The organism is Ruegeria sp. HKCCA5491 (assembly GCF_013034565.1).
Taxonomy (GTDB): Bacteria; Pseudomonadota; Alphaproteobacteria; order Rhodobacterales; family Rhodobacteraceae; genus Ruegeria.
Window position 1 is genome coordinate 112,318 of record NZ_WQGG01000009.1, and the last position, 108,431, is coordinate 220,748.

General features: G+C 56.7%; 99 protein-coding genes and 4 tRNA genes (1 of these 103 running past the window's edge). 54 read left to right on the forward strand and 49 right to left on the reverse strand.

From position 1 onward, the window contains the following. On the forward strand, positions 1 to 1,302 hold the 3' portion of the coding sequence (locus GOV88_RS13180) for an ATP-binding protein (RefSeq protein WP_171240718.1). Its footprint begins 18 nt before the window's first position; the window shows 1,302 of its 1,320 coding nt (coding positions 19-1,320); its start codon lies beyond the left edge, outside the window; its stop codon occupies positions 1,300 to 1,302. A 346-nt stretch (positions 1,303 to 1,648) separates the two neighbouring features. Here GOV88_RS13180 and GOV88_RS13185 read toward each other — a convergent pair. Further along, a tRNA-Ile gene (locus GOV88_RS13185) sits at positions 1,649 to 1,725 on the reverse strand. Positions 1,726 to 1,832: 107 nt separating this feature from the next. Here GOV88_RS13185 and purM point away from each other — a divergent pair. The 3 genes from purM (at position 1,833) to rnd (ending at position 4,746) form a co-directional block, all read left to right on the forward strand. Further along, positions 1,833 to 2,879 (forward strand): phosphoribosylformylglycinamidine cyclo-ligase, encoded by a 1,047-nt coding sequence (purM, locus tag GOV88_RS13190; RefSeq protein ID WP_171121563.1) that lies wholly within the window; start codon positions 1,833 to 1,835, stop codon positions 2,877 to 2,879. Continuing rightward, positions 2,876 to 3,472, forward strand: a complete 597-nt coding sequence (purN, locus tag GOV88_RS13195; RefSeq protein WP_171240719.1) for a phosphoribosylglycinamide formyltransferase — start codon at positions 2,876 to 2,878, stop codon at positions 3,470 to 3,472. The genes purM and purN overlap by 4 nt, the downstream gene beginning before the upstream one ends. Positions 3,473 to 3,588: 116 nt before the next feature. Continuing rightward, the gene (rnd, locus tag GOV88_RS13200; protein WP_171121561.1) at positions 3,589 to 4,746 is read left to right on the forward strand and encodes a ribonuclease D; all 1,158 of its coding nucleotides are present in this window, start codon (positions 3,589 to 3,591) and stop codon (positions 4,744 to 4,746) included. Positions 4,747 to 4,752: 6 nt separating this feature from the next. On the opposite strand, the gene GOV88_RS13205 is transcribed toward rnd, so the two are convergent. After that, on the reverse strand, positions 4,753 to 5,280 hold the full coding sequence (locus tag GOV88_RS13205) for a hypothetical protein (RefSeq protein ID WP_171240720.1): 528 nt from the start codon (positions 5,278 to 5,280) through the stop codon (positions 4,753 to 4,755). A 136-nt stretch (positions 5,281 to 5,416) separates the two neighbouring features. Between GOV88_RS13205 and GOV88_RS13210 the strand changes: the two genes are divergently transcribed. Further along, positions 5,417 to 5,827, forward strand: a complete 411-nt coding sequence (locus GOV88_RS13210) for a SufE family protein (RefSeq protein WP_171121559.1) — start codon at positions 5,417 to 5,419, stop codon at positions 5,825 to 5,827. Positions 5,828 to 5,832: 5 nt separating this feature from the next. Here the strand turns inward: GOV88_RS13210 and GOV88_RS13215 are convergent, their stop codons facing one another. From GOV88_RS13215 to GOV88_RS13225, 3 genes are all read right to left on the reverse strand, one after another. Beyond that, positions 5,833 to 6,501 carry a DUF1638 domain-containing protein gene (locus GOV88_RS13215; RefSeq protein ID WP_171240721.1) on the reverse strand — a complete coding sequence of 223 codons (669 nt, stop codon included), beginning with the start codon at positions 6,499 to 6,501 and terminating at the stop codon, positions 5,833 to 5,835. Between the two features lie 76 nt (positions 6,502 to 6,577). Beyond that, positions 6,578 to 7,612 (reverse strand): Hint domain-containing protein, encoded by a 1,035-nt coding sequence (locus tag GOV88_RS13220; RefSeq protein WP_171121557.1) that lies wholly within the window; start codon positions 7,610 to 7,612, stop codon positions 6,578 to 6,580. 153 nt (positions 7,613 to 7,765) lie between these two features. Beyond that, positions 7,766 to 8,464, reverse strand: a complete 699-nt coding sequence (locus tag GOV88_RS13225; RefSeq protein ID WP_171121556.1) for a B12-binding domain-containing protein — start codon at positions 8,462 to 8,464, stop codon at positions 7,766 to 7,768. A 297-nt stretch (positions 8,465 to 8,761) separates the two neighbouring features. Between GOV88_RS13225 and GOV88_RS13230 the strand changes: the two genes are divergently transcribed. Beyond that, a complete protein-coding gene (locus GOV88_RS13230) occupies positions 8,762 to 9,826 on the forward strand; it encodes a PA0069 family radical SAM protein (RefSeq protein ID WP_171240722.1) in 1,065 nt (354 codons plus the stop codon). A gap of 53 nt (positions 9,827 to 9,879) precedes the next feature. On the opposite strand, the gene gltA is transcribed toward GOV88_RS13230, so the two are convergent. Continuing rightward, positions 9,880 to 11,175: a citrate synthase gene (gltA, locus tag GOV88_RS13235; RefSeq protein WP_171124867.1), complete on the reverse strand. Its 1,296-nt coding sequence runs from the start codon at positions 11,173 to 11,175 to the stop codon at positions 9,880 to 9,882. A gap of 121 nt (positions 11,176 to 11,296) precedes the next feature. Further along, positions 11,297 to 12,697 carry a glutamate--tRNA ligase gene (gltX, locus tag GOV88_RS13240; RefSeq protein ID WP_171240784.1) on the reverse strand — a complete coding sequence of 467 codons (1,401 nt, stop codon included), beginning with the start codon at positions 12,695 to 12,697 and terminating at the stop codon, positions 11,297 to 11,299. Between the two features lie 78 nt (positions 12,698 to 12,775). Between gltX and GOV88_RS13245 the strand changes: the two genes are divergently transcribed. Further along, on the forward strand, positions 12,776 to 14,815 hold the full coding sequence (locus GOV88_RS13245; RefSeq protein ID WP_171240723.1) for a ComEC/Rec2 family competence protein: 2,040 nt from the start codon (positions 12,776 to 12,778) through the stop codon (positions 14,813 to 14,815). On the opposite strand, the gene lexA is transcribed toward GOV88_RS13245, so the two are convergent. The 6 genes from lexA to GOV88_RS13275 form a co-directional block, all read right to left on the reverse strand. Beyond that, entirely contained in the window at positions 14,809 to 15,507 is a 699-nt protein-coding gene (gene lexA / locus GOV88_RS13250) for a transcriptional repressor LexA (protein ID WP_171240724.1), read from the reverse strand. The two genes, GOV88_RS13245 and lexA, sit on opposite strands and share 7 nt — an antisense overlap. Positions 15,508 to 15,585: 78 nt before the next feature. Continuing rightward, a complete protein-coding gene (glp, locus tag GOV88_RS13255) occupies positions 15,586 to 16,758 on the reverse strand; it encodes a gephyrin-like molybdotransferase Glp (protein ID WP_171240725.1) in 1,173 nt (390 codons plus the stop codon). Further along, entirely contained in the window at positions 16,755 to 17,228 is a 474-nt protein-coding gene (gene moaC / locus GOV88_RS13260) for a cyclic pyranopterin monophosphate synthase MoaC (RefSeq protein WP_171240726.1), read from the reverse strand. The genes glp and moaC overlap by 4 nt, the downstream gene beginning before the upstream one ends. Continuing rightward, on the reverse strand, positions 17,228 to 18,040 hold the full coding sequence (gene trpC / locus GOV88_RS13265) for an indole-3-glycerol phosphate synthase TrpC (RefSeq protein ID WP_171240727.1): 813 nt from the start codon (positions 18,038 to 18,040) through the stop codon (positions 17,228 to 17,230). The genes moaC and trpC overlap by 1 nt, the downstream gene beginning before the upstream one ends. Further along, the gene (gene trpD / locus GOV88_RS13270; RefSeq protein WP_171240728.1) at positions 18,037 to 19,056 is read right to left on the reverse strand and encodes an anthranilate phosphoribosyltransferase; all 1,020 of its coding nucleotides are present in this window, start codon (positions 19,054 to 19,056) and stop codon (positions 18,037 to 18,039) included. The genes trpC and trpD overlap by 4 nt, the downstream gene beginning before the upstream one ends. Further along, positions 19,053 to 19,634, reverse strand: coding sequence for an aminodeoxychorismate/anthranilate synthase component II (locus GOV88_RS13275; protein WP_171240729.1), 582 nt, complete (start codon positions 19,632 to 19,634; stop codon positions 19,053 to 19,055). Before GOV88_RS13275 ends, trpD begins: the two co-directional genes overlap by 4 nt. Before the next feature lie 132 nt (positions 19,635 to 19,766). On the opposite strand from GOV88_RS13275, the gene GOV88_RS13280 reads away from it, so the two are divergent. After that, positions 19,767 to 21,251, forward strand: coding sequence for a divergent polysaccharide deacetylase family protein (locus GOV88_RS13280; protein WP_371808240.1), 1,485 nt, complete (start codon positions 19,767 to 19,769; stop codon positions 21,249 to 21,251). Positions 21,252 to 21,287: 36 nt separating this feature from the next. Here the strand turns inward: GOV88_RS13280 and trpE are convergent, their stop codons facing one another. From trpE to fabI, 5 genes are all read right to left on the reverse strand, one after another. Then, the gene (trpE, locus tag GOV88_RS13285) at positions 21,288 to 22,799 is read right to left on the reverse strand and encodes an anthranilate synthase component I (protein WP_171240730.1); all 1,512 of its coding nucleotides are present in this window, start codon (positions 22,797 to 22,799) and stop codon (positions 21,288 to 21,290) included. Positions 22,800 to 22,810: 11 nt separating this feature from the next. Then, positions 22,811 to 24,652: a peptidyl-prolyl cis-trans isomerase gene (locus GOV88_RS13290; protein WP_171240731.1), complete on the reverse strand. Its 1,842-nt coding sequence runs from the start codon at positions 24,650 to 24,652 to the stop codon at positions 22,811 to 22,813. A gap of 82 nt (positions 24,653 to 24,734) precedes the next feature. After that, positions 24,735 to 25,910: an aminotransferase gene (locus tag GOV88_RS13295; protein WP_171240732.1), complete on the reverse strand. Its 1,176-nt coding sequence runs from the start codon at positions 25,908 to 25,910 to the stop codon at positions 24,735 to 24,737. A 46-nt stretch (positions 25,911 to 25,956) separates the two neighbouring features. Continuing rightward, complete coding sequence (gpt, locus tag GOV88_RS13300; protein WP_170413262.1) at positions 25,957 to 26,466, reverse strand: xanthine phosphoribosyltransferase; 510 nt, start codon at positions 26,464 to 26,466, stop codon at positions 25,957 to 25,959. A gap of 4 nt (positions 26,467 to 26,470) precedes the next feature. After that, entirely contained in the window at positions 26,471 to 27,277 is an 807-nt protein-coding gene (fabI, locus tag GOV88_RS13305; RefSeq protein ID WP_171124888.1) for an enoyl-ACP reductase FabI, read from the reverse strand. A 135-nt stretch (positions 27,278 to 27,412) separates the two neighbouring features. Here fabI and pdxH point away from each other — a divergent pair, with 135 nt between their 5' ends. From pdxH to GOV88_RS13325, 4 genes are all read left to right on the forward strand, one after another. Further along, positions 27,413 to 28,018 carry a pyridoxamine 5'-phosphate oxidase gene (gene pdxH, locus GOV88_RS13310; RefSeq protein ID WP_171121542.1) on the forward strand — a complete coding sequence of 202 codons (606 nt, stop codon included), beginning with the start codon at positions 27,413 to 27,415 and terminating at the stop codon, positions 28,016 to 28,018. A 121-nt stretch (positions 28,019 to 28,139) separates the two neighbouring features. Continuing rightward, positions 28,140 to 28,667, forward strand: coding sequence for a cold shock domain-containing protein (locus GOV88_RS13315; protein WP_171121541.1), 528 nt, complete (start codon positions 28,140 to 28,142; stop codon positions 28,665 to 28,667). A 110-nt stretch (positions 28,668 to 28,777) separates the two neighbouring features. Continuing rightward, positions 28,778 to 29,143, forward strand: coding sequence for a DUF192 domain-containing protein (locus tag GOV88_RS13320; RefSeq protein WP_371808241.1), 366 nt, complete (start codon positions 28,778 to 28,780; stop codon positions 29,141 to 29,143). A gap of 43 nt (positions 29,144 to 29,186) precedes the next feature. Further along, a tRNA-Pro gene (locus GOV88_RS13325) sits at positions 29,187 to 29,263 on the forward strand. A 7-nt stretch (positions 29,264 to 29,270) separates the two neighbouring features. Here the strand turns inward: GOV88_RS13325 and GOV88_RS13330 are convergent. Then, positions 29,271 to 29,708 (reverse strand): hypothetical protein, encoded by a 438-nt coding sequence (locus GOV88_RS13330; RefSeq protein ID WP_171240734.1) that lies wholly within the window; start codon positions 29,706 to 29,708, stop codon positions 29,271 to 29,273. Positions 29,709 to 30,238: 530 nt separating this feature from the next. On the opposite strand from GOV88_RS13330, the gene GOV88_RS13335 reads away from it, so the two are divergent. Both GOV88_RS13335 and GOV88_RS13340 read left to right on the forward strand, forming a co-directional pair. Beyond that, positions 30,239 to 33,856: a vitamin B12-dependent ribonucleotide reductase gene (locus GOV88_RS13335; RefSeq protein WP_171240735.1), complete on the forward strand. Its 3,618-nt coding sequence runs from the start codon at positions 30,239 to 30,241 to the stop codon at positions 33,854 to 33,856. 13 nt (positions 33,857 to 33,869) lie between these two features. Then, positions 33,870 to 34,157 (forward strand): hypothetical protein, encoded by a 288-nt coding sequence (locus tag GOV88_RS13340; RefSeq protein ID WP_171240736.1) that lies wholly within the window; start codon positions 33,870 to 33,872, stop codon positions 34,155 to 34,157. 299 nt (positions 34,158 to 34,456) lie between these two features. Here GOV88_RS13340 and GOV88_RS13345 read toward each other — a convergent pair whose 3' ends face one another. Further along, the gene (locus tag GOV88_RS13345) at positions 34,457 to 36,001 is read right to left on the reverse strand and encodes a trimethylamine methyltransferase family protein (protein ID WP_171240737.1); all 1,545 of its coding nucleotides are present in this window, start codon (positions 35,999 to 36,001) and stop codon (positions 34,457 to 34,459) included. A 415-nt stretch (positions 36,002 to 36,416) separates the two neighbouring features. Between GOV88_RS13345 and GOV88_RS13350 the strand changes: the two genes are divergently transcribed. Continuing rightward, positions 36,417 to 36,935, forward strand: coding sequence for an outer membrane protein (locus tag GOV88_RS13350; RefSeq protein WP_371808242.1), 519 nt, complete (start codon positions 36,417 to 36,419; stop codon positions 36,933 to 36,935). Positions 36,936 to 36,941: 6 nt separating this feature from the next. Here the strand turns inward: GOV88_RS13350 and GOV88_RS13355 are convergent, their stop codons facing one another. Next, positions 36,942 to 38,129: a pyridoxal phosphate-dependent aminotransferase gene (locus tag GOV88_RS13355; RefSeq protein ID WP_171240739.1), complete on the reverse strand. Its 1,188-nt coding sequence runs from the start codon at positions 38,127 to 38,129 to the stop codon at positions 36,942 to 36,944. Between the two features lie 265 nt (positions 38,130 to 38,394). Between GOV88_RS13355 and cysS the strand changes: the two genes are divergently transcribed. From cysS to GOV88_RS13370, 3 genes are read left to right on the forward strand one after another with little or no spacing between them, the layout of a single operon-like run. Continuing rightward, positions 38,395 to 39,792, forward strand: coding sequence for a cysteine--tRNA ligase (gene cysS / locus GOV88_RS13360; RefSeq protein WP_171240740.1), 1,398 nt, complete (start codon positions 38,395 to 38,397; stop codon positions 39,790 to 39,792). Further along, positions 39,792 to 41,426, forward strand: a complete 1,635-nt coding sequence (cimA, locus tag GOV88_RS13365; RefSeq protein WP_171240741.1) for a citramalate synthase — start codon at positions 39,792 to 39,794, stop codon at positions 41,424 to 41,426. The genes cysS and cimA overlap by 1 nt, the downstream gene beginning before the upstream one ends. Further along, complete coding sequence (locus GOV88_RS13370; protein ID WP_171240742.1) at positions 41,423 to 42,205, forward strand: squalene/phytoene synthase family protein; 783 nt, start codon at positions 41,423 to 41,425, stop codon at positions 42,203 to 42,205. Before cimA ends, GOV88_RS13370 begins: the two co-directional genes overlap by 4 nt. A 3-nt stretch (positions 42,206 to 42,208) precedes the next feature. Here the strand turns inward: GOV88_RS13370 and GOV88_RS13375 are convergent, their stop codons facing one another. Further along, a complete protein-coding gene (locus GOV88_RS13375) occupies positions 42,209 to 43,435 on the reverse strand; it encodes an MFS transporter (RefSeq protein ID WP_171121531.1) in 1,227 nt (408 codons plus the stop codon). A gap of 99 nt (positions 43,436 to 43,534) precedes the next feature. Here GOV88_RS13375 and GOV88_RS13380 point away from each other — a divergent pair, with 99 nt between their 5' ends. The 4 genes from GOV88_RS13380 to GOV88_RS13395 are packed head-to-tail and all read left to right on the forward strand — an operon-like array spanning position 43,535 to position 45,633. Next, a complete protein-coding gene (locus tag GOV88_RS13380) occupies positions 43,535 to 44,167 on the forward strand; it encodes a DNA-3-methyladenine glycosylase (protein ID WP_171240743.1) in 633 nt (210 codons plus the stop codon). Then, complete coding sequence (locus GOV88_RS13385) at positions 44,164 to 44,829, forward strand: alpha/beta hydrolase (protein WP_171121529.1); 666 nt, start codon at positions 44,164 to 44,166, stop codon at positions 44,827 to 44,829. Before GOV88_RS13380 ends, GOV88_RS13385 begins: the two co-directional genes overlap by 4 nt. Before the next feature lie 22 nt (positions 44,830 to 44,851). Next, a complete protein-coding gene (locus GOV88_RS13390) occupies positions 44,852 to 45,328 on the forward strand; it encodes a GNAT family N-acetyltransferase (protein ID WP_171240744.1) in 477 nt (158 codons plus the stop codon). 2 nt (positions 45,329 to 45,330) lie between these two features. After that, complete coding sequence (locus GOV88_RS13395; protein WP_171121527.1) at positions 45,331 to 45,633, forward strand: putative quinol monooxygenase; 303 nt, start codon at positions 45,331 to 45,333, stop codon at positions 45,631 to 45,633. A 2-nt stretch (positions 45,634 to 45,635) separates the two neighbouring features. On the opposite strand, the gene GOV88_RS13400 is transcribed toward GOV88_RS13395, so the two are convergent. Together GOV88_RS13400 and GOV88_RS13405 are read right to left on the reverse strand one after the other, a co-directional pair. Continuing rightward, positions 45,636 to 46,061 (reverse strand): VOC family protein, encoded by a 426-nt coding sequence (locus GOV88_RS13400; RefSeq protein WP_171240745.1) that lies wholly within the window; start codon positions 46,059 to 46,061, stop codon positions 45,636 to 45,638. A gap of 31 nt (positions 46,062 to 46,092) precedes the next feature. Continuing rightward, on the reverse strand, positions 46,093 to 46,698 hold the full coding sequence (locus tag GOV88_RS13405) for a pseudouridine synthase (protein ID WP_171121525.1): 606 nt from the start codon (positions 46,696 to 46,698) through the stop codon (positions 46,093 to 46,095). Positions 46,699 to 46,911: 213 nt separating this feature from the next. Between GOV88_RS13405 and GOV88_RS13410 the strand changes: the two genes are divergently transcribed. Then, a complete protein-coding gene (locus GOV88_RS13410) occupies positions 46,912 to 47,499 on the forward strand; it encodes an HNH endonuclease (RefSeq protein WP_171121524.1) in 588 nt (195 codons plus the stop codon). On the opposite strand, the gene GOV88_RS13415 is transcribed toward GOV88_RS13410, so the two are convergent. Further along, positions 47,496 to 47,963, reverse strand: a complete 468-nt coding sequence (locus GOV88_RS13415) for a disulfide bond formation protein B (protein ID WP_171240746.1) — start codon at positions 47,961 to 47,963, stop codon at positions 47,496 to 47,498. The two genes, GOV88_RS13410 and GOV88_RS13415, sit on opposite strands and share 4 nt — an antisense overlap. Then, positions 47,960 to 48,538 (reverse strand): YqaA family protein, encoded by a 579-nt coding sequence (locus GOV88_RS13420; protein WP_171121522.1) that lies wholly within the window; start codon positions 48,536 to 48,538, stop codon positions 47,960 to 47,962. The genes GOV88_RS13415 and GOV88_RS13420 overlap by 4 nt, the downstream gene beginning before the upstream one ends. Before the next feature lie 145 nt (positions 48,539 to 48,683). On the opposite strand from GOV88_RS13420, the gene GOV88_RS13425 reads away from it, so the two are divergent. Further along, a tRNA-Leu gene (locus GOV88_RS13425) sits at positions 48,684 to 48,769 on the forward strand. Between the two features lie 136 nt (positions 48,770 to 48,905). Here GOV88_RS13425 and GOV88_RS13430 read toward each other — a convergent pair. After that, a complete protein-coding gene (locus GOV88_RS13430) occupies positions 48,906 to 49,679 on the reverse strand; it encodes a bifunctional 2-polyprenyl-6-hydroxyphenol methylase/3-demethylubiquinol 3-O-methyltransferase UbiG (RefSeq protein ID WP_171240747.1) in 774 nt (257 codons plus the stop codon). Between the two features lie 754 nt (positions 49,680 to 50,433). Here GOV88_RS13430 and wecB point away from each other — a divergent pair. Genes wecB through GOV88_RS13470 form a run of 8 tightly spaced genes read left to right on the forward strand, consistent with a single transcriptional unit; the run spans position 50,434 to position 59,234 of the window. Then, positions 50,434 to 51,576, forward strand: coding sequence for a non-hydrolyzing UDP-N-acetylglucosamine 2-epimerase (wecB, locus tag GOV88_RS13435; RefSeq protein WP_171240748.1), 1,143 nt, complete (start codon positions 50,434 to 50,436; stop codon positions 51,574 to 51,576). Next, positions 51,573 to 52,418 carry a glycosyltransferase family 2 protein gene (locus GOV88_RS13440; RefSeq protein ID WP_171240749.1) on the forward strand — a complete coding sequence of 282 codons (846 nt, stop codon included), beginning with the start codon at positions 51,573 to 51,575 and terminating at the stop codon, positions 52,416 to 52,418. The genes wecB and GOV88_RS13440 overlap by 4 nt, the downstream gene beginning before the upstream one ends. Continuing rightward, positions 52,418 to 53,644: a DegT/DnrJ/EryC1/StrS aminotransferase family protein gene (locus GOV88_RS13445; RefSeq protein ID WP_171240750.1), complete on the forward strand. Its 1,227-nt coding sequence runs from the start codon at positions 52,418 to 52,420 to the stop codon at positions 53,642 to 53,644. The genes GOV88_RS13440 and GOV88_RS13445 overlap by 1 nt, the downstream gene beginning before the upstream one ends. A gap of 5 nt (positions 53,645 to 53,649) precedes the next feature. Then, positions 53,650 to 54,675, forward strand: coding sequence for a Gfo/Idh/MocA family protein (locus GOV88_RS13450; protein WP_171240751.1), 1,026 nt, complete (start codon positions 53,650 to 53,652; stop codon positions 54,673 to 54,675). Beyond that, complete coding sequence (locus GOV88_RS20765; RefSeq protein WP_171240752.1) at positions 54,672 to 55,292, forward strand: acyltransferase; 621 nt, start codon at positions 54,672 to 54,674, stop codon at positions 55,290 to 55,292. Before GOV88_RS13450 ends, GOV88_RS20765 begins: the two co-directional genes overlap by 4 nt. Continuing rightward, positions 55,289 to 56,635 (forward strand): FAD-dependent oxidoreductase, encoded by a 1,347-nt coding sequence (locus GOV88_RS13460; protein WP_171240753.1) that lies wholly within the window; start codon positions 55,289 to 55,291, stop codon positions 56,633 to 56,635. The genes GOV88_RS20765 and GOV88_RS13460 overlap by 4 nt, the downstream gene beginning before the upstream one ends. After that, entirely contained in the window at positions 56,632 to 57,645 is a 1,014-nt protein-coding gene (locus GOV88_RS13465; RefSeq protein WP_171211436.1) for a polysaccharide deacetylase family protein, read from the forward strand. Before GOV88_RS13460 ends, GOV88_RS13465 begins: the two co-directional genes overlap by 4 nt. Continuing rightward, on the forward strand, positions 57,642 to 59,234 hold the full coding sequence (locus GOV88_RS13470; RefSeq protein WP_171240754.1) for a DUF2723 domain-containing protein: 1,593 nt from the start codon (positions 57,642 to 57,644) through the stop codon (positions 59,232 to 59,234). The genes GOV88_RS13465 and GOV88_RS13470 overlap by 4 nt, the downstream gene beginning before the upstream one ends. A 21-nt stretch (positions 59,235 to 59,255) precedes the next feature. On the opposite strand, the gene GOV88_RS13475 is transcribed toward GOV88_RS13470, so the two are convergent. After that, entirely contained in the window at positions 59,256 to 59,609 is a 354-nt protein-coding gene (locus GOV88_RS13475) for a multidrug efflux SMR transporter (RefSeq protein ID WP_171240755.1), read from the reverse strand. A 204-nt stretch (positions 59,610 to 59,813) separates the two neighbouring features. On the opposite strand from GOV88_RS13475, the gene GOV88_RS13480 reads away from it, so the two are divergent. Beyond that, positions 59,814 to 60,863: a sterol desaturase family protein gene (locus GOV88_RS13480; protein ID WP_171240756.1), complete on the forward strand. Its 1,050-nt coding sequence runs from the start codon at positions 59,814 to 59,816 to the stop codon at positions 60,861 to 60,863. 105 nt (positions 60,864 to 60,968) lie between these two features. Here GOV88_RS13480 and GOV88_RS13485 read toward each other — a convergent pair whose 3' ends face one another. Then, positions 60,969 to 62,462 carry a BCCT family transporter gene (locus GOV88_RS13485; protein WP_171240757.1) on the reverse strand — a complete coding sequence of 498 codons (1,494 nt, stop codon included), beginning with the start codon at positions 62,460 to 62,462 and terminating at the stop codon, positions 60,969 to 60,971. Positions 62,463 to 62,847: 385 nt separating this feature from the next. Here GOV88_RS13485 and GOV88_RS13490 point away from each other — a divergent pair, with 385 nt between their 5' ends. The 3 genes from GOV88_RS13490 (at position 62,848) to GOV88_RS13500 (ending at position 66,956) form a co-directional block, all read left to right on the forward strand. Further along, complete coding sequence (locus GOV88_RS13490) at positions 62,848 to 63,816, forward strand: TAXI family TRAP transporter solute-binding subunit (protein WP_171240758.1); 969 nt, start codon at positions 62,848 to 62,850, stop codon at positions 63,814 to 63,816. Between the two features lie 102 nt (positions 63,817 to 63,918). Continuing rightward, on the forward strand, positions 63,919 to 66,528 hold the full coding sequence (locus GOV88_RS13495; protein ID WP_171240759.1) for a TRAP transporter permease: 2,610 nt from the start codon (positions 63,919 to 63,921) through the stop codon (positions 66,526 to 66,528). Continuing rightward, entirely contained in the window at positions 66,525 to 66,956 is a 432-nt protein-coding gene (locus tag GOV88_RS13500; RefSeq protein WP_171124940.1) for a universal stress protein, read from the forward strand. The genes GOV88_RS13495 and GOV88_RS13500 overlap by 4 nt, the downstream gene beginning before the upstream one ends. 3 nt (positions 66,957 to 66,959) lie before the next feature. Here the strand turns inward: GOV88_RS13500 and GOV88_RS13505 are convergent, their stop codons facing one another. Genes GOV88_RS13505 through GOV88_RS13515 form a run of 3 tightly spaced genes read right to left on the reverse strand, consistent with a single transcriptional unit; the run spans position 66,960 to position 71,048 of the window. Next, entirely contained in the window at positions 66,960 to 68,000 is a 1,041-nt protein-coding gene (locus GOV88_RS13505) for a lipocalin-like domain-containing protein (protein WP_171240760.1), read from the reverse strand. Then, complete coding sequence (locus tag GOV88_RS13510; RefSeq protein WP_171240761.1) at positions 67,990 to 70,404, reverse strand: ABC transporter permease; 2,415 nt, start codon at positions 70,402 to 70,404, stop codon at positions 67,990 to 67,992. Before GOV88_RS13510 ends, GOV88_RS13505 begins: the two co-directional genes overlap by 11 nt. Continuing rightward, complete coding sequence (locus GOV88_RS13515; RefSeq protein WP_171240762.1) at positions 70,401 to 71,048, reverse strand: ABC transporter ATP-binding protein; 648 nt, start codon at positions 71,046 to 71,048, stop codon at positions 70,401 to 70,403. The genes GOV88_RS13510 and GOV88_RS13515 overlap by 4 nt, the downstream gene beginning before the upstream one ends. 170 nt (positions 71,049 to 71,218) lie before the next feature. On the opposite strand from GOV88_RS13515, the gene GOV88_RS13520 reads away from it, so the two are divergent. Then, complete coding sequence (locus tag GOV88_RS13520) at positions 71,219 to 71,653, forward strand: ion channel (protein WP_171121501.1); 435 nt, start codon at positions 71,219 to 71,221, stop codon at positions 71,651 to 71,653. Here the strand turns inward: GOV88_RS13520 and cls are convergent. The 3 genes from cls to GOV88_RS13535 all read right to left on the reverse strand — a co-directional run bounded on the left by cls (position 71,650) and on the right by GOV88_RS13535 (position 75,746). Then, positions 71,650 to 73,062, reverse strand: a complete 1,413-nt coding sequence (gene cls, locus GOV88_RS13525; RefSeq protein WP_171240763.1) for a cardiolipin synthase — start codon at positions 73,060 to 73,062, stop codon at positions 71,650 to 71,652. The two genes, GOV88_RS13520 and cls, sit on opposite strands and share 4 nt — an antisense overlap. Positions 73,063 to 73,085: 23 nt before the next feature. Further along, the gene (locus tag GOV88_RS13530; protein ID WP_171240764.1) at positions 73,086 to 74,060 is read right to left on the reverse strand and encodes an HAD family phosphatase; all 975 of its coding nucleotides are present in this window, start codon (positions 74,058 to 74,060) and stop codon (positions 73,086 to 73,088) included. 75 nt (positions 74,061 to 74,135) lie between these two features. Continuing rightward, on the reverse strand, positions 74,136 to 75,746 hold the full coding sequence (locus tag GOV88_RS13535; protein WP_371808243.1) for an arylsulfatase: 1,611 nt from the start codon (positions 75,744 to 75,746) through the stop codon (positions 74,136 to 74,138). Between the two features lie 198 nt (positions 75,747 to 75,944). Between GOV88_RS13535 and GOV88_RS13540 the strand changes: the two genes are divergently transcribed. Continuing rightward, on the forward strand, positions 75,945 to 76,625 hold the full coding sequence (locus tag GOV88_RS13540) for a Crp/Fnr family transcriptional regulator (RefSeq protein WP_171240765.1): 681 nt from the start codon (positions 75,945 to 75,947) through the stop codon (positions 76,623 to 76,625). Between the two features lie 38 nt (positions 76,626 to 76,663). On the opposite strand, the gene GOV88_RS13545 is transcribed toward GOV88_RS13540, so the two are convergent. From GOV88_RS13545 to GOV88_RS13580, 8 genes are all read right to left on the reverse strand, one after another. Then, positions 76,664 to 77,896, reverse strand: coding sequence for a BatD family protein (locus GOV88_RS13545; protein ID WP_171240766.1), 1,233 nt, complete (start codon positions 77,894 to 77,896; stop codon positions 76,664 to 76,666). Further along, positions 77,893 to 79,398 (reverse strand): VWA domain-containing protein, encoded by a 1,506-nt coding sequence (locus tag GOV88_RS13550; protein WP_171240767.1) that lies wholly within the window; start codon positions 79,396 to 79,398, stop codon positions 77,893 to 77,895. Before GOV88_RS13550 ends, GOV88_RS13545 begins: the two co-directional genes overlap by 4 nt. Beyond that, positions 79,395 to 80,381, reverse strand: coding sequence for a VWA domain-containing protein (locus GOV88_RS13555; protein WP_171240768.1), 987 nt, complete (start codon positions 80,379 to 80,381; stop codon positions 79,395 to 79,397). The genes GOV88_RS13550 and GOV88_RS13555 overlap by 4 nt, the downstream gene beginning before the upstream one ends. Further along, positions 80,378 to 80,851, reverse strand: coding sequence for a DUF4381 domain-containing protein (locus GOV88_RS13560; RefSeq protein ID WP_171240769.1), 474 nt, complete (start codon positions 80,849 to 80,851; stop codon positions 80,378 to 80,380). Before GOV88_RS13560 ends, GOV88_RS13555 begins: the two co-directional genes overlap by 4 nt. Further along, a complete protein-coding gene (locus GOV88_RS13565) occupies positions 80,851 to 81,795 on the reverse strand; it encodes a DUF58 domain-containing protein (RefSeq protein ID WP_171240770.1) in 945 nt (314 codons plus the stop codon). Before GOV88_RS13565 ends, GOV88_RS13560 begins: the two co-directional genes overlap by 1 nt. Positions 81,796 to 81,804: 9 nt before the next feature. Then, positions 81,805 to 82,782, reverse strand: a complete 978-nt coding sequence (locus GOV88_RS13570) for a MoxR family ATPase (RefSeq protein WP_171240771.1) — start codon at positions 82,780 to 82,782, stop codon at positions 81,805 to 81,807. Positions 82,783 to 82,900: 118 nt separating this feature from the next. Then, the gene (locus tag GOV88_RS13575) at positions 82,901 to 84,007 is read right to left on the reverse strand and encodes an acetoin utilization protein AcuC (protein ID WP_171240772.1); all 1,107 of its coding nucleotides are present in this window, start codon (positions 84,005 to 84,007) and stop codon (positions 82,901 to 82,903) included. Positions 84,008 to 84,010: 3 nt separating this feature from the next. Beyond that, on the reverse strand, positions 84,011 to 85,096 hold the full coding sequence (locus tag GOV88_RS13580) for an AI-2E family transporter (protein WP_171121713.1): 1,086 nt from the start codon (positions 85,094 to 85,096) through the stop codon (positions 84,011 to 84,013). A 166-nt stretch (positions 85,097 to 85,262) separates the two neighbouring features. Between GOV88_RS13580 and GOV88_RS13585 the strand changes: the two genes are divergently transcribed. The 3 genes from GOV88_RS13585 (at position 85,263) to GOV88_RS13595 (ending at position 88,311) form a co-directional block, all read left to right on the forward strand. After that, positions 85,263 to 86,129, forward strand: a complete 867-nt coding sequence (locus GOV88_RS13585) for a YihY/virulence factor BrkB family protein (RefSeq protein WP_171121490.1) — start codon at positions 85,263 to 85,265, stop codon at positions 86,127 to 86,129. Beyond that, a complete protein-coding gene (locus GOV88_RS13590) occupies positions 86,126 to 88,024 on the forward strand; it encodes a cytochrome c3 family protein (RefSeq protein ID WP_171240773.1) in 1,899 nt (632 codons plus the stop codon). Before GOV88_RS13585 ends, GOV88_RS13590 begins: the two co-directional genes overlap by 4 nt. Before the next feature lie 146 nt (positions 88,025 to 88,170). After that, a complete protein-coding gene (locus tag GOV88_RS13595; RefSeq protein WP_171121488.1) occupies positions 88,171 to 88,311 on the forward strand; it encodes a hypothetical protein in 141 nt (46 codons plus the stop codon). On the opposite strand, the gene GOV88_RS13600 is transcribed toward GOV88_RS13595, so the two are convergent. Both GOV88_RS13600 and GOV88_RS13605 read right to left on the reverse strand, forming a co-directional pair. Further along, positions 88,308 to 89,030 carry an RlmE family RNA methyltransferase gene (locus GOV88_RS13600; RefSeq protein ID WP_171240774.1) on the reverse strand — a complete coding sequence of 241 codons (723 nt, stop codon included), beginning with the start codon at positions 89,028 to 89,030 and terminating at the stop codon, positions 88,308 to 88,310. The genes GOV88_RS13595 and GOV88_RS13600 overlap by 4 nt on opposite strands. Beyond that, positions 89,030 to 90,142 (reverse strand): Ppx/GppA phosphatase family protein, encoded by a 1,113-nt coding sequence (locus GOV88_RS13605; RefSeq protein WP_171124965.1) that lies wholly within the window; start codon positions 90,140 to 90,142, stop codon positions 89,030 to 89,032. Before GOV88_RS13605 ends, GOV88_RS13600 begins: the two co-directional genes overlap by 1 nt. A gap of 240 nt (positions 90,143 to 90,382) precedes the next feature. Between GOV88_RS13605 and GOV88_RS13610 the strand changes: the two genes are divergently transcribed. The 5 genes from GOV88_RS13610 (at position 90,383) to GOV88_RS13630 (ending at position 93,798) form a co-directional block, all read left to right on the forward strand. Continuing rightward, complete coding sequence (locus GOV88_RS13610; protein WP_171121485.1) at positions 90,383 to 90,679, forward strand: virulence factor; 297 nt, start codon at positions 90,383 to 90,385, stop codon at positions 90,677 to 90,679. A 26-nt stretch (positions 90,680 to 90,705) separates the two neighbouring features. Next, positions 90,706 to 91,632, forward strand: a complete 927-nt coding sequence (locus GOV88_RS13615) for a methylenetetrahydrofolate reductase (protein ID WP_171121712.1) — start codon at positions 90,706 to 90,708, stop codon at positions 91,630 to 91,632. Positions 91,633 to 91,641: 9 nt separating this feature from the next. Next, the gene (locus GOV88_RS13620; RefSeq protein ID WP_171121484.1) at positions 91,642 to 92,703 is read left to right on the forward strand and encodes a methyltetrahydrofolate cobalamin methyltransferase; all 1,062 of its coding nucleotides are present in this window, start codon (positions 91,642 to 91,644) and stop codon (positions 92,701 to 92,703) included. Between the two features lie 127 nt (positions 92,704 to 92,830). Next, positions 92,831 to 93,658 (forward strand): polyphosphate kinase 2 family protein, encoded by an 828-nt coding sequence (locus GOV88_RS13625; RefSeq protein ID WP_171240775.1) that lies wholly within the window; start codon positions 92,831 to 92,833, stop codon positions 93,656 to 93,658. A 66-nt stretch (positions 93,659 to 93,724) separates the two neighbouring features. Further along, a tRNA-Gly gene (locus GOV88_RS13630) sits at positions 93,725 to 93,798 on the forward strand. 1 nt (position 93,799) lies between these two features. Here GOV88_RS13630 and GOV88_RS13635 read toward each other — a convergent pair. Continuing rightward, the gene (locus GOV88_RS13635; RefSeq protein WP_171211457.1) at positions 93,800 to 94,657 is read right to left on the reverse strand and encodes a class I SAM-dependent methyltransferase; all 858 of its coding nucleotides are present in this window, start codon (positions 94,655 to 94,657) and stop codon (positions 93,800 to 93,802) included. A 24-nt stretch (positions 94,658 to 94,681) separates the two neighbouring features. Beyond that, positions 94,682 to 96,727: an ASKHA domain-containing protein gene (locus GOV88_RS13640; protein WP_171240776.1), complete on the reverse strand. Its 2,046-nt coding sequence runs from the start codon at positions 96,725 to 96,727 to the stop codon at positions 94,682 to 94,684. 217 nt (positions 96,728 to 96,944) lie between these two features. Between GOV88_RS13640 and guaB the strand changes: the two genes are divergently transcribed. From guaB to GOV88_RS20775, 4 genes are all read left to right on the forward strand, one after another. After that, complete coding sequence (guaB, locus tag GOV88_RS13645; RefSeq protein ID WP_171240777.1) at positions 96,945 to 98,393, forward strand: IMP dehydrogenase; 1,449 nt, start codon at positions 96,945 to 96,947, stop codon at positions 98,391 to 98,393. 71 nt (positions 98,394 to 98,464) lie between these two features. Beyond that, the gene (locus GOV88_RS13650) at positions 98,465 to 99,622 is read left to right on the forward strand and encodes an RsmB/NOP family class I SAM-dependent RNA methyltransferase (RefSeq protein WP_171240778.1); all 1,158 of its coding nucleotides are present in this window, start codon (positions 98,465 to 98,467) and stop codon (positions 99,620 to 99,622) included. Between the two features lie 103 nt (positions 99,623 to 99,725). Beyond that, the gene (locus tag GOV88_RS20770) at positions 99,726 to 101,210 is read left to right on the forward strand and encodes a histidine kinase dimerization/phospho-acceptor domain-containing protein (protein WP_371808244.1); all 1,485 of its coding nucleotides are present in this window, start codon (positions 99,726 to 99,728) and stop codon (positions 101,208 to 101,210) included. Between the two features lie 3 nt (positions 101,211 to 101,213). After that, on the forward strand, positions 101,214 to 102,017 hold the full coding sequence (locus GOV88_RS20775; protein ID WP_371808245.1) for an ATP-binding protein: 804 nt from the start codon (positions 101,214 to 101,216) through the stop codon (positions 102,015 to 102,017). A 5-nt stretch (positions 102,018 to 102,022) separates the two neighbouring features. Here GOV88_RS20775 and GOV88_RS13660 read toward each other — a convergent pair whose 3' ends face one another. Beyond that, on the reverse strand, positions 102,023 to 102,616 hold the full coding sequence (locus tag GOV88_RS13660) for a gamma-glutamyl kinase (protein WP_171240779.1): 594 nt from the start codon (positions 102,614 to 102,616) through the stop codon (positions 102,023 to 102,025). Positions 102,617 to 102,808: 192 nt separating this feature from the next. Between GOV88_RS13660 and recA the strand changes: the two genes are divergently transcribed. The 4 genes from recA to GOV88_RS13680 all read left to right on the forward strand — a co-directional run bounded on the left by recA (position 102,809) and on the right by GOV88_RS13680 (position 107,963). Beyond that, entirely contained in the window at positions 102,809 to 103,876 is a 1,068-nt protein-coding gene (recA, locus tag GOV88_RS13665) for a recombinase RecA (protein WP_170629954.1), read from the forward strand. Between the two features lie 136 nt (positions 103,877 to 104,012). Continuing rightward, the gene (alaS, locus tag GOV88_RS13670) at positions 104,013 to 106,682 is read left to right on the forward strand and encodes an alanine--tRNA ligase (RefSeq protein ID WP_171240780.1); all 2,670 of its coding nucleotides are present in this window, start codon (positions 104,013 to 104,015) and stop codon (positions 106,680 to 106,682) included. A 1-nt stretch (position 106,683) separates the two neighbouring features. Further along, positions 106,684 to 106,971: a DUF1330 domain-containing protein gene (locus tag GOV88_RS13675; RefSeq protein WP_171121476.1), complete on the forward strand. Its 288-nt coding sequence runs from the start codon at positions 106,684 to 106,686 to the stop codon at positions 106,969 to 106,971. 464 nt (positions 106,972 to 107,435) lie between these two features. Then, the gene (locus GOV88_RS13680; protein WP_171240787.1) at positions 107,436 to 107,963 is read left to right on the forward strand and encodes a transglutaminase-like cysteine peptidase; all 528 of its coding nucleotides are present in this window, start codon (positions 107,436 to 107,438) and stop codon (positions 107,961 to 107,963) included. 115 nt (positions 107,964 to 108,078) lie between these two features. Here the strand turns inward: GOV88_RS13680 and GOV88_RS13685 are convergent. After that, a partial coding sequence (locus GOV88_RS13685) for a hypothetical protein (protein ID WP_217358922.1) occupies positions 108,079 to 108,431 on the reverse strand: 353 nt, incomplete at its 5' end.

Consider the following 108,431-nt stretch of genomic DNA (forward strand, 5'->3'; position numbering starts at 1 on the left):
AAATCCTATATGCCGCGCAGTCTCTATGCGCGTGCGGTTCTGATCCTGGTTCTTCCGGTGATCGTTCTTCTGTTGGTGGTCGGCGTCGCGTTCATTCAAAAACACCTTGAGGATGTGACCGCGCAAATGACCAGCGCGGCTGCACGTGAGGTCGACCTGATTACAGACACGATGGCAGACGCCGAAACGCAGCATCAGGCCATTGCCGCGATTCGACAGGACATTGCCTCATTGGAAATGAAGGCCCGATTTTTAGGGATCAATGAAGGGCCCGATATTGGATACCGCAGATGGTATGACTTCATCGCGCCACAGGTAGAAGCCGATCTGCACGAACAATTGCTGGATCTTGTGGCAGTCGCTCTGCCAACGGGCGATCAGGCGCGGCTGTATATGCGGACCCATCTAGGCTTGCTTGAGCTGACACTGGATCGCCGTCGCTTGTCCCCAACCGCGCCGCACCAGTTGATCGTGACCATGGTTTTCTTCGCGGTGATCATGACTTCGATTTCCTTTTTGTACATGCGCAATCAACTTCGGCCGATCACTCGACTGGCGAATGCAGCGCAGGCATTTGGCCGGGGCAGGGTTGTGCCTTATTCACCCGGAGGGGCAATTGAAGTCCGCGCAGCGGGCAGTGCGTTTTTGGACATGCGCGCGCGAATTGAACGCCAGATGGAACAGCGCACACTGATGTTGTCGGGGGTCAGTCACGATCTCAGAACCCCGTTGACGCGACTGAAACTGGGCCTGTCCATGCTGCCCGAGGATGAGGCCGCGCCGCTGCAACAGGATGTGGATGAAATGCAGTTGCTGTTGGACGCATTTCTGGACTTTTCGCGCGGGGCCGCAGAGGGCCCGCCGGAAACCGTTCAGCCCGAGATTTTGCTGAGGCAGATTGTCGAGGATGCACGTCGCGCAGGTCACGAGGCCAGCCTGGTCTCGGTCGAGGGCGAGGGTACGGCCTTGCTGCGTCCCACTGCCATTCGCCGGGCCGTTGAGAACTTGATCGGAAACGCGGTCAGGTACGGAAACCGGGCTGAAGTCAGTCTGTCGATGACACCCAAGACGATCCGTCTTCGGGTCGAGGATGACGGTCCAGGTATTCCACAGGATCAGCGCACCGAGGCCGTCAAACCGTTTTCTCGCCTTGATCCCGCTCGGAATCAGAATCAAGGTAGCGGTGTCGGCCTTGGCCTTGCGATCGTCTCGGACATCGCGCGCGCGCATGGCGGGGTATTACGCTTGGGCAAAAGCGAAAGGCTGGGCGGGTTGTGCGCGGACATAATCATCGGTCGATGACTCGGGGCAACTGGTCCGCTTTGGACGCAGGTTTTTTGACAATTGCCAAAATGTGCTAGGATGAACCCGAAGGAAGGGTAGAGAGCGTTTATGCTTTTGTAGGCCGTCTGTCGGGGATTCAGGTCAAAGGTCCGGTCGCGCGTGTTTCGCGTCGGTGTATTCACATTGACCGAAAGTCGAAATTTCTGATTTGCGCGCCTTGGTAAATGGTGAGGGTAAGATTTTGAATAAGTTGCTTATTTTTATTGGTGTCGTAATTGCAAGCGTGATTTATTTCGGGTGGTTTGAACCCTGTGACGAATTCTACACAGCCTGTCAGTATGTGGGCTTGCGTTGAAGCGGTTTTTGGTAGGCCCGGAGGGACTCGAACCCCCAACCAAAGCGTTATGAGCGCTCTGCTCTAACCAATTGAGCTACAGGCCCGCCTAAGCGCCTTGCGTACCACGGTGAACAGCCGCGTCAAGCCTGACCGTTGCAACATGTCCAACAATCGACTAACCCGCGCGTGAACCATTCATAAGGGGTTGGCCATGACAGCGGGCAAGAACGGAATCACCTATGCTGATGCAGGCGTTGACATTGATGCGGGGAACGCTCTGGTCGACCGGATCAAGCCTGCGGCCAAGCGGACGAACCGCTCGGGCGTGATGAGCGGTCTGGGCGGATTTGGCGCGCTGTTCGACCTCAAGGACGCAGGTTATAGCGACCCGATTCTGGTGGGCGCGACCGATGGTGTAGGTACCAAGCTGCGCATCGCCATTGATACCGGCGTAGTTGACGGGGTGGGCATTGACCTGGTGGCCATGTGCGTCAACGACCTGATCTGTCAGGGCGCCGAGCCGCTGTTCTTCCTCGACTATTTCGCCACCGGCAAGCTGGACACAGATACCGCCGCGCGGATCATCGAAGGCATCGCTGAGGGCTGTGTACAGTCTGGTTGCGCCCTGATCGGGGGTGAGACCGCTGAAATGCCCGGCATGTACCCCGAAGGCGATTTCGACCTGGCCGGTTTCTCGGTCGGCGCGATGGAGCGTGGCGCGCATCTGCCCGCAGACGTGCAACAGGGTGATGTGCTGCTAGGGTTGGCCTCGAACGGGGTGCATTCCAACGGCTATTCGCTGGTGCGCAAACTGGTTGAACTCTCGGGGCTGGGCTGGGATGCCGCCTCGCCGTTCAGCGAAGGTTCGCTGGGCGAGGCGCTGCTGACGCCGACGCGTCTGTATGTCAAACAGGCGTTGCAAGCGATCCGGGCAGGGGGCGTTCACGCGCTGGCGCACATCACTGGTGGCGGCCTGACTGAAAACCTGCCGCGCGTACTGCCTGATGAGTTGGGTGTGCAGATTGATCTGAATGCGTGGGACTTGCCGCCCGTTTTCCGCTGGATGGCTGACGTTGGCGGCATCGCCGAGGCTGAAATGCTAAAGACCTTCAACTGCGGTATCGGCATGATCGTCGTTTGCGACGCCGCGCAAGCAGATGAACTGACCACTTTGTTGGCCGAGGCAGGTGAGACCGTTGCCCGGATCGGCAGCGTCACAGACGTGCCCGGCGTATCTTATTCGGGCCACCTGCTGTGAGCTACAAGCGCGTCGCGATCTTAATTTCGGGTGGCGGTTCCAACATGGTGTCGCTGGTCGACAGCATGACTGGTGATCACCCTGCGCGACCGTGTCTGGTGCTGGCCAACGATCCGCAGGCGGGCGGCTTAGTGAAAGCCGCCGACCGCGGCATCGCTACGGCTGCGGTTGATCACCGACCGTTCAAGGGGGACCGCGCCGCTTTTGAGGCCGAGTTGCTGAAGCCCTTGGAGCAAGCCCAGCCTGACATCGTATGCCTTGCTGGTTTCATGCGGGTTTTGACGGCGGATTTTGTGTCGCGATTTCAGGGTCGGATGCTGAATATCCACCCGTCACTGTTGCCAAAATACAAGGGTTTGAATACCCACGCCCGGGCAATCGAAGCAGACGATGTTGAACATGGCTGCTCGGTTCATGAGGTCACGGCCGCATTGGATGACGGTCCAATCCTGGGTCAGGCCCGTTTGAACATTGAACCAGATGAGACGCCCGAAGCGTTGGCTGCACGTGTCCTGGTATTAGAGCACAAACTCTACCCGACGGTGCTTAGACGTTATGCAGGCGCGGACCGCACTCCGGTGTTGCTGCCTTGAACATTTCAGGGTGATTTACACTTACGTGTTATTCGGCCTATGGTCTGCACTACGGCTCGGTATGTCAAAAAACTGACGGGCAGTCACAAAGAACAAAAGCAAGAATAGCACCACGAATGAAAACCCTGACAACGACGCAAGAGTTGGCCGAGTTCTGCACGGCGGCTGCGGATCATGACTATGTCACCGTGGACACCGAGTTTCTCCGGGAACGCACCTACTATTCCAAACTCTGCCTGCTGCAACTTGCGGTTCCTTCCTCGGACGAGGGCAGTGCTGTTCTTGTTGATCCTTTGTCGGACGGACTGTCGCTGGACCCGTTGTACGAGCTTTTTGCTAACGAAAGTGTTGTCAAAGTCTTCCATGCGGCCCGGCAGGATCTTGAGATTTTCTGGGTCGAGGCTGGCGTGTTCCCCAAGCCGTTGTTTGACACGCAAGTGGCGGCGATGGTTTGCGGTTTTGGTGAACAGGTTGGTTATGAAACGCTGGTGCGCAAGATTTGCAAACAAGGTTTGGACAAGACCTCACGCTTTACAGATTGGTCCCGGCGGCCTCTGTCCGAAGCGCAAAAAACCTATGCTCTAGCAGATGTAACGCACCTGCGGCAAATCTACGAACATTTGGCCGCTGAGTTGGAGAAATCCCAGCGTAGTCATTGGGTCGCCGAAGAGTTGCGGACACTGACCTTGCCTGACACATACGATATTCGCCCAGAAGACGCTTGGAAGCGGGTAAAGACGCGGACAAATTCCGCCAAGTTTCTGGCCGTCGTGCGCGAATTGGCCCGGTTCCGCGAGGCTTATGCGCAGGAAAATAATGTACCGCGCAGCCGTGTGTTCAAGGATGATGCACTGATCGAACTTGCATCTACCAAGCCGAAATCGCCGTCAGACCTGGGTGGCTCTCGTTTGTTGCTGCGCGAAGCCCGCAAGGGGGCTATTGCCGAAGGTATTTTGAACGCTGTCAAACAAGGGGTCAGTTGCCCGCCCGAACAAATGCCGCGCGTGGACACCAGCCGAGACAAGCTTAAGGTCAATCCTGCGCTGGCGGACCTTTTGCGCGTGTTGCTGAAGTCAAAAACCGAAAGCGCGGGCGTTGCGGCAAAGCTGATCGCAACCAGTTCCGAGTTGGATCAGATTGCCGCCGGTGAGCGCGACGTGCCGGCCATGTCAGGCTGGCGTTTCGAGGTGTTCGGCGAGGACGCCCTCAAACTGTGTGAAGGTAAGATCGCTTTGGCTGCCAAGGGGCAAACGGTGAAGGTCGTCACGCTTTAGCGACAGTTACCGGCGCCGGGATTCCAGTGCGTTCTGCTGACCGACGACCCGAACCAGACGGGTGTTTTGCAGGTCATCCAGGCTAACATTAACCGCATCGGACACCGCTCGTGACCGTTCTGTCCCCTGATTGGTGGCGTAACTGGGGTAGCTGACCCTGAACGTGAACTCCAGAACCCCGTTCTTTTGGTTCTCTGCGTTTTCAACCCGGACAAGTTGGGCCCCATAAGCGCCTTGGCGCGCAGCGGTACCCCTTGCATAAATGATGGCACCCGAGGGCGTGGGGTTAATCCGCAGCTCATCAACCTTGGCGATCGGCACGCTGTTGTCCACGGGATCAGGTCTTGAAAACAGGCCGGACCCTTCGCGTTCTGGCGGTACCAGGACGTTGGGGTCATAGGCCGCCTCGGAGGGTGGTGGGGTCGACGTGCTGGACCCGAACCAGTTGGATGGGTTCGCCCGCGAGTCGCTCCAACTGTTGCAGGCAGACAGGGTCAGTGCGGCGATCATAAGGAGTGACAGTGATTTTTGCATAGACCCAGCTCAGAGCATTAAATTCCGCAATGGGTTATCGTAATTTGCAAGCTTTGAAAACCCATGGCAGGGCTGGACAGATGCGGGTGCGCGGCATAGTTCTCCTGTATGGTCGCAACAAAAGGATCGCCGCAAGATGGCAACGCCAGCCTTTGAAGAAATCGTTGAGGATTTCGAGTTTCTGGAGGACTGGGAAGACCGGTACCGCCACGTCATAGAACAGGGCAAAGCGATGGAGCCGTTGGACGATGCGCTCAAGGTGCCTGCCACAAAGGTGAATGGCTGTGCCAGCCAAGTATGGTTGCAACCCATTATTGAAGGTGGTGTGTTTCGCTTTGATGGCGACAGCGATGCGTTGATCGTGCGGGGCCTGATCGCTGTGCTGCGGTCGCTTTATAACGGCTTGCCGGTTGCAGAGGTGCCAAAGGTCGATGCAGGCGGAGAATTGGCGCGGCTGGGCCTAAATGATCACCTGTCCGCCCAGCGTTCAAATGGCCTGCGGGCGATGATCCAGCGCATTCGGGAAGTGGCTCAGGAAAACGCCTGACCCCGCTAGTTATTGGGCCTGCGAGTGGCCCAATCGGCAAGCGTGGTTTCAAGGTCTCCATACCCGGTAAAGCGACGCTCGAACGCCAGCCCCATCCGGTCGGCGCAGTCGCGGGCGCGATCTGTCAGATCCGGATCGTCCGTCTGTGCCTGATAGACCAGTTTCGTGTAATTCCCGAAATACATGTCCCTGAGTTCGGGGTGACGATCCAAGCCCAGCGGTTTCCAGACAAAGGCATCGAATTGGCGGGCCAGAAAGTCCGTCAGATAGAACGCCGTGGTCTCGTCTTCGCCACGCGCGTCGAAGGCCTGATTGCCTTCAAAAAACGAATAGCAGTGCGGGCCCTGAACCATCTCAACCCCCAATTCGGCACAGGCCTTCTGGAGCAGCCCTCCGGTGCCGCAATCAGCATAGACAACAAAGATCTGGTCATATTCGTCGCGATGCTTGGCGACGGCCTCTTCAACAGCTTGCGTGATCCGTTCTGGATGAACATGCAATATCGCGGGCAGGCAGGTCAGCGAGATGTGATCCCAGCCGTTACGATTTTTCAGGTCAAGAATTTCACGCGCCAGCGCGCCACAGGCCAGCAGAAGAATACTGCCCGAGCGCCCGGTTTCACTATAGCATTGCGACGTCAGGCTTTCGTCATCTGGCGGGCTGTTGTGCTGCATGGCATTGTTCCGGCTGCGATTGCGACATCAAAGGCCGAAATCGGGGTGAAGACAAGCCTGCTTACGACATCCCGCGCTAGGCGACCGACGCTTGCGTCTCGAAGTGCTGCAGCGACGGACGGGCAGGGGGACCGTATGCGGTAATTCCTTGATCTGCCAGTGTCGGGAACAGGTTCAGAATCTCGGTCCGTGTCGCGTCGGTCAAACTATTCCAGGCTTGGATGCCCGGATGAAAGCTCTCGGTCAAACACCCCTCGGCCCAGACCAGTTCATGTCGATCAAACATCAGGTGATAATAGGTGATAAGGCCGCCCGCTTGCATCACGATGTCGTTGCCGTTCACCAATTGAGTTGCGGGCGCCAGCGCCTCGGAAAATCCGGTGTTCAATTCAACCTGCCAGGTGTCGATCAGCATTCTGTGCTGTTGGGACACCAGCAAATCCCTGCTGTTTCCAAGTGCTCCGGCCTTGAAAAGAACGGGCGCGAATGCACCGGTGGCGCGAACGGTTCGGCGACCGACCCAGCGCAACGTCTGCAATCCGTGATCCAGTGTTTTAATCCTGTCGCCGATCCGAAGGTCTTCAACCGCGACAGCTCCGTATTCTGTTTCAATCAGGGTGCCGGTGGTAAAGCACGTGGCAATGTCCCACTCTTGGCGGTTAGAGTTCAGACCGCTGGCTGTATCGGTGTTAATACTGTTGAAGGTTACGGAGCGGATGCCCTGATCCTCTAGCGCGGCCTGATCCGTGTTGGCCGAAAACTCCGGCACCAGATAGGTATTTCCAGCATCATCCTGCGCCACTACGGCAGTTATGTTCGCCGTAGTTCCGTCGACATAGGTAATTGTAGCGTTATACGCGACCGCCGCATCGAATTGGGCCGTGTTGCCATCAATCGAGAAAGAGTCGGTGTCGACATTTGCGTTGTTTTCATAGGTGCCGCCGGGATTTCCCACCGGGCTCCAGACAGCGGCTTCCTCGAACAGGGGGTCGCCTTGGCTACCAAAGGTCTGGCCGACAAGCGCACCCGCGTTTTCAGCAGTGTTGTTGCCCTCGGTCGGGTCGATGATCGGAAGCGTTCCGAGGAAAAGCACATTGAACGTCGTAGGCATAAACTACCTCGTAAAAACTGGTCACTTATCGAGCTTAAATCGCAAAGCTCGGCATCACGAAACCAAACTCTAAAATAATGAAGTTCTTTTCAAGGCGTCCAACAAAAAGACCGCCCGGGTTGGGCGGTCTCGTTCAAATCTGTGTCACTATTGTCAACCGGCGAGTTGATTGTGTTTGCGAGAAACGAAGTCCTTGGCCATTTCCACGGCCACAGCCGCATCGCGGCAGTAGCCATCGGCCCCAATCGCTTTGCCGAACTCTTCGTTCAGCGGTGCGCCACCGACCAGAACAATATACTCTTCGCGCAGGCCTTGTTCGACCATAGTGTCGATCACAACCTTCATGTAGGGCATGGTCGTGGTCAGCAGGGCGGACATGCCCAGAATGTCGGGTTTCTCGGATTCCAGCGCTTCGAGGTAGTTTTCGACCGGGTTGTTGATGCCGATATCCACAACATCGAAGCCAGCGCCTTCCATCATCATCGAAACAAGGTTCTTGCCGATGTCATGGATGTCGCCTTTCACGGTGCCGATAACCATCTTACCAACGCGCGGTGCACCGGTTTCAGCCAACAGCGGTTTCAGGATGGCCATGCCACCCTTCATTGCATTTGCGGCCAGCAGAACCTCCGGCACGAACAGGATGCCGTCGCGGAAGTCATGGCCAACGATGGTCATGCCACCGACCAGGGCTTTGGTCAGGATGTCATAGGGGGTCCATCCGCGCTCCAGCAGGATGTTCACACCTTCTTCGATTTCTTCTTTCAGGCCGTCATAAAGATCGTCGAACATCTGTTCGACCAGTTCGTCGTCATTTAGTTCGGACAGGACGATGTCTTCTTCATCGGACATGGGGCGTTTCCCTGAGCTGTTCGGGCATTGCGCCCGTGGTGGCATTTTTTCCGTTTTGGCCATTTCGCCGCAGTTCGACTGTGACGATTGCGACCTTGGCGGTTCCGGGACCGACCTATACGGCAAATTATTGATCAACTCGACGTCATTTTCTGCATGAACATCCTGCATTTCGTTCAGAAAAGGTGGCGGTACGCGGGTCTTTGTCCGGATGCTCAATTCCCAACGAAACTTCCGAAATGCTTGCCGCAGACGCAGAACGGGCGTATGCATAGGTGAGAACAAAAGGGAAACATTATGGTTTCGCACAACATCAAGGCCCGGGGGACCCTGTCAAATTCCGCAGGCCGGTTTGAGAGGTATGAGACCGAATCTTTTGACGATGGGTGGGATGCGGAGGACGATCTACCTGTTCTTCGGACCGAGGTTCGCCAAGAGGTTGCGCGCAGCGTGATAACCTATAACCGATCGCCCGACTTGCCATTTGACCGTTCCATTAATCCCTATCGGGGATGTGAACATGGGTGTGTCTATTGCTTTGCGCGTCCAAGCCACGCCTATCTTGGCCTTTCCCCGGGATTGGATTTTGAAACCCGTTTGGTTGCGCGACCCAACGCGGCGGCGGTCCTCAGAAAAGAGCTGTCGGCGCGTGGTTATAAGGTCGCGCCAATTGCGTTGGGAACAAACACCGATCCATATCAACCTATTGAGCGTGACCTATCAATCACCAGATCTTGTTTGACAGTTCTGCAGGAGTTTCGGCATCCCATCGGAATTGTGACCAAGGGCACTCTGATCGAGCGGGATTTGAACATACTGTCAGAAATGGCGCAGGACGGGTTGGTGAGGGTCGGGATTTCATTGACCACCTTGGACGCTGACCTGTCTCGAAGGATGGAGCCACGCGCGCCATCACCCCAGCGTCGTCTAGCCGTTATTCGAAGGTTGACTGGGGCAGGGGTGCCGGTGCGCGTCATGACGTCGCCCTTGATCCCGGGGCTAACAGATCACGAGTTGGAGGCCCTGCTGGAAGCCGGGCGAGATGCAGGTGCAGACGCCGCAAGCTGGATCATGCTGCGGTTGCCGCGCGAAGTATCGGGCTTGTGGCAGGACTGGTTGAAGCAACACGAACCGGCCCGCGCCGAAAAGATCATGTCAAAACTCCGCGAGATGCACGGGGGGCGGGATTATGATCCGCGTTGGGGGCACCGGATGCGCGGAGAGGGGGAATACGCAGGGGTGATCGCAAAAAGATTCGCCTTGGCCGTCAAACGGTTGGGTCTTGCGATGCGAACTCCGTCCCTGCGATGTGATTTGTTTTCCAAACCAGCGCAGGCCGGAGATCAACTTTGCCTGTTCTGAATCAAAACCGCCCCGGAGTTCTGATCCGGGGCGGTTTGTTTTAGTCTGGCAAATCAGCGGTTTTCGATATCCACATAGTCGCGGTTGGTTTCACCCAAATACAACTGACGCGGACGGCCGATCTTGTTCTGCGGATCCGCGATCATCTCTTTCCACTGGCTGACCCAGCCAACGGTGCGCGACAAGGCAAAGATCGGGGTGAACATCGAAGTCGGGAAGCCCATCGCCTCGAGGATGATGCCCGAGTAGAAGTCGACGTTCGGGAACAGTTTCTTCTCGGCGAAATACGGATCTTCCAAAGCCTGTTTTTCCAGCGCTTTGGCGACCTGCAGCTTCGGGTTGTCCTCGATGCCCAAGAGGTCCAGCACTTCGTCCGCCGACTGCTTCATCACTTTCGCACGGGGGTCGAAGTTCTTGTAAACCCGGTGGCCAAAGCCCATCAGACGGAACGGGTCGTTCTTGTCCTTCGCGCGGGCGATAAATTCGGGGATTCGATCAACGCTGCCGATCTCTTCCAGCATTTCCAGACAGGCCTGGTTCGCACCACCATGGGCCGGACCCCACAAACATGCGATGCCGGCCGCGATACAGGCGAACGGGTTCGCACCCGAGGACGAGGCCAAGCGCACGGTCGAGGTCGAGGCGTTCTGTTCGTGGTCCGCGTGCAGGGTGAAAATACGATCCATAGCACGGCTGAGGATCGGGTTGACCTCATATTCTTCCGCCGGAACGCTGAAACACATGCGCAGGAAGTTCGACGCATAGTCCAGATCGTTGCGCGGATACACGAAGGGCTGACCGGTGTGATACTTGAACGCCCACGCCGCAATCGTCGGCATCTTGGCGATCAGGCGGTGCGAGGCGACCTCGCGCTGATGCGGGTCCGAGATATCGGTCGAGTCGTGATAGAAGGCGGACATCGCACCAACTACGCCAACCATGATTGCCATCGGGTGCGCGTCACGGCGGAAGCCACGGTAGAAGTACTGCATCTGCTCGTGCAGCATAGTGTGGCGGGTGATCGTCGTCTCGAACTTTTCAAGAACGGGTGCTGTCGGCAGTTCTCCGTAAAGCAGCAGGTAGCACACCTCGAGGAAGTGAGACTTGCCAGCCAACTGGTCGATCGGATAGCCGCGGTGCAGCAGTTCACCCTTTTCACCGTCAATATAGGTGATGGTACTGTCGCAGCTCGCGGTTGAGGTGAAACCGGGGTCATACGTGAACACACCCGCCTGCCCATACAGTTTGCGGATGTCGATTACGTCAGGACCGGCGGTCGGCGAATGAACCGGCAACTCGTACGTTTCACCATGGACTGTCAGAGTGGCTGATTTATTGCTGTCGGTCATAGTGTCCCTTCCTCATTCATGCGCAAGTCGGATCGCTGTCCGAACTTACGGGCAACGGATGCGCGCAGACGCGCAGTCCGGGTGTTAGCGGAGCAGCGTTACCCAAATGTGAAGCTTTGGTTTAACTTGCTGCATCAGAAAGCCGTGCAAGGGTTTCTTCTCGCCCCAACACAAGCATCATGTCAAAGACCGAAGGTGTCACAGCCCGACCGGCCAATGCCGCCCGCAAGGGTCCAGCCAGCTTGCCGAACTTCAGCCCATTCGCTTCCGCAAAGGAATTCAGGGCATCCTCCAGTTCGTTTCGCGACCAGCTAACATTTTGCAACTGCGGCGTCAATTCATTCAGTATACCATCGGATACAGAGTTAAGGGCTTTTTGGGCTTTCTCATCTGGTTGAATGGGGCGGGATGCCAATACAAACTGCGCTTTTTCAAGGAGTTCAGGAAAGGTGCGGGCCCGATCCTTGAGGCAATACATCGCACGTTGTAGATCACTGGATTGTGTGTCGCTGAGAGCAGGCAATCCAGCCGCGGCAAGATAGGCTTCGATCTCTTGCCGCAATGCAGCATCATCTGCAACGGCTATGTGTTGGCCGCACAGGTTCTCGAGCTTTTTCAGATCGAAACGGGCCGGGCTTTTGCCGATTCCGTCAAGATCAAACCATTCTTTGGCCTGTTCGTCGGTAAAGAACTCATCGTCCCCATGGCTCCAACCCAGCCGCGCGAGGTAATTGCGCATCCCGGCAGCGGGGTAACCCATGGCTTGATATTCCTGCGCACCCAATGCGCCGTGGCGTTTGGACAGCTTCTTGCCGTCAGGTCCGTGGATCAGGGGGATGTGGGCCCAGACCGGTACGTCCCATCCCATCGCCTCGTAAATCATCATCTGGCGCGCGGCGTTGTTCAGGTGGTCGTCGCCCCGGATCACATGGGTGACGCCCACGTCGTGATCGTCTACCACCACGGCCAACATATAGACCGGCGTCCCGTCCGAGCGCAGCAGGATCATGTCGTCCAACTGATCGTTGCGGATGGTTACTTCTCCCTGCACCTGATCGCGGATCACGGTTGCACCGTCTTGCGGGGCCTTGATGCGGATCACAAAGGGCGCGTCCGGGTGGGTCGCAGGATCTGCGTCGCGCCATGGGCTGCGGAACAAGGTGGACGTGCCCTCGGCGCGGGCCTGTTCACGGAACGCTGCAATCTCATCCTGGGTCGAAAAACATTTGTAAGCCTTACCCTCGGCCAGCAATTGACGGGCAACCTCGGCGTGGCGGTCGGCACCTTCGAATTGGCTGATCACGTCGCCATCATGATCCAGCCCCAGCCATGCCATGCCTTGCAAGATTGCCGCTGTCGCCTCGGGGGTCGAGCGTTCGCGGTCAGTGTCTTCGATCCGCAGCAGGAACTTACCACCACGTCCACGAGCATAAAGCCAGTTGAACAGCGCAGTACGCGCGCCGCCGATGTGCAAGAAGCCGGTGGGTGAAGGAGCGAAACGAGTGACGACCTGATCGGACATTGTGTGGATTAACCTTTTGGTAACCGTGTCGGGCATAGTTTGGCGCCTGTCTAACGAGCCGGAGGGACGGGGGCAACCATGCGTGTTCTGGCACGGGTCGAGGCGGCATTGCTGAACCAGACGGGCCATTTGTTCCAGTGGTCTCCAGTGTGTCTTGCCATTGGCATTGCGCTGTATTTCTCGCTCAGGCTTGAACCGGGATGGCACTTTTATGGAGCCCTATTGGGCGTCATCGCTGTGGGTGCGTGGGCTGTCAGACACTGGCGTTCGGTCTGGGTGTCCTTGGCGATTGGCGGTATGCTTGTCGCGGCTGGATTTGTTCTGGCAGGTGTGCGGGCGCACTCTGTAGCGGAACCGGTTCTTGGATGGCGGTACTATGGTCCGATCGAAGGGCGCGTGGTCGCAATTGATCGTTCCGCCTCTGACGCGCTCAGGTTGACACTTGATCAAGTGCGGCTGAATGATGTGCCGGAAGACTTGCGCCCCCAGCGGGTTCGCCTGTCTCTGCACGGCACGGATGTATCAGTGTCGCCGGGGCAAAGGATCATGACCACAGGTCTCCTATCTCCTCCGCAAGGCCCGGTTGAACCGGGCGGCTTCGATTTTCGCCGTCACGCGTGGTTTCAGGGGCTCGGGGCTGTTGGGTATACCCGTGTTCCTGTTCTGACGGCTTCCGCTGCTAACGAAACTGGACTGCGTATTACCGCATGGCGCATGGTGATATCCAACCATGTTCGAACGAAACTACCGGGTGAGGTCGGAGGGTTCGCGGCCGCTGTGACCACTGGCGACCGCAGCGGCATGGGGCAAGAAACGCTGACAACCCTGCGCGCGTCCAACCTTGCCCATCTTCTTGCGATTTCTGGCCTGCACATGGGGCTTTTGACCGGGTTTGTATTTTTTGCCTGCCGGATCGCGCTGTCGGCGTTGCCCGTGATTTCCCTTAGGTGGCCGGTCCGTAAATTGGCGGCGGTTTGCGCATTGCTTGCGGCTGTCATCTATCTGATGTTGTCCGGCGGGAATGTCGCCACCGAACGCGCCTTTATCATGGCAAGTGTCATGCTGGTCGCCGTTCTGATCGACCGCCGCGCGATTTCTCTGCGCGCAGTTGCGGTTGCGGCCCTTATTGTCCTGTGTTTACGGCCGGAAACTCTGCTGAGTCCGGGTTTTAAGATGTCATTCGCAGCAACAACGGCCTTGGTCGCGGTGTTTGGTGAATTGCGTGACTATGGCCCTTTGCCAGGCCCGAAATGGTTCAAGCCTGTAATTGGCTTACTTTTGTCGTCTGCCATTGCCGGGTTGGCGACGGCTCCTATTGGCGCTGCGCATTTCAACAGTTTGTCGCACTATGGATTGTTGGCCAACATGCTGTCTGTTCCCGTGATGGGAACCGTAGTGGTTCCGTCGGCGGTGGTCGCCGCCTTGCTCGCCCCCTTTGGTCTTGAGGGGGTGGCTTTGGGTGTAATGGGCCTTGGGCTTGAATGGATTCTGACAGTATCGGATTGGGTATCCGGATTGGATGGCGCGCAAAGTCACGTCGTCAGCCCGCCCTTCCATGTGTTGCCGATGTTCGCATTGGGCGCATTGTGGCTAGCGCTATGGCTTGGGTCCGCGCGGTGGATCGGTGGGGTGGTGGTCCTGGCCGCGTTCCTTCTTTGGGGGCAGGGTGATCGCCCCGAAGTCCTGGTCGCGGAATCCGGAGGTCTTGTTGGCGTCATGACGGACAAGGGCAGGGCGGTGAGCAAAAGGAAAGCCAGCGGTTTTGTCGCTACGGTCTGGTTAGAGAACGACGGGGATGGCGTGGATCAGATTCAATCGGCAGATCGCTGGCCTCAGGGTTCAGACTTGGTTCAACGCCATTTGTGGCGTGGCAAAGAGCTGATCCATATCACCGGCAAACGCGCCGCGCGCGCATTTGACGAATGTGCCGAGCATCAGATCATCATATCCGCTGTTTCTATGGAACTGCCGGGCAACTGCCAGATATTTGACCCTCAGCGCCTTTCGAAAATCGGGAGCCTTGCGCTCCATGGCAACACGTTCAGAACCAGCAGGGATGAAATTGGCAATAGACTGTGGTCCCCGATTGAGGACAAGGACCACAAGTTCGATCAGTAGCAGCGGATCAAACCAACCAGCCGGCCTTGGACCTTGACTTTTTCTTCGGGCAGGACGCGGGTTTCATAGGCGGGGTTGGCAGCCTCCAGTGCGATGGCGTGACCACGGCGGAAGAACCGCTTCAAAGTCGCCTCTTGATCTTCAACAAGGGCCACAACGATATCACCATTATCCGCGACAGAGGTTTCTTTGATCACAACGACGTCGCCATCATTGATGCCCGCGTCGATCATCGAATCGCCACGCACCTCCAGCGCATAATGTTCGCCTTTGCCGGACACCATGCTGCCGGGGACAGCAACGCGATGCGACACATGGCTGATCGCTTCGATCGGCACACCGGCGGCGATACGTCCCATTACGGGCAGTTCCATGGCGTCGACCGTCACCGGTTCAAAATTCGCTGGTCTCGGGCCTTGAGGTTTGTCGCCCTCAATCACGCGGGGTTTGAAAGCAACCGTTGGCTCACCGCCAAGACTTTCTGGTAGCTTGACGATTTCGATCGCACGAGCACGATGCGCCAATCGACGAATAAACCCGCGTTCTTCGAGCGCGGTAATTAGTCGATGGATGCCCGACTTGGATCTGAGGTCCAATGCGGCCTTCATCTCGTCAAAACTGGGGGGAACACCATCCGCTTGCACGCGTTTGTGGATGAATTCCAACAAATCCAACTGCTTCTTGGTCAGCATTGCTCACACCTCGTCGGTCATGCGTTTTATTTTGTTCTACGCATGTTCACGTTTTGTGTCAATGGATTTGCGCGCCGTTCAGATTGGCAGGTACCTGACTATCTCTCCGGCAGCGCGTGCCGGATCATTGGGGTCGCGGACCAATAATGCGTTTGCATGGGCCAAGACACTAAGCAGCGAACTGTCCTGATCATCACAAGCCCGGATGCCGGTTTCGTCCAGAACCGCCCGCATGTAATGCTCGCGCGGGCCGTTCTCTGTTAATGGAGCTGTCAGCGCAGCGTTGCGGAAGGAGGGTACAGCCTGTTCAATCCCCAACATGCGGAAGACCATGGGAGCTAGGAACAAATACCCGCAAACCATTGCACTGACAGGATTCCCCGGAAGTCCAACCATTGGTTTGTCCCCCAACCGGCCAGCCATCAGAGGTTTCCCGGGTCGCATTCGGATTTTGTAAAAAGACCTCTCCATACCCAATCCGGTAGAGGCCTCTGAAACCAAATCATAATCCCCAACCGATGCCCCACCAATGGTGACAACTAGGTCAGCCCCCTGTGCGAGGCCAAAAGCGGCCTCCAGCGAAGAAATCGTATCGCGCGCAATGGGAAGGATTCTAACATCCGCCCCAGCTTTTTCGAGCAACGCCTTGAGGCCAAAGGTATTTGATGCGATGATCTGATCCGGTCCAGGAACCTCACCCGGCATAACCAGCTCGTCTCCGGTCGAAATCAGCGCAAACGACGGTTTGCGCGCAACCGGGACCACTGCGACATTCATGGCGGCCATCAGCGCAAGGTCTTCGGGTCGCAAAAGCCGAGGCGACGTGATCTTGGTGCCAGCTTTGAAGTCCACGCCAGACGGGCGGATGTTATCCTTGGCGCCGGGATTGTCGGTGATCGTAAGAAGATCTTCACGGCGTTCCGTATCTTCTTGAATTACAACGAAATCAGCACCTTCCGGAACCGGTGCGCCGGTAAAGATGCGCACGGCTTGCCTGGCACCGACTTGGCCCTCGTACCGGCGTCCGGCAGCGGATTCCCCCACGATCTTGAACATCGCGTGCGGTTCCACTTCGGACGATTTGACCGCATATCCATCCATGGATGAGGCCGCAAAGGGCGGCTGATCCCGCGTCGCGGCGATATCTTGCGCCAACACACGTCCAGCGGCCTGCGCCAGCGGAACCATTTCGATGGGTTGTTGTTCCACTAGGTCGAAAAGCAGTGCTCGTGCGTCTTCAACTGTAATCATGACGCCTCATAACGTCCTGATTTACCGCCATCTTTCAGGATAACGCGAATGCCGCCAATCTCCATCGCCTTGTCCACGGCTTTAGTCATGTCGTACACCGTCAGCGCAGCGGTTGATACTGCCGTAAGCGCCTCCATCTCCACTCCGGTTTGCCCGGATGTTTTTACGGTAGCCTCAATTTGAACTCCGGGTAGATCGGGGTCTAACGTCAGTTCAACGGCTACCTTCGTCACAGGCAAGGGATGGCACAAAGGAATTAGGTCTGGCGTTTTCTTCGCCCCCATAATCCCCGCCAATCGAGCGATACCAAGCACATCCCCTTTTTTTGCGCGACCTTCGGATATTAAATCAAAGGTTTCCTGCGCCATCTGGATGTGTCCTGCGGCAACGGCAACGCGGTCGGTTACAGCCTTGTCCGAGACGTCAACCATATGGGCCTGACCCTGGGCATCAAAATGCGTCAAAGGCATCACATCACTCCGGGTATCAGTGGGTTCGCCAACAGGGTGCGCGTGGCAAGCGCAACGTCGTCTTGTCGCATCAGGCTTTCACCAATCAGGAAACTGCGCGCACCATAGCGGGCGATATCCGCTAGGTCTTCCGGGTTGCTGAGGCCACTCTCACACACGATCGTCCGATCTGCCGGTACCAGCTTGGACAGGCGTCTTGTCGTATCAAGTGTGGTTTCGAACGTCTTGAGATTGCGGTTGTTTATTCCAATCAGCGGGCTTTTAAGTTTTGTTGCGCGCTCCAACTCGGTTTCATCGTGAACTTCGATCAAAACGTCCATGTCCCAATCAAAAGCTGTCTGCTCAAGCTCGGCGGCTTGTTCGTCCTCGACCGAGGCCATTATGATCAGGATACAGTCTGCGCCCAAAGCACGGGCTTCGACGACCTGATATGGATCATACATGAAGTCTTTGCGTAGCGCGGGTAACCCACAAGCCTCACGCGCTTGGGTCAGGTATTCTTTGGCACCCTGAAAGCTGGGTGCGTCTGTTAGAACGGAAAGGCAAGCTGCACCGCCTTCCTCATAGGCTTGCGCAAGTAGAGGCGGATTAAAATCAGCACGGATCAAGCCCTTGGACGGGCTGGCTTTCTTGACTTCTGCAATCAACCCATAGCCCTGACGCGCCGCGGTTTGGAGTGCTTTTGCAAAACCGCGAACTTCCGGGGCGGACCTGGCCTCACTCTCTAATGTTTCCAGTGACTTGTGCGTCTTATCTGAAGCAACTTCCTCAAGCTTGTAAGCCTTGATCTTGTCCAGTACCGTCTCGGTCATGCGGCCTCCTGAGTGATGCGGGCCAGTACCGCTATTTTTTCTTTGGCGCGCCCGCTGTCGATGCTTTCGGCAGCTTTGGCAACGCCTTCCTTCAAGTCGCCAGCCGCATCCGCCACAACCAGCGCAGCGGCGGCGTTCAGCAATACCGCGTCACGATAGGCTGACGGCGCACCGTCCAGAAGGGCACGAAAAGCGACGGCGTTTTCTTCGGGGGTGCCGCCGATAATATCTTCGAAAGGATGAACCGGCAGTCCGGCATCTTCGGGATGAAGCTCAACTTCTTTGATTACGCCGTCTTCTACTGAGGCAACCCAGCTCACGCCGGTTATGGTCAGTTCATCGGTTCCGTCAGAGCCATGGACCAACCAGGCGTGCTCTGATCCCAACAAACCCAGAGTTTCGGCCATGGGGCGGATCAATTCGCGGCAAAAAGCACCGGTCAGTTGCCGTTTGACCCCTGCAGGATTGGTCAGCGGCCCCAGAATGTTGAATATCGTCCGAGTTCCCAGCTCTTGGCGGGTGGGCATGACATGCGCGATTGCGGGATGATGCATCGGGGCCATCATGAAGCCAATACCGGCCTCTTCCAAAGCCTTTTCAACGGTTTGTGGGCCGACCATAACGTTGATGCCCAGTTGTCCAAGCGCATCGGCCGCGCCAGACTTTGAACTGAGATTGCGGTTGCCGTGCTTGGCGACCGTGACACCGGCACCTGCGACGACAAACGCAGTCGCGGTCGATATATTCAGCGTCCCTTTGCCGTCACCCCCGGTTCCAACGATATCCATGGCGCCCGCCGGGGCTTTGACGGCATTGCATTTTGCGCGCATCACAGCGGCGGCTGCCGCGTATTCCTCAACGGTTTCACCCCGTGTACGCATGGCCATTAGCAGCCCACCGATCTGGCTGGGGGTGGCTGCACCGTCAAATAGGATGCCAAAGGCTTGTTCTGCTTCGGCACGAGACAAGGGCCGGTCGGCTGCGGCACCGATCAGCGGTTTAAGGGCGTCGCTCATGCAGGGACTTTCATTTCAGTCAGGAAATTCTTGAGCATGGCATGACCGTGCTCGGAAGCGATGGATTCGGGGTGGAACTGAACCCCGTGGATCGGCAGTTCTTTGTGTTGCAGACCCATGATGGTGCCATCTTCCAATTCGGCGGTGACCTCAAGGCAATCGGGTAGTGTTTCCCGCTCTATGATCAGGGAATGATACCGCGTTGCTTCAAAAGGCGAGGGCAGACCCGCAAACAGGCCTTTGCCCGTGTGGTGCATTGTGCCCATCTTGCCATGTACGATTTCATGACAGCGAACAACGTTTCCCCCAAAAGCCTGCCCGATTGTTTGATGCCCAAGGCAAACCCCCAACAGAGGTGTTCCGGTTTCAGCCGCCGCTTCGGTCAGGGCAAGGCAAATTCCGGCCTGATCGGGATCACACGGTCCGGGGCTAAGAAGGATACCGGCCGGGTTCATGGCCATCGCTTCCTGCACGTTCAGTGCGTCGTTTCGGCGAATGACCATTTCAGCGCCAAGCTCGCCTAAATAATGGACGAGGTTGTAGGTGAACGAGTCATAGTTGTCGATGAGCAGCAGCATTTGGGCACTTGTCTCGGATTGGGCATTTCGGGCTGGTGATGCAGCCCCGAGCCGCGATATAATGTTTGCACATACATGCTCAGGCTTGCGGGGCAGCGTCAAGAGGACATCCCATTCTTGACGAACCGGCAGGTGAGTGCTGCGCAAGATGGCACACTGGCGGTCGAAGCAGGAATTAGACGAGAGGCAATTGTTATGGGCGGATTTATGGGTGGAATGATCGCAGGCGCGGTCGTTGTGTTACTGCTTGGTGCAGTTTTGTCCCTGAATACACCTTTGACCAGAAAACCCATTGTCGCCGAGGACGCTCCGGAACCGGCGCCGGTGGAATCAGTTTCAAGCGACTCTGAAGTGGAAGAAAGCGTCTCCGATGCCGGGCTTGTCAAAATTCCACCGCAAGACGCTGAACCGGCCGAGGAACAGGCCGATACATTAGCAGGTTTGGATGAGGCGGAAACCGCCACAGACACGCAGCCTCAGGTCAACGATACGGCGACTCAGGTGGAACAGGCGACACAGCCGACCGAAGCACAGGATGTGACCGTGTCGACCGAAGCGCCGATCGCGCCGCAAGCACCTGCACCGTTGCCAGATACGCCGTTGGAAGAAACGGGTCCGGAGGTGGCTGAACAGTCCCCTGAACCTCCTGCGCCTGTAGTGGAAGAGGCCGAAGTGGAAGAAATTCCTCAGGATCAGAGCGACGAAGTCGCAGATGCCGAAACGCTGGATCAGGACGAAACCCTTCCGCAGGACAATCCGATCGCAGTTGAAGGTGAGGAAGAGGTCGCGCCGGCCGAACTGCCGCGAATTGCGTCTGTTCCCCAGATCGGAGGAGAGCAGATTGATGCAAGCTCGAATTCGGTCGGCAAGCGGATTGTGCCCTTGACCGAGCGTGATGACGCACCGATTGTCGAATCGGCTGACGGAACCGTTGTTGCCACGGGAAAACCGATCGAAGCGTATTCGGCTGAGTTTGAAAATCCCGAAGCGAAACCCTTGATGTCCATCATTCTGATTGACGACGAAGGTGCGTTTGGTGCCGAAGCGCTGCAGGATTTCCCGTACCCAATCAGTTTTGCCATCAGCCCCGCTGATCCGGACGCTGCCGAAAAGATGGCTAAGCACCGTGCAGCAGGGTTCGAGGTATTGGCCATGGCAGATTTGCCCAAGGCGGCGAGCGCACAGGATGCCGAGGTCTCTTTGTCTGTATGGCTGGATATGCTGCCCGAAACCGTCGGTATTCTCGAAGGTGTTGAGACAGGAATTCAGGGCAACAGAAAACTCGCAGATCAGGTCGCTGCGATTGCAGGTGGCACAGGGCGTGGGTTGATTACGCAGGATAATGGTCTGAACACAGTGCAGAAACTGGCTGCGCGAAACGGTATCCCGTCGGGCGTGATCTTTCGTGACATAGATGGCGCCCGGCAGGACCCGAAAATCATGCGTCGTTTTTTGGATCAAGCGGCGTTTCGCGCTGGTCAGGAAGGAACCGTCGTTATGCTTGGCAGGTTGCGGCCTGACACGATCTCTGCCCTGCTGTTGTGGGGGCTGGAAGATCGCGGTGGTCGGGTCGCCATGGCGCCAATTTCAGCAGTCATGATGCAAGAAGTTCAATAACACTGTTGCGAGGCCAATCAGCGATTGGCCTCTGGCTTAACTGTTCCCGGTGCCGGTAAATCGCGCGGCATCTGCGGCTGCGCGCCTGATCGCGTTCGACTTGTGGACGGTCTCCATGAATTCGGCCTCGGGGTCGCTGTCGTAGACAACACCGCCGCCTGCCTGAATATAGAGTTTGTGGTCTTTCACGATTGCCGTTCTCAGCGCGATACACATATCCATGTCACCGCCTGAGCTGAAATACCCCACGCCGCCGCCGTAAATTCCGCGCTTTTCAGGTTCTAGTTCGTCGATGATTTCCATCGCCCGCACTTTGGGCGCGCCCGAGACCGTGCCAGCCGGCATTCCGGCAAAAAACGCGTCCAATGCGTCTTTGTCGTCGGCCAGTTCACCGACAACGTTCGATACGATGTGCATGACGTGGCTGTACCGTTCGATGATGAACTCTTCTGTCGGGCGCACAGTGCCGATCTTTGCGACCCGACCGGTATCGTTGCGACCCAGATCCAGAAGCATCAGGTGTTCGGCAAGCTCTTTCTTGTCGGCCAGCAGATCCACTTCGTTGGCCTTATCTTCTTCGGGGGTCGCGCCACGCGGACGGGTTCCGGCGATCGGGCGGATTGTAACCTCATCCCCGAACACCCTGACCAGAATCTCGGGGCTGGCACCAACAACCTGAAAACCACCGAAGTTGAAGTAGAACATGAAGGGCGACGGGTTTGTGCGCCGCAGGGACCGGTAGAGCGCAAAGGGCGGCTGCGGGAAATCCTGAGTCCAGCGTTGCGCGGGAACGACCTGAAAGATATCGCCTGCGCGGATATATTCCTTGGCCTTCTCAACGGCCTCCATATAGCCGGATTTGGTAAAGTTGGATACCGGCGCGGCGACCTCGGACGCATCCCCCAAATCGCGTGTTTCGGCAGGCATTGCGCGTTCAAGATCGCGTACCGCATCCATAACGCGCTCTGCCGCCTGAGCGTAGGCCGCTTTTGCAGATTGTCCTTCGCTGACCCATGCAGGCGACACGACGGTTACCTCGCCCTTGACCCCGTCGAGCACAGCAACGACCGAAGGGCGCAGCATGACCGCATCCGGCAGGCCAAGCGGGTCTGGGTTCACATCCGGCAGATATTCGACCAGACGAACCATGTCATATCCAAGATACCCGAACAATCCAGCAGCGGCCTGCGGCAGGTCTTCGGGCAAGGCAATCCGACTTTCCGCCAACAGCGCCCGCAGGTTGTCCATTGGGTTGCCATCTTGCGCGGTAAACGCTTCGGGATCAAACCGGGCCGAGCGGTTCAGGGCCGAGGTTTCGCCTTGGCACCGCCAGATCAGGTCAGGTTTCATACCGATGATCGAGTACCGTCCACGGACTTCGCCGCCAGTCACCGATTCCAGCATAAATGCATCTTTTTGCGCGCCGGTCAGCTTCAGCATCAGCGATACCGGAGTGTCCAGATCAGCGGCAAGACGCGTGTAAACGACCTGATTTTCACCCGCCTCGTAAGCGCGCGCGAAACTGTCGAATTCTGGGGTAAGGGCCATCTTTGGTCTCTTTAATAGCTCGCTTGCACGGCGTTCAGGGCACGTTGATCCACGACGGGGCGCGCGCGCACCTGTGCATCGCGGACGTAAACGTCGAAAATGTTCTGTGCCAGAGCTTGATTCAACTGGGCGGCCAATGCCTCTTGTGCTTGACGCAGCTCGTCAGTCTCATCTGGCGGCAACAGCTCATCCAGACGCACGATCAGGGCGGTTCCCGCGCCGGGAACTACCCGCAGTTCGTCCGGCTCCATCTCAAATACCTGCGTCATGAAGTCGGCAGGCACGTCATCAAGGAAGGCCGTGCGGGTAAGGGCATTTTCCACCCGGAACGGCAGGTCCGTGGCGGTAAAGTCGCCGTCTTCCTTCAGTTGTTCCAGAACCACGTTTGCCTGTTCTTCAAGGGCTTTGCCGGTTTCGGCCAGGGTCCACGCCATGGCCACGCGTTCGCGGGCTGTGTCCAGAGGTTCAGGTCGGCGGGGCAGCACTTCGTTCAGGCGCATCGCAAAGATCGAGCCATCTTCCAGAAAAGCAACCTCGGGGAAGTCACCTTCTTGAACTGCCTCGGCGGCGGCACGGAAACCTTCATAGGCGGCAACACCGTCTTCGCTCTGGCGTGTCCAGTCGATCTGGCCCAACTCCATCTCGGTTTCCGCGACCAGTTCTTCCAATGTGGCACCACCAGCCAGCAAGTCATTGATGTCTTCGGACTGTGCCTCGATCTGACGGCGGGCGCGGTCTGCTGCCAGTTCTTCATGCAGGATCGGGGCGGCGTCTTCAAACGAGGTGTTGTTTTCAGCAAGCGATCCGTTGATCCGGAACAAGGCAGGTCCGAAAACCGACGGCAAAGGTCCGACGACGGTATCCAGTTCTGCCGCGAAAACAGCGTCGGCGGCACCTTCCAGATCCTCACGGGTCACGTCGCCAAGGTCGACGTCGCTAAGTTCAAGCTCGCGGTCGCGAACAAGTTGCTCGAAAGACGTGCCGCCGACCTCAAGCTGCGCCATTGCGTCTTTTGCTTCTTCCTCGGACGGGAAGGGAAGGCGTTCGACCAAGCGGCGTTCGGGTTGCAAAAACTCAGCCGAGCGCTGGTCATACAGGCGGCGAACCGAATCCTCGTCAACCTCGACACTGTCCAACAGCATGTCAGGTGACAGGATTGCATAGGTTAGCTGCTTGGTGCGTGGCAGGGTGAATTGGTCGGAATTTTCATCATAGTACGCCTGCACCTGCGCGTCCGTCGGGTCGGCAACCGGCGTGGTCAGGGCATCAGGTGTCAGCGTAGCAACGGTAAAGCTGCGCCGTGCGCCGATGAAATCCGTCAGGACATCGGTCAGGGCCTGCGGCATCTCAATACCACCCATGATTGCGCCCTGTACGATGGTACGGGCCGATTCCTTGCGAAGGTCGGTCTCGAACTCTGTGTCGGTCATGCCGACCTGTTCTAGCTGGAACTGATAGGCCTCGCGGTCGAATGTGCCGTTGACACCCTGAAAGGCGGGGATCGCCAGAATTTCCTTTTGCAGGTTCTCGTCGCCGATCGAAATGCCAAGCAAGCCAACTTCGTTATCAATCGCGGCCAACGCGGTCAGGCGAGATAGGGCAAGCTGATCCAATCCGATCTCAATCGCTTGGGACATTTGCAGCGGTTGACCGGTCTGATTTTCGACGGCACGGATTTCTCGCTGAAGCTCACGCACATATTCGTTGACCGAGATATCCTCGTCGCCCACCTGCGCCACTGTCCGAACTGTTCCGGTCAGGCTGGTTGCTCCGAACCCTGCAAGACCCAGCATCAGAAGGCCCATCAATATCCAGACAAAGGTCTTCGAAAGGTTTTTCATGCCTGCGGCCATTTTGCCCTCTTTGTGCTTTGTGGCAGGTTACTGCCCCGTCGGTTGCGGCCCTGAATACGACGCGCACCGCCGGGGGGCAAGCTCAGAAGGAAAGGGTACGTAGCCGATCGAACAATTGTCCCAGCCCGGTGCGATCCAGATTGGCGAATGCGATGCGTACCTGGCGTTTTCCTGCTGGGTCGCCCGTGGGCGTGAACATGGTGCCTGGCAGTAAAAGCACACCGGCCTCTGGCACCAGACGACGGGCCAGCTCGTCAGACGGAGTATCGAACGGATGCTCAAAATACGCGAAATAGGCCCCAAGCCCAAGCAGACGCCATCCCTTGTACGTTAACACAGGCAGCAGTTCCTGAATGGCAGCGCGCCGGTCCAGAATTTCTTGTCTTTCACCCGCAAGCCATTCTGGAAGGTTCTTCATTCCCCAAAGTGCTGCGAACTGGCCGATCTGACCGGGGCAGATCGCAACGGTGTCCAGAAACTTTTCAATCTCAGCCAAAAGCGCGACATCGGTTGCGATTGCACCAACACGGTGGCCAGTCAGCCGGTAGGCTTTCGAGAACGAATAGAGATGCACCAGAGTTTTTTCCCACCCCGGCTGCTGAAACAAATCGTGCGGCGGCCCGCTGCGGCTGTCAAAGTCACGATAGGTTTCGTCCACGATAAACCGGATACCAGCGTCACGACATAGCTGGTAGAAGGCCAACACCAGATCGGCAGGGTATTCAACGCCGCCCGGATTGTTGGGAGTAACCAACGCAATTGCCCGGGTTTTATCGGTCAGCAGCGCTCGGGCCGCATCAGGGTCGGGCAGAAGGTCGTCGCCGGTCGGTAGGTCAACCGCACGCACGCCAGCCATATCCAGCCACATTTTGTGGTTGAAGTACCAAGGGGTTGGAAGGATAACCTCATCGTCTTGATCCGTGATCGCTGATATCACCGCTGAGAATGCCTGATTGCACCCCGAGGTTATTGCGACCTGATCCGGGTGAACCTTTGCATCGTAATGTGCGCTGATCTGGCCTGCCAGTTCATCTCGCAGGTTCGTATTGCCCAGCACCGGCCCATAAAGGTGGGCCGCATCTTCGGAAATCGCGAACTCTGCCATTGCCTGTCGCAGAGCCAGTGGCGGTGGATCAACCGGGGCTGCCTGACTGACGTTGATAAGCGGGCGATCTTCCGGGAATTCCACGCCGTCTAGCCAACGCCTCGCCTCCATCACCGGTGGCGCGAAGGTTGAGGCAGTGCGTGTCCGGGGCATTTGTATTCTCTGACCGTTGGAAAACTGAGTGTTATTGCTGTTGGCGTCAGTCGGTTCCTCGATAGGGTTCGACATATTGCAGGGCCATGTCCCACGGGAAGAAAATCCAGGTGTCCTGGCTGACTTCGGTGATGAAGGTGTCCACCATTGGCCGACCCTTGGGTTTGGCATAGACGGTCGCAAAATGGGCGTTGGGATACATCGCGCGTACCAGCTCCAGCGTTTTTCCACTGTCGACAAGATCGTCGATGATTAGAACGCCGGTTCCGTCGCCCATCAAATCCGCGTCCGGAGCCTTGAGCACTTCGGCCTCGCCTTGTTCCTGATGGTGATAGGACCGCACGCTGATGGTATCGACGGTTCGAATGTCGAGTTCACGGCTGACAATCATCGCAGGGGCCATGCCACCACGCGTGATGGCAACCACAGCGCGCCATGCGCCGTCGTCGGGGCCTTGCCCATCCAGACGCCACGCCAAAGCACGGGAATCGCGATGGATCTGATCCCAGCTGATGTGAAAACCTTTTTCGTGGGGCAGACGGTCCTTGGCGCTCATGCTGTTAACCCTTCTCAACGTCTGGCGCGTCGACAGCCTTCATGCCGACGATATGATATCCCGAATCCACGTGCAGGTTTTCGCCGGTCACACCGCTGCTGAGATCTGACAACAGGTACAGGGCCGACTTGCCCACATCGTCGATTGTCACGTTGCGGCGCAGGGGCGAGTTATACTCGTTCCACTTCATGATATAGCGGAAATCGCCAATGCCGCTGGCGGCTAGTGTCTTGATGGGGCCGGCCGAGATCGCGTTGACCCGGATGCCGTCCTTGCCAAGATCTTCGGCCAGGTACTTTACAGAAGCTTCCAGCGCAGCCTTTGCAACGCCCATGACGTTGTAATGCGGCATAACCTGTTCGGCACCATAATATGTGAGGGTGACGGCGCTGCCGCCTTCAGACATCATCTTTTCGGCGCGCTGCATGACGGCAGTGAAGGAGTAGACCGAAACATCCATCGTCAGTTTGAAGTTTGCGCGCGATGTATCGACATAACGACCGCGCAGTTCGTTCTTGTCCGAGAACCCAATGGCGTGAACGACAAAGTCCAGCTTGCCCCACTTTTCCGACAGCGCCGTGAAAAGCCCGTCGATTGACTCTTCATCGCTGACGTCACAGGGCAGCACGATTTCGCTGCCGAGTTGCGCTGCCAAAGGGTCGACGCGTTTCTTAAGCGCGTCCCCTTGGTAGGAAAAAGCCAGCTCTGCTCCGGCTTCTGACAATGCACGGGCAATTCCCCAAGCGATTGATTTATCATTGGCCAGTCCCATGATGAGGCCGCGCTTTCCGGCCATCAACTGATTTGACATGTTCGGTTCTCCGCCTGTCTTCGCGTCATGTTGAGATGGTTTATGCCATTGGATGCGCGGCATCAAGGCCGCGCGCTCTTGCCCGAGGCGGGTTCTCGCCCTAGGGTGGAAGGCAAGAGTTTCCAGGGGATGGAAATGAACGAACGAGACGGCATCTTCGCCGGCACCGATCCGTTTGTTATCGCGGCGCGGTGGTTGGACGAGGCCAGGGATAGTGAACCGAACGATCCGAACGCGATTGCCTTGGCAACCGTGGATGATTCTGGTTTGCCGAACGTGCGCATGGTTCTGTTGAAAGAGATCGAACAGAACGCTTTTGTTTTCTATACAAACTATGAAAGCGCCAAAGCTGCTGAGCTCGACAGTGCTGGCAAAGCCGCATTTGTGATGCATTGGAAATCTTTGCGGCGTCAAATCCGAGTTCGTGGTACAATAACACGCGAGAGTGGGCCGCAGGCAGACGAATACTATGCGTCCCGTTCTTTAAAAAGCCGTTTGGGGGCCTGGGCATCGAAGCAGTCGCAGCCTCTGAGTAGTCGCGCGGCTTTGATGGCTGAGGTTGCCAAAGTAACGGCGAAACTGGGGCCGAATCCGCCGCGCCCTCCGTTCTGGGGTGGTTACAGGCTGGAGCCGGTCGAGATCGAGTTTTGGGCGGACGGAGCGTTTCGACTGCACGATCGGTTTCGATGGCAACGCGATCATTCGGGCTCGCCCTGGCAAATTCAAAGGCTGAATCCATGACGTTCGCGTATCGTGAAATGCAAGACTCGGAGAATAAAGGATTTTTTCGGCTTGAAATTGCGGACTATTCCCATACACATCGAACTCTTAACGAAGTGCTAAAACTCGCGATGGAAACACTGTGCCAGAAGACCTGAACAGCATGTACCGCGTCCGTGGACACGTAAAATGGTTCGATCCCGCCAAGGGGTACGGATTCGTTGTGTCTGATGAGGGCGGTCCTGATATTCTGTTGCATGTAAATGTTTTGCGCAATTTCGGCCAAAGCTCGGTAGCTGACGGCGCGGGAATCGAGATTATGACGCATCGCACCGATCGTGGTGTTCAGGCGGTTGAAGTGGTCAGCGTCGACCCGCCGGTGCGTACCGACTCGATGATGCTTGCCGATTTTGCCGAGCTCGATCCAGTGGTGATCGCGCAAGCTCCGTTGGAAGCTGCACGCGTGAAGTGGTTCGATAAGGGCAAAGGCTTTGGCTTTGCGAATGTCTTTGGGCGCGACGAAGATGTATTCCTTCACATCGAGGTTCTACGTCGATCCGGATTGGCTGATCTTCAGCCCGGAGAGGCGTTGGCGATGCGCGTTATCGACGGCAAGCGCGGGCGTATGGCGGCTCAGGTGCTGGCCTGGGAAGCGGCTTTGGACGAATAAGTCGGACAATGCTCAGGTTTCTCACGGTTCTTGCTTTTAACTCTCTGCTATGGACCGAAGATGCGCTGGCCGCGTGCCGTGCGGATCGCGTTAACCTGAAGAATGACAAGATGCAGGCGGGTTTTGATGTCGAGCTCGCCATCACGCCGCAAGAGCGATCCCGTGGGTTGATGTTCCGGGAATCACTGCAGACACGGTCGGGCATGCTTTTTGTTTTCGATCCTCCACAACCTGTTGTGTTCTGGATGAAGAACACACTGATTCCCCTCGATATCATTTTCATCGACCGGGCAGGTGTAATCACACACATTCATCAGGGCGCTGTTCCTGGCGATTTGACGCCGATTGAAGGCGGTGATTCCGTGTTTGCCGTACTGGAAATCAACGCCGGGCTGTCTGCACGGTATTCGATTACGCCGGGAACCGAGGTGCAGCACGAAATTTTTGCACAAGGTCCCGCAATTTGGCCCTGTTAGGGCTTTTCAAATCAGAAAGGCATCGTTAGGAAGGCGCACGGTCCGGGGCGTGGCGCAGTCTGGTAGCGCACCTGTTTTGGGTACAGGGGGTCGTAGGTTCGAATCCTGCCGCCCCGACCACTTCTTCTTAAATCGCTGGTGATCCACCCATAGCCTGATAAAGCGCTGTCAGCGCCTTATCCAGCGTTTCGCTTTCCACAGGGACCTGAACGGCAGGCCCTGTTCGTCGCGGTACGTCAAAATACAAATCAGCATCCACTCGGTACCCGGTTGAGTTCTTGGTCGATGTCAGCCGCATGACACTGGTGGGAAGATCCTGCGGGTAACCGTCGTAGTTGAGAATCAGGTAAGCCGTCGTATCCGGGGGTAGCAACTCGGAGCATTCAAAAACCCGATTCCCAAGCCGTTGAAACTGTTCGCCGGGTCCGTCGCATCCGATTTCAAAGGTTTTTAACAAGCGCTCTGGATAGTTTTCGAATTGCGCGCTGCGCGATGGAAGGGGCACATCTTGTGGTGTACAGGCCACGATCAGGCCAATCAGAGGAACCAATCCAATCCATCTCATCAGACTGCTTGCCCAATTTTTGGCCTGCAAAAATTTCCGACCGAATTTTTCTTCATGACCGTCCTTGCACCGATTCTTTTTTGACACGGCAATCATAGCGCGGGTTTATCAAATGCCGATAACCATACTAGGCAACACAGTTAATTGGTTCTCCCGAACATGTGTTCATCGGCCAAGAGTGGTGGATGAAGCTGTGGAGGAATCGGCCACCAAAGTTCGAGAGTGTTCGAATGCGAACCGGTCAACAGTAAAGATTCAAAAAATGACCGAAAAATGACGTTGACGATCTATGGCTGAATGCGTCAACTTGTATGGGCCGAAGGTGGTGCCACTAAATCTGGTAGTAAATCCAGAGATGGTACAGGGCGAGGGTCGGAAAGCACAGCTATACTAACGTGCAACCGTTTGGACGGGTTGCGCTGTCATAGGCAGCGAACGGTCTTTTGCGCCCAAATTTCTGGCGCGGTCGAAGGTCTACAGTTTCGGACCTGAAACCAAAGAATAAGTTGATTGAATCTAGGGCGGCGGACATGAAGATTGACAGAAAATTCACTACATCGGGGCAGGATGCATATGCGGACCTGGACTTTGTGTCTGCAACGTCCGAGATTCGGAACCCAGACGGGACGATAGTATTTCGCCTGGATAACATTGAAGTTCCTGCCAGCTGGAGCCAGGTCGCAAGCGATGTCATTGCGCAGAAGTACTTTCGCAAAGCCGGTGTTCCGTCCAAGCTGAAAAAGGTTAAAGAGAAAGACGTTCCCGAATTCCTGTGGCGCTCGGTGCCTGCCGATGGCGCTGAATTCGACGGTGAGACGTCGTCCAAGCAGGTCTTTGACCGCTTGGCAGGTGCATGGGCGTATTGGGGCTGGAAGGGCGGCTATTTCTCGACCGAGGAAGACGCGCGCGCCTATTTCGACGAGATGCGCTATATGCTGGCCACTCAGCGCGCCGCGCCGAACAGCCCGCAGTGGTTCAACACCGGTTTGCATTGGGCTTATGGAATCGACGGTCCTGCGCAGGGTCACCACTATGTCGACTATAAAACCGGCAAGCTGACAAAATCGAAATCTGCTTACGAGCATCCGCAGCCGCACGCGTGTTTCATCCAGTCCGTCGATGATGATCTGGTGAACGAAGGCGGCATCATGGATTTGTGGGTGCGCGAGGCGCGCCTGTTCAAGTATGGCTCGGGTACCGGGACCAACTTCAGCCATCTGCGTGCAGAGGGCGAAGCGCTGTCGGGTGGCGGCAAGTCCTCGGGCCTTATGGGCTTTCTCAAGATCGGCGACCGCGCCGCTGGCGCGATCAAATCAGGCGGGACAACCCGTCGAGCAGCAAAGATGGTAATCGTCGATGCAGATCACCCGGACATCGAGCAATTCATCGAATGGAAGGTGATCGAAGAGCAGAAGGTGGCCTCGATCGTTGCCGGATCGAAGATGCACGAGAAGATGCTGAACGGCATTTTCGAGGCCATCCGCTCATGGGACGGCGCGCAGGACGATGCGTATGATCCCAACAAGAATGACAGCCTGAAGAAAGCGGTTCGCGAGGCAAAAAAGGTCGCGATCCCCGAGACTTACATCAAGCGCGTGCTGGATTATGCGCGGCAGGGCCACGACAGCATCGAATTCCCCACCTATGATACGGATTGGGATTCCGAAGCCTACAGCTCGGTTTCGGGTCAGAACTCGAACAACTCGATCCGCGTGACCAACGCGTTCCTGACTGCGGTCGAGAAAGACGCCGATTGGGAGCTGATCAATCGGACCGATGGCCAAGTCGCCAAGACCGTCAAGGCGCGCGATCTGTGGGAAAAGGTCGGCCACGCTGCATGGGCCTGTGCCGATCCGGGTATTCAGTTCCATGACACCGTCAATGAGTGGCACACATGCCCCGAGGATGGTGAGATTCGCGGCTCGAACCCGTGTTCCGAGTATATGTTCCTGGATGATACGGCCTGTAACCTGGCGTCGATGAACCTGCTGACCTTCCTTAAGGAGGGTGAGTTCCAGGCGGCGGATTATATGCACGCCTCGCGCCTTTGGACGCTGACGCTGGAAATCTCGGTGACGATGGCGCAGTTCCCGTCAAAGGAAATCGCGCAGCTGTCCTATGACTTCCGCACTTTGGGTCTGGGCTATGCCAATATCGGTGGTCTGTTGATGAACATGGGCTACAGCTACGACTCGGATGAGGGCCGGGCGATCTGTGGCGCGCTGACCGCGATAATGACCGGTGTGGCCTATGCGACCTCGGCCGAGATTGCGGGTGAACTGGGGCCGTTCAAGGGATACGAGCGGAACGCGGACCACATGCTGCGTGTTATTCGTAACCACCGCCGCGCGTCGCAGGGTGTCACGACGGGCTATGAAAAGCTGGCCGTGAAGCCGGTGCCTCTGGATCACGGCAACTGCCCCGATAAGCGTTTGGTCGATCTGGCAATGTCCGCTTGGGATGATGCCTTAAGCTTGGGCGAAAAGAACGGCTATCGCAACGCGCAGGCCACCGTGATAGCGCCGACCGGTACCATCGGGCTGGTGATGGATTGCGACACTACGGGGATTGAGCCGGACTTTGCGCTGGTCAAATTCAAAAAGCTGGCGGGTGGCGGTTACTTCAAGATCATCAACCGCTCGGTGCCGTCGGCGCTGGAAAAGCTGGGCTATTCCTCGGCGCAGATCGAAGAGATCGTGGGTTATGCGGTAGGCCATGGCACCATCGGCAACGCGCCGGGGATCAACCATACGTCGCTGACTGGTCACGGGTTTGGGCCGAATGAACTGGCCAAGGTGGACGCCGCGCTGGAAAGTGCGTTCGACATCCGGTTTGTCTTCAACCAGTGGACGCTGGGCGAGGATTTCTGCACCGGCGTGTTGGGCATCCCGGCGACCAAGCTGAATGACCCGACCTTTGACCTGCTGCGCCATCTTGGGTTCACCAAGGCCGATATTGAAGCAGCCAATGACCACGTCTGCGGAACCATGACACTGGAAGGTGCCCCGCACCTGAAAGAAGAGCATTATGCGATCTTCGATTGTGCCAACCCATGCGGCAAGAAAGGCAAGCGTTTCCTTGGGGTTGATAGCCACATCACCATGATGGCCGCGGCCCAAAGCTTTATCTCGGGTGCGATCTCGAAAACGATCAACATGCCGAATGACGCGACCATCGAAGATTGCCAGAAGGCGTATGAACTGTCGTGGTCACTGGGTGTGAAAGCGAACGCGCTCTATCGCGACGGCTCGAAACTGTCGCAACCGCTGGCGGCTGCGCTGGTCGAGGATGACGACGAGGCGGCCGAAGTTCTGGAAAGCGGCTCGCCGCAGGAAAAGGCGAAGGTGCTGGCCGAAAAGGTCATCGAAAAGGTGGTCGTCAAGGAAGTCATCCGTAGCCATCGTGAAAAACTGCCGCATCGCCGCAAGGGGTACACTCAGAAGGCGATCGTAGGGGGCCATAAAGTTTACCTGCGCACCGGTGAGTTCGAAGACGGGCAATTGGGTGAAATCTTCATCGACATGCACAAGGAAGGTGCTGGATTCCGGGCGATGATGAACAACTTTGCCATCGCGGTCTCGGTTGGCCTGCAATACGGTGTGCCGCTGGAAGAGTTTGTGGATGCCTTCACCTTTACCAAGTTCGAACCGGCGGGGATGGTGCAGGGCAACGACTCGATCAAGAACGCGACGTCGATCTTAGATTACATCTTCCGCGAACTGGCCGTCAGCTATCTGGATCGCACCGATCTGGCCCACGTAAAGCCCGAAGGTGCAACTTTCGATGATCTGGGCCGCGGTGAGGAAGAAGGTGTCTCGAATGTCTCCGAAGTCACTGATACTGCGGCATCCAAGTCGCTGGAAGTGCTGAAACAAATCAGTTCGACCGGGTATCTGCGCAAGCGGTTGCCGCAGGATCTGGCGGTGTTCAATCCCCAGGCGGATTTGTCCGGTATGGCCGAAGCTGCTGCGGCGTTTGAGGCCCCTGTCGCGGAAACCGCCGTCGCAACCGGAATGGACGCCCGGACCAAAGCCAAGATGCAAGGCTATGAGGGCGATCCTTGTGGCGAGTGCGGAAATTATACGCTGGTGCGGAACGGCACCTGCATGAAATGCAACACCTGCGGGGCAACAAGCGGGTGTAGCTAAAGGAGGCCAACGAATGTTCCAAGGTATTTGTCAGATTGGGAAGCTTAAACGTGAAGTAGTTGCACCTTTCGAAACTCAAGGCGATCACGAAGTTTGTGTCCTGTATCTTGATTTGGACGATATCTTTGAACATTGGGCGCCGGGGTCGGTGGTGGAACTTAAGTCTTTCGACAAACGAGATCAGATTAGCGTGTTGAGTAGCTTCAATGGTCGCTTCCCGACGCACGGTTCGGACCGAATTCCATCTGAGTTAGAGATGAGGATACCCTCTGTTTTTGAGGTGGTTCGGAAAAAACAATAAAGCAAACGCCCCGGCAACGGGGTGTAGGGACCGCGATCTTCCCCCCGGATATCCGGTCCCGACGAATACGGAGCAAGGCACTGAGACTTACCCAAGCTGCCTTGCTCCACTCGGTCGACATGCCCGTGTCGACCGGGAACAGGGTGGGGCGGAATATTGCTCTTTCCCACTCTTTCACGGGACGGGTGCGCTCGTCCCATGCGCAGTCCAGGCCGCAGGCAAAAAAACACCGGGCGGTCAACGATATGAGCCTGGATGGCGAAACTTAAAGGGGGCTTCGGCCCCCTTTTTTTCTTGGATTACGTCGGAAGGTGAATGTTGAACCGGGCGCGGATCTGGGCATCCAGCAGCGGATCAAACTGTGCACGTGACGGGCTGGACAGGATTTCCTCTTTCCGCGCGGTCGCCTTTTCGATCAGGTCCGGCTTGCCTAGTTCGGCCCATTCTTTTGGTGATGTCCGGTCACCGAAGGTCGGATAGACATAGTCCGCCTGCATACGGCTGAGTGTTGCGTCGGTACCCAGATAGTGCCCGGGTCCGCCCATGCAAACCTCGGCGATCTGATCCAAGGCCAGCGTTTCTTCGTTCACTTCAATTCCGCGAATGCAACGCTGGGCCTGTCCGATAAGATCGTCCCCCAAGATCAGGCTTTCAAAGCAAAATCCTAGCAGCGAAGCGTGCATTCCGGCTGCTTCGTAAACCATATTAACCCCAGACAGCCCCGCCATGACATTCGAGCACATTTGCTCCCATCCTGCTTGCATGTCCGGCATTTTCGAATCCGACGCCCCCGCTGCAGCCCCACCGGGCAGGTCGTAGAACTGGTGCATCTGGGCGCAGCCTGCGGTCAAAAGGGCCTGTTCACCCGAGCCGATGGACATTGCCCCGGTGCGCAGGTCCAAACCAAATGGCCAAGTGCCAAAAACGGCTGGTGCCCCAGGACTTACGGCATTTACGTAAACCAATCCTGCAAGACATTCCGCCGTGGCTTGCGTGATGGCACCGGCGATGGTTGAAGGTGCGGTCGCTCCGGCCATCCCTGCGGAAAGAAGAAGAACGGGCATGCCTGCTTTGATGCATTCTTCCATCACTTCGCAGCTTTCGGTGGCGAACTTCATCGGCGGCACGACAAAGCAATTCGAGTTTGAGACGAACGGACGTTCGCGCCACTTGTCCTCACCACCCGCGATCATGTGGAGCATTTCCATGGCCGGGGCGACATGGCTTGGTTCAGTGAAAGACGTGCCGATATGTTTGAAAGTTCCCGAACAGCTTGCGTAGATTGTGTTCAGGTCCATTTCCTGATTGTCGAAAATGTCACGACACACCATAGGGCGTTGAACAAAATGGATATTATCAAGTTGCTGACAAATCCGGGCTGCGTCGTGCAGGTCCTGCACGGTCGAGTCGCGATATTCGCGCCCGTGCACGTCCACCATGCTGACAGCAGCCCCGGCTGTGCCGTAGTGAACGCGAGTGCCCGAGAGTTCCAGATCGGTATTCCCGTCACGACTGCACAGGGTAACTGATCGGTTGGCATTGGCGATCGTGTCTTCAACCAACGCCCGGGGAAACCGTATGCGGCCATCATCGCCCAATGTGCATCCGGCACCGACCAGATAGTCGATCCCGCTTTGCGGGGCGTCTGCCAAACCAATCGTTTCAAGCGCGGTCAGCGCTGCGTCGTGGATTTGTTCAACCTGAGTTTGGGTCAACGGCTTGTAGGTTCCGCCCTCAAGCCCCGGGCGTATGGGACGCAAATGATCCGGAAGGGCAGAGGCACGGGCGGCACGGCGCGCGGCGCGTCCGCCGCTGCGCGAATTATTACGGGATTGATCGTTCATGTTGAGATTCCGCTAGGTGGCACGTGAGGGGGGTGAATGTGGTTACACCCCCGTCGGGCGCCCTCGGGCCGCGCGTCCTCGATCCGCGCCTATTGTGCGGCTGATCAGACGGATCTTCCAAACGTCGCTTTGCATGCAGGTCCTCACCTTATGCTATCAGTCTTTCAATACAGGTCGCGACATTCTGTCCTGTTTGCGACTTTGGGGTTCAAAAACGAAATGGATGCTTGGGTGCGGATCAAAGATGCGAAAGAGTTCAATAATTTCTACCGAAACGCGGGAAATCTGTTATACTTCTGTCACTTATTTAAGAGCGGTTCGTGATCTCAATTGATTGTTAACGATTGCGACCCAGTTTTATGCGAAAGTGAACTAAATTCTCGAATTCCTTATTGAAAGGTTTTTGGTGAAAGTTGTGATACCCCGTTCGGCCCTTATCGCCACTCTGATCATAACGTGCGCTGCCCCGGCAGCAGCCGAGGATTGGAGCGGGGCCTATGCCGGGTTCAGCTTTGGGTATGCCGACGCAGATGGGCCCAATGGTTCAAGCGGCAGTGACCTGACTTTTGGTCCTCATGTCGGGTACGATCATGACTTCGGGAACTTCGTACTTGGGGGTGAGCTGGAATATATCCGCTTGTCTCTGAATCTAGGGCAGGGTGAGGGTAGCCTGGACAGCATGACACGTCTGAAATTGCGGGGTGGATACGATTTTGGATCCGCGCTGGGGTATGTCGTGGTCGGAGCCGCGCGCGTGGATTCGACGGTCGATAATGACACCGCCGCTGTCTACGGCATTGGCGTCGCTTATCCGATCGGTGAGAACTTTGTCATCAGTGGCGAGGCGCTGCGCCAGAATTTCGACGATGTCACCCGCTCCGAAGGCGGCCTTGATTCCAACGTGTTCAACCTGCGGACAACGTTTCGGTTTTGAACACCGCTACTCGGCTGCGCGGCGGTCGGCCAGTTCACTTGCAAAGTTACAAATTGTCTGAAGCGCCGAAGCAAAGCGGTCATCGTCAATTGTCATAGCTACGCGAATGTGCCCCGCAGCAGCATCACCGAAACTTTCACCCGGCATGACCGCGATCGCGTGCCTATCCAGCAAGGCATTGGCAAAACCTTCGCCGCTTTGACCGGTGGCGCGGATATCCAGCATCAGGTACATGGCACCTTGCGCCGGAACCAGACCGACCGTGTTTTGTGCCGCAAGAATTTCAACCGCTTTGGCGCGTCGCCTGCGAAATGGCGCGGCGATTTCCTCTTCCATTGCCACGCCTGCCGTCAACGCGAAACTGGCTGCATCCTGTATGAAACCGGGAACGCCATAGGTCGTATGGGTTGCAAGATTGATCAGATGTGAGATGACGTCCTCGGGACCAACAATCCAGCCACAACGGGAGCCTGTCATCGCATGAGATTTTGACATCGACCCCACAATCAACGTCCGTTCGACCATGTCAGGCAAGCTTCGCGGAGAGATATGGTCGCCCTCCCAAACCTGAGTGTCGTAGACCTCGTCCGAGATCAGCCACAGGTCACGCCTGCGGCAAACCTTGGCGATTTCCTCAAGTGTCTGCCGGGAATATGTCACGCCGGTCGGGTTATTGGGCGTATTGATCAGCAATGAGACAGCACCTTCGGCTGCTTCGTCGATCCGCTCGGCGCGGGGTTGAAAGGCATCGTCCGCGGTGGTTTGCACCGGGCGGGCAATTGCGCCTGCGCCACGGATCGTACCGGGATACGTGGCGTAGTATGGATCGAGAAACAACCCGACGTCACCCGGATTGCAGACCGCAACATGGGCGGCAAACAGTGCGGCTTGGCCCCCTGGCGTGATCAGGACATTGCGGCGCAAAGTGGGTACGCCCGTGCGGGCCTGCACACGGGCCGCGACCGTATCACGCAACAAATCTGTGCCAGGGACCATCGCGTATCCGGTGTGACCTTGCCGGGCAGACAGGTCCATTGCCTGCAGGATCGACGGGTCGGTGCGAATGTCATGTTCGCCAATAGTCAGCTCAGTAATTGCGTGGCCCTCACTGATCATCCGGCGCGCACGATAGAACACATCCCAGCCGTCGTTGCCGCCCGGGGTTAGATGAGTGATACGCTGCGACAGTTTCATGGCACGCTCCTGTGGTGGTCTTTTGGGCTGAAAGGGCCAGAGGGCGTTTCAATTGTCAATCGAATACCCGCCGGATCGTGGGGACTTGGCGAGAGTGATGCTGCGTGATAATCAGGGTGTCATGAACCGGATGACCTGCATCATTATTTGCTGCATTTCCTGCTGATTATTCAAGCGGGCCGGTTTCTTTCGTTTTCATCCCTGAGACAAGTTGCTATGCCCGCGCCAACGCGACACAGCCCATGCTGTTCTGAGGAGCCGACCGATGAAGACGATCAAACTGCACAACACACGGACGCGGACGAAAGAGGATTTCGTGCCGATCAGCGCCGACAATGTGCGGATGTATGTCTGTGGTCCCACGGTCTATGACCGTGCCCATCTGGGCAATGCGCGGCCAGTGGTGGTGTTTGATGTGCTGTATCGGTTGCTGCGCCATGTCTATGGCGCGGATCACGTGACCTATGTGCGCAATTTCACTGACGTGGATGACAAGATCAACGCCACGGCCTTGGCGCGGCAAAAAGCAGGTTCGCCAGGCACGTTGGAGCAATTGGTACAAGAACGTTCGGACGAAACGATTGGCTGGTATCTGCACGATATGGGCGCTTTGGGCGCGCTTGAACCGAACGAGATGCCGCGCGCGACCGAGTATATCCCGCAGATGATCGCGATGATCGAAGGGTTGATTGACAAAGGCCACGCTTATGTCGCCGAGGGGCATGTTCTGTTCGCTGTGGATAGCTGGAAAGAGCGTTACGGCGCACTGTCGGGCCGCTCGGTCGATGACATGATCGCGGGGGCGCGGGTCGAGGTTGCGCCCTACAAGAAGAACCCGATGGATTTCGTGCTGTGGAAACCGTCAAGCGATGAACTGCCGGGTTGGGACAGCCCATGGGGGCGCGGGCGTCCGGGATGGCATATTGAGTGCTCGGCTATGAGCTATGAACTGTTGGGTGAAAGTTTCGACATTCATGGCGGTGGCAATGACTTGATGTTCCCGCATCATGAGAACGAGATCGCACAAAGCTGCTGCGCGCACCCCGAGGGCGAGTTCGCTCGGGTTTGGCTGCACAATGAGATGTTGCAGGTTGAGGGTAAGAAAATGTCCAAATCTCTGGGCAATTTCTTCACCGTTCATGATCTTTTGGATCAGGGCGTGCCGGGTGAGGTGATCCGGTTTGTGTTCTTACAGACGCATTACCGCAAGCCGATGGACTGGACCGAGAAGAAGGCGCGCGAGGCCGAAGCGACGCTGCGCAAATGGCGGGCGCTGACAGCTGGCATCGAGCCCGCCGCCAGCGCGGCCCCCTCGGTGATCGCGGCGCTGAGTGATGACCTCAACACGGCGGGGGCTCTTACGGAACTGCACCGTTTGGCATCTGATGGTGATGCCGCCGGACTGTTGGCCAGTTCACGGGTTCTGGGGTTGTTGGAGCCTGAGATGGGTGATTGGGCCGATACGGGCTCGGCAGATCTTTCGGGCCATGCGGCGCGTCTGGCCGATGCGCGAGTCGAAGCGATGCAAAGCAAGGACTTCTCGGAAGTGGACCGGCTCAAGGCGGCCTATGTCGCGGCAGGGCTCGAAGTGCGGATGAGCAAGGACGGTGTGGATCTTGTACCCGGCGCGGGCTTCGATGCGACCAAGTTGGAGGGTGTGTGATGTCGAAGGAACGGCTTTATCTCTACGACACCACACTGCGCGACGGGCAGCAGACGCAGGGGGTGCAGTTCTCGACCTCTGAAAAGGTGCAGATCGCCAAGGCTCTGGACGAGTTGGGTGTGGACTATATCGAAGGCGGCTGGCCCGGTGCGAACCCCACCGACAGCGCGTTCTTTGAGGTTGCGCCACAGACCTCGGCCCGGTTGACGGCGTTTGGGATGACCAAACGATCGGGCCGGTCGGCCGAGAATGACGATGTGCTGGCCGCTGTGATGAATGCGGGCACGCAAGCCGTCTGTCTGGTGGGCAAGTCGCATGACTACCACGTGACCCACGCGCTTGGGACCACGCTGGAGGAGAATGTCGAGAATGTCCGAGCCTCGGTCGCGCATATTGTGGCACGGGGGCGCGAGGCGTTGTTCGATGCTGAGCATTTCTTTGATGGCTATAAGGACAATCCCGGCTATGCGGTTCATGTCTGCCGGGCCGCGTTGGAGGCAGGCGCCCGTTGGGTCGTGCTTTGTGACACGAACGGCGGCGCGCTGCCTGCCGAGGTTTCACGCATTGTGGCCGAGGTGATCGCCGCAGGGCTGCCGGGCGACCGGTTGGGCATCCACACCCACAACGATACGGAAAACGCGGTAGCCTGTTCGCTGGCCGCCGTGGATGCAGGCGCACGCCAGGTACAAGGCACGCTGAACGGGCTGGGAGAGCGGTGCGGCAATGCGAACCTGACCGCCTTGATCCCGACCTTGTTGCTGAAAGAACCCTATGCCTCGCAGTTTGAAATCGGCGTCAGTGCGCAAGCGCTGGCCGGTCTGACGCGGATCAGCCGGATGCTGGATGATATTCTGAACCGGGTGCCCAGCAAGCAGTCGGCCTATGTGGGGGCTTCGGCTTTTGCGCATAAGGCGGGGCTGCACGCCAGCGCGATCCTCAAGGATCCATCGACCTATGAGCATGTGGATCCGGGTGCGGTTGGTAATGCGCGGATCATTCCGATGTCCAATCAGGCGGGGCAATCGAACCTGCGAAAACGCCTGACCGAGGCAGGTTTGTCGGTGGATAAAGGCGACCCGGCATTGGGGCGTATCCTTGATCGGATCAAGCAGCGCGAGGCTGAGGGCTATTCCTACGACACTGCTCAGGCGAGCTTCGAATTGCTGGCGCGGGTCGAACTGGGGCAATTGCCAGCGTTCTTTGAGGTCAAGCGATACAAGGTCACGGTCGAGCGGCGCAAGAACAAGTACAACAAGATGGTCAGCCTGTCCGAGGCCGTGGTCGTGGTGAAGGTCGACGGCGAAAAGAAGCTGTCGGTTAGCGAGTCTTTGGACGAGGATGGCAGCGATCGCGGCCCGGTGAACGCGCTGGCCAAAGCGCTGGCGAAGGATCTGGGGCAATATTCGCAGGTGCTGGCGGATATGCGGTTGGTGGACTTTAAGGTGCGCATTACGCAAGGCGGGACCGAGGCTGTCACCCGCGTCATCATCGACAGCGAAGACGGGCAGGGGCGGCGCTGGTCGACCGTGGGCGTCAGCGCGAACATAGTCGATGCCTCGTTCGAGGCGCTTTTGGATGCGATTCAGTGGAAACTGGTTCGCGATTGCGGACCGCAGACGGCGGTGGCCGAGTGAGCGTTGCCTTCGACGATGACGTAAAGGCCTGTGCCGCACTGGTGCATCGCGCCGACCCGGATCGGTTTATGGCGGCAATGGCTGCCCCCGTCACAGCACGGGCGGTTCTGTTTCCGATCTATGCGTTGAATGTCGAAGTCGCCCGCGCACCATGGGTCACGCAGGAACCCATGATTGCCGAAATGCGCCTTCAATGGTGGCGTGACGCTTTGCAGGAGATTGCCGAGGGGCAGGCGGTACGCAGGCATGAGGTCGTGACGCCTTTGTCCCGTATTCTGTCGCCGCATTTGGCGGCTCAGTTGGATGAGTATGTGGCCGTAAGGCGTTGGGATATCTACCGTGATCCGTTTGAGGATCAGGCGCATTTTGAGTCCTATTTCAACCATAGCGCCGGAACTTTGATTGTCGCGTCCGCGCAGGCGTTGGGCGAGGCGGACGAACAGGTTCTGCGCAATTTCGGTTATGCAGTGGGTGTCGCGAACTGGTTGCGGGCGATCCCCGAGCTTGAGGCGCGCGGGCGTGTTCCCCTGTTGGATGGAACACCGGACGGGGTGCAGCAATTGGCAAAATCGGCACTGGATCGACTTCACGCCGCCCGCGCTCAGCGATCTGCTGTCTCAAACGAAGCGCGTCCGGCCCTGTACGCCGGTTGGCAGGCAGAATGGGTGTTGCGGCAGGCGATTGCGCAACCAGATCGCGTCGCCGCTAGTGCGCTGGCGCAAGGTGAAATCCGGCGTAGGCTGTCACTGATGTGGAACGTCGCCCGGGGGCGCTGGTAACGGTCAAGCCGTTTCCGGTTCAGTCGGGCGCAGGACCAGCCACAGCAACGCGCCCCCAGCCAAAGTCAACAGCGGGATCATGGCAAGGTTGACGGCAGTCCACCCCTCAACCGGGGACCCGCCCGAACAGTTCATCAACCCGCCCGAGGACAAAGAGGCTAACGTCACACCGCCGAACACCAACAGGTCGTTCAGGCCCTGCATCCGACCGCGTTCATTTACGTCGTGTGAGGCGGCCAGCATCGTGGTTGCCCCGATAAAGCCGAAATTCCAGCCGACACCCAGCAAGATCAGGGCAATAAAGAAGTTTTCAAGTTCAACGCCTTGCAAGGCCACGATACCCGCACCGCCCAGAATGGCGAGGCCAAGCGCAACGATCTTTTCGACCCCGAAACGTGCGATCAACTGGCCGGTGAAGAAACTGGGAATATACATGGCCAACACGTGACCGGTTACCACATCCGCCGCATCATTCGCCGAGTATCCGCAGCCTACGACAGCCAGCGGGGTCGAAGTCATGACAAGGTTCATCAGCGCGTAGGACACCATCGCACAGATGACGGCCACGGCGATGCGCGGCGTCTTTAGCATCTCAAGCCGGGTTCTGCCCCTTGGTGTGCCTTTCTCGGCCATGTTGGGGGTTGGGGTGTCCAGAAAGAAGAACAGACCTGAACCAACAACGTTCAAAGCAATCACAGCCAGATAAGTACCGAGAAATGGGATGACATATGCCGTCGAGGTAAGCTTGACGATCTGAGGCCCGATGATTGCTGCAACCAGACCGCCTGCCATAACGTAAGAAATTGCCTTGGGGCGAAACTCATCCGAGGCCGTGTCTGCAGCGGCAAAGCGATAGAAGCCGTGCGCGCTCATGTAGATGCCGGTCAGAAGGCTTCCAAAAAGAAACACTGGGAAAGACCCAAGGTACAGCCCATACGCGCCGACAAGCCCGCCTAGGGCACCGGCCGTTGCCCCCAAAAGAAAACCCGCGCGCCGGCCCCAGCGTTGCATGATCGCGGAGATTGGCGTAGCCGCCAGCATTGACCCCAGCACGATCAACGAAATCGGAAGTGTTGCCAGGCAAGCGTTGGTTGCCAGAGACTGCCCCGCCAATCCAGCGACGATAAAGATAATCGGCAGTTGCGCGCCAAGCACGGCTTGCACCGCGACCAGCACAGCGACGTTGCGCTTGGCCACACTATCATTTGGGGAAGAGGCGGTCATTGTCATGTGCCTATGCGTATCCGTGAAAAGCGTGGCATACAAGCGGGTTGCATATACGGCAAAGCAGCCTAACGTGCTCGTGATTATTCAGCCCCCGGAGCGCACATGTCCGTCGGACGTATCATCGAAACCAATGACTGTGTCAGCGAGGGTGCCGTGTGGCTGGCCAGCGCTTGCCCGCGTATGGCTTACGCGTTGAATCAGGTGGGGCCGTTGCCTCTGCGTCGGCGACCGGACGGATTCGCTCAACTGCTTAGCGCGATTGTCAGTCAGCAGGTCAGCGTGGCCTCGGCCAATGCGATCTGGAAACGCTTGCAGGATGCGAAACTAACCGGCCCGCGCAAGATAATGTGGGCCACGGATGACGATCTGCGCGCCGTCGGATTGAGCCGACAGAAAATACGCTATGCCCGCGCGCTGGCGGAGGCACGTATAGATTACAAAGCGTTGAGGGATGCCCCAATCGACGAAGTGGTCGCGATCCTTACCGAGGTTTCGGGCATTGGCGTCTGGACCGCCGAGATCTACGCGATGTTTTCGCTGGGCCGAGCGGATGTGATCGCGCCCGGTGATCTGGCCCTGCAAGAGGCCGCGCGTATTCTCTATGACCTGCCCAAGCGTCCAACCGACAAAGAACTGAGACAAATGGCCGAGGCGTGGTCGCCTTGGCGGTCGGTTGCGGCGCGGGTGCTGTGGGCCTATTACCGGGTGGCAAAGGAACGAGAAGGGATCAGATGACTCGAGTATTAAATGCGCTCCGAAAAGAGCCGGTTTCGGGCGACACGCGCTCGGTCGTGGTATTTGTGCATGGTTATGGGGCCAATGGCGCAGACCTGCTGGGGATCGCGGATGTACTGGGCGAACACCTGCCCGACACGCTTTTCGTGGCGCCTGATGCACCGGAACAAATCCCGGGAATGCCGAATGGTTACCAGTGGTTCCCGATCCCGTGGATTGACGGATCGTCCGAGGAAGAAGCACGGCGCGGAATGGCGATGGCGGTTGAGGATTTCAACGCGTTTCTCGATGCGCTGATGGTGGACGAGGACGTTCTGCCCGAACAGGTGGTTCTGTTTGGGTTTTCGCAAGGCACGATGATGAGCTTGTATGTCGCCCCCCGCCGCGAAGACCCGGTGGCCGGGATCGTAGCCTTCTCGGGCCGTTTGCTGGAGCCAGACCTACTACCCGATGAAACCGTCAGCCGGATGCCGATCCTTCTGGTACATGGAGATGCGGATGACGTGGTTCCACCGCAATCCTTGCCCGAGGCGGCCGAGGCGTTGCAGGCCGCCGATTTCAAAGAGGTTTTTGCCCATGTCATGAAAGGCACTGGCCACGGTATCGCGCCCGACGGCCTCAGCGTTGCGCTGGCCTTTATGCGCGACAAGCTGAGCCTCTGACCCCGTGATTGCGGTCCGTCCGATGATGCGAGAGGACGTGGCAGTTGCCTGCCATGTCCTCAACCAAATCATAGACATCGGCGGCACGACCGCACATGAAATCCCGTATTCCGAGGCCTTATTCACGCAAAGCTACTTTGATGGGCCGGACAAGATCTGTTGCCATGTCGCGCTTGATGAACAGGGCGAAGTCGCCGGCTTTCAATGGTTGGGTTTGAACGAAGCTCTGCCCAACGGATGCGCTGACATCGCCACATTCACGCGCCGAGAGCCTCTGTTGAAGGGTGCAGGGCGGGCGTTGTTTGCCGAGACTTCGAAACATGCCGGGGCGCTCGGGCTGCGGGCGATCAACGCGACGATAAGGGCCGATAACCGGCAGGGGCTAAGCTATTACGAAAAAATGGGGTTTCAGGATTACTCGGTCTCTTATGGTGTTCCTCTTAGGGACGGTACCCCGGTGGATCGGATTTCCAAACGGTTTGAATTGAGAAAGGGCTAAGAATGCTGGTTGTCACAGGAACGGTCGAAGTTGCGCCGGAAGGTGTTGAAAAGGCTGAGAAAGCGGCTTTGGAAATGGTGGCGGAAACGGTCAAGGAAGCAGGCTGCATCACCTATGAGTTCAGTCAGGTCCTAGGCCACACCAACCGGTTCCGCGTGTATGAGGAATGGGAAAGCCAAGCTGCACTCGAGGCGCACTTTGCCGCTCCGCATATGGCCGCGTTTCGGGCGGCATTGGGCGAAGCAGGGGTGACGTCTAGCGATATCTGCCGCATCGTCGGGGGCGAAAAGCAACCCCTTCGCTAAGTCTAGCCCCAAAGGTGAGGTTCGGCGAATTCCACCGAGTTTCCAGCCGGGTCACGGATATAGAGTGAGCGCGCGCCATTCGGCCAGTCGAACTCGGCCTCAATGGGTACATTCCAGTCCAGCAGATGTTTGCGCATCACTTGTATCTGCGCGCGTGGCATGGACAGGCAGACATGCCCGGGCCCGCGTGCCCCGTGGGGCGGAACAGGAAGGTCCAGGTTCGTTGGGGCCTTTTCAGTTTCATCCGGATTGAAGATCAGCAAAACCGTTGCACCGAGGCGGTAGAAAACATGGCGGTCGGTGACACGTTGAATTTTCTCCAGCCCCAATATTTCGCCATAGAACCGTTCTGCTGAATCCAGATCATCGACGTAAAGTGCGGCCTCCAGAACACCTTGTGCTCTTGGTATGTCTGGTGTGACTTTCATGGCGTAAGTCTATCACAAAACGCGGTTTTTGTCACCGGCGCGGGCGGCGGTCCCGTTTGCGCTGAGGCGCGACATCGATTGCAGGTGCAGGCAGGCTGTCCCATTGGCCCGGTTCCAGCCCGTCAAGTGTCCAGTCTCCGATGCGGGCCCGGATTAGGCGCAGGGTTGGGTGGCCAACCGCGGCCGTCATCCGGCGGACCTGCCGGTTCTTACCCTCGCGCAGGGTCAATTCGATCCAGCAATCAGGCACTGTCTGACGAACCCGTATCGGAGGTGTGCGCGGCCACAGCCGGTCGGGTTCATCCATCAGGCGTGCCTTTGCAGGGCGGGTCAAACCGTCCTTCAGTTCGACCCCGTTCCTCAGCGCCTTCAGCGCGGAAGCATCGGGCAGACCTTCAACCTGAACCCAATAGGTTTTTAGCATCTTGTGCTGCGGGTCAGATATCTGCGCCTGCAACCGGCCATTGTCGGTCAGCAGCATCAACCCTTCGCTATCGCGATCCAATCGTCCGGCGGGATAAACGCCGGGTAAATCAATGAAGTCAGACAAGGTGCTGCGCGGCGAATCTGCATTGGCGCGATCGGTGAACTGCGGCAACACGTCGAAAGGTTTGTTGAAGCGGATGAACCAGGACATAGGTCACGCCATAGCCCGAGCGACACAGGCAACGCAACCTGTGGATAACTGTCACGTGCCTGTTACTTAGGCAGCTTACCCCATGCCCGAGATATTGTGGAAACTCAGGGCTTGTCAGAGTTTTAACACGATATATAGTTGAGTTAAGGCCGGGGCGGGTGTTCCCCGCTCTGATGTCAAAACGGGCAGAGCAGAGCGAGGAGCGATTCTGATATGGATGGAGACTTCAGAACCGAATTTGTCAGGGAACCCGGTGCGCTAAAGCATCATCCGGCATTGGTTTTGAACGCCGATTACCGCCCCTTGTCCTATTACCCACTGTCATTGTGGCCCTGGCAGGAGGCGATCAAGGCGGCCTGGCTTGACCGGGTGGACATCGTCGCAGAATATGACGAAGTCGTGCGAAGCCCGAGTACCGAGATACGAATACCCTCGGTCGTTGTCCTCAAAGATTATGTAAAACCCAGAAAGCGCGTGGCCTTCACGCGCTTTAATTTATTTCTGAGGGATGAGTTCCGTTGCCAATACTGCGGCGCACGCGGAGACCTGACGTTTGACCACGTCGTCCCCCGCGCGGCAGGTGGCGTGACAAGCTGGCAAAACGTTGTGGCAGCGTGCAGCCCCTGCAACTTGAAGAAGGGGTCAAAATCGTTGCGTCAGGCCGGGATGGCGTTGCGCAAGCCCCCACGTCAACCGGACGCCGAGGCGCTTCGGAATATCGGTCGGAAATTCCCGCCAAACCACCTGCACGATAGCTGGATTGATTTTCTGTACTGGGATGCAGAATTGGATGAGTTTTAATCGCTGGCGCGTCGCACTGCGAGCCAGATCATAACCAGCACAGCCGAGATAGCCGCATTCCAGCCGGCCATGGATAAACCCAGAAACTCCCACGGGATGTCGTCACAGCGTACCAATGGGGCAGACATGATCTGGTCCATCAGTTCTTGTGTGGACAGGCCTCCAATGTCTCCTGAAGTGCAGCTTGACGGGCCTTCCCACCATTTCTGCTCTACGCCTGCGTGAAAAACGCCAATGGCGGCGGTTGTCATCGCTGCAAGAGCGCCCAATACCGGAAGCAACGTGTTACGGGGCAGGACTAGCGCCAATACACCAATCAAAACGGCCGCCCCATGCGGGTATCGCTGCCAGATGCACATCTTGCAGGGCGGCAGTCCACCCAAATACTGAAAACCCCAGGCCCCAAGTAAAAGCGCAGCAGAGCCTCCGGCGGCGATCAGGACATAAAGGTTTCGACGCGTCATAGGTACTTCACCGCAATAAACCCGCCAAACAGCAGGATGATAAACAGCGTGAACATGAGGCCAAGGCGCTTTTCGATAAAGGCGCGAATGGGTTCCCCGAATCCCCATAGCAGCCCTGCCACAACGTAAAAGCGCAAAGCACGCGCCAGAATAGACGTCGCGACGAAGGTGCCCAAGGGCATACCGGTCCACCCGGACATGATCGTAATGACCTTGTAGGGAAACGGAGTCACTCCCGCGCCGAGAACGGCCCAGAATCCGAAATCGTTGAATCGCGTGTTGAATTCCTCCATGGCGTGCGCCTTGCCCATGGATTCCAGAATGGGCTGTCCAATGCTTTCATAGAAAAACGCACCAATGGCATAACCCAGCAATCCGCCCAATACCGAAGCAACCAAGGCAACGGTCGCGATCAACCATGCGCGCGACGGTCGGGCGATGATCATTGGAATCATCAGTACGTCGGGGGGAATCGGAAAAAACGAGCTTTCGATAAAGGCAACCACGGCCAGCGCCCACAGCGCGTGCGGATGTTCGGCCAGACGAATGGTCCAGTCATAAAGCGATCGCAACATTAGGTGCTAAAATCCTGTTGGTTTGATGTTCAAGCAAAATCACGGGCCAGATGTGTCGTCAACCTACCGGAGGAAAACAATCTGGCGTTGGGGTGTTTTTTGCCTCTGGACGTTCCGGTTCTTGGGCGATAATTCAGTGTCCGTGGCCCAAGTGGCGGAATGGTAGACGCAGGGGATTCAAAATCCCCCGCCTTCACGGGCGTGAGAGTTCGAGTCTCTCCTTGGGCACCACAATTCCGATTTCGACGTTTGTGAATTTGTTGCGCAATGCGGCAGCCATATTTTTGGCGCTTCGAGGCAAGCGATTTCCGCCGATGCGTTTGGTCCGTCCGTCCAGTCGGCTGTCTACTTGGTGGTTTCGTGCACGTTACCCGCGGCGATACAGCCTCCATTCAAGATCAAATGACGGATAGCGGATTTTCGCGTCAGGATGCAGCATTCGTAGGGGCTTAACAGGCATCTTGCTGCCCAGAAGATGTTCCAGCAACGACGCGGCGTGTCCAGCGGATATGTATTTCTTTGGTTTGCCGCTATCAATCACCGAAAAAGAATGGCGCCGCATCAACGTATCAAGCCCGGATCGCGTAAACCAATGCAGGACGCTTGGGGGTGAATACTCGTGCCAGCGCTTGCCCATCAGCCGGGCCATCCAACTGTCCAGACGCCAGTATTCGATCACGCAAATACCGCCTGGCCGCGTCAAATCCGCGACCGATTTCATGGCCTTGGGCAGGTCGTGAAAGTGGCCGATAACCTGTATCAAACTGACGGCATCGAAAGGTTCCAGTCCTTTGCAGTCTTCAAGGCTTCCCTGCAGCGCGTTCAGACCCAGCGTGTCCCGAGCGTGCGAAACCATCGTCTGGTTGGGGTCCAGGCCTGTCGTCGCCCAGCCTGCATCCTCCATCCCGGCTTGAAGAAAGCCTGCGGCACTACCAACCTCAAGAAGCCGCCCATTTTTTGAATGGCGGGACAGGAGTTCTCCGTACCGTCGGCCTTGGTCTCGCAACAACTGAGCCTCACTCAGGTAATCGGAATACCCAGCGCCACCACCAAAAAAATAGCTATCGTCATAAACTGATGCAACGTGGTCCTGATCAAACAAGCCTGCAACCGAGCGGTTTCCGCAGGCCGGGCATTGCATAATCGAGTGTCCGTTTTTGGCGAATGCAAATTCGGTTCTATTTTCACAGGCCGGGCAAATTGAGCTTTTGCCTGTTTTTAATTCACGTGCATGTTTCACTCGGCAAATCCCGCCGCAATTGTTCAAATCGGTCTTCAACATGTCGCAAATCTGTGCGCGATCGTCAAAATTAAAGGCGTATGGATTGAATGATCGCCAATTAAATTGACATCAAGTCGCACTTAATTCGGGCGCGTTGACGGCTGATTGAAAGTCAGATCTTTGTGACGGTTGACGGGATAAATTGGGCGTCAATATTTCCAAAATAGCCATAATTGTTTCTCTTTCGTGGACACTTTTTTTGTCGTTCAGTTTCCCTTTCGCTTTGCCCTAAATTGTTAAAAAGACTGGATGCTCGGGGGCGAATTCAGGCCGTTTTAAACGAATCGGTTGACAATTCTGCATCCCATAACGGACTTTGAATGTGGGGGCAGGCAATTTTTGCGAGTAAAAATCTCGCGACTATTCATAGCAGAGCAGTACGAAAAGTATTGTGACTTGGGCAGAGTTTTACGCCCGAGGTAATGATGAATAGTGGGGTGTTTGGTTTGTGTGAATTTGGTTATTTGTGCGCTCGAATGGGCGCAGTTTTCGGCGCTGTTTAAGCGTTATGGGGAACCCTCATTCGGAAAATAGGTCTGAACAAAAGGTGTTTGGAAAAGCACCTTTGGGTCGGCGTTCGGGCAGACAATCACGTCGTGCGGCGTTGAAAGTCATGTTGGTTTTTGGAACGCGCCCGGAATTAATCAAGATGCTGCCGATTATTCGCGAAGCGGGTGAGCGTGAAGATGTTGAGCTGATTACAGTGATGACGTCCCAGCACACTGACCTTGTGCGGTCTCTGGCTAAAGAATGGGCAATCCCCGTTGATTACGACCTTGAAGTCATGAAGCACGCGCAGTCATTGAATGACGTGATTTCTCGGGTTGTTGGACGGATTGATCGCGTTCTGGAGGAAGAGAGGCCAGATGTGGTTCTTGTTCAGGGCGATACCTCAAGCGCGTTTGGCAGTGCTTTGGCTGCGTGGCAGCGCCAGATACCTGTTGGTCATGTCGAGGCTGGACTGCGGACTGCGAGTATCGATTCTCCGTTCCCCGAAGAGGCGAACAGGAGGCTGATTTCCCGCATAGCCAGTTTTCATTTCGCACCAACCCTAAGCAATAAAAACGCGTTGCTGGCCGAGAAGGTACCGGCGCCGGGGGTTTTCCTGACTGGCAATACGGTGGTGGACTCGATCAGGCATGTAATGGGGCAAAGGCGTCCCTCCAAGCCTGTTGCGTCGTTGATATCCAGCCTTAAGGGGCGTCGAATTATTGTGTTGACGACGCATAGAAGAGAGAGCTTTGGGTCCGTTATGTGCGATCGCCTTAAGGTCTTGCGCCGCTATGTCGAAGAACGGCCGGATATCAGCCTCGTGTTCCCGGTCCACCCCAATCCGCAGGTCAAGAATGTAGCGCGCGCCGAGTTATCCGGGTCCGATCAGATTCACTTGGTTGAGCCTTTGGCCTATCCGGATTTCCTGCACGTGCTGGCGGCCTCGTGGGTTATTCTGTCAGATTCAGGAGGCATTCAGGAAGAGGCACCAAGCCTCGGGAAGCCGCTGCTGATTTTGCGTGAAGAAACCGAACGTTCGGAAGCCGTGAGCTGTGGGATCGCGCGGCTTGTCGGTCAATCGGCGCAACGCTTGCAGGAAGAACTTCTGGAGCTTGATTGCCCCAAAAGTTGGGCCACAAAGGTCGGAGAGGTTGAAAACCCATTTGGCCGGGGAAACAGCGCAGCCAGGATATTGGACATCCTGCAAAAAAGGCAGACGGTGGCGCGTGCCGTTGAATTGGCTGCTGCGGGGACGGTGCAATGACGCGTTTGTCCGATCCCACTCCGGCGGCCAATCCGCGCGCACAAAGTGGGGCGGATACCTTCCTTGATCACCAGTCCTTGACCGTGGTCGCACCGTGTTTCAACGAGGAAGAGGGGCTGCACTATTTGGCAGAGAAGCTTGCCAAATTGCAGACGAACCTTGGTTCGCAAGTGGTTCTGTCGATCGTTCTGGTCGATGACGGAAGCACTGACAACACGTGGGATGTCATGCACGACCTGTTCGGGCGTTCGCCGAACGTTACCTGCCTGCGTCATAAGGAAAATCTTGGTATCATGGCGGCGACGGCAACCGGGATAGCGGCATCGACAGACGAGGCGGTCGCGGTCATCGACAGCGATTGTTCTTACGATCCGGCGCTTATTTCCAAGATGCTGCCCTTGCTGAAAGAAGACACGTCGATCGTGACGGCATCGCCGTACCATCCGCAGGGACAAGTGGAAGGTGTACCAGAATGGCGTCTGTTTTTGTCCAAGGGCGCGTCTTGGGGTTATCGGCAGTTGCTTCGGAACAATCTGGCTACGTACACGTCGTGCTTTCGCCTGTATCGGAAAAGCTCGGTTGTATCTTTACCCCGCCGGCATGACGGGTTTTCCGGTGTGGCCGAGGTTCTTGCTTTGCTGGACCGCCGTGGGTGGCGCATTGACGAGGTTCCGGCCGTTTTGACAACACGCAAATACGGGCAGTCCAAGCTGAAGCTGATGCGGGTGGTTCGCGATCACCTGTCCTTGATGTCCAGTATCGCAGTCGGAAAGATTTTTTTTAACCGTATCCCCCCGCAGGAAGTTTCTGCGGGCCCTCAAGTTCGTGGAGAAAGAGATTAATGACGAGTACATCTGTTCCCGATTTCCCTTCAGATCAGGATGCTAGCGGTCGCCAGTTGGGTGAAGAAGAAATCGTGGCACTGACGTCCGCAATTCGCTCTGGTACGCTTACGTCGACCAAAGGTCATTTCGTAAAAGAGTTTCAGTCCAAATTCGCCCAATCCATCGGGGCTGTGTTCGGGTATGCCTGCAGTTCGGGTACAGGGGCGATCCATGCCGCGGTTTCAGCAATTGACCCAAGTCCCGGCGACGAGATCATCACCTCGGCGATCACCGATATGGGTGCCATAACCCCGATCTTGTACCAGACCGCCATACCTGTTTTTGCGGATGTCGATCCGATCACGGGAAACCTGACGGCGGAAACGATTGAGCGCGCGATTAGTGACCGCACGAAAGCCATCATCGTCACGCACCTTTTTGGGTATCCCGCAGACATGCGGGCGATTTGCGCTGTTGCCCGTCAGCATGGAATTTCAGTGATTGAAGACTGTGCGCAAGCGTATGGCGCAACCATAGACGGTCGTCATGTCGGGACATTTGGCGACATCGGGTGCTTTAGCCTTCAGCAAGGTAAACACATCACGACCGGCGAAGGTGGAATTGTAACGTCCAACGACGAAGGTCTTGCTCGGCGCATACGGTTGTTTATCGACAAGGCGTGGGGTTACGGAGATCCAAAGCCGGATCATTACTTTGTCGCGCTGAACGGGCGGATGACCGAACTTCAAGGCGCGGTGGCGCTTGCTCAGTTCGCCAAGCTTGATGACAGCGTACACCAGAGAAAAGCGATGGCCCAAAAGCTGACGGACGCGATATCTGGCCTGCCTATGCTGGTGGCTCCGTATTCGGATGACCAAACTGTTCACAGCTATTGGAAATATCCGCTGATCGTTCAGCCCGAAATTGGCGGCCCCGTTCGTGTTGCCGAGGCGTTACGCGGATTTGGCATCAACTCGGCTCCACGATACATCCAGAAGCCTGCGTTTGAGTGCGCTGTGATCCGTGATCAACAGACGTTCGGAGACAGCGGCTTTCCCTTTAACCTTGCCCGGCCCGAAGCTGTTGACTATGCGCCCGAGCGATTTGAGGGAACCTATTCTTTCCTGAACGATGTTCTCGTTCTGCCGTGGAACGAGCGTTACACCGACGAGCACGTCGATTACTTGGCACAACAGATTGCCGCTGTGTGTTCTGACGTGCCGCATCTGGACGTGGCGGAGTAAAGCTGATGGTACGATTTGGTATTGTTGGGGCTGGCGCCATTGCAAAAGCGTATGCCGAAGCACTGCAGCAGGCCGAAGGCGTCTGCCTGGCTGCCGTTGCAGATACGGTATTTGATGCCGCAAGTTCGTTGGCCGATGACCACGGCGCTGCGACGTTTGCGTCGCATCGGGAATTGGCGTTGTCAGGGCTGTGTGACGCGGTGATCGTATCCACACCGCCCGCGACCCATGAAGCTGTGGTTTTGGATCTGATTGAGGCGGGTTTACCCGTGCTCTGCGAAAAACCTTTTGCGATTAACGGTGTAAGTGCGCGCAGAATGGCGTCGGCGGCTGGTGAGAAAGGTATTCTGATCTCGATGGCGTCAAAGTTCCGCTATGTGGATGATGTTCAGATCGCGCGGGAAAAGGTGGCTGCGGGAGAGATTGGCGAACTCAAACTGATCGAGAACGTCTTTACGGGCGTGGTGGACATGACCGACCGGTGGAACGCGCAGCCTGATATATCTGGCGGTGGCGTCTTGGTGGATAATGGCACGCATTGCGTGGATATAGTCCGCTTCTTCACGGGCGGTATTGTCGCCGCCTCTGCCATGGTGGGCCCAAGTCTTCAGGATATCAGCGTTGAAGACCACGTCTTCATGTCGCTCAGGACGGCAAACGGGGCTCTGGCGCAGATCGAAACGTCTTGGAGTATCCACAAGGACAGTTCGGACTACTTGGCGTTGTACGGCGACGAAGGCGTCATTGAAGTCGGTTGGAAGTCCTCGCGCATACGGCGTCCTTTGACCGGACAGTGGGAAACCTTTGGCGCCGGTTATGGAAAGGTGCAGGCATTCTCCAATCAGGTCTTGGATTTTGCAGCCGGAGTTCGCGGAGAACCAACCAAAAGCCTTGCGACAGGGCGGGATATTCTGGCGTCAGTGGACGTGATATCCGCCGGTTACACATCGATTGCAGAAGGCGGCAGATGGGTTGATGTTGACGGCGTTGCCACCATCGGCAGGGTCATGCCCAAGAGTGTGGTGTCGTGACGCCCAGGATTCACCCAACGGCGATCGTCGAGAAGGGCGTAGAAATCGGCGCCGGCACATCGGTATGGGACAACGCTCATCTGCGCGGTCCCAGTAAGATCGGCAGCAACTGCATTATTGGTGGCAAAAGCTATATCGCGTACGGGGTCGAAATCGGCGATTTCGTAAAGATAAACTCGTTTGTCTACATTCCGAATGCCGTCAGGGTCGGGAATGGCGTGATGATTTCTGCGGGCACTATTTTTACCAATGACATCACACCGCGTGCCACTGACCCCGACATCACACAGCTTTTGGATTCCGGTCCGCAGGATAGTACGCTCCCGACCTTTGTTGGGGACGGTGTCACCATCGGAGCGGGCAGCAGAATCTCTGGCGGGATAACAATTGCTGAGTTCGCAATGGTAGGAATGGGATCGGTTGTCACCAAAGACGTGGGCGCGTTCCATCTGGTATTTGGTAACCCGGCCCGGCTGAAGGGGGCTGTCTGCAAATGCGGCCACGTTTTGGTCCGTGGAAGCCTTGAAGGGCAGGGAAGGGTGACCTGCCCAAAGTGCGACCGGCAATACAGTTATCAAGACGGGGTCGTTTCGTCCGAGTTGGAAAGCGTGTCATGACTGTTGGGCAGGCGGATACGTGGGCGGTCCTTGGCGGGGGGATTTTGGGTCAGGCACTGGCGCTTCGGTTGCAGAAAGCCGGTAAGCGCGTGACCCTAATTGAAGCCGCGCCAGAGTTGGGCGGTCTTGCAATGGCGCAGCAGGTCGGAGGTATCACCTACGACAAGTTCTATCACGTGATTTTGCCGTTTGATAAACGAACTCTCGCTCTGCTCGACGACATAGGGTTGGGGGACGACGTTGAATGGAGGTCAACGCGAACAGGTTTTTTCAGCGACGGACGGCTGATGCCGCTGAACGGGGCACTCGACTATCTGCGCCTCAGATCAATTGGTTTGGTGACCAAGATGCGGGTTGCCTATCTGTTGATGGCGGCTGGACGGATCAGGGATGGGGCTCCGCTTGAGCAGATCAGTGTTCAGGAGTGGTTAACCCGCTGGTGTGGACAGGCTGGGTTTGAACGGCTCTGGCGGCCGCTACTCAGGGCAAAGTTGGGTGATAATGCATCGCGGGCATCGGCGGCGTTCATTTGGTCAAGCATACGCCGTTTGTACCTTGCGCGGCAGGGTGTTCAAAAAGTTGAACAGCTTGGTTTTGTAAAGAATGGTGGCTATGCCCGTATCCTGAACGCCCTTCGCGATACGTTGACCGCAAGAGGGATCGAGGTGCAAACCAACACCCCCGTAAGCCGGGTTTTTGGTTCCGCCGCAGGTGTTTGCGTCGAAACCCCATCCGGCAGGCAGGTATTCCAAAATGTTGTCTCGACACTTCCGACAAAAGCAAATCTGGCAGTGTGCGAGGGGCTGGATGCCGACGAGAAAAACCGTCTGGATGGGGTGGTTTACCAGGGCATAATCTGCGCGTCTGTTGTACTGGATCGACCGCTGGCCGGTTATTATCTGACCTACCTGACAGACGAGGCGCTGCCTTTCACGGGCATCGTTGAAATGTCTGCTTTGACGGGCACCGATGCGTTTGACGGCAAAACCCTGGTCTATTTACCACGTTACGTCACGCAGGATGATCCGTATTGGGCCCTAAGCGATGAAGGGATCGCGCTGCAATTTATCGACGCGCTGCGAAAGGTGCATCCGGACGTCGCAAGCACCAATGTTCTGGACATAAAAGTATCAAGAGTACGCGAGGTGATGGCCGTGCCAACCATTGGGTATCGTGAGAACGCTCCGCAATCGGTGACTTCGGTGCCTGGCCTTTACTTTGTGAACTCGGCCCAGATCATTGACGGGACGTTGAACGTCGATGCGACACTGGGCGTTTTGGACGAGGCCATGGCGAAACTCGAACTGGGTCGCACCAAAGCCGAGGCGAGGCCAGCAGCATGACAAAGAAGCTCGCAAGCCTGTCGCTCGATCTTGATAACCTGTGGTCCTACATGAAAACGCATGGCGATCCGGGATGGCAGGATTTTCCCGGATATTTGGACGTTGTCGTGCCGCGGTTTCTGGACATGCTTGACGAGCTTTCCATAAGCATGACGGTTTTCATTGTCGGGCAGGATGCGGTGATCAAGGAAAACAAACCGATCCTAAAATCCATCGCCGATGCCGGTCACGAGATCGCCAATCACTCATTCAACCATGAACCTTGGTTGCACCTTTATTCCCCCGAGGAGATCGGTAAGGAAATCGAACGCGCGGAAGAGGCGATCCACTCTGCTACAGGCGTTACGCCCAAGGGGTTCCGGGGTCCGGGTTACAGTTTGTCAGAAACCGTTTTGGACGTACTGAAACAACGTGGGTATGACTATGACTGCTCGACCTTTCCCACGATCGTCGGCCCTCTGGCGCGGGCTTATTATTTTGCCAAGTCGCGCTTGTCATCAGATCAAAAGGAAAGGCGAAAAGTCCTGTTCGGCGGGATAAAGGATGGCTTTCGACCCTTAAAACCCTATGCATGGGACCTGAACCGAGAGCGGATAGTCGAAATCCCAGTTTCGACTATGCCGTTTGCTCGAATACCGTTCCATTACAGTTATTTGCACTGGATCGCAGGCGCGTCCGAGGGGCTGGCTTCGGCCTATTACGCATCCGCTTTACGAGCTTGTGATGTGGCCGGTGTAGCCCCTTCGATGTTACTGCATCCGCTGGACTTCATGGGGGGGGATGACGTGCAGCAGTTGGCTTTTTTCCCCGGTATGAACCAACCCTCTACTGAAAAGCTTGCCCGCATGAAGCGCTTCTTGTCCAAACTGAACGCCGAGTATGACGTCACGACGATGGCTGGGCACGCGAAGACTCTTAATAGCACCGAGCTGCCTTTGCGAAGACCGGATTTCGCCGTCGAAGACACGGATGCCGTCGATTTGGCCCAAGAAACGAGCGCCACCCGATGATTGCGGCACGGCAAACCCAATCCTTTCAGGCGCTGCTGAGAGTCAGCGTGTTCTGCATTCTCACTGTTTCCTATCTGGTGACTGCGCCTGAGTATCATACGACAGCAATCGACTCGTATTATTTCGCCGAGATTATCTCGCAACATGACCTTTTCGAGGCGCCAGTCCGGCTGTTGTTGTGGCTGTCTTCGATGCAGTTGCTTTACCGGATAGTTTCAATTTTTCAGGCCGAGCCCGATCCGTTTTTGATCCTGAGTATCGCCAACGCGATATTTGCTTCGCTTTCAGTCATCTTGCTTGAACGGTTGTTATCGCGACAATTCGCTGTGCCTTCACCTGCGTCTTGGCTTACTGCCGCTACATTCGGGGTCAGTTACGGCACATGGCGATACGCAACCGAGCTTGAGGTTTATCCCTCAGCGATGTTGTTCACGATAGTTCTGCTTACCTTGGCCTTCTCTTCGGCGGGGATGGTGCCCTCTGCGCGGTCAAAACGGATCTGGATCACTGCGATAGCGGGTGCAGTTGCTTCGTTTTTCTATCAGCCGTTGGGCATCGTCGCAGGCATAGCAATCCCGGTATTCTTCCTGTCCCGGCGGGTCATGAAAGACCTTATTCAATACTGTGCAATCTACGGTCTGTTCTTGGCGGCGGGGTTCCTAAGCTTGGCACGCACCGGGGGATCCAGCGATCCGTTGCACACAATTTTAGATACGGACGGCAAAGTTGTTGTGCTGCCCGACATGGTCAGCCTTTCCGCTTCGGCGGTGGCGTTCTTTCAAAACCTGTTGTCGGCGAATTGGATGTTTGCGTTCCCACCAACACGGGATGTCATCGAAAGCAAGTTTGCGGACCATTTCATGCACGAGTTGGTCGCCACTGACCCGGCCTATTGGGGTTACCGCCTATTCCTTCTTACGATTCCGGCAGCATTGGTTTTGTTGCTGCTTGCAGTCGTTCGCGTTCTTAAGGCGCGTGAAAGACGCCCGCTGACCAGCCCTGAACTAAGTGCGATTTCGCTTTTGACCGTGCAGGCGCTTATGGTGCTGGGATTGCACCCCGAAGGTTTCGAAGCGTGGTTGCCAACGCTTGTGCCTGTATTTTTATTGTTGGGAAGTCGTATTTCCGGACCTCTGCAACGCTCTGGGCATGTGTCGGTACTTGTTTTAATTGTCGCGGTCTTTGGAGTTCATAACTGGTTTGCAGGCGTTGGAGTGTTTGCCAATGCAACGCGGGACTACAATCGCATACTGGCCGAACCCGCCATTACCCGCCTTGGCGAGAAGGACTTGGTTATCATTGGGGCCGACTGGCCGTTGTTTAAATATCTAAATTATGTAGGCGCCGCCGATACGATTTTTGCCAAGGACACACAGACCGACGTCATACTTAGTCGGCTGGAGGGTACCATGGATAGTGGTCATCAGGTCATGATCTACCCAGACGTCATTGCACCCTCTGCCTTGGCTCTGAAGCAAGCCAGTAATCTGACGGAAGTTTACTCAAAAATGCCCAAGCAAGCGATTGCCAATGGCGAGAAGATTGAGTTCGGTGACCTTGGATACGGTTTGCTTTTGAGGAAAGAGTAAAAATTGAAACTGCTGGACAGGTCACCCGGTTGTCAGAAGCCCGACTCCAACAATAACAAAGGCAATTCCAAGTACCGCTTTCAAACCTATGACCTCGCCAAAAAAGATCATCCCGACGCTTGAAATTCCGACGATAGAGAGGCTTGTCGCAAGCGTGTACGCGGTGCGCAAAGGAAGCCCGCGCAAAGCATATAGATAACTGAGTAAAAGCATGACACCCAACGTCAGTCCAACCCACAGCATCGGGTGCAGTGCGGCAGACAGCATGGAAGACCACGAGCGGGATATCTCGGTTTCAACTGTAAATTTCTTGAAAGCAAAGTTCGCGCCAATATTTCCGCAAATCGCAAGCAACAAAGCTAACCAGTAACTCATCCGACAAAGCTCCGAAAATAAACTAAGTCTTCAAGTGCTAATCTGGAAGCGGTCTTAGGTCTAATGAAAAGTCGCGCGTGCGCGACCTGCGGTGCTTGCTGCCGTTCCGCGCAGTGTTTCCAAATTGACTGGTTGAGGCGCACGTTGACTTGCGGCCTCGTTCCGCTCACTGTTTGGGAAAAGAAGTAAAAGGTACATCCAGCAGTGTTTGTTGATCTGTTCAAAGACGGAGTTATTCAGAACTTCATGGCACCGTTGCTGCCATCGACAAGCCTATTCTATCTCTATGTTGTTTCAGCGTTTATCATCTCGGCTACGGTGTTTTTCTTCTTCGAAAGAAAAGAGGGCGAGCGCCGACCTGATGAGATCGAGAAGGGTCTTTTTGGGTATATTTTTGACCGAAAAGTCTGGCTTCACCCGTCTTCAAAGCAGGATTATTATTTCTTTGTCGTAAACACTTTCATCTATTCTGGGATCATTGCCCACTTTATGATCTCGGGGCATATCGTGTTCAACGCATTCGGTAACGTCTTTGAGTCAGTGCTCGGACCGCGTCAGGAGGCCCTGTTCACGTTGTCCGTATTCACGTCACTGGCATATACTCTGGTGGCGGTCCTTGCGATTGATTTTGCCATTTTCCTAACCCATTACGTGCAGCATAAGTTTGCACCGTTGTGGCATTTCCATTCTGTTCATCACTCTGCCGAAGTGCTGAACATCGTAACTGTCTATCGTCAACACCCGGTCGACCTGTTCATTACGGGTACGTTCATGGTGGTTCTGACCGAGGTCGCTTTTGCGTTCTATGCCTATCTGACGATGTCCGAACCCGCGCAGCTTACGATCGGAGGGCTGAATGTTGTGCTCTTTGGATTTTACCTATTGGGGTACAATCTGAGGCATTCGCATATCTGGCTCAGTTATCCGCGCTGGCTGTCTTACATCTTCATCAGCCCGGCGCAGCACCAAACCCATCACTCGATTGACGAAAAGCACTTTGACAAAAACTTTGGCTTTATCTTCGCGATTTGGGATTGGTTGTTTGGCACGCTTTACGTTCCAAAAGGATACGAAAAGCTGGAATTTGGCATTTCACGCGCCGAACCCAACCCGTTTGGGTCGATCGTCGAGCTATATTTGAAACCTTTTCAATTGGCGTGGAAGGAAATCACGGGGTCAAAGCTGTTCAGTCGCTTTGCAATGGGGTTCGGCGTGGCGGCTGTTTTGTGCGTGGTGTTCAGCGTCGCCTTCTAAGTTGTGCAACCGTGGATCACGGATCCGGGCGCTGGCTGAGCCAAATCAGAAAGCCTACATAGGCGAACACACTTAGGTTCAGCACTGTATCAATCAGTCCACCAGTCATGCGTTTTCCTCCTTGGTGAGGGACTTGAACAAGCAAATGACCAGAACCGGAACAATAAACACAAAAGCAATGGCGGATAGCGCGATGATCGAGCGCACTAGGCCGATATCCCCGACCAAAATCATTGCAAGTCCAAGGGCCCCCAGAATCCCGCCCCAAATTGTACGAATGCGGGGCGAAGGGTTCTCATCCCCTCCGGCGCCAATCATAGCAAGGGTAAAGCCTGCGCTGACTACGCTTGTAACGACGAACAGGAACGCAGCCAGAACTGTCGCCGTGCGGGTCAAACCGTCCAGCGGAAACTTTTCAAGTAATGCAAATGTGGTCGCGTCAAGGTTTTCGGCATTTACCGCGGCCAGCGTTCCGTCCTGTCTGAGAGTGTCAAAGAATCCTAGCCCCCCGAAGATTCCGAACCAAAGGATGGAAAACAGGGTGGGGGTGACAATAACGCCGATCAAAAACTCTCGTATCGTTCGCCCGCGCGAGATGCGGGCGATGAAAATACCCACAAATGGTGACCAAGCGAGCCACCAGATCATGTAATTCAGCGTCCAGCTATGGAACCAGTTGACGATTTTTTGGTCAAAGAATCCGGCCGTTGAAAAACCAGCGGGCAGAACGCCGAACAGGTAGCGCCCAAACCCCGATACGATGTCGTCCATCACATACGAAGTCGGGCCGAAGATCAAAAGGTAGATCATCAGCCCTACGGCTATCAGCATCGCGGCATTCGACAAAAGCGCCATGCCGTCGCCGAGGTCTCTGCGCAGGGGAATGATGAAGGCGATGCATAGGGCTCCAAATATTGGAAGAGTCAGGCTATCGGGCTGCTCAATACCAATCAGACCGGCCACCCCGGTTTGAATTTGAAAGACGCCCATCGCCATAGATCCCGCCAGACCAACCGCGATGGCGACGATTGAAAGCAGATCGAAAACCCAGCCCAACGCCTTGACCCAGCGAGCCTCTCCCAATGCGGCGAGCAGTGGTGCGCTTAGCAGCAGTGCGCGGCCTTTACGGTAGGCGAAATAGGCAATGACCAACGCTACGATCCCGTATATCGCCCAGGCGTGGAAACCCCAGTTCAAGTAGGTCACGAACATGGCGTGACTGGCGGCTTCGGCATCGTCGCTATAGTTTTGCAAAAGCTCAAAATGCGTCAGGGGTTCGGCCGTTCCGTAAAACAGCAGACCCACGCCCATCCCGGCTGCAAACAGCATCGCGATCCAGACGGGCGTTGAAAATTCGGGCTCGGACGTATCGGTCCCCAGACGTATTTCGCCAAAGCGCGAAAAGGCCAGATAGATTGCAACAAACAGAAGGCCGCTGACTTCGAGCATGATAAACCAGCCACGGCTGCTGAATTGTGTCTCGACAGCCGCAGTCGCAAGGCGACCCAGTCCATGCGGATCGGCAATGCCCCATCCAGCGATGGCCGCGCTGAGGGTCAGAGCAATTATCAAAAGCGGGCTGGGGGATTTCCTGTCCACGATCCGAGGCCTTTCTGCGCCGTTTCTGCCAGCTTAGTCCATTTGCGCGCATGACCGAAAGGACCGGCGTGCTTTACACGCTGTGTCGTCATTCAATGTGAGCACCTTCGAACAAAGGCAATCCGACCAGTTCTGGTGAATTCCCCTGATCTCGGGGGGAAAGTTCTGGAAATTCTCTCACATTTGCTGCTCGGGGCGGTTGAGGGGGGCGCGGGGGTTGACAAGCGGAGTGTCTGAATGAAACGTCAAATAAGTTGGGAGATTTTGAAAATTCAGATGCTTGACCCTGTTGCAAGACGGGGTGGCTTGTCGTACCGGCAAGGTCCCAGATGAGGGACCGCTGAAAAGTCTCTCATCCATAATAAGAGTTTGGGAGTTCTCAAAAATGAAAAACAGCAGCAAGCTTAGCCTTGGCGCGGTCGTAACCGCGGCATTTTTAGCTCCGGCCGCATACGCCGAGGAATTCATCACAATTGGTACCGGCGGTGTAACCGGTGTGTACTATCCGACAGGCGGTGCGATCTGCCGTCTGGTCAACAAAGGCCGCAAAGAGCACGGCGTGCGTTGCTCGGTCGAGTCTACCGGTGGTTCGGTCTACAACATCAACACCATCCGCGAAGGCGAGCTGGAGTTTGGTGTTGCCCAGTCCGACTGGCAGTTCCACGCTTACAACGGCACCTCGAAATTCGAAGAGGCTGGTCCCTTCGAAAGCCTGCGCGCGGTGTTCTCGGTCCACCCCGAGCCGTTCACCGTTGTGGCCCGTGCTGACTCCGGCATTGCCAGCTTTGAAGACCTCAAGGGCAAGCGCGTGAATATCGGCAACCCCGGTTCCGGTCAGCGCGGCACCATGGACGTCGTTCTCGAAGCGATGGGCTGGAGCCTTGACGATTTCGAACTGGCGTCCGAGCTGAAGGCGGCTGAACAGTCGGCGGCTCTGTGCGACAACCAGATCGACGCGATGATCTACACCGTAGGTCACCCGTCGGGTTCGATCCAGGAAGCGACCACAGCCTGTGATTCCGTTCTGGTCAACGTGACCGGCGATGCGATCGACGGTCTGATCGACGGCAATTCATACTACCGCACCGCGACCATTCCGGGCGGCATGTATCGTGGGTCGGACGGCGACACCACAACCTTCGGTGTGGGTGCAACCTTTGTGACCTCGGCCGACGTGTCGGATGACGCGGTTTACGCGGTTGTCAGCTCGGTCTTCGAAAACTTCGACGACTTCAAAAAGCTGCACCCGGCATTTGCCAACCTCAAGCCCGAGGAAATGATCGCAGACGGCCTGTCGGCACCTCTGCATCCGGGTGCCGAGAAGTACTACAAAGAAAAAGGCTGGATTCAGTAAGCCAGACCTGACGCGGGGTGCCTTCGGGCGCCCCGCAACCCAAGCCCGGCTCGACCGGGCAGAAAATAAGGTCAAAAGGCCGCATGACGGGGAGACATCTTGATGAGTTCCGACACCCAATCCAACCGACCGCTATCCGAAGAAGAGCTACAGGACCTTGTCGCCTCGTCCGATGCGGGCGGGCGTAATCCGGTCGGTAATGTCGGAATTTTTCTGGCTGTTGTCGCGGCGCTGTGGTCCGTGTTTCAGGTTGTTTTGGCCTCACCTGTTTCGAATGTGGTGCTGCCGGGCAGCGTGGTGAACAACTCGCGCCAGATTCATCTGGCTTTCGCTATGTTTTTGGCGTTTGCCGCCTATCCTGCGCTCAAGTCCAGCCCTCGGGATTATATCCCCGTGCAGGATTGGATCATGGGCGCGCTTGGCGCCTTTTTGGCGTTGTATGGGTATTTCTTCTACGACAAGATCGTAAACGCAGGCGGTCTGGCCGATGACACCGATAAATGGGTCGCGCTGGGTGGTCTGCTGCTGCTGTTTGAGGCCGCGCGCCGTGCGCTCGGCCCTGCGATGGCGATCATCGCGACCATATTCCTGGCCTATGTCTTTTTTGGCTCGTCGGAATGGGTGCCCGAAGTTATCCGTTGGAAAGGGGCCAGCCTCAAGAAAGCCATGAGCCATATGTGGATCACGTCCGAGGGCGTGTTCGGCATTGCCTTGGGTGTGTCCACCAAATTCGTGTTCCTCTTCGTTCTGTTCGGTGCGCTTTTGGATAAGGCGGGGGCGGGGAACTATTTTATCAAGATGGCCTTTGGTGCATTGGGCCACTTGCGTGGCGGTCCGGCCAAAGCCGCCGTTGTGGGTTCGGCCGCGACCGGCCTGATCTCGGGCTCGTCGATTGCGAACGTGGTGACCACCGGCACTTTCACCATTCCGCTGATGAAGCGGGTAGGCTTTTCCAGTGAACAGGCAGGCTCGGTCGAGGTTGCCTCCTCCGTGAATGGTCAGATCATGCCGCCCGTTATGGGGGCTGCCGCCTTCCTGATGGTGGAATATGTGGGCATTTCCTATGTCGAGGTGATCACCCATGCTTTCCTGCCTGCCGCGATTTCCTACATCGCACTGGTCTATATCGTCCACCTTGAGGCGGTGAAGCGGAACATGCCCACGCTGGGTGACCGCGATGTGCATCTGGCGCGGACTGTTGTGGGAATGTTGTCCTTCTTCCTGGTCTTTGCCGGTCTTTGCTATGGCTCGCAGTTCCCGGTCGAGGCCGTGACAAGCTGGGCACCGTCGTCGGCGGGTTTGATCCTGAGCCTTATTGTCTGCGCGGTGTACGTGGCGCTGCTGTATCTTGCCGCGCAGGTGCCTGACCTTGAGCCCGACGATCCGAATGCCAAGGAAGTTACGCTGCCGGTGATCGCGGATATCTACAAAGCCGGTCTGCATTACCTGCTGCCGATCATCGTGTTGGTTTATTTCCTGATGATCGAACAGAAATCTCCCGGGTTGTCGGCGTTCTGGGCGACGACGCTGTTGTTTGTGATCCTGCTGACGCAGAAGCCGCTCAAGGCGCTGTTCCGGGGGCAAAGCAATCTTTATGACACGTTCATCGACGGTGTTGCCGACCTGTGGCAGGGCCTGATCGACGGCGCTCGCAATATGATCGGGATCGCTCTGGCCACGGCCACCGCGGGTGTGATCGTGGGTACCGTGACCCTGACCGGAGTGGGGCAGGTCATGGCCGACCTGGTCGAGTTCCTGTCAGGCGGAAATCTGATCCTGATGCTGGTGATGGTCGGTCTGCTGAGTCTGATCCTTGGCATGGGCCTGCCAACCACCGCGAACTATATCGTAGTAAGCTCATTGATGGCCGGGGTTGTCGTTGAACTGGGTGCGCAAAGCGGACTGATCGTGCCGCTGATCGCGGTCCATCTCTTTGTGTTCTACTTCGGTATCATGGCGGATGTGACACCGCCTGTGGGCCTGGCCAGTTTCGCCGCCGCTGCTGTATCTGGTGGGGATGCGATCAAGACCGGGTTCACCGCGTTCTTCTACAGCCTGCGCACCGTGGCGCTGCCTTTTGTGTTCATCTTCAACACTGACCTGCTGTTGATCGATGTGACGTGGGTAGAAGGGATAATCGTCGCGATATTTGCGACCATAGCGATCCTTGTCTTTACGGCGGGAACGATGGGGTACTTCCTGACCCACAGCCGCATCTACGAAAGCGTGGCGTTGATCGCGGTGGCCTTTGCATTGTTCAGGCCGGATTATTTCATGGACCGCATCGCGCCGCCCTATACATCGGTCGAGCCTGCTGCATTTGTGGAAACCATCGGGCAGACCCCGCCCGGAACCGAAGTACGCATGGTCGTCAGCGGCCCGGATTTCGACACGCTCGAGATGACTGACACAACCGTTGTCGTCACGGTCGGCAGCGAAGAGGGCGGCGCGGCGCGGGTTGATGCCATGGGCTTGCTTCTTCTGGAAGAAGACGGGTTGGTCAAACTAGAAGAGCCGCTGTTTGGCACGCCCGTGGCGGATGAGCTGGATATGTTCGACTATTACGGCGATGACGCGGTGCGTCTAACCTCGGTCAGCCTGCCGTCCAGCCAGCCTCCCAAGCAATTGATCTACATTCCCGCTATGATCTTTCTGGGTCTGATCGCATTCCTGCAACGCGGCCGAGCCGCCAGACAAGAGGTGCCCGCATGACGAACTCGGTGCTTTGTGCCGTCGACATCAGCAACGGCGAACTGGATAGCAATGTCTTGAGCAAAGCCGCGGCTCTGGCGGATCAGGATAATGCGCAACTGGATGTGGTGACGGTGCTTCCCGATTTCGGGGAAAGCTGGGTTTCCGGGTTCTTCCAGCCAGACTTTCACGACAAGGCGATGGAAGAAGCGCATTCCAAACTGGTCGAGATGTGCGTCGCAGCGGTTGGCAAAGAGCGGAACGAAAAAATCCGCCATGTTGTCGCGACGGGAACGGCCTATCAGGAAATTCTGAAAACGGCCGAGGGCGCAGGCAGCGATCTGATCGTGATCGGGGCGCATAAACCGGACCTGAAGGATTACTTGCTGGGCCCGAACGCTGCGCGGGTTGTGCGGCATTCGACGGTTTCGGTCTATGTCGTGCGCTAGGGCTCAGTAGCCTGTCATCTCAAGGTATCCACGCCCCGAGTGGCTGCCCGAGATCGTAACCGGACCTTCCCAATATTCGAACCTTGTCGCCATCCAAGCCTCGGGTGTCAGTGCGGACACGTCGACATCAAGGTTCCGGTCAGGCAGCGTCACGCGCCAGCGTGTCGGGATCGTGCGGCCAGCGACCGTGGACGTTTCGAGCGGGCTAAACGTGACGGAACCATCGGGCAGGGCAGTTGTCTCGCCCTCTGCCGAGATCAGGGTCGCTGCCGTAAAGTCACTGCGATCCCCGCGCAGGCGAAACGCCATAAGTTTGTTCCCGTCGTCGAAACTAAGCGAAAACCAGTCCCATCCGCTTTGATCTGTTGCCAGCGGTTGCGATGACCATTCGCGATCCAGCCAGCCTTGACCGGTGACCGCGATATCCTGATCCGGCAGGTGCAACGTGCCCTCGACCGCGAAAAATGGCTGAGAGTAATAGTAGCTGGCCTGTCCATCCCCTGATTTCACCGAATATCCCTGGTCGCCGTGAAACACCAGCGGGCCCTGAGCGTTCAGGTTTAGGTCATATCCGAAATTGCCCCCATTGGCCGAAAGGGACAGCTTATTGATATCCGGCCCGCGCATGTGCCAGTCGTCTATCCAAGCCTCGAACGGTCGCGCCGTCACACCAGCCTGCCCGATGCCGCCGCGTGATAGTCTTTCCGCAAAGTAGTGGTGATCCGGGGTCGTAACCGCCGCGTGCCCCATCCATAGTTGGGGGCTTTGCCAACCCTCGGTTTCTTTGGGTTTGAGGGCAGAACGAAACAACGTCCATTGAATACCGTAGGGCCGCCCGTTCTCTCCGGTCAGGTTTGCCGTTAGGTACCACCATTCAATGCGAAAGGACGGGTGTGGGCCGTGGTCCTGCGGAAACTTGAATCGGTATCCCGGCTGCGGAATGTCGAACCCTTCAGCCGATCCGCCCAACCCCGCATATCCTTGGGCCTGCGCGAAGGATGGAAGCAGCAGAGCAAGGATCAATAGCCACGATTTAACGTTCATTGGCGAACACCCTTAGCAATTCAGCCGGAGGCAGGCGCAGAAGGCGCATGGCGGGTAAAGCCGCTGCAACCAAAGCCGCCAGCAAGGTTAGAAGGAATAATCGGGCCCAATCTGCGGGAAACAGGTACATCGGCAGGCGCCAGCCAAATGCCTCGACATTGATGATGGCCAAAAGGGTCCAGGCTAGAGCCAAGCCAAGGGGCAGCGCAATAATCGCGGTAATCGCCGCCAACAATACGCTGCGCAACAGCTCAAACTGCGCGAGTCTGGCGCGGGTCAGGCCCAACGCCCAAACGGGGGCAATCTGCGGCAGGCGTTGGGTCCAGAGGGTCAGCAGGCTGGTCAGAATGGCGAACCCCGCGACACCCAGCGTCAGCACATTCAGCGCCGAAGTGACCACAAAGGTTTTTTCAAACACGGCCATGGATTGTGCCTTCATCGCGGCCTGTTGGATCACGGCCTGCCTTGGAAGGTTAAATCTGTCCTGTAGCACGTGTGCCAGTTCTGTTGCACTTTCGGCGCGCGTACGTATCCCGAAGCGCCTTGCCTCAACCCCCGGGGCGATTTGATCCAGCCGCGTCATCGAGACAATCGCTTGTCCAGTTGGGTTGCCATAGTCAGAGTACACGCCAGCAACGGGCAATGTGTATTCACGGTTGATTATAAGATCGTCACCGGGCCACAGGTCCTGACGGCGGGCGAGTTGTTCATTGATCAGCACCGCTTCGCCCGCATTCACGCGATCCCAGACATCCGCACCCGAGGCAATCAGAGGCCAATGCTGGCGGTAGGTTTGATCGTCGACGACTCCGTACAGAAAAAGGGGTCCGCTGGGATGCGCCAGTTCCACGCTGCGAATTGGCAGAATTGCGTCTACTTGCGGCGCTAACCAATTTGAGATTTCGCGCCCTTGCTGGTCATCCTTTGCCGTCAGATACAGCTCGGACGTCAGGCGTTGATCCAGCCAGCCTGTGAAGGTCAGGCGAAAGCTGGAAACCATCGTTCCAACGCCGATATTGGCCGCAAGGGCCAGTAGAAGCGCCATCAACGCCAGGGATAGGCCGGGCAACTGCGCGCGCATATCCGACCAGATCCACTGGGCTATTGGGCTTTTGGTAAAGCGTTGAAAAATCGAGATCACCAGCGAAAGCAAGGACGGCAAAAGCATCGCCGCACCCAGCAGCATACCGGCAATCAGTGTAAACCCGGCGACCAATCCACCAATGGACAGTTGCACGATGATGCCGACCAATATGATCAACAGGCCCAAAAGCGGGGTGGTGAAACCGTTAAAGGCGGCTGTCCGCCACGCTTGAATTCCGGCGCCGGACAGCAGGGGCATATGGGACAATCGGATTAGTGCGTGACCACTGGCCAGCAGCGTTCCGCCCAGAGCCATTGCCAAACCAGCCACCGCCCATTTCGGCTGTAATGCAATTTCGCCGCTTACCGGAGCTCCGTACAGCCCCCGCAAGGTTGCTGCGACATCAGGCAAGAGCGCGCCCGCCAGAAAGTACCCAAGCATCAGCCCTGCCAACCCGCCGAACAGTGCCAGCAAGGACAGTTCCAAAAGGATCACCCAGACCAGTTGCCGCATGGAAACGCCAAGCGCCCGCAGCGTTCGGATCATCCCCCGACGCTGCGCAAAAGCCAGCCCAACCGTTCCGTGCACGATGAACAGGCCAACGGCGAAAGACAACAGCCCAAAGGCTGACAGGTTCAAGTGAAAACTGTCGGTCAGTTGCGTCGTGTCCAGTTGCGACGACGCTTCGACCCGCTCTAGCTCGGGTGTTATCGCGGAGATTGCAGGAAGCGCGCGTGGCTGGTCTGGCAGAATGATCAGCCTTGAGATTTGACCTTTCCTGTCCAGCAAAACCTCGGCCACACCGATATCTGTCAGGATCAGATCAGGGGGAATGTCCGGGCTTGTCAGAACGGGCGGCAGTCCGGTTTGGTTGCTCAGAAACCGCGCCAAGTCAGGTGAGGCCAGCAACCGACCGGGGGCGGTCAGCATGTCAGCCGGGTCCGGTGCGGTGGCGCTTTGCTCAATGCGCGTAACAGCAGGCAGCGCTGGATAGGCGACCATGTCAACGCCCATGACGCGGATGCTGCGCCCCCCTATGCGCGTGGTTTCTTCCAACACGGCCGCAACTTGCCATCCGGCCCGCCGCAATGACAGATATCTGTCGATCGTGATTGGACCAGCCGGATTTCTCAACTCGTCGTGTTGTCCCAGCGCGAGTTGTTCGTTGGCGCGCTGATAGCTTGCCCGTGCTTCGGCGTTGATAGCCTGAACCGCTGACCACAGGCCGGTCGCCAGCGCAATCCCGATCAACAGGGTTGCAAGTTGCAAGCGGTGCCGCCGCCAATGAGACAGCAGCACCTGAATAATCGCGACAGTCATGTGATACGCCCACCGGACAGATGCGCTCGTCGGTCCAGCCGTGCGGCAATGTCCTGTGAATGCGTGACCAGCAGCAGCGCAGACCCAGTTTCGGCTACGAGGGATAGCATGAGGTCCAGAACGGTTGCGCTGGCGGTTTCATCCAGATTTCCGGTGGGTTCATCTGCAAGCAGCAGTTTAGGCTGCGCAGCCATAGCGCGCCCAATCGCAACACGCTGCTGTTGGCCGCCCGACAGATTTTCGGGATAGCGGTCCAGTAAATCCGACAGCCTCAGTCTGTCCGCAAGATGGTTTGACCATGTGTCGTCCGGTCTTCCTGCCAGACGCGCGTGAAAGGACAAGTTCTGTGAGACGGTCAAAGAAGGGATCAGGTTGAATTGCTGAAACACCAAAGAAACGCTCTGGCGGCGCAACGCGGCACGACCGGGATCATCCAGCCCGGACAGATCGGTTCCGTCCAGCGTGATCTCTCCGCCGTCGAAACTGTCCAGCGCGGCGGCAAGGTTCAGCAGCGTGCTTTTCCCGCTGCCGCTTTCACCGGTAAGCGCAAGCGTTTGCCCCTTGTCCAGCGCCAGCGAGACGCCGCGCAGGACAGGGCGCCCTCCGGGATAGGATTTCTGAACATTGTCTATTTTCAACAGCATCAGTAAGCCTCGGGTCGTATTTGCAACAATGTGGAACCCACCCGGGCAGAGTCCAGACCCGACACAGATTCGGTTCTATTCGTCGCGGTGCCCGAGGCGGGGTTGTGAGCCTTTGCCTAAACGGTCATTCTGACGCTGCATTCACTGACCAAGACAAGAGATACCGAATTATGACCTTAGCGCAGCAGATTCTTTGGGGCAGTATCTATCTTGGTATTTGCTTTTTGATTGAACTTGTTCTGCTGACTTGGTGCACGCAGACGATCCGCAGCATGGCGTTGAAACTGGAAGAAAGTAAACGGTTTGTCACAATCGCCGCACCGATCTGCGTTGCCTTGGTGTTTATCGTCGCGATTCACACGTTTCAGGTGTGGCTATGGGCGATCGTCTGGGTTCTTGGGGAAACCCTGCCGGATTGGAATTCGGCGCTTTATTTCTCTTTGGTGACCTTCACGACGCTTGGCTATGGCGACATCGTTTTGGGTGAGGACCTGCGGATTTTTGGCGCGTTTGCTTCCGTCACGGGTTTGCTGGCCTTTGGATTGTCGACGGCCTTTATGGTTGCCTTGATGACTCAGGTGTTCAAAGAGGAATTGATGTCCTAAAGGATCGGGGCAAACAGCCGCGCCAGTGGAGAGCCAAAGCGGATAAAGGCGGGTTGTTCAGGCAAGTTCCGCTCTAGTTCGTAACAGTTTTTGAAATCGGCCTTTAGCATATCGTCCACAGCCTGCGCTGCGCGTTCGTCAAAGAACAGGGCCATCGCCTCAAAGTTCAATCGGAAAGAGCGATTGTCCAGATTGGTCGTGCCGACCGCCGCAAGAGTATCATCAACGACAAATGCCTTTTGATGCATGAACCCGTTTGTATAGCGAAAAACGCGCGCACCGCATTCGCGAATTTCGTCAAAATAGGCAAAAGCGGCCAGCCAGGGCAGGCGGTGGTCAATCACGTCAGGCACAAGAATTCGAACATCCACTCCGCGCAATGAGGCATGTTGCAACGCCGTCATGATGTCGATGTCAGGCACGAAATAGGGGGATGCGATCCAGATTCTTTCTTTTGCCGCAGCGATGGCGGCGAAGAACATCATTGCCCCGGTCTCGGTATCGTCGCCGGGACCTGTGGCGACCAGAAGCGCGTTCATGTCCTGCTCGGCCTCTGTTCCGGCCCAGTCCAGTTGATCAATCAGATCCTCTTCATGTGCCCAATGCCAATCTTCGCAGAAGATAAGTTGCAACTGGCGGACAATATGGCCGAACATTTTGATATGCGTATCCCGCCAATGGCCGAAATGCGGATCCTGTCCCAGATACTCGTCGCCCACATTGTGCCCGCCGATAAAACCGGTTTCCCCGTCAATGATCACGGTTTTTCTGTGGTTGCGGTAATTGAGCTGAAACCGGTTTTGCGGGCCGCGTCGGTCACGTGGATTGGCGATCTCAACCCCTGCAGAGCGTAGTTTGTCCAGATACGCCGTGGGCAGGCCATAACTGCCGACCGCATCGGTCATGAATCGAACACTGACACCGCGTTCAGCCGCTTCGATCAGCTTTGCCTGAAGTTGTTGGCCCAATGCGTCATCGCGCACGATGTAGAACTGGATCAGGACGTAATTCTGCGCGGCGTCAATCGCCTCGAAAATGGAATCGAACGTGGCCTGACCGTCGATCAGCAACTCGGCCCCGTTTCCACGAGATACAGGCAGGTGCGCCAGCGCCTCAAACGGTCTTGGGTTCACCTGCATTGTGTCTGGGTCGGGTTTTGAGAAGTCGGCGAAAGTCTTGATGCCTTCGACCACGGTTTCGCTTTGTTTGCGCGCAATCCGATACCCGCGAAACCGGTGGTGCCCTAAAAACAGATAGAGCGGCACGCCAAACACCGGAGCAGAGATCAACAAGACAACCCACCCAACCGCACCTTGTGGCGTGCGCGCCGTTTGCGCCGCCCGGATCGCAAAGAGGATCGCGGTGACATATAGGATAAAGACAAACGCGGAAACAAGTAGTGTCCACATGGGGTTATCAGTCTCTGTTCTACCTAGTTTGCCCCAGTGTAGACGCGTTTCCAATCTTCCGCCATATCGACGATGACCCATCCCATGTCCGGGCCTTTGTCCAGCCCGTCCACAAGCTTGCCAATCGGGCTTTCGCGATCATAGGCCCATTCACGTTCAGAATCCGTGTGATGGATCAATACCCCAAGACGATTGCCTTCCCCAGCAGTCGTCCACTCCAACATCGCAAAATCGCCATCCGAGTTGCCAGCCGCCAATATGGGACGTCGGCCAATTGTACGTTCTATGTTGATGGGTTTTCCCTGTTTGTCGTCGATGAACGCAATTCCGGGTGACTTTACAATAGTGGGCGTACCGTCGATGGATTCGTATGTGGCGTCAGCATATGTGCCAAGCACTTGCTCGGGTGGAATGCCATATGCGTCTTCGGCGAAAACGCGCATGAAGTGCAGGCCGCCGCCGGACACGATATAGGTGCTAAAACCCTCGTCCCGGAGATACCGCAGAAGTTCCACCATCGGCTGATAGGTCATTTGGTCGTAAGGCAGGCCCGTGTCAGGGTGGCGCGCTGATTGCAGCCAGTCGGCTACGGAAGCCTGAAACTCATCGACGCTGGCGCCCGCGTGTGAGGCGTTGATTACCTCGATCAATGCTTCATGCCCGCCTTCTGCAATGGTTTGGACATCGCCTTTGGCTGCGGCTTCCAAAATGGGGGAGTTCAGGATGGACGGGTCTGTTTTTGCAAGTTCTTCAAGCCGATCCATGGCAAAGATCAACTGAAAATAGACCGGCTGTTCGGCCCATAGAGTGCCGTCGTTGTCGAATACTGCGATCCGTTCGGCTGGAGTTACATAATCCGAGTGGTTTGGGTCGGTCACCGTGCTCACGAATTCAACGATCCGGGACTTGGAGTCTCCATCATCCCAACTGGGCAGCGGGTCGGCGAACAAGGTCGTCGCTGTTATCGAAAGGAACGTGGTGAACAGAGCTGCCTTCATAAGAAATTCTAAACCCTTAATATCTTAGAAGGGCCGCCATGTGCGTGGCGGCCCCTTGTTTGTTGTTGTCTGGCCTCAGTTGTTTGTCGGTGTGGCCAGTTTCTCCATCACTTGATCCAGGTTGAAGCTGGCCGCCTTCTGTCGAGGCGGGAATTCCTGGAATGTTTCAAGGAAGGATCCGACATACTGCTGCGCAGGCACCAGGAAGTACGCACGTTCCAGCAACCAATCGTAATAAGTGTTGGACGTACGATAGGCCCGTTCATACGGATCGCGGCGCAGATTGACGATCAGTGGAATGCGCAATTCGGTCCACGGCTCGATCCACGCACGAAGCGTTGCCCAGGCTTTCTGCTCAAGGAAGATCAGTTTCCAATCCTCAAAGCGCAGCGCGGTCAGGTCGCCATCGTCTGAGAAATAGAAGATCTCCTTACGCGGGCTTTCGGTCGCCTCACCAGTCAGAAGGGGCAGGATGTTGTAGCCATCCAAATGCACCTTGTAATCACGGCCCATGCCCGAAGAGCTGTATCCCGCCTTCAGCTTGTCCTTGATTTCCGGATCACCGGCGACGGCCAGATAGGTTGGCAGCCAGTCCATATGGTGAACGATCTCGTTGGTTACAGAACCGGCTTCGATCTTGCCGGGCCAACGCACCATTGAGGGCACACGCCAGCCGCCTTCCCAGTTGGTGTTCTTTTCGCCCCAGAACGGGGTCGCCGCCGCATCAGGCCATGTGTTCATATGGGGGCCGTTATCGGTTGAGTAGTGGACGATGGTGTTGTCGGCGATGCCGAGTTCATCCAGCAGATCAAGCAACTGACCCACATGCATGTCATGTTCGATCATGCCAGCGGTGTATTCGTCAGCCACTCCGCCAACGATTTCGTTGGCCTGAGCGCGCATCTCGTCCTTGACGTGGGTCCGGAAGTGCATGCGCGTCCCGTTCCACCAGACATAGAAAGGCTGACCCTGTTCGTGGGCACGCTTGATAAAGTCGATCGCTGCGGCAACGGTTTCGTCATCCACCGTTTCCATACGCTTTTTGGTCAGCGGACCGGTGTCTTCGATGGTGCCGTCGGCCTTTGACTTGATCACCCCGCGCGGGCCATAGGCTTCGCGAAAGGTGCGACCGTCAGCCAGTACAGTATCACCGGGATAGTCTTCGTTTTCGGGCTCTTCCTCAGCGTTCAGGTGATATAGGTTTCCGAAAAATTCATCAAAACCGTGGTTTGTCGGAAGATGTTCATCCTTGTCGCCTAGGTGGTTCTTGCCGAATTGACCCGTGACATAGCCATGATCCTTAAGCAGACCGGGTATGGTCGGATCTTCGACTTGCATACCAAGATCGGCGCCCGGCAAACCCACCTTGGACAGCCCGGTCCGAAATACGGATTGACCCATGATGTAAGAGGATCGACCGGCGGTACAGGATTGCTCGCCGTAGTAATCGGTAAAGATCATTCCCTCTTTCGCGACACGGTCGATATTTGGCGTCTGATAACCCATCAGACCCATCGTGTAGGCCGAGATGTTGGATTGCCCGACGTCATCGCCCCAGATCACCAGAATATTTGGCTTTTGGTCTTGCGCCCATGCGGGAACCGCCAGCGCGACCGCAACCGTTGCGACAGCGAATCTACGTAAGCCCCTGCGCCAAGTGTCTGCCATTGAACGTGGTGGTGACATGGTTTTCTCCCGTTTTGCTGAGCCCTGTACGACCCTTTGTTGAAACTTAAATTTGGCGCGATAACTAATTAAAAACGCGGCCTGAAAGTTGGTTCGATATTGATCTGCGATAATGCGTGATAGAAGGAATCGAACGGAATTAGCATAGGCGATGATCTGTGTTAAAAACTTATCATTTGACGAGTTTGGAAAATTCTAATGTTAAACAAATCCAACAGTCTTAAGACCTTGCGGAAAGGCGGCTGGTTCAGCAACCGTTCGACCGCATTTCAGCGCGACTTGCTGGAGTGTGGAATCGCGAAGGACTTTGAAGCGAGCGAGGCATTGTATCATTATGGTGATACAGTGAACGGTATTTTCGCCGTCCTTGAGGGGGGCGTACAGATAACCGTGCCAGCCGATGATGGGCAGGAGTTCGTCATACACCGCGAAGGCGCAGGTTTCTGGGTTGGCGACCTGGCTTTGTTCGCCGATTCCTCAAGGCTGGTCAGTGTTGTCGCGACACAGACAACCCGCGCCCTGTTCTTTCCAAACTCGCGTGTCACGAAGTTAGTTCAGGAGAAGCCTGATTATGTTAGGGATTTCTATGCGCTCAGTCATGAGAATATGCAGACCGCGCTGCGTATCGTGGCGAACCTTGTAGTGACTGGTACGGAAAAGCGCCTTGCGCTGCGCCTTCTCCATCTGGACGAGGGCACTTCGAAGTCCGACGGTTGGATTGAGGTGTCGCAAGAGGAGCTGGCCGAGATGATAGCGGTCTCGCAACCGACACTTCACCGTAGTCTGCACCGCCTTGCTGATCTTGGTTTGGTCGAGGTGGGCTATGGCCGCGTGCTTCTAAAGGACCGGCGTGGCCTTATTGCAAATTGTCAGAACTAAGCATCATGGGTTCAATGGGTTCAATGGGTTCAATGGGTTCAAGGGTTCAATAGGGGCAACGAATTGGCGTTAGCCCCTCGCGGCCGGACAAAGGTGTCAAGGGTGGCGATAGCCTCGGACCAATGCGGGGCCTGCCGGCCGGCATCAGACCCGTAGCGTGTTGCGCCGATCAATGCCAATTGCGCTTCAAGCTTATGTAAATCCATGGGTGTTTCTGCGCGTGCCTTCAAAAGATCCAGTGCCGAATAGGCGCCTGACAGGTCGTGGTTTTTCAAAGACAGCCTGAGCTGTGCAAGGGCATATTCGGCTGAGGACCTATAAGCACGTTCGCGTTCTTCCCGGCGCGTCCTGAAGCGGGGTGCAACCCAACGCCAGGCGGTCCAGATCATCAGCAACACGAGTGTTACCCCTAAGCCAAGCCTAAGAAAATCGCCCATGTCTTTCGGGGGCGTTTTGGGTGCAGCCAAGGTTAAGTCGACTGCAGGGATATCAACAGTTTCAACCTGTTGGGTTGTCAGGTTGAACCAGTCGATCGAAACAGCAGGAAGTTGCGTCTGCCCACCTGCCTGAGCCAGATAGACAACTTCATCAACGCGCTGACCTGACAAAACTCCGCGATCTTCAGCTTCGGTAAAACGCGGCTCTTTTGGGTATGCACGCAGAAGTTCATCCTGATTTTCCGGAATCAGAGGAGGTATCAAGATCGGAGTAGTCCCCGAAATTTTGGCTGTGAGCTTTCGCGTAATCGCGCCTCCGGTTTGAATGTCAGTGTCACCATCCAGCGTTTGTTCAATGGAAAAGCCCGACGCCAGAATAAGCGGGTCCAGATTTTGCGCGCCTTGCGGGATCACAGCGTCAAAGGATATTGGTGGCAGCGGGACCGAAACCTCAATCGGTGCGTTGGTATCAGGATCGGCGTAAGTAACCAGAATATCCATCTGGCCCAACTGGATTTTTCCAACTTGCAAAGGATAAAGGCGATAGCCGCGCTGAACACCAGACCACGTGTCGCCTTGCACAGTTTCGCTGACCGGGCCGGATGCGCGCTCGGGCAAGCGGACCAATAAGTTTTCTTGCTCCAATGACGGAAAGACCGGAGGGGCCGGCATGAAGGTAGGAACCAAAACCTTGACGCGCAAAATGGTGGGTTGCCCGACGATCACATCGCCCTCTGCAAGGTCCACTGTTACAAGTGGGGCAATATCTGTTGGGGTCTGCGGAGTGACCACCGTCGGCAGGAACAGTAAAATGAGGAATAGAAAATATCTCATTGCGATTGCACCTGATTTTCCAGCAGGAACCGGTTTCTCAGAAAGTCCTGCATGTCGGTATCAATTGCGCTGATCCACTGGTCTGCAGACATCGGCTGCGCTACTTCGGTCTGGGCTTGCACTGTGGTGTCCTGACCACGCGCGCCTTCATTGTCGAATACTGTATCATCCGCGCCGATCCCGGCCTCTTCGCTGGTATCCGATTGCTCTCGGGTGGTTTCGACATACTCCAGAATTGCTGTTGCAACTTCCAAATTGTGCTGGGCTTCTGGCCAGTCTGGTCGACGTTCTAACGCGGTTTCAAATGCTGCAATCGCTGGGCGGTACTCGCGGTTACGGATGCGCGCCATTCCTTCCGCAAACGCGGCTTCAGGTGTGTTCAACGACGAAAAGACCTCGGTCGCCTCAGGATAGCGGCCTGCTTTGAGCATGGCGTATCCTTGGTGGTATGGGTCCTGAAACAAATCGGCCGCGTCAGAAAAGCGCTTTTGGTTCATGGCGATCTGGCCTTGTTGATCAGGTGTTAGGAACCAGTCCTTCCAACCTTCGGCCCACGCATGACCGGATGGGTGCGTGATGAATAACATCAAAAATGCCCACCGAATGACCCAGCCGCGCCGGAACCACAAAAGTGAGAGCAACGCCGCAGGCCAGGCCAAAATCCAACCCTGATCCTGCCAATCCAACTGATCCTCTTCGTCCAGAGCGTCGACATAGGCGTTGTGAATACCTCTTTTTAGTCGCGTAACATCTTGATCTCCCGTCGAAAATGGCGCCACGGTCGCGGATGATAACGCGTCTAGCTGAACCAGTCTTTCGCCTTCTGGCAACATCGTAAGAAACAACAGGTCGGCCTCTGCACTATTCATTGCCTGAACCTGCGACGGGTCGATATCGTCCAGCACAAACAAAATGGCGCCCGGGGTTTCCGCATCGGCGAGTATGTTCTGAGCCAGTGCCAGGGCATCGGCTGCCGCGTCGCCTTTCAGCGGCATAACGGCGGGCGTTAACCCTTCCAGCAGCGGGCGAAGGATGTTGGCATCCTCGGTCAGGGGGGCAACGCGGTGCGGACTGCCTGCATACGCGATCAAAGCGGTCCGCGCCCCTGAGCGCGTGTTGATCAGATCGGTGATCTTGTATTTCGCACGCTCAAGCCGGGATGGGGGCAGGTCGGTGCCTTCCATGCTTTCGGTGACTTTCAGCGCAATAACCAACGGCGCGGTGTCTGCAATCAGTGGGTTAGGGGCGCGCGACCACGTTGGGCCCGCGGCGGCCAAGGTGACCAGCACTGCAATGGCCATGACCCCGTCTACGGGGTTCAGCTTGCGTTTGTCCGTGTCGCCCACCTTAAGGGCTTGGGCCAGGTGCGGGGCGATACCGTCTGGAATTTGAGTGGACCGTTCCGATCTTGGACGGATCAGCCACCAAACTGCAAAAACCGGTATCAGGAAAAGAAGCCAAGCCGCTCGGATAAAGTGGAAATCTGCGAGTGCCTCAATCATCGAACACTCCGCCGGTGTTGCGCGATATGAAATCCTGCGGAACTGAACAGGATCACGGCAATGACGATTAAAAGCGGTATATGGGTAAGGCTTTCGCGCGGTCGATAGCTTTGGGTTTCAACAACTCTTGGATTTTGCTCGTCGATCTGTTGGTAGGTCTGCGTCAAAGCGGCTTCGTCATCGGCAAAAAAGTATTGTCCGCCAGTCGTTTGCGCGATATCTTGAAGGGCTTGCAAATCTACGCGGTCTTCACCTGTTGCGTTCGGGTCGCCAACTCCGATCGTATAAATGACCACATTTTTGTCCGCAGCGATTGCCGACGCGTTGACGGGTGTCATGCGGCTTGACGTGTCGGCCCCGTCGCTGAGGACGATCATCAGGCGTTGGTCAACTTCGCTCGAGTCAAACAGCCGTATGCCCAACCCAATGGCATCGCCAAGCGCCGTGTTCGGCCCAGCCATTCCCACTTCAGTCTGGTCGAGGAACCCATTCAAACTATTCAAATCTTCGGTGAACGGTGCCTGTACAAACGCGCGTGTCCCAAAGATGATCAGGGCCATTCGATCCCCCTGACGCGCTGCAATGAAGTCCCGCAGTACATCTTTGACCGCTGCGAGGCGCTGTTTGGGGGTTCCATCCTCGGACGTGAAATCCCGTTGGTCCATTGACCCGGATATATCTAGGGCCAGGACCACATCCCTCGCCGATTTTTCCACCACGATGGGATCTGCCAGCCGTTCAGGGCGTGCCAGCGCTGTAACCAACAAGACCCAAACCAGCGTCGCAATTATAGATTGCAACCATGTTCGTCCTAGAATGCTTGATCCGGTTTTGGGTTCAAGGCCGGTCGCGGCCGCGATGTGCCGGAAAAACGGAATGCGTGTGGCTTGCACCTTTTCCTTATGTGGTGGGGCGAACCAAAACACGACCAAAGGCAATGGCAAAAGAACAAAGACCCAGGGCGCGGCGAAGGTGTAGGTCATGCCCCTTGGTCCCTTTTGTGGAGTTTGATCCAACTGCGAACCAGATCTGGGACGTCGGTGTTTTGAACGGTTTCTTGATACGGCGCGGCAAGGAGGACTTCGCCGGAGGCGCCTTTAAATTCTTTCTTTTCATACGTCTGATTTAAAAAATTCAACCACTCTTGCCCGTGAAGACTTGCCACAGTCGCACGCGGAAAAGCGACCAGAGCGGTCCGCCGCAGAATCTCGGCCGCGCGTGCCGCATCGGTTCCGGCCCGCTCCAGTTCTGCAAGGGCCGAGCGTCGGTAGGCATTTGCCGACCAATGTCGACGGGCCAGGTAGAAGCAAGAGGTCCAGGCCGTTGCCAGCACCACTGCAAGAACCGCCCAACCCCATGTTTGCGGGGTCATTGCGATTGGATCTGGGGCCGGAGCAGGCTCTAGCATATCCAAAAGTTCAACCAGTGATTTGCCCGAAACATCGACCGCCATCATCGTCCCCCCGGATGCCCGAACAGCTTCAGCAACTGATCCAGAGCAGGGACCGCTGTTGTCAGAGGGACAATTGGGAAGCCATAGCGGCGGGACCACAGGTTCAACTGCGAAAGCCTGTCCTCCATCGCTGATTTGATGCGATCGTGCAGATCAGGGATTGAGCTGTCGATTTCGATCTGGTTGTCCCCGTCGGATACCGTCAGTTTTACCCCCGGAAGTAATGCGCGCGAACTTGGATCAAAAACATTGAAAAGGATCAGATCATTTGATCGCGATAACCTGCTGAAAAGACGTTCGGACCTGTCGTTGATCCCGTCGAAATCGGAAAACACGCACACCAATGCGTTCGTGTGTGCAAGTCGGACGGCCTGTTTCAGTACGTCGTTCAGTGTCACAGTTGGTTTTGGGCGCAGCTTCGCGTTCAGGCTACAATTCAATTCTCCAACAGATGATAGGAACCGCGTCAGTGCAGCAGGGCGCCGTTGCGGGTGATGCTCGGCCAAGTCCGTATCACCGAAAACAATCCCGCCAACACGGTCGCCTTGCCCCAGAACCCGATGTGCGGCAATGGCTGCGGCTTCTGCCGCGATCACGGATTTCATATAGATCTCGGTTCCGTAGAACATGGATACCCTTTGGTCGACCAACAAAAGGGCGGGGCGATCGCGCTCTTCCGTATAGACCCGAACATGGGGTGTGCCGGTGCGTGCGGTGACCTTCCAGTCAATTGTTCGAATGTCGTCACCTGGCATATACGTGCGCAATTCCTCAAAGTTCAGCCCACGTCCGCGTAAACGCGATGCGTGACGTCCATTGAGGATTGATCGCGCGGGTTGCCGGGGCAAAAGGCTGAGCGATCGCGATTTCGGACCCAGTCGTTGTAAATGTTCGGCATTCACATGGATGCGCGGGTCTGAGGGATATGTGGCTGTCTGCGCCATGTGGGGCCCTTACGGCAACGCCACAAGGCGTAGGATTTCCGCGATGACATCATCGGCTGATTTGGTGCTGCCCTGCGCTTCGAAGCTTAAGGATATGCGATGGCGAAAGACGTCATGGGCAATAGCGCGAATGTCGGCGGGGTCGACATAGTCGCGCCCGTTCATCCAGGCATGAGCGCGCCCGCACTTATCAAGCGCCAATGACGCGCGGGGGCTGGCCCCGATCTCGATCCAGTTGGCAAGCTCTTCGCTCAGGTTTTCTGGTGTTCGGGTCGCTTGCACAAGATCTGCCATATACCTGTCCATCGCGTCCGAGACATGGATCTGGCCGATTTCCGAACGCGCGGTGAACACAGCGTCCTGTGGGATTGGGGCAGGGCGTTCCCCAGACATTTCCCGGCCTGTTGCGATTTCCTCGTTCCGGACCAGGCGTATGACTTCGACCTCGTCTTCGACCGGCGGGTAGGTGATCTGAACATGCATCAGAAACCGGTCCATTTGCGCTTCGGGCAGGGGGTACGTGCCCTCTTGTTCAATGGGGTTTTGCGTGGCCATTACGATGAACAACGGGTCCATTTTGTGCGTTGTTCCGGAAACCGTGACCTGCCGTTCTTCCATCGCCTCAAGCAGCGCGGCCTGAACCTTGGCCGGGGCTCTGTTGATTTCGTCCGCCAATACGATGTTGGCAAAGATCGGGCCGGGATCGAAGCGAAACGTGCTGCCCGTATCGGTTTGCTGAAACACTTCGGTTCCGGTCACGTCTGACGGAAGAAGGTCTGGCGTGAACTGAATCCGGCTGAAACTGGCGTCCATGTTGCGCGCCATTGCTTTGACGGCGCGGGTCTTTGCAAGGCCGGGCAATCCTTCGATCAACAGGTTACCGTTTGCCAGCAAACCGATGATCAGGCGATCAATGACTTCGGTCTGGCCAATGATGGACTGTCCCATTCGGGCCTTGAGGTCGCTTATTTGTTCGTGTGCATTCATTTTGGTGATCCAATTTCAGCCAATCGGTTAAAACAGGCTGGCAGGTTTCCAAATTATCCGGGCGGTCAGAAATATTTCGTAATGACTGCAGGTTAGCAGCTCTTCCGAAGTCAATCCACTACGAAATCCGGCTTGCAAGCCGCCTCATATCCGCCAACAGATCGGGCCTGATCTCTCCGGTGTTTGGATTGTCGCGCAACGTCTTGAACCAATGGCCCGGCGGCTGTTTGCCAGCGGCCCGGTTCCACGTCAAAGCGCCGAGGACGGATTGCGCATCGGCGTTTAATTCCTGAGGGATTTCAAAGCCATTAAGCACCGCCCAAACGCCGGTCCACAGCCGGGCGACTGACCATGGGTTATAGCCGCCTCCGCCCAGAACAAGAAACCTGGGTGCCATATCTCTTAGGTGTGCCACGGCGCGCCAATGGGCGTTGTTTGACAGAGACAGGCGCGACAGCGGGTCTTCGGCGACAGCATCCGCGCCACATTGAAGGATAATCGCCTGCGGGCGAAACGTTGCCGTGGCGGGCAGGATCACCTGATCCAGTATCGCGTAGAACTCACTATCGTTCAGTCCGCGCGCGACTGGCAGGTTGAACGCAGCACCCCCAGCCGTGTCTTCAAGCGCGCCGGTAAAGGGCCAGCGCCGCGCCTCGTGGACCGAGATCATTCTGACTTTGGAAGATCCGCAAAAGGCGGCTTCGACCCCGTCACAATGATGCGCGTCGATATCCACGTAAACGATACGCTCTAGACCTGCATTCAGAAAGGTCAGGATCGCAAGTACAGGATCGTTCAGATAGCAGAACCCGTTTGCGCGGTCAGGCAGGCCGTGATGCGTCCCACCGGCCGGATTATAAACAATCCCTCCCTCCCGCAGTAGTTCTGCGGCCAGCAACGATCCCCCTGCGGCGGTTGCTGGCCTGCGAAACATTTCGGCGAAAACTGGATTTGAAAGTGTGCCAAGGCCGTATTTCTTGCGCGTTTCATCGGAAACCGACTGTGTCTTTTCCGCTTTTTGAAGCGCGGCAATATAATCGGGCGTGTGAAAGAGGCGCAGGGCGTTAGGCTTGGCCCGGGGGCTGACCCGATATGCCTCGGGGGGAAGCCATCCTTGCGCCCGGCATAGATCAATAACCGTTGAAACGCGCGGGATCGCAAGCGGGTGTTTCGAACCATAGGTCGAGTTTCGATAGATCTCTGATCCGATGAACAGTGGGCGCATCGCTCAGGTGGTGGAAGTTGGTTGTTGATCTTCACCCAGTCGTCCATCCAGCGACATCAGGATTGCGATCGGGCGCAGCGCGGGGATGTGGCTGAAGACAATAAGGATGCAGACCGTCAGAGGTACACTTAGAAAGGCGCCGATCATGCCCCAGACGGTTGTCCAGAAGGTCAGCGCGAGAATGACTAGAAACGTCGACATGTTCAGCGAACGCCCCAGCATGGCGGGGTCCAGAAAATTGCCGATGAGGAACTGGATCGTCCCGCATCCAAATACGATGATGAGGAACGGACCGATGCTGTCGAACTGAACAAGTGCAATCATCGCAGGAAAAATCACCGCAATGATCGAACCGATTGAGGGGATGAAATTCAGCGCAAAAGTAAGTACAGCCCATGTTTCGGCGTATTCAAGACCCAATAGTTTGAAAACCGAATAGCTGATTCCGGCGGTGATCAGGCTGATGAATGTCTTAACACCTACATAACGCTGCAGGCTGTAAGAGATCGCGTCCAGTACCGACGCAAATTCGGCCCCGGTCTGAGGGTTTCCTGCCGCCAGTTGTATCTTTTTTCGAAAGGCCAGCCGTTCAGCCATGAGGAAAGCCACATAAAGGCTGATCAGGAAGAAATGGTTCAGCAAGGACGTGGCGCTGCCCAACAGAACGCGGGCGACATAAGACATGTCGATGCTGATTAGGTTGTCCCTGATAAAGGTGGTCACGTCATTGCCGACCAGCCCTGTGACGCGGTTTACCGCGCCGTCGAACTGATTTTCATAGGTGCTGATGGAACGCGCGAACTGGGTCGCTTGGCTGCCCAGAATATACATGATCATGAACAAGCCCGCCAAAACGACTGTCACACCAGCGACATTGGCCAGCCAGACAGGGGCGTGGGTGACAGAAATCACCCGGTCGCTTAGGGCGATAATCAGAACGTTGATCAGCAATGCCATCGTCAAGGGAATAAGAAATGCGGACCCGGCATACAGGCCCAGCACGGTCAGCGTGGCAACAATGGCGGTATCGCGGACGACAGACAGCTTCAGCCGGGGTGTCGTATACGTATCGTTTTGGTCCAAGGGCATCGGTTTCCCGCCGCTGAGCTGAGATTGCCTCAAGCTGGTTATCCTGTCCTGATCCTGCACAGCCGCGCGGGATTATGCAATGCACCCAGATATTTGTACGGATTAATTTGTCTTTATACTGGATTTGATGGTTCTGTGATCCAATGAGCCGGGGTAGGCTTTCGGCATGAGCGCGAACGTGATTCCCCTTTTTGGCCGGCCTCTTCAGGCGCTGTGGCTGGCCCTTGGTCGCTTTGGTGCCAAGAACGGGTTGGTGATGAGCAGCCATGTCGCCATGTCCCTTATGCTCGCCTTGTTTCCGTTCGTCTTGTTCACTGTGGCCTTGGCCGGATCCTTGTCTCAGGATTATGTCACCAACGAATTGATTGAGCTGATCTTTGGGGCTTGGCCGCAAGACGTGGCCGACCCTATTGTGGCCGAGCTGCGGGCCGTGCTGGAAGAATCCGGTTCAGGCGTCATAACCATCGGGGGTTTGTTGGCCGTGTTCTTCGCATCCAACGGAGTTGCGGCCGTTCGTGCAGCGATGAACCAGGCATATCATGATCACGATAGCTGGCCGTTCTGGAAAACCCGGCTGTTCTGTTTGGCGCTGGTGGTAATCGGTGGCGCCACGATTCTGGCGATCGCTGCGGTCGAGGTGGTCTTGCCGGTCTATACAAAACTTGTGTCTGAAAGGACTGATGTAAACGTATCAGAGTGGTTGTCCGTGGATCGGCTGCGATGGACCTTTACGGTTGCCGTTCCAGCCGGAACCGTGATTCTGGCGCATCTTCTTTTGCCGACACGTCGACATTCCGTGATGCAGATTCTGCCCGGCGTGGTTCTTACGCTGGCGCTATGGGCAGCAGGGGGATGGGCGTTCTCGATCTATATCGGTCAGTTTGCGTCTTACAGCACGACCTACGCCGGATTGGCCGGTGCAATGGCGGCCTTGATCTTCCTGTATCTATGCGCCGCGATCCTGATTTTGGGCGCTGAGTTTAACGGCGCTTTGATGGACCTTCAGAATTCCGGCGAAGGGACCGTGGATTGAGACATTTTCTTTTCGGTTTGTTAGTGCTTTTCCCGGCGTTCGCTTGGGCACAGGTTCCGTCTTATGTCGGCTCGGATAAATGTGTTGAGTGTCATAAGGCCGAAGCCGACGCATGGGCCAAATCTCATCACGCATTGGCGTGGACCGAGGCAGATGCCGGTCATGTTGTCGCTGACTTTGACGGCACCAGATTTGAGCATGACGGCATGTCTGTCGAGTTTTCCAGCGACGATACCCTGCGTGCTCGGGTCACCGAGAAAGACGGTGTAGCGACCGAGTATGATGTGCACTCGGTGATTGGCATCGCGCCACTTCAGCAATATCTGTTCGAAACCGAACCGGGCCGCTTGCAAAGCTTTGACGTGGTTTGGGATACCGAGCAAAAGCGTTGGTTTCACCTTTACCCCGATCAAGATCTGCCCCCGGATGACGGCTTGCATTGGACCGGACCCTACAAAAACTGGAATGCCCGCTGCGCAGGATGTCATGCGACTGCTTTTGAAAAGAACTACGACGCGCAAACCCGCAGTTACACATCAATACAGTCGGAAATAGGTGTCGGGTGTGAGGCGTGCCATGGCCCGGGTTCTGCCCATATCGACTGGACCAACGGCCAAAGTGTCGGCGGCGACCTGACAGAATACGGGTTCACTACGGATTGGGGCAGCAGTCAGACCGAAGCTGAAATCCAGCAATGTGCCGGATGCCATTCACGCCGTGAAGCACATGGTGACGGCAACCCCTTGCCGGGAACGCCGTATCATGATGCCTATAACCTCGCGGTCCTAAGGCCGGGATTGTACCACCCGGATGGGCAGATACTGGATGAAGTCTATGTCTATGGCTCGTTCCTGCAGTCCGAAATGTACGCGCAAGGCGTAGGGTGCATGGATTGCCACGAGCCTCACAGCGCAACGTTGCGGGCCGAGGGGAATGGTGTTTGCACACAGTGCCATTCTCCCGCTGGGAACAGCCGATTTCCGACCTTGATGTCAAAAGAATATGACTCGCCAGATCATCACCACCATCCTGACGGCAGCGACGGCGCACACTGCAAATCGTGCCATATGATCGAGCGTGTCTACATGGGGGTTGATGGTCGGCGTGATCACAGTTTCCGTATCCCGCGCCCGGACTTGGGGCTTGGCGAAGATGCCTGCACCGATTGTCATAAGGACGAGGATCAGGAATGGGCGGCGACACAGATTGAGGCATGGTTTCCCCAGTCGGAACAGCGTGGCACGCATTATGGCACGTCGTTTCAGCAAGCGCTGACAGGCCGCGCGGACGGACCCGCCGCATTGCTTGATATCGCCACCGATCCCGGGCAGGCGGGCATCGTTCGCGCGACAGCGGCGTATTTGCTGCAGGATTTTGGCTCGGACGAAATTGCGGCTCAGACGGCGTCTTTGCTGGCGGACGTTGATCCGGTTGTCCGCGCCAACGCAGCCACTCTGCAACGATATGCGAGTATGTCGGATCGGGTTCAGCGGTTGGAACCGTTGTTGTCGGACCCGCGCCGTAATGTTCGGATTGCAGCGGCGAAAGAGTTTCTGACCATTCCGCCGCAAGTAATGACCCGCGAACAAGGGCAACTGGCCGGGCAGGGTATGTCCGAGTGGCAAGGCGCGATTGCCAACCGCCTGGATTTTCCCGAAACGCACATGGTGCTGGGTGGCATGGCTTTGACGCTTCGCAATCCTGAAGCGGCCGAACGCGCCTTTGCCGAAGTGATTACCCTTGACCCGCAGCGTGCTGAAGCGTGGCCGATACTGGTTCAACTCGTTCAATTGAACCGTGGGGTCGAGGCCGCGCAGAGCGTTCTTGCTGAAGGGTTGTCGCGGGTTCCAAACCACCCCGAATTGCTGCAATTAAAGGCCCAGATCGGGCGCTGAATTGGCATTGTAATACCCGCTTTCGGCCACGTTCACGGCAAAATCTATCGGTATCTAAATCGGAAGGAGTAGAAGCTTTTTTCGGTAAGGGGTTTGAAATGCTTGGAAAACCGGTTCGGATATCGCAATTGCAACGACCGCTATCAATGTCCCAGCGCATTGAAGATCTGCGCACACGGAAGCCGCAATACCTTAACCATGGCGAGGCTCTGCTGCTACAGGGCATCGCAGCTGCGTCCCTGCGCGAACAGGTTCTGACAGGAGAGCGGGTTTCGTTAGAGGATTAAGATTTGCCCCGAAACCCAGTCGCTACAACAAATTTCTCGGAACTGTCTGAGCGGGACGCAGGTGGTTTGACGTTGGCGACCTTGGTGAATTTCTGTTTCAGAAGTTTTTGCAGATCGCCCTCGGCACCACCGGCCAGGACTTTAGCGACGAAGGTGCCGCCTTCTTCCAAAACATCAAATGCGAAATAGGCGGCTGTCTCACACAGTGCCATGATCCGTAAATGGTCGGTTTGCTTATGCCCCGATGAGGCGGCTGCCATGTCCGACATTACCACATCGGCCTTGCCGCCCAGCCATTCTTTAACCTTTTGGTCGGCGTCGTCTTCCATGAAGTCCAGCACATGGGCCGTTGCGCCAGCGACCGGCTCGACTTCTTGCAGGTCCACGCCCAGAACCGTGCCGATCCGCTTGCCGCTTTTTTCGCCCAGCGCATTCACCCGCTTGACAGCGACCTGCAACCACCCGCCGGGCGCGCAGCCCAGATCAACGACGCGCGCGCCGGGGACCAGAAAGCGAAACTTGTCGTCCAGTTCCAATATCTTATAGGCCGCGCGTCCGCGATACCCTTCGGCATTAGCGCGCTTGACATAAGGGTCATTCAACTGCCGTTCGAGCCAGCGGGTTGAGCTGAGCTTGCGCCCACGTGCAGTCTTGACCTTAACCTTCAGGTCGCGCTGTCCGCGGCCCGAGTTGTTTTTGCCAGTCGGTGTCTTCGCCATCAGAACGGTCCGTCTTCCAATACGCCGTCCGCGCTCATTTGTGCATAAAGCAAACCCTCGCGCAGCCCACGATCCGCCACGGAAAGGCGGTCGGTGGGCCAGCAGCGTAATAGTGCCTGCAAAATGGCCGAGCCGGACATGATCAGGGCCTGCCGGTCATCACCGATACGCGGATCCCGACGCCGACCCTGAGGGCCGAGTTCTAGATAACCACGTATCACTTTGTCAATCTGATCGCTGGTCATGCGCAGGCCATCGACCTTGGTTCGGTCATACCGTTTGAGCCCAAGGTGGGAGGCAGCAACGGTTGTGACCGTGCCGCTGGTGCCTACAATCTGAAACCCTTCACGTGCCTGCTCATCTTTGTAGGGGGCGAAATCGGCCAGGTTCTCTTCGAAAAACCAGCTCATCAAGGCAAACCGAGCCGAGTCATCCTCGACGTCATTGAACTGATCCCGAAGGGTCGCGACCCCCAAGGGAACACTGATCCAGTCCACAACCTTGGCCGCAGGAAATGGGCTTTCGGCCGCGTGGAACCCATTGTGCAGGCGCATGATCGCCGCAGGTCTGTCCCGGCGCGGAACGGATGAGATGTCGATCCACACCAGTTCGGTCGAGCCGCCGCCGATATCCACGACCAGCAATTGTTCGGTCTTGGTTGAAACCAGAGGCGCGCAGGAGATCACGGCAAGCCGTGCTTCTTCCTCGGGCTGGATGATCTCAAGCGTCAGCCCGGTTTCGCGCCGCACCTGCCGGATGAAGTCGCGTGAGTTTTTGGCGCGCCGACAAGCTTCGGTCGCAACCAGCCGCATTCGTCGGACTTTATTGCGTTTCAGTTTTTGCTGGCAAATCCGCAGCGCCTGAATGGTGCGCGCCATGGATGACCGGGACAAACGCCCGGTCCGCTCAAGACCCGCGCCCAATTGCACGGATTTTGAGAAGCTGTCGACCACATGGAACCCGCTGCCCTTGGGCTGGGCTATCAACATGCGGCAGCTATTTGTCCCCAGATCCAGCGCCGCATACAACGCATCTGGATCGGGTCTTGCCGGCGCGGGGCTTTCGACCGCCTTCGGGAACGCGCCCGCACCTTTGGGACGCTTGGGCGCCATGGTAACGCCCTCCGATTTTCGAGTTACCCCGACCATAGGTCGCGCGCCTGCGTCGTGCAAGACGCTCATTAAGGTGATGAGAATTTTGATGTGAGGGATTGCTCAAGACTTCGTTACAAGGCCGGTATCCCATCGTGGGTAAAAAGGTCGTTAGAACTCTGCCTTGTGTCGAAAATCGACCGACCTGAGCCCATATTGAAGTTTAGAACCGATCCATCTGGTTAGGAGGAATCAAACGCGATGCCTGACGTCACCATCGTTTTTTGGCGCGATATCCCAGCTCAAGTCATCGTCGGCAAAGGCCGCCGGGGCGCAAAGCGGCAGTTGGAGGAACGGTTCGAGCAAGCCATCGACCGCGCGGCTATGAAGGTGAACGCCAAGGATAGCGACGCCTATCTGGCCGAGTGGCGCAAGGCCGAACCTTTTGCGGTTGAGGGCGACCCGTCCGAGATCGCCGAGGCCGAGGCCGTGCGTCTGGAAGCGGAATATGATCAGGACCGCATCAAGGCGCTGATTGCAAATGACGGTTGGGCATGAGCCCGAAATCTATATGGGAGGCCGCGATGGCTTTGCTGAACTTCAAGAAACGTGATGCGGCCGAAAACGGCCCTGTGAACCCGACCGTCGAAGCCTTTTTGCAGGGCTATTCGATCGAGGTAATGCCCCGTACGGCCGAAAAGGTCGAGGATTTCCGCGCTCTGCTGCCCGAAGGCACCCGCGTCTACATCGCCCATATCGAGGGCACCCCGATCGAGGACATGGTCAAGACCGCCAAGCGCATCGCTGCCGAGGGCTATCCGGTCATGCCGCACTTTCCTGCGCGGATCATTAAGGACGCGGCGACGCTGGAAAACTGGATTTCTATGTATCAGGGCGAAGCGGGCGTGGATCAGGCGCTGCTGCTGGCCGGTGGACTGGACAGGCCGCAGGGTGATTTTGACAGTTCGATGCAACTGATGGAGACCGGCCTGTTTGACAAGGCAGGTTTCAAGCGTCTGCACGTGGCTGGTCACCCCGAGGGCAACAAGGATATCGACCCGGACGGCTCGACCAAGAATGTTGACGATGCGCTGCGCTGGAAACAGAAATTCAGCGAGACAACCGACGCCGAAATGGCGCTGGCGACACAATTTGCGTTCGACGCGAAGCCGATCATCGAATGGGCAGACGGTCTGAAGGCCGCGGGGATCGACCTACCGATCCATATTGGTATTGCGGGTCCGGCCAAGTTGCAGACCCTGATCAAATTCGCGATTGCCTGTGGCGTTGGTCCATCGCTGAAGGTTCTGCAAAAGCGCGCGATGGATGTATCCAAGCTGTTGCTGCCTTATGAGCCGACCGATGTGATCACCGAATTGGCCAACCACAAAGCGGCCAACCCGGATTTCAACATCACCAACGTACATTTCTTCCCGCTTGGCGGCGTCAAGACCAACGCCAACTGGGCTATCAACAATGGCGGCGCTTCGGCAAAGCCTGCAAATACCTAAGGAACGGACATGACCCGTACTGTCGTAGAATCAAAAACAAAAACCGCCGTTCTGGGCTTTGACGAACCGTTCTGCGTGATCGGTGAGCGGATTAACCCCACTGGCCGAAAGAAACTGGCCGCAGAACTGGAAGCGGGCGATTTCTCGACTGTCGAGAAGGACGCCATCGCGCAGGTTGCAGCAGGCGCGACCGTTCTGGATATCAATGCGGGCGTTGTCTACAACTCGAACCCCAACCCGAACGAGACCGAGCCACCGCTTATGACCAAGATCGTTGAGCTGGTTCAGGGCCTGGTTGACGTCCCGCTCTGTATCGACTCGTCGGTTCCGGGCGCTCTGGAAGCCGGTCTTGAGGCGGCTGAGGGCCGCCCGCTTCTGAATTCGGTTACCGGTGAAGAAGAGCGTCTGGAATTGGTGCTGCCGCTGGTCAAGAAATACAACGTGCCGGTTGTGGCAATCTCGAACGACGACACCGGGATTTCCGAAGACCCTGATGTGCGGTTTGACGTCGCTAAGAAGATCGTTGAACGCGCCGCCGATTTCGGCATTCCGGCCCATGACATCGTGGTTGACCCGCTGGTTATGCCCATCGGCGCGATGGCAACCGCTGGCCAGCAGGTATTTGCATTGGTTCGTCGCCTGCGCGAGGAACTGGGCGTGAATACGACTTGCGGTGCATCCAACATCTCGTTCGGTCTGCCGAACCGTCACGGCATCAACAATGCCTTCCTGCCGATGGCAATGGGCGCTGGCATGACCTCGGCGATCATGAACCCTGTGGCCTTGCCAGTTGGTCCCAAAAAGCTGGCTGAAAAGAAGGCCGAGGTAGCAGCCAAAGGCATCGTACTGCCTGCGGATATGGATGATGAGACCTTCTGCCAACTGTTCGGCCTGGGCTCGACCCAACCGCGCGCCGGCAAAGAGATGGAGGCCATCCGCGCCGCTAACCTGCTGACCAACAACGACCCGCATGGCGGGGCATGGATCAAGTTCAACAAGTCGCCTGAAGAAGCCGCGGCAGCCGGTGCCGCAGGTGGTCGTCGTGGTGGTGGACGTCGCCGCCGCGCGTGATCCGCATCGCATTTTGAGTCAAAGCCGGGCCTAGTGCCCGGCTTTTTTTCGTTTGACACCGATCAATGCCTCTTGTGGCCGTTGTAGTGACACTGGTTGTGATTTTTTCGCAGATCAGGGCGCCATTATGACCAAGCATGTTCCCCCGAAACTGACCGAGGCAGATCTGTCGCTGAGGCTGGGCAAGAAAGAGTATTTTGAGGAACTGGTAGAGTTGCAGGCGCAACTGGCGTTGATCCAACAGGCGTTTTTGTTTCACGGGACCAAGGGCGTGCTGGTGTTCGAAGGATGGGACGCGGCGGGCAAAGGCGGCACGATCCGGCGGATCAGTCAGGCGTTGGACCCGCGCAGCTTCAAGGTTTGGCCGATTGGTGCGCCGCGCAACTACTACCTGAATCGTCATTACCTGTTGCGGTTCTGGGAACGGCTACCGCCCGAGGGCGCGATCTCGGCTTTTGACCGAAGCTGGTATGGGCGGGTGCTGGTCGAGCGGTTGGAAAAGTTCACCTCCGAAGATCGCTGGCGCGCCGCTTATGGTGAGATCAACGATTTCGAGCGAATGCTGGTGGATGACGGCACGCGGATCGTAAAGCTGTTCTTCCACATCTCGCCCGAGGAACAGATGGCGCGATTCACCGAACGTCTACGCAACCCGCTGAAGCGCTGGAAACTGACCTATGAGGATTTCCGCAACCGCGAACACTGGTCCGAGGCGGAAGTCGCGGTGGATGAGATGCTGGCGCGCACCTCGACCCAGATAGCGCCGTGGCACGTGATCCCCGCCAACAACAAGAAATACGCCCGGATCAAGACGATGCGAACGATTGTTGAGGCGTTCTCCAGGGACATCGACCTGAGCCCGCAACATCTGGATCAGCGAACCCTTGATGCTGCGTGCGAAGTGTTGGACGTTGAAAAATCGCTGATCGACAGCCTGCGAGCCCGGACAGAATAATCTTGCGGCATCCTGTCGAAACGCGCTTGAAGCTGGTCGTGAGCCAATGTTATTCAAACCCGCGCGGCGGGTATGATGTAATGGTAGCCTGTCAGCTTCCCAAGCTGAACGCGCGGGTTCGATTCCCGCTACCCGCTCCAGTTACTCGGGCCTACGTGCCTGAAACAAGTTTATGAGCGCAGGTACGTTGACCATATCCCCTGCTTGATAGGGCTGGAATTCACCTGCTACTGCGTCCCGAATGACCGCGATATCTTCGGGTCCACCGTCGAAGTGGGCGATCACCCGCGCCGCTGGGCCAACTCGTGTACAGAGTGCAGCGCAATCCTCTAGCGTTCCGTATACCGGTAAGGTCAGGTCAACCGCGTCGACCTTGATGTCAGTCAGTCCGGCGTCTGCCAGCAAACCTGTGACGCGATCCTGATCATGAAAGGCCAAAGGTCCGGGTGCGTTGCGATCTACTTTTGGTGGTGTTCCTAGGCGCGCGGTGGCCGCAATGTGTGGAATAAAGAACCAGGGGTTGCCGGAGAGCGGCCCCCAAGCGGCAAAAGTCATTTGCCCGCCGGGCTTCAGGGCTCGTGCCATGTTTGCAAAGGCGGCAACCGTATCATCGAAGAACATCACGCCAAAACGCGAGATCATGGCATCCCGGTCGCCTTCGTCAAAAGGGTGGGTCTGCGCGTCTGCGAATTGAAAGCCGACATTTGAATGCCCGGCTGCCTCTGCGCGTACCGCAGCTCGATCCAGAAAAGGCTGTGAAAAATCAGCGGCTAGAACGTGACCTTTGGGGCCAACGACCTGGGCGGCCTGAACCGTGCTCGCGCCCGTGCCGCAGCCGATGTCCAACACACGATGCCCCGGTTGAAGAGCGGCGCGATCCAGCACCAGATCCAGAACCGGGGCCAGAAGGGCATCCATCTGATCCTCATAGGTCAGCCATTTCGCACCCGAGGGTGAGTTGCCCCAGAATTCAGCCTGTTCTTCGTTTGTTATCGCCATGTCGCCTCCGGTTCTTTGGGGTAACTATGACCTGCGGCGGCGGCGGCGGCCAGATTTTTCCTCATCCCCGCCACCGGTGTTGAATGAAGGCGAGGGGAGGGTGACCACCTGCGCCAGTTCCGGAAATGGGTCGGTTTTGTGCGGGATCGCGTTGGAGGCTACGAAATGGTCCTGAAACTTGGGCTCAATCGCGGTTTCGACTTTGGTGATCTCGCGCACGACACGTTCAATTTCCTTGCGCGATCCGATGTTGCACAGGGCGATCCGCGCGCCGGTACCGGCCGCGTTTCCTGCGCTGGAGACCTTGTCCAACGGTGCGTCGGGGATCATCCCCAAAACCATCGCATGTTTGGTCGAGATATGCGCGCCGAACGCCCCGGCCAGAACCACGCGATCCACGGTGTCGACCTGCATCTCATCCATTAGCAGGCGCGCACCGGCATAAAGCGCCGATTTCGCCAGTTGGATGGCGCGGATGTCACCTTGGGTCACAGTGATACGCGGGCCGCCTTCGGCGCTGGCGTCGTGGATCAAATAGGAATGTGTGCGCCCTTCGGGGATGCAGCGCGTGGTGCCGGTTTGTTCAGCCGATCCGATCAGGCCGCTTTCATCCAGCAGCCCGGCGATGCGCATTTCCGCCACGGCTTCGATAATGCCTGAGCCGCAGATGCCAGTGATTCCGGTGGTGGCGATGTCCTGATCGAACCCGTCCTCGTCGGACCACTTGTCAGACCCGATGATGCGGAAGCGGGGTTCCTTGGTAATGGGGTCGATCTCGATCCGTTCAATCGCGCCGGGCGCAGCGCGCTGGCCAGAACTGATCTGCGCGCCTTCAAAGGCGGGGCCGGTGGGCGAGGAACAAGCCAGCACGCGTGTGGTGTTGCCCAGCAGGATTTCGGCATTGGTGCCGACATCGACGATCAGCACGAGGTCTTCCGACTTGCCCGGTTCCTCGGACAGGGCAACGGCGGCACAGTCGGCCCCCACATGTCCCGCAATACAGGGCAGGATATAGACCTGTGCGCGGGGGTTCATCTTGGTCAGGTCCATCTCACGCGCGGGCAGGGACATGCTTTCCGATGTCGCCAGCGCGAACGGAGCCTGCCCCAGTTCGACCGGGTCCAGTCCCAGCAGCAGGTGGTGCATGACCGGGTTGCATACAAATACCGTTTCCACGATCAGCGCGGCGTCGATCCCGGCCTCATCCGCGATCGAGGTGGTCAGGTCGTTGATCGCCTCGCGCACGGCGCGGGTCATTTCCTGATCACCGCCGGGGTTCATCATGGCGTAGGACACGCGGCTCATCAGGTCTTCACCAAAGCGGATCTGCGGGTTCATCAAGCCGGACGATGCCTTGACCTCACCGGTTTCCAGATCGGTCAAGTGGGCGGCGACGGTGGTTGAGCCAAGGTCGATCGCCAGACCGTACAGCCCTTGTTCATGCAGGCCGGGCCAGATTTCCACGATCTGCGCGACCTCATCCTTGTGGCCTTTGTGGACGGCTACGGTAACCTCCCACTTGCCTTTGCGCAGTACAGGCTGCAACTTTGCCATCAGCGACAGATCGGCGGTGACGGCGTCGATCTTCCACTGCTCGCGCAGGGCGCGTTCCAGCCGCTCCAGATCGCCGGTGGGCGAGTGCATGTCGGGTTCCTCGACCACCACGAAATACAGCCGCGTCGCCGGATCCATGGTGATGGCACGGGCCGCAGCCGCTTTGCGCACGACCTGACGATGGACCTGAGATTCGGGCGGCACGTCAATCACCACGTCACCTTGAACGGTGGCCTGACACCCCAAACGGCGCCCCGGCTTCAACCCGCGCTTGTCGTCATAGCGTTGTTCCACCGCGTTCCATTCGCTCAGCGCGCCTTCGGATACCGACACGCCGTGCTTGGGAAACTCACCATAGCTGGGCGTGATTTGGCATTTCGAACAAATCCCGCGCCCGCCGCAGACCGAATCCAGATCGACACCTAACTGCCGGGCAGCGGTCAGAACCGGGGTGCCGACAGGGAAATGCCCACGTTTGCCCGAGGGGGTAAAAACGACAAGGGGTTCGGTGGTCATATCTGGCCTGCCTTTTGTATTCGCGCATCTGCCGCGCAAGATATGGGTTTGTGCGCAAAGGGAAAGGGCAATCAGCGGCAGGTTTTGACCGTCTTGCGTCGTTTTTTGCCGCGGCAATGTCCCGCAGGGCAAAACTAGTTTAGGTCAGGGGCTTTTCCTTAGCTTGAATCCATGCAATAGGGTCGCCGTCAAACGGGGTTTTGCATGGGGTTAGCAGATGCAGATTCGTGAGGCACTCACCTTTGACGACGTTCTTCTGGTTCCGGGCGCATCTTCTGTGCTGCCCGCAACGGCGAACACGACGACGCGCGTGACGCGCGAGATTACCATGAACATCCCGCTGCTGAGTTCAGCGATGGACACAGTGACCGAGGCGCGCATGGCCATCGCCATGGCGCAAGCGGGCGGCATCGGCGTGATCCACAAGAACCTGAGCACCGAGGAACAGGCCCGCGAGGTACGCCGGGTCAAGCGGTTCGAATCCGGCATCGTCTATAACCCTGTGACATTGCGCGCGGATCAGACGCTGGCTGATGCCAAGGCGCTGGTCGAGCGGTATAACTTCACCGGTTTTCCCGTTGTCGACCCCGAGGGGCGCGTTGTCGGTATCGTGACCAACCGCGACATGCGGTTTGCGACCTCGGACGACACGCCGATCCACGCGATGATGACCGCCGACAATCTGGCGATGCTGCAGGAACCCGCCGATCTGGAAGAAGCTAAAAGCCTGATGAAGGCGCGCCGGATCGAAAAGCTGCTGGTTGTTGACGCCGAAGGCAAACTGACTGGCCTGCTGACCCTGAAAGATACAGAACAAGCGGTGCTGAATCCGACTGCGTGCAAAGACCGCCTGGGCCGCCTGCGTGTTGCGGCGGCGACTTCGGTCGGGGATGCCGGGTTTGAGCGTTCCGAGCAATTGGTGGATTCAGGCGTCGACATCATTGTTGTGGACACCGCACACGGCCATTCACAAGGCGTTCTGGACGCGGTGAAACGGGTAAAGACCCTGTCGAACGAGGTTCAGATCATTGCCGGTAATGTGGCCACTGGCGAGGCGACCAAAGCGTTGATCGACGCGGGCGCGGACTCGATCAAGGTGGGGATTGGGCCGGGCTCGATCTGTACCACACGGATGGTGGCCGGTGTGGGCGTGCCGCAGTTGACCGCGATCATGGATTGCGCTGCGGCGGCCGGGGATGTGCCGGTAATCGCCGATGGCGGCATTAAATTCTCGGGCGATTTTGCCAAGGCAATCGCGGCGGGGGCGTCCTGCGCGATGGTCGGTTCTATGATCGCGGGCACCGATGAAAGCCCCGGTGAAGTGATTTTGTATCAGGGCCGCTCGTTCAAATCATATCGCGGTATGGGTAGCTTGGGCGCAATGGCGCGCGGCTCGGCGGATCGGTACTTCCAGAAAGACGCCGCCAACGACAAGCTGGTGCCCGAAGGGATCGAAGGGCAGGTGCCCTACAAAGGCTCGGCCAGCGCCGTTGTGCATCAGTTGGTTGGCGGCCTGCGGGCGGCGATGGGCTATACGGGCTGCGCAACCGTGGAAGAGATGCGACGCAACTGCAACTTTGTCAAAATCACGGGCGCGGGGCTGAAGGAAAGCCATGTGCATGACGTTCAGATCACGCGCGAAAGCCCGAACTACCGCGTGATGTAAACTCTCGAATTGTGCAATGCGGCGCCTGTTTGGGCGCCGTTTTGTGTTTCTAAAGAGCAAGGGACAGCCCGATGACACCAGCAGCCCGCGTTCAGGCCTCCATCGAGATTCTGGACGAGATTCTTGGCGGAACGCCGGTTGAAAAGGCTCTTACGGGATGGGCGCGCCGAAGCCGTTTTGCGGGGTCAAAAGATCGTGCGGCCATTCGTGACCATGTATTCGGTGCTGTTCGTTGCAAACGATCCTTTGCAGCACTTGGCGGAGCGGCAACCGGGCGGGGGCTGATGATTGGCGCGTCACGCGCAGCCCAGGCTGACCTTGCCGCGCTTTTCACCGGCGAACGCCACGCGCCGACTGCTGTGCTGGAAACGGAAGCCGGGCGAGACTTTGCATCTGATGCAGAGCGGTACGATATCCCCGATTGGTTATGGCCGGTGTTCAAGGATTCCTTGGGGGATCAGGCTGTTCCTGCTGCAGAAGCGTTGCAAAGACGTGCTCCGATCCATCTACGCGCCAACCTGATCAAAACCAATCGGTCCGACGCAATTGTGGCACTGGATCAGGATGGGATCGTTGCACGCGCTCATCCGGCCAGTGACACTGCACTTGAAGTCGTCGAAGGGGCCCGCAAGATCGCACAAAGTCCGGCTTATAAAGAAGGGCTTGTCGAACTTCAGGATGCGGCAAGTCAAGCTGTCGTATCTGCGCTGGACTTGCAGCCCGGTCTGCGCGTTCTCGACTATTGCGCTGGCGGCGGAGGAAAGTCTTTGGCCTTGGCTGCGCATGACGGTGTCGAAGTTTTCGCACATGATGTTAACGCAGGTCGGATGCGTGACATTCCTGCACGCGCTGACCGCGCTGGTGCCAAGATTACGACAGTGTCCACGCAAGAAGTTCGGAAACACGGTCCTTTTGATATCGTGTTGGTTGATGCACCATGTTCAGGAAGCGGTTCATGGCGGCGTGCACCTGCCGGGAAGTGGGCATTGACCCCACAGCGCCTGACTGAGTTGACTGAATTGCAGTTTGAAATTTTGAAGGCAACGTCGTCGCTGGTCGGTCAAGGCGGAACACTGGCCTACGCGACCTGTTCGATGTTGAGGCCCGAAAACGACGAAGTCGTCGACAGGTTTACGGCGCTGCATTCCGAATGGAGAGAGGCATTTCGCAAAAGGTGGTTGCCGACTGAGGGCGCGGACGGTTTCTTCGCATCACATCTAAAGCGGTAATTTTGACGCATCAAACAACTTGGGGTAGATTGTGGCGAGAAAATTAATAGGGTGTTAATCAATTTGGGCTGATCTCCAAAAAATCTTTTGATCCGAGTTGTTAATGCCTGAAACCCTAGCCTTGATTTCTGAACATTCCCTCAGGAAATTTCCTGCCAACGTAAGGCTTGTTGCTTTGGTCATGCTGGGTGGCGCACTTAGTTTCGCACCCTTTGCCAAAGACCTACCGGAAGCTATTGCAACTGGATTTCTGGTCGTCGGTGCCTCATTTCTGTCGACTGCATTTTTGGTCGTGCTCAGGGGCCAGATCGCAGAACTATTCCTTCGGCAGGCCATCAAGGTCATGGCATCGTTCGCAGAACAGGACATGTTTTCCTGCGTGATCGCGGATTCCGAAGGGTGCGTGCGCCACGCGAATTCCAGGGCTTCGGCTCGGTTCCGTGCTTTTCCAGGGGTCAGGCTGGACAGTTCTCTCAAGTCCGTGTTTGCCAACCCGTCTGCGGTTTTGCTTCGTCTGCAAGCTTTGGCGGAAATTCACGGAAAGGCACGTGAAGACGTTGTCACCGTTGGGTCGACTGTGCCGGTCTCGGTCTTTGATGTTGGGCACGGCTTATATTGCTGGCGCTTCAAAATGGACGAGCGGGGGCAATGGGACGATGCGGATGTTCCTGTTCTGACGCACGGAAGAAATGGCGCGCTGCTGCGTGTCAACGGGGCTGCAGAAAGTCTGCTTGGTTTCCGGCCTGAGACCATAGAGCAAGTCTTTGCGACAGAACTCCCGCCTGCTGGTGAAATTGTGCGTGCCGAAACTGCCGATACGTCAATCCCGGTGACAGTGTGTGAGCTTTCACGCTCGGGATCAGTTCAAGATACACTTATTCTTCCAGTGAATGTGTCAGCCGGCCCCGCGCCTGAGGCCCCATTTGATGATTTACCAGTCCCCCTCATGTGCCTTTCGCTTGACGGGCAGATCAAAGAGGTTAACCGTCTGGCCGCCAAGCTTGTCGGGGATATCCGCCCGGGTGAAACGAACGTGGCGCAGATCATGCAAGGGCTGGGCTATCCAATCCACGAATGGCTGGCACGTTCTGCCGCCGATGATGCAGTACCGTGTTCGGAATTTCTTAGGTTAAGTCGCAAGGATAAAGAGGTCTTCGTTCAGGTCACTCTGAGCAAGGTCGTCAACAAGGGCGAAGTTTGCCTGATCGCCGTGCTGAACGATGCGACGGAGCTCAAGACTTTGGAGGCCCAGTTCGTTCAGGGACAAAAGATGCAGGCCGTTGGGCAACTGGCGGGTGGTGTCGCGCATGACTTCAACAATCTGCTAACGGCGATCTCGGGGCATTGTGACCTGTTGCTGCTTAGACATGATCAGAATGATCCAAACTACGGAGATTTGGTTCAGATCAACCAAAACGCCAACCGCGCGGCTGCGCTGGTAAGTCAATTGCTGGCGTTCTCACGCAAACAGACCCTTCAGCCCGAAGTTCTGGACTTGCGGGATACAATTTCTGACCTCATCCATCTGTTGAACCGACTGGTCGGAGAGAAAATTCGCCTGATCCTCAGCCATGATCCGGTTCTCTAACCCGTGCGGGCAGATAAGCGCCAACTGGAACAGGTTTTCATGAACCTTGTCGTGAATGCACGGGACGCCATGCCGGAAGGGGGGGATGTGCGAATTGAAACTGAGGTTGTTCGTATGACAGAGCCACTTCGCAGGGACCGCGCGACGGTTCAACCCGGCGAATACGTTACTGTTAAGGTCATTGATAGCGGCACCGGGATTGCTTCGGACAAATTGCAAAAGGTGTTTGAACCCTTCTACACGACGAAAAGAACCGGCGAAGGCACCGGGCTGGGCCTGTCTACTGTTTACGGAATCGTAAAGCAGACGGGGGGGTTCATCTTTGTTGACAGTCTGATTGGGCGCGGAACCGAATTCACGGTATTCCTGCCTGTCTCTGGCGCAGAGGAGCGGGTTGTTCCCGAAGAAGCCACCTTGCCTGACGCTCAGGGTGCTCGCTCGGGCGAAGGCGTTGTCCTCTTGGTTGAGGATGAAGCACCGGTCCGCGCATTTGCCACCCGCGCGTTGAGGTTGAAAGGGTACACGGTGCTTGAGGCGGATTGTGCGGAAGAGGCTTTACGGTTGCTGGAAGACGGGTCCTTGAATGTGGACGTTTTTGTCACCGATGTCGTTATGCCCGGCATGGATGGGCCGACATGGGTTCGCAAGGCGATGGAAGATCGTCCCGATGTCCGGGTCATCTTCATGTCAGGCTATACCGAAGGCGCATTCGGGAACTCGGACCACGATATCAGCAATTCGACCTTCCTGCCGAAACCCTTTTCTTTGAACCAACTTACAGAAGCGGTGTTTCAACAAATCAATTGAAACGGTCAGAGCGCGGCGTCATGACATGCGAATTCGGCGGCATGTGATTGGCGAAATGCTATTTCCGTTTCCGGGCTCAAACTCAAATCGCGTTTTGGCGAGACATTCTCTTGGGTCAAAGAAATCTCGGTGCCAAGTCGGTCTTGTAGGAAATCCAGTATTTTGTCCTGATTTTCGTATTTGAAAACGTGACTTGCGCCAACACCGTTGTTCCGTGTGCGAAAAAACTGGCTCTGACTGCCTACATCCGCGAAGTCCTGGCGCGGGGTCTGCATGTAAGCTTGAACGAAATCATCAAAGCTCAGGTCGTGGGTGGAATGAGGGTGGCCCAGACGCTCGGGCCGGGCGCGAAACTTGTACCAAATGCCAAGCCAGTCGATCGGCTCTCGGACGACGGCCATGATTTCCATCTCGGTGTCGTACATTTTTCGAAAGATATTCTGAAAAAAACGATCATAGCGTCGGACCGGCGCGTGTTTCAGGTCCGGCGGGCCGGTAATCACAAAGTCAGCACGATCCTGCAACGCCGTGTGGTACGCTGTACTTCCGGTTTTAGGTACGGCCAGGAACGCAAGACGTTCTTTATAGAAAACAAGCAATTATCGCGTCCTTGGCCAAGTTTGTCACAAGGGCAGAGTGACGTAAACGACTCTTTAACACAATTGCTGAACAGTACTTTCTGTAAGTTTTTATTGAAATGTTCTCTTTTTGGTCCCATAAGGAACAAGAGGCGAACAAAGCAGTGATTGCCGCCCGTTAAAGGGTGTGACAAAAGGGAAGGCGACAGGACAATGGCGGATCTTCTGACGATGAGCGACAAGAAAAACGCAGACAAGCAAAAGGCGCTCGACAGTGCGCTGGCACAGATCGAACGGCAGTTCGGTAAGGGCTCGATCATGAAGCTGGGCGAAGATGCCAAGCAGGATATTGACGCTAGCTCAACCGGGTCGCTGGGGTTGGATATCGCGTTGGGAATCGGTGGCCTGCCGATGGGCCGGATTGTTGAGATTTACGGACCCGAAAGCTCGGGTAAGACCACGCTTACGTTGCATTGTATTGCAGAACAGCAGAAGCGCGGCGGTGTCTGTGCGTTCGTCGACGCGGAACATGCGCTGGACCCGCAATATGCCCGCAAGTTGGGCGTTGATCTGGATGAGTTGTTGATCTCGCAACCCGATACCGGCGAACAGGCGCTTGAGATTACTGATACGCTGGTGCGCTCGGGCGCAGTGAACATGGTCGTGGTCGACTCGGTCGCAGCCTTGACGCCGAAGTCTGAACTGGAAGGCGACATGGGCGACAGTAATGTCGGCGTTCAGGCCCGTTTGATGAGCCAGGCGATGCGCAAGCTGACCGGCTCGATCAGCCGCAGCAACTGCATGGTGATTTTCATCAACCAGATTCGGATGAAGATCGGCGTGATGTTTGGCAGCCCTGAGACCACGACCGGGGGCAACGCTCTGAAATTCTACAGCTCGGTCCGTCTTGATATCCGCCGAATTGGTGCGATCAAGGATCGCGACGAAGTGGTGGGCAACCAGACCCGTGTGAAGGTCGTCAAGAACAAGGTGGCACCTCCGTTCAAGCAGGTGGAATTCGACATTATGTATGGCGAAGGCATCAGCAAGATGGGCGAGCTGCTGGATCTGGGCGTCAAGGCTGGTGTGGTCGAGAAATCTGGCTCGTGGTTCAGCTATGGCGACGAGAGGATCGGGCAGGGGCGTGAGAATGCCAAGCAATACCTGCGTGACAACAGCCGGATCGCGCTTGAAATCGAAGACAAGATCCGAGCTGCGCATGGGTTGGATTTTGATATGCCGCCCGGTGCGGCCGAGGATGACGACATCCTCGAAGCCTGATCCGATCCCGATTTCTGACTGACGGGCGGTCCTTCGGGGCCGCCTTGTTTCGTTTGGTCTTCCAATCCTGTGGACTATCCCATGGGACGGGGATAAACCCTTCTGGAACAAGATGACTGCGCGCTGAGAGAGCCTTATGCCAACGCTGAACGATATTCGATCGACCTTTCTGAACTACTTTGCCAAACAAGGGCACGAAGTGGTGGCGTCCAGCCCTTTGGTGCCCCGCAATGACCCGACACTGATGTTCGTAAATTCGGGCATGGTGCAGTTCAAGAACCTGTTTACCGGCGTTGAAACCCGCGACTATCAGTGCGCGACGACGGCGCAGAAATGTGTGCGCGCAGGCGGCAAGCATAACGATCTGGACAATGTGGGTTACACCGCACGTCACCATACGTTCTTTGAGATGCTGGGAAATTTCTCGTTCGGGGATTACTTCAAGCATGACGCGATCCCCTTCGCGTGGGAGCTGATCACTAAGGAATTCGGTATCGACAAGAACCGCCTGCTGACAACGGTCTACCACACTGATGATGAGGCGTTTGAGATCTGGAAGAAGGTCGGCGTCCCCGAGGATCGGATTATCCGCATCGCCACCAGTGACAACTTCTGGCAAATGGGTCCGACCGGACCCTGTGGTCCGTGCACCGAGATTTTCTATGATCATGGCGACCACATCTGGGGCGGCCCTCCGGGTTCGGCCGAGGAAGACGGTGATCGGTTCATCGAGATCTGGAACATCGTTTTCATGCAGAACGAACAGTTCGAAGACGGCTCGATGGTGGAGCTGGACATGCAGTCCATCGACACTGGCATGGGGCTGGAACGGATTGGCGCGTTGTTGCAGGGCAGCCATGACAACTATGACACCGACCTGTTCAAAACGCTGATTGAGGCGTCGGCCGATGCGACCGGCGTTGATCCGTACGGCGATCAAAACGTGCATCACCGCGTAATCGCTGATCACTTGCGGTCGACTTCATTCCTGATTGCCGATGGGGTGATGCCCAGCAATGACGGGCGCGGATATGTTCTGCGCCGGATTATGCGTCGCGCCATGCGTCACGCGCATTTGCTGGGTGCGAAAGACCCGGTGATGCACCGCCTTGTGCCCTCTTTGGTGCAGCTGATGGGCGCGCAATACACGGAACTGGGACAGGCGCAGGCGCTGATCGAAGAAACGCTGCTGCTTGAGGAAACCCGGTTCAAGCAGACACTGGATCGCGGTCTGAAACTGCTTGATGATGAGGTTGCGGGCCTGCCCGAAGGGGCCGCTCTGCCCGGTGAAGCGGCATTCAAACTGTATGACACTTATGGTTTCCCGCTGGACCTGACGCAGGATGCGCTGCGTGAAAAGGGCCGAACCGTGGATGCCGATGGATTTGATGAGGCGATGGCCGAACAAAAGGCCAAAGCACGCGCCGCATGGGCGGGCTCGGGCGAGGCCGCCGATCAGGCAGTTTGGTTTGACGTGCTGGACAGTGCCGGGGCCACGGATTTTCTAGGCTATGATACTGAAAAGGCCGAAGGGCAGGTGGCTGCTCTGGTCGTGGATGGCGCGCTGGTCGACACTATCGAACAGGGCGGCACCGGCTGGGTCATCGTGAACCAAACCCCATTCTATGGTGAGGCCGGTGGTCAGGTTGGGGATACCGGTGAAATCCGACGGCTTGAGAATATGCAGGATGTGGCCGAGGTCGAAGACACTCGTAAATTCGCCGAAGGTAAGGTCTATGCGCATCGTGTGACGGTCAGTCAGGGTGCGCTGTCCAAGGGTGACGGCGTCGAGCTTGAGGTGGACCATACCCGCCGCAGTGCGATCCGGGCCAACCATTCGGCCACGCACCTGCTGCATGAGGCGCTGCGCGAAACGTTGGGTGATCACGTGGCACAGCGCGGGTCGCTGAACGCCTCTGATCGGCTTCGGTTTGATTTCAGCCACTCCAAGGCGCTGAGCACAGAGGAACTGCAAAAGGTCGAGCGTGAGGTGAATGCCTTTATCCGCCAGAACTCGACCGTGGAAACTCGGATCATGACGCCGGACGATGCGCGCGAACTGGGCGCGCAGGCGCTGTTTGGCGAGAAATACGGCGACGAGGTACGCGTTGTTTCGATGGGCAAAGCGCCCACAGGCAAAGGGCAGGACGGCGAAACGTGGTCGATCGAGCTATGCGGTGGTACGCATGTCAAACAGACCGGCGATATCGGAACCTTTGTTGTTCTTGGCGACAGCGCCAGCAGCGCGGGTGTGCGCCGTATCGAAGCATTGACCGGGGATGAGGCTTTCCGCCATTTGTCGGCGCAGGATCAGCGGTTGGGGCAGATTGCGTCCGAACTAAAGGCACAGCCCGACGACGTAGTCAGCCGGGTCAAGACCCTGTTGGACGAGCGCAAGGCCTTGCAGAACGAAGTGGCGCAGTTGCGTCGCGATTTGGCGATGGCCGGGGGCTCAGGTCAGGGTGGCGCTGAAGCAAAAGACGTGAACGGCGTGCCTTTCCTGGCGCAGGCGCTAACTGGTGTGTCCGGCAAGGACCTGCCTGCATTGATCGACGAACACAAAAGCCGTCTGGGATCGGGGGCTGTTTTGCTGATTGCGGATGCAGGCGGCAAGGCGGCTGTCGCGGCTGGTGTAACGCAGGACCTGACCGAAAAAGTTTCGGCGGTCGATCTGGTTCGCGCCGCTGTCGCGGAACTGGGCGGTAAGGGCGGTGGTGGCCGCCCTGACATGGCGCAGGGTGGCGGCAAGGATGCTTCGAATTCTGATGCGGCGATCAAAGCCGCGGAACAGGTACTGGAGGGGTAGGATGCCCGCACTTTGGATCGCACATGTCACGGTGACGGACACCGAGGCTTATGGAAAATACGCCGAGCTTGCTGGACCAGCGATAGCCAAGCACGGCGGAGAATTTATCGCGCGCGCCGCGCGATATGTGCAGCTTGAAGGCAAAGAACGGCCGCGCAACGTGGTTGCCCGGTTTCCGTCCGTAGAAGCTGCGGTCGAATGCTATAACTCGCCCGAGTATCAAGAAGCCCTGGACCACGCGCGCGGCGCAAGTGAGCGTGAACTCGTGGTCGTGGAAATCACCGAGTAGAATCAGTATTTTCGGTCGCCGGGTAACAACAAACCCGGCGGCTGTGTTTATTGCGCGGATTTCAGCCAACGCGCAAAATCCCAATTGTGGCCTTCGCCGATCTCACAATGTCATTCTAATATTTTACTGTTTACAATGAGTTGCGTCAGGTTTCTGAACGCAACTCGCGCCCTGCGTGCCATAATTGTGGCTGACTCAACGCAATTCTTGCTCCAAATGGTCAAATTGAGTCACGAAATTCCGCCTCTTTTCCTTCGCACGGTCACGTCAGATTGCGCAGGCGGTTCCGTTTACCGATAGTTTCCGAACTGGGGATACGGTCCGGTCTGTTTGCAATCGCTTGGAGACACAAGGATCGAGGGACAGGCATGGATTCTGTTGGGATTGAAAACAGAGCAATTGTTAAGAGGTCGGCCCTGTCGCTAGGGCGGGCCATTGGAATATCTGCTTTGGCATGCGCCGCCATGTTTGGTGGCTCGAATGTTCAGGCAAGCGAAGGAAGCTTTATCCGCGCGGTGGCTGCGTCGCCCCCTCCGTCGGGTGCGCGCCAGTTGTGCAGACAATATTCATGGGCGTGTTCAAGTAAGGCGTCGCTTTCCTTGTCGACCCAGCAGGAAATGCAGATCGTCCACAGGGTTAATCGCCAAGTCAACGCAACCACCCGAGAAGTCACGGACCAGTCGCAGTACAGAACCGTCGAGCGATGGGCGCTGCCCACCTCGCGCGGGGGTGATTGTGAAGACTTTGCACTACTCAAGAAGCGGGATTTGATCCGGGCAGGCATTGATCCAAGCAAACTTTTGATCGCGACCGTATTGGATACTCGGCGGCGGGCACATGCTGTTTTGGTGTATCGCTCTGCGGGCGGGGATCTGATCCTGGACAATCTGACCAACCGGATAAAACATTGGTCTTCAACGCGTTACCTCTTTCTTAGGATGCAGGACCCAAGACAGCCCAGTAATTGGGTTGGTGTCTACAGAAAAAGCTAGACCCAATCTGGAACTCGAATTTGATTGGAGTAGAGAGAAAAATAAAAGGGCGCCCGTAGGGCCGCCCTTTTGGATTGAGTTATAGGCAGGTATCTCCGGCCCGACCGAAATTGTATCAGTCGAAAATACCACCACGGCCCGGTCCGCGCGAGTTGCCTCCGCCACCGTTTCCGTTGCTTCCGCCCTGGCCGTTTCCGCCGAAAATATCGACGTTGTTGTTTCCGCCGTTGCCGCGCCCGTTGGTGTTGCCGCCATTATTGCTTCCACCGTTACCGCCACCTGGGTTATCGGAGCCATTCGGGTTGTTGGTTTGGCCGCCGGGATTAGTACCGTCGTTATGGCCAGAGCGGTTTGTGCCGCCGTTTCCATTTCCGTTGTCGTCGCCGTCGCCATTGTCGCCGCCGTTTCCGTCACCGTTGTCGTCGCCGTCGCCATTGTCGCCGCCGTTTCCGTCGCCGTTATCGTCAC

Excerpts from the sequence above, each read along its gene's own strand:
- gltX (WP_171240784.1), bottom strand. The coding sequence starts at position 12,697 with ATGTCCGATCAGGTCGTCACTCGTTTCGCTCCTTCACCCACCGGCTTC.
- GOV88_RS13675 (WP_171121476.1), top strand. The coding sequence starts at position 106,684 with ATGCCCGCACTTTGGATCGCACATGTCACGGTGACGGACACCGAGGCT.
- trpC (WP_171240727.1), bottom strand. The coding sequence starts at position 18,040 with ATGACCGAGACGGTACTGGACAAGATCAAGGCTTACAAGCTTGAGGAA.
- trpD (WP_171240728.1), bottom strand. The coding sequence starts at position 19,056 with ATGAGCGACGCCCTTAAACCGCTGATCGGTGCCGCAGCCGACCGGCCC.
- GOV88_RS20770 (WP_371808244.1), top strand. The coding sequence starts at position 99,726 with ATGCCTGAAACCCTAGCCTTGATTTCTGAACATTCCCTCAGGAAATTT.
- GOV88_RS13345 (WP_171240737.1), bottom strand. The coding sequence starts at position 36,001 with ATGAACGATCAATCCCGTAATAATTCGCGCAGCGGCGGACGCGCCGCG.
- GOV88_RS13580 (WP_171121713.1), bottom strand. The coding sequence starts at position 85,096 with ATGCCCTTGGACCAAAACGATACGTATACGACACCCCGGCTGAAGCTG.
- GOV88_RS13385 (WP_171121529.1), top strand. The coding sequence starts at position 44,164 with ATGACTCGAGTATTAAATGCGCTCCGAAAAGAGCCGGTTTCGGGCGAC.
- GOV88_RS13635 (WP_171211457.1), bottom strand. The coding sequence starts at position 94,657 with ATGGCGATAACAAACGAAGAACAGGCTGAATTCTGGGGCAACTCACCC.
- GOV88_RS13295 (WP_171240732.1), bottom strand. The coding sequence starts at position 25,910 with ATGCCCCGGACACGCACTGCCTCAACCTTCGCGCCACCGGTGATGGAG.
- recA (WP_170629954.1), top strand. The coding sequence starts at position 102,809 with ATGGCGGATCTTCTGACGATGAGCGACAAGAAAAACGCAGACAAGCAA.
- GOV88_RS13545 (WP_171240766.1), bottom strand. The coding sequence starts at position 77,896 with ATGAGATATTTTCTATTCCTCATTTTACTGTTCCTGCCGACGGTGGTC.
- GOV88_RS13430 (WP_171240747.1), bottom strand. The coding sequence starts at position 49,679 with ATGCAATGCCCGGCCTGCGGAAACCGCTCGGTTGCAGGCTTGTTTGAT.
- GOV88_RS13355 (WP_171240739.1), bottom strand. The coding sequence starts at position 38,129 with ATGAAACTGTCGCAGCGTATCACTCATCTAACCCCGGGCGGCAACGAC.
- GOV88_RS13245 (WP_171240723.1), top strand. The coding sequence starts at position 12,776 with ATGCGTGTTCTGGCACGGGTCGAGGCGGCATTGCTGAACCAGACGGGC.
- GOV88_RS13335 (WP_171240735.1), top strand. The coding sequence starts at position 30,239 with ATGAAGATTGACAGAAAATTCACTACATCGGGGCAGGATGCATATGCG.
- wecB (WP_171240748.1), top strand. The coding sequence starts at position 50,434 with ATGTTGGTTTTTGGAACGCGCCCGGAATTAATCAAGATGCTGCCGATT.
- purM (WP_171121563.1), top strand. The coding sequence starts at position 1,833 with ATGACAGCGGGCAAGAACGGAATCACCTATGCTGATGCAGGCGTTGAC.
- GOV88_RS13205 (WP_171240720.1), bottom strand. The coding sequence starts at position 5,280 with ATGCAAAAATCACTGTCACTCCTTATGATCGCCGCACTGACCCTGTCT.
- GOV88_RS13490 (WP_171240758.1), top strand. The coding sequence starts at position 62,848 with ATGAAAAACAGCAGCAAGCTTAGCCTTGGCGCGGTCGTAACCGCGGCA.
- GOV88_RS13500 (WP_171124940.1), top strand. The coding sequence starts at position 66,525 with ATGACGAACTCGGTGCTTTGTGCCGTCGACATCAGCAACGGCGAACTG.
- GOV88_RS13450 (WP_171240751.1), top strand. The coding sequence starts at position 53,650 with ATGGTACGATTTGGTATTGTTGGGGCTGGCGCCATTGCAAAAGCGTAT.
- GOV88_RS13680 (WP_171240787.1), top strand. The coding sequence starts at position 107,436 with ATGTTTGGTGGCTCGAATGTTCAGGCAAGCGAAGGAAGCTTTATCCGC.
- GOV88_RS13375 (WP_171121531.1), bottom strand. The coding sequence starts at position 43,435 with ATGACAATGACCGCCTCTTCCCCAAATGATAGTGTGGCCAAGCGCAAC.
- lexA (WP_171240724.1), bottom strand. The coding sequence starts at position 15,507 with ATGCTGACCAAGAAGCAGTTGGATTTGTTGGAATTCATCCACAAACGC.
- GOV88_RS13515 (WP_171240762.1), bottom strand. The coding sequence starts at position 71,048 with ATGCTGTTGAAAATAGACAATGTTCAGAAATCCTATCCCGGAGGGCGC.
- gpt (WP_170413262.1), bottom strand. The coding sequence starts at position 26,466 with ATGAGCGCCAAGGACCGTCTGCCCCACGAAAAAGGTTTTCACATCAGC.
- GOV88_RS13620 (WP_171121484.1), top strand. The coding sequence starts at position 91,642 with ATGACCCGTACTGTCGTAGAATCAAAAACAAAAACCGCCGTTCTGGGC.
- GOV88_RS13505 (WP_171240760.1), bottom strand. The coding sequence starts at position 68,000 with ATGAACGTTAAATCGTGGCTATTGATCCTTGCTCTGCTGCTTCCATCC.
- GOV88_RS13585 (WP_171121490.1), top strand. The coding sequence starts at position 85,263 with ATGAGCGCGAACGTGATTCCCCTTTTTGGCCGGCCTCTTCAGGCGCTG.
- GOV88_RS13605 (WP_171124965.1), bottom strand. The coding sequence starts at position 90,142 with ATGGCGCCCAAGCGTCCCAAAGGTGCGGGCGCGTTCCCGAAGGCGGTC.
- moaC (WP_171240726.1), bottom strand. The coding sequence starts at position 17,228 with ATGCCTTTGACGCATTTTGATGCCCAGGGTCAGGCCCATATGGTTGAC.
- GOV88_RS13495 (WP_171240759.1), top strand. The coding sequence starts at position 63,919 with ATGAGTTCCGACACCCAATCCAACCGACCGCTATCCGAAGAAGAGCTA.
- GOV88_RS13440 (WP_171240749.1), top strand. The coding sequence starts at position 51,573 with ATGACGCGTTTGTCCGATCCCACTCCGGCGGCCAATCCGCGCGCACAA.
- GOV88_RS13320 (WP_371808241.1), top strand. The coding sequence starts at position 28,778 with ATGCAGGCGGGTTTTGATGTCGAGCTCGCCATCACGCCGCAAGAGCGA.
- cimA (WP_171240741.1), top strand. The coding sequence starts at position 39,792 with ATGTCGAAGGAACGGCTTTATCTCTACGACACCACACTGCGCGACGGG.
- GOV88_RS13575 (WP_171240772.1), bottom strand. The coding sequence starts at position 84,007 with ATGCGCCCACTGTTCATCGGATCAGAGATCTATCGAAACTCGACCTAT.
- GOV88_RS13225 (WP_171121556.1), bottom strand. The coding sequence starts at position 8,464 with ATGTCCGATGAAGAAGACATCGTCCTGTCCGAACTAAATGACGACGAA.
- cysS (WP_171240740.1), top strand. The coding sequence starts at position 38,395 with ATGAAGACGATCAAACTGCACAACACACGGACGCGGACGAAAGAGGAT.
- GOV88_RS13540 (WP_171240765.1), top strand. The coding sequence starts at position 75,945 with ATGTTAAACAAATCCAACAGTCTTAAGACCTTGCGGAAAGGCGGCTGG.
- GOV88_RS13535 (WP_371808243.1), bottom strand. The coding sequence starts at position 75,746 with ATGTCACCACCACGTTCAATGGCAGACACTTGGCGCAGGGGCTTACGT.
- GOV88_RS13475 (WP_171240755.1), bottom strand. The coding sequence starts at position 59,609 with ATGAGTTACTGGTTAGCTTTGTTGCTTGCGATTTGCGGAAATATTGGC.
- GOV88_RS13650 (WP_171240778.1), top strand. The coding sequence starts at position 98,465 with ATGACACCAGCAGCCCGCGTTCAGGCCTCCATCGAGATTCTGGACGAG.
- GOV88_RS13520 (WP_171121501.1), top strand. The coding sequence starts at position 71,219 with ATGACCTTAGCGCAGCAGATTCTTTGGGGCAGTATCTATCTTGGTATT.
- GOV88_RS13220 (WP_171121557.1), bottom strand. The coding sequence starts at position 7,612 with ATGCCTACGACGTTCAATGTGCTTTTCCTCGGAACGCTTCCGATCATC.
- GOV88_RS13275 (WP_171240729.1), bottom strand. The coding sequence starts at position 19,634 with ATGCTGCTGCTCATCGACAACTATGACTCGTTCACCTACAACCTCGTC.
- GOV88_RS13410 (WP_171121524.1), top strand. The coding sequence starts at position 46,912 with ATGGATGGAGACTTCAGAACCGAATTTGTCAGGGAACCCGGTGCGCTA.
- GOV88_RS13215 (WP_171240721.1), bottom strand. The coding sequence starts at position 6,501 with ATGCAGCACAACAGCCCGCCAGATGACGAAAGCCTGACGTCGCAATGC.
- GOV88_RS13550 (WP_171240767.1), bottom strand. The coding sequence starts at position 79,398 with ATGATTGAGGCACTCGCAGATTTCCACTTTATCCGAGCGGCTTGGCTT.
- GOV88_RS13615 (WP_171121712.1), top strand. The coding sequence starts at position 90,706 with ATGGCTTTGCTGAACTTCAAGAAACGTGATGCGGCCGAAAACGGCCCT.
- GOV88_RS13420 (WP_171121522.1), bottom strand. The coding sequence starts at position 48,538 with ATGTTGCGATCGCTTTATGACTGGACCATTCGTCTGGCCGAACATCCG.
- GOV88_RS13510 (WP_171240761.1), bottom strand. The coding sequence starts at position 70,404 with ATGACTGTCGCGATTATTCAGGTGCTGCTGTCTCATTGGCGGCGGCAC.
- GOV88_RS13340 (WP_171240736.1), top strand. The coding sequence starts at position 33,870 with ATGTTCCAAGGTATTTGTCAGATTGGGAAGCTTAAACGTGAAGTAGTT.
- GOV88_RS13400 (WP_171240745.1), bottom strand. The coding sequence starts at position 46,061 with ATGAAAGTCACACCAGACATACCAAGAGCACAAGGTGTTCTGGAGGCC.
- GOV88_RS13380 (WP_171240743.1), top strand. The coding sequence starts at position 43,535 with ATGTCCGTCGGACGTATCATCGAAACCAATGACTGTGTCAGCGAGGGT.
- GOV88_RS13625 (WP_171240775.1), top strand. The coding sequence starts at position 92,831 with ATGACCAAGCATGTTCCCCCGAAACTGACCGAGGCAGATCTGTCGCTG.
- fabI (WP_171124888.1), bottom strand. The coding sequence starts at position 27,277 with ATGTCAAATCAGTTGATGGCCGGAAAGCGCGGCCTCATCATGGGACTG.
- rnd (WP_171121561.1), top strand. The coding sequence starts at position 3,589 with ATGAAAACCCTGACAACGACGCAAGAGTTGGCCGAGTTCTGCACGGCG.
- GOV88_RS13565 (WP_171240770.1), bottom strand. The coding sequence starts at position 81,795 with ATGGCGCAGACAGCCACATATCCCTCAGACCCGCGCATCCATGTGAAT.
- GOV88_RS13595 (WP_171121488.1), top strand. The coding sequence starts at position 88,171 with ATGTCCCAGCGCATTGAAGATCTGCGCACACGGAAGCCGCAATACCTT.
- GOV88_RS13600 (WP_171240774.1), bottom strand. The coding sequence starts at position 89,030 with ATGGCGAAGACACCGACTGGCAAAAACAACTCGGGCCGCGGACAGCGC.
- GOV88_RS13395 (WP_171121527.1), top strand. The coding sequence starts at position 45,331 with ATGCTGGTTGTCACAGGAACGGTCGAAGTTGCGCCGGAAGGTGTTGAA.
- GOV88_RS13560 (WP_171240769.1), bottom strand. The coding sequence starts at position 80,851 with ATGGCGGTCGATGTTTCGGGCAAATCACTGGTTGAACTTTTGGATATG.
- GOV88_RS13330 (WP_171240734.1), bottom strand. The coding sequence starts at position 29,708 with ATGAGATGGATTGGATTGGTTCCTCTGATTGGCCTGATCGTGGCCTGT.
- GOV88_RS13610 (WP_171121485.1), top strand. The coding sequence starts at position 90,383 with ATGCCTGACGTCACCATCGTTTTTTGGCGCGATATCCCAGCTCAAGTC.
- cls (WP_171240763.1), bottom strand. The coding sequence starts at position 73,062 with ATGTGGACACTACTTGTTTCCGCGTTTGTCTTTATCCTATATGTCACC.
- guaB (WP_171240777.1), top strand. The coding sequence starts at position 96,945 with ATGCAGATTCGTGAGGCACTCACCTTTGACGACGTTCTTCTGGTTCCG.
- pdxH (WP_171121542.1), top strand. The coding sequence starts at position 27,413 with ATGAACGAACGAGACGGCATCTTCGCCGGCACCGATCCGTTTGTTATC.
- GOV88_RS13570 (WP_171240771.1), bottom strand. The coding sequence starts at position 82,782 with ATGAATGCACACGAACAAATAAGCGACCTCAAGGCCCGAATGGGACAG.
- GOV88_RS13390 (WP_171240744.1), top strand. The coding sequence starts at position 44,852 with ATGATGCGAGAGGACGTGGCAGTTGCCTGCCATGTCCTCAACCAAATC.
- GOV88_RS13445 (WP_171240750.1), top strand. The coding sequence starts at position 52,418 with ATGACGAGTACATCTGTTCCCGATTTCCCTTCAGATCAGGATGCTAGC.
- GOV88_RS13530 (WP_171240764.1), bottom strand. The coding sequence starts at position 74,060 with ATGAAGGCAGCTCTGTTCACCACGTTCCTTTCGATAACAGCGACGACC.
- GOV88_RS13465 (WP_171211436.1), top strand. The coding sequence starts at position 56,632 with ATGACAAAGAAGCTCGCAAGCCTGTCGCTCGATCTTGATAACCTGTGG.
- GOV88_RS13210 (WP_171121559.1), top strand. The coding sequence starts at position 5,417 with ATGGCAACGCCAGCCTTTGAAGAAATCGTTGAGGATTTCGAGTTTCTG.
- GOV88_RS13470 (WP_171240754.1), top strand. The coding sequence starts at position 57,642 with ATGATTGCGGCACGGCAAACCCAATCCTTTCAGGCGCTGCTGAGAGTC.
- GOV88_RS13555 (WP_171240768.1), bottom strand. The coding sequence starts at position 80,381 with ATGACCTACACCTTCGCCGCGCCCTGGGTCTTTGTTCTTTTGCCATTG.
- GOV88_RS13230 (WP_171240722.1), top strand. The coding sequence starts at position 8,762 with ATGGTTTCGCACAACATCAAGGCCCGGGGGACCCTGTCAAATTCCGCA.
- GOV88_RS13415 (WP_171240746.1), bottom strand. The coding sequence starts at position 47,963 with ATGACGCGTCGAAACCTTTATGTCCTGATCGCCGCCGGAGGCTCTGCT.
- GOV88_RS13460 (WP_171240753.1), top strand. The coding sequence starts at position 55,289 with ATGACTGTTGGGCAGGCGGATACGTGGGCGGTCCTTGGCGGGGGGATT.
- gltA (WP_171124867.1), bottom strand. The coding sequence starts at position 11,175 with ATGACCGACAGCAATAAATCAGCCACTCTGACAGTCCATGGTGAAACG.
- glp (WP_171240725.1), bottom strand. The coding sequence starts at position 16,758 with ATGATTACAGTTGAAGACGCACGAGCACTGCTTTTCGACCTAGTGGAA.
- GOV88_RS13640 (WP_171240776.1), bottom strand. The coding sequence starts at position 96,727 with ATGACCACCGAACCCCTTGTCGTTTTTACCCCCTCGGGCAAACGTGGG.
- alaS (WP_171240780.1), top strand. The coding sequence starts at position 104,013 with ATGCCAACGCTGAACGATATTCGATCGACCTTTCTGAACTACTTTGCC.
- GOV88_RS13405 (WP_171121525.1), bottom strand. The coding sequence starts at position 46,698 with ATGTCCTGGTTCATCCGCTTCAACAAACCTTTCGACGTGTTGCCGCAG.
- GOV88_RS13290 (WP_171240731.1), bottom strand. The coding sequence starts at position 24,652 with ATGGCCGCAGGCATGAAAAACCTTTCGAAGACCTTTGTCTGGATATTG.
- trpE (WP_171240730.1), bottom strand. The coding sequence starts at position 22,799 with ATGGCCCTTACCCCAGAATTCGACAGTTTCGCGCGCGCTTACGAGGCG.